Below are 115,343 nucleotides of genomic sequence, written 5' to 3' on the forward strand. Positions count from 1 at the left end.
TCAGTGGGAGGGCGGTACGATCGAATACGGTCGTCCGTGGTGGCGTATTCGCCGGCGAGCACTCGAGCGAGATGGATACACGTGCCAGTATTGTGGCGCAGAGAAGGCGGAACTCGATCGGAATCCAGATGTTCATCATCTTCAGCCAGTTCGGTCGTACGACAACCCCGAGGACGCACATACGATGGAGAACGTCCTTACGCTCTGCCGGAGCTGTCATCGACGAGCCGAGGAGGGACAGATAGCCGTTTCCCCTCACGCCGAAAAGTAACACTATTGTGATGCCGTCGTCTATTCCCTATCAGGAAGTCCCGTGGTGGTGAACAGTTCCTCTGGAACTGCGATCCTCACGGGGCTTCGAACGCAGTGAGAAGTCCCGTGGTGGTGAGCGAATCCCTTGGATTCGCGAACGACACGGGACGACGAGTGAAACGAGGAGTCCCGTGGTGTAGTGGCCAATCATATGGGCCTTTGGACGTGTCCGGTACGCTCCGTCACGGAAGCGAGCCCATGACGGCGGTTCGAATCCGCCCGGGACTATACCCATTTTGGTGTGAATCCTCTATTTCGAGGTGTTTGTTGCCGGTAGTTGCGGGGGTGGTGGAGTCGATCTTGGCTGATCCTGTGGCGCGCGCGATGGAGGCACCCTGACTGTGGGGTGTGGTTGTGATACGTCACTGTGTCTCGTGACTGTGACGCGTGACTTTCACGGGTGACTGCGAGTTCTTTATTTCACATCTCAAACGTTGCTGATACTTTGTAGCGGGCTTGAGATAGTGGTTTTGATGTCCGCCGAAAAATCGAGAGATGTTAGATGATGAAATAGCACAGGGCTACTTCCCCGACTTGGATGTGACTGCTATCGAGGAGGTGACGATAGTACATGATGCTGGGGATGGTGTATGGATCGTTGGCCATGGTAGTGCGACCGGACGTGCCGCCGAGAAGGGCGATACGCTTGAGGCGCTCGCGGTGGAGTTGCGAGAGAGGGAGTAGGGTCGTCGTTTAATTCACCCACTCACACTGAGGGATGTGTCTTCGGCCTTCTACCACTCACACTGAGGGATGAGTCCTGGCGTTCTAGATCACTCACAACGGGGGGAGCGATTGACCGGGTGTTTGGATGGGTTGTGCCGTTTGACGTCACTTCTGAGGCGACCCTGTGATTATTATCGGTCGGCGAGCATCATTGAGCAATGACTGACGGCGAGCCTGACGTGCAGGAGACTATCGATACTCTGGCTGTGGAGAGTAAGGCGTCGAGAAAGGCGATCGAGGAACTGCTGGATTTGGATGCGATTAGGGAGGGGCACGGAGAGGTCACAGAGGAGATGATTCGTTGGCATGTTGCGAGTGTTGAGCAAACGTATCGGATGTTCGGTCACCACCACGCCGACGGTTGATTCGCTAACGGAACAAATCGATAGTGGGGTGTCCCGGTCTCGCTAACTCTCATTTTATTTGAGAACCGGGTGGTACTCTGGTATACCAACTATCCAGACTGGATTCATGAGTGAGTTAGGCCGTGTCTCCCTCAACGAGTTCTTCTGGATTCAGTCGGTCTGTGTCCCAGGTCACTTCAACGGAGAATTCAACGTTGAAGGGATGCTGGTACCCTTGGACGTGGTCGCCGACAATCGGGTGTGTTGCCGATAGTGCATCGTGCAGGATGCTTCTCTCGGTGCGATTGAGCTCCGGTGCACCGTGGTACTCGATTGTGGTGGTGGGTGAAGTGAAGTGCATCCGATTTTCGCCTCCGATTACGGCAAGACCGCCGTCGATGACGCCGTCAAGCCACCATTCGCCGATGCTCATCTGCCGGTTTTCGATGGCATCGATAGTTTGGTCGGTGTTTGCTGTCCAGTTTTCGACGGTTTCGAGGAGTTCCCGGGCGGCATCGAGATCGAGTTCTTCGTGTTCGACCGATGGGTTCCCGGCGGTGATGTAGTGGATTGTACGTTCTGGGCCTTGCTGGTTCGTGTGTGTCTCGATGAGTAGCCATGCTCCGTGTTTGCGGTGCAGGTTGTAGGTGATTGGGAGGTTGTTGCGTTCCCATTTGGCGACTCGGGTGTTATGGTTGATGCCGATGGCATCGAGTGCATCTTCGGTGATTTTGACTTTGTCACCGGTTTGCTTGCATTGATTCAGTGTTTCGATAGCTTCTTTTGATGTAGAGTATTGATTTGTTTCTTCCATGTTCTACTTAGATGCAGCCCCACGTTGATTTAAGATTGTGAAGTGAAGAGAGATTATTCACCCACATGTGTTCTTACCGAAGGTGGGAGCCTGGGTGAAATGCCCACCAGTCACTGATAAACCTCTGGGAACACCTAACCCACTCACACTGAGGGGTGTTAGCGAGTGCTGGGTTAGTCGTCTTCTTCGTCGAGAAGGATTGCGTGTGCGATGATCTGGTCACCGAGATCTCGCGCAGCGGCAGAATTGAGTGGTACACCGATGGCGATCCGATTGTGATGTGTGACTGTGACGTGTGCGTGTGACTTGTCACTGTGATGGTGCGAGATGAGCCTTGACCACTCACAACGAGGGGTGTGCGATTTCATTTCGACAACGGTGTCCCTATCCACATGAGAATACCCGTGGTGCTCGCCGACCGGTTATAGTCAGTTCCGTTACACGCTGGTATCGACAGAAATCATTCAGAGGTAGATCTGCGCCGTATAGTTCACTCAGTGTTTGCTGATACCACGTCATTCAGACTGTCGCTACTCTCTCTCGAATCTCCTCCCGCTCGGTTCTGTTCAGTCGCCCGTGGAGTTTTGACCTGTGCTGCTGAAGATGACGTATGCCATTTAGTGCAAGTTGGCATACTATTCTCGACAATGCCGAGGAGCTGCCGTCTGATGCAACATTATTCACAGCATTGTCGCGCAAACCCTTCCGTCTGACCGATGTTCAAGAACATCGGATTCTCATCCAGTATCGTGACGACGACAGCACCGTCCCACTCCAGCGTGACCAGTTTGAGACGCTGTTTCAGCGGGTGACAGACGCCACCGGCGGCTTTGACCTTGACCGACTGCCACCGGACGCCGAGCCATACGCGACTGTGCTAAGTCTGCATCCCCGGTTTGAGCTTGACGACCGAGAGGGGACTTTGACGGAGTCAGAGACGCCGACAGGCTCACCGCTGGTTGATGCTCACGACGTGGACAGCGAGAGCGGCGAGCGGGAGGAGCCGGACATCCCAGTTTACGCCGATGCACTCCTGTTGATTGATGCGCTTGAACGTCACGATCCGACCGACTTGGAGGGGATGGAAACTCCCGCGCTAGTCAATCTCTATACGTTTCTCTCGGATGTGCAACGGAACGCTAATGACCTCCGGCAAGACGTGCGTGGCATACTCCTTGATCGGCTTCACCATGACCAGCCCGTCAGCGGCCAGTACGGGTCTGTCCAACGCACGTCCCGACGGAACCGCTCGCTCAAAGACGAAGATGAGGTTCTCGACCTATTGGAAGACGCGGGTATCGACCGCGAGCGTGTGACGAGCGTGGACGTGGACAAGGTCGACGAAGCACTGGAGGTCACTGAACTTGCTGAATCTGATGTGTACGAGCTTGAGGAGAGTGAATACGTCCGAAAGGCCGAGGTATACGAGGAACAGAAAGCGTCTCGACTTCAGGGACTGAAAGACCAGCTTGCTGCCACGGACGAGGATACCGAAGAGCTTCAGCAGGAAATCGAGGAGTTAGAAGCTCGGATTGATGAACTCACCAGCTTCGATTCTGGAACGTCGTTCCACACGAAATCTGGTGGATGAACGAGCCAACCCACATGCTCTAAACGTAGCAGGATCTTCTGGGGGTAGTGCGTTAATGCGACTGGATGAGCGTATTCTCCCGAAGCTCGGTGGATTCGGGACGCTAACCCGCCAAAAGCTTACATGAGAGATCATCAAATATCAGAGTGGAAGGAGTCTTGTCACACGCTCCTTCCACCCCTTTCCATGACTGAGGACACGTCAATACTCGGTCGGTGTCCGGACTGCGACGAGCGGATTCCAAGCGCGTGGCTTCTCGTTGAGTATACGAAAGACGACGGGACTGCGGGTATCTGGGCTGAGTGCCCTGCGTGTGACGATGTGGTGAGGCCCGAGTAACGAGCGAGCGATAGCCGCGCTACTTGACCGGTTTGCATGGATACCGAAACGCATGTGCGACAGTAGAGTCAAGTGTCCTGCCTCGCGTATCTCGTCCAAGAGGCAAATCTGATGGATATCTCGGAGCAACTTCGATGTTTGTTTTCTGCACGGGTTGAGGAACGAGACGGGTCGTATCGTATTGAAGTTCCGGAACAAGAGCTTCAGCTCGGTGAGATACAGGAAAACGAAACATTCCGAGTGGCGATTTTACCGTCTGAGGATAAGAGACAAAACACAGGCAATACATCGGAGCGAGAACGTAGGGTATCGAAGCTCCCCGTCGAAGAAGGTGACACGCGTGATGTGGAGATTGAAGATTTAGGAGAGCAGGGTGATGGGATCGCCCGTGTTGAACGTGGATTTGTTGTTATTGTCCCCGACACGGGACTAGGTGAGCGAGTCTCTGTGGAGATTACTGACGTTCGAGAGAATGTTGCCTTTGCGGACGTTGTAGATCGGTTGAGCTATTACGATTAGTGAGGGTGACCAGGACAACGTCTGTACTGAACGATCCACTCTGTGACAACTTGCGGGATGTGCGCACTGTTCTCATGACCTCCACTGGAATCGATGTTCTCCCGAGGAGCCGATCGGGCGGCGAACAGGCAACGTGTGACTCGTCACTGTGATAGTGCAAGGAGGATTTTCGACCACTCACAATGAGGGTGAGCAGTGCAGTCGTGACACCCACCTCTCCCGCGCACGCCGGTCGGGTAGCGTCACGACTCTCAGTTGTCGCATACTTCTGTTCATTTCACAATCTTAGCACTAATAAAGGCGATCAGTATACCTGCGAATTGACCACTGGAGTTCCTGCCAGTTTCAGAGGATATTCACATCGCCGTGCAAGATACACTGCGTATCTCGGTCACAGGAGTTCCTCGTGAGTCTCAGTCGTCCGATTCGGTAGATACAAAGTGTGTATCATGCAGTCCGAGTCGTTATTCTTGAACTCTGTACCACCACACCCCGGGCACTCTTCGTCTGATGGTAGGGTATCGCTGTCAGGAAACACCGCTGCGAATCTCCCGCATTGCAGACATATCCCCAGATTCATTTCAGGCCACTTCCAGCGACGACTAGGTAGTGCAAAAGCGGTCGTCTTCTTGGCCAGTCTTTCATCTGACTACCTGGTATTGATGACCGCAGACGCAACATCAAGCGATGAGCAGATATAAAGAAGTCGTCCACGAGAGTACCCCTTCTGGTCATTGTGGCTACCTTGAGACACAACGTAGTAAGGCTGATCGGAGCTCTGTGAATTGAGTTGTTCGATATACCAAATCCCGTTCTCGCCTTCGCAGATTGCTGCCCACTCTGTATCGGGAGAGCCTGGATTCGGGAACGTTCTCACGATCGAGATATCGGCTACCAGCTCCCGATCGAGAGCTGTACGCTCCGAACGGCGTGACTTCTCACCCGTCCCAGTATTGGAACCCTTGAGATCCGGGGCAGAAGTTTTGTCATGAACAGTCATCTTCGTCTCCTGTGGTCTAGAATTATCCCGGACACTCATCAACCCAAAACATTATCACACAGATTGATTTTGTGATTAATCGAGTAACGAAAGAAGCCAATATTCGGTCAGACGACCTACCTATCGTTCGGTGCAGGACGTGTACTGCCCGTTTGTCGGCATCCGCCACGAGGGTATGTGATTGTTGCCTGACACCCTCTACCGGTGGCAACTCCTGACCGAACGCCCGCAGTACGGGTACCAGTACAGATAACCGCCTCAGATGCAAAGGCTCTCTCAGCAATCGACATGCGAATCGAGTTTGACGACGGGACGCTGCTGCTCAGGGATGCTCCAGATGCGGTACCCCACGCCGAGTGGGACGACCGCGTCGATGAGTATCGCGCTCAAGCCCGCTTCTATCGCTCTATCCGAGACTGGGCTGGCACGTGGACTGACAGCCAGAGCAGCGACGGGCAACTAGAACTCCAGCAGAGTACACAACCAGATATCGATATTAAGGATGAGGCCCGTGCCTATCCCGACCTCGCCCTCACGCCGAGCGTCCAGATCGAACCCCGCGACTACCAGCAGGCCGCCCTTGACGCGTGGTGCAAACAGGGACGGCAAGGCAGCGTCGTTCTCCCGACCGGCAGCGGGAAGACCTTTCTCGGCATCCAGGCCATCGCCGACGCCGGCGTTGCCACGCTCGTCGTCGTGCCGACAATTGACCTGATGAATCAGTGGCACGCGACGCTGACGAACGCGTTCGGCGACCAGCTCTCAGCAGGTGTCGGTGTGCTTGGCGGCGGTTCCCATGATGTGACCGCTATCACGGTCACCACCTACGATAGTGCCTACCGTTACATCAATGAGTATGGTGACCGCTTCGGGTTGCTTGTCGTGGACGAGGTACATCACCTGCCAGCACCGACCTACCAGCAAATCCCCGAAATGACGATTGCCCCCTATCGACTGGGGCTGACTGCCACCTATGAGCGTGCCGACGACAAGCACGAAGTGCTCAAAGAGCTGATCGGCCCGGTCGTCTACGAGGAAGCAGTGGACGATCTCACCGGCGAGTTCCTCAGCGAGTACGAGACGATTCACCTCTCTGTCGAGTTGACCGAAGCAGAACGAGACACGTACGATGAGGAGTACCAGCTCTACCGCGACTACGTTGACAGCCACGAGTTCGACCTCTGGAAAGAGGAAGGCTATCAGAAGTTTTTGCGGCGGACATCCTACGATCCAGAGGGACGACGAGCCCTGATTGCCAAACAGCGGGCCGAGGAAATTGCTCGCACTGCTGAGAAGAAACTCGACACGCTGGATAACCTCATCAAACGCCACCACGACGACCGCGTCATCATTTTCACCGCCAACAACGAGTTCGCCTACGATATCTCGAAAGAATTCATCGTCCCCTGTATCACCCACCAGACCAAGACTGACGAGCGCACCGAGATACTGGAGCGGTTCCGCGCTGGCGAATACTCGATGCTGGCGACCTCACAAGTACTGGATGAGGGCATCGACGTGCCCGCTGCGAACGTCGGGATCATTCTTTCAGGAAGTGCATCGAAACGTCAATACGCCCAGCGGCTCGGTCGTATTCTCCGGCCCACGGACGACCGCCAACCCGCTCGACTCTACGAAATCATCGCAGCGAACACGAAGGAAAACTACGTCTCTCAGCGGCGCCGTCAAGGGGTGAGTAGTGATGCTGACAGCTGACCTCGCCCGCTCGCGCACAACCGACGAGGCCGTACAGCCCCTATTCATCGACCCTGACGAGCAGCAGTATCGTGAGACTGCCCACGAGTTGATCGACCTCTTCGACGCTCATCTCGGGGAGTCAAAGGGCGACCTCGATGACGCGATTGACGAATTAACCATCGCGGATACCGACTACAAGATCATCCAAGGCTTGGCGAAACTCCTCCGTGACGAATGTGAGTTCGAGACCGTCGCGCCGGTAGCGCCCCGCGAGATTCGCCAACAGCTCTTCGAAAAAGCTAATCAGCAGTATCCAATCGTGCGCCAGCCCACGCTCGGCGAGGATACGCAGAAGCTTGAGGTGTACAGCGGGGTGGCCGATGAGTTGGGCATCTCGTTGGAGGAGTGTTATCGGGGGATGTACGCGGATTTGGAGCGCAACAAGCGTCTTGTTCGATTTGGCAATCGTCTCTACGAGGACTATGCCGCAGACGAGAGCGGGTCATCGACGACCCAACTCACGGGGCAGTCCGACAATCGCTACCAGGAAGATGAGATCACGGTGGACTGGTTGCTCGACCGCTACAATCTCGCGCTCGCACAGGCCGTGCTGTACGACGCCACGAAGAAGCACATCCGCGTGTGGGATCACTTTTCGACGGTGTTCAGCTACATGAAGCTGTTCGGACTGATGCATCGCATCTATCCAATCGATGCAGAGGGCGAGCGTGTGGCCAGCACGGATTATGCCGAGGGGTATGAAGCTGTGTTGGACGGCCCGGCGTCGCTGTTCTCCCAGACCCGCAAATACGGCATTCGGCTGGCGAACTTCCTGCCCGCGCTCGCGCTGTGTGACCGCTGGGAGATGGAAGCCACGATTGCAGACGACGAAGCGAGTAGCCGGACGCGTTCGCTCGCGCTTGACCATACTGACCCACTCAACTCGCACTACAGCGCCGGCGAGGAATTCGATAGCGATGTCGAGCGGACGCTTGCCGAGAAGTGGGAGCGAGCGACCACTGAGTGGGAGCTGGTACGCGAGGACGACGTCTTGGATCTCGGTGAAGAGGTGATGCTTCCCGACTTCGCCGTTGAGCATCCTGACGGTCGCCGCGCAGTCCTTGAGATCGTTGGCTTTTGGACGCCCGAGTATCTCGAAGAGAAACTCTCGAAGATTCGAGCGGCTGATATCGATAACTTGGTGGTCGCTGTGTCGGAGCGATTGGACTGCGCCGAGGAGGACTTCGGCGAGGCCGCCGATCGCGTGCTCTGGTTCAAAACCGGTATCCACGTCTATGATGTCGTTGAGCTGATGGAGGAATATGCGGCCCCGGTTGCTGGCCAGGCCTGACACCTAGATCGGTTCGAGAGCACCCGTCTTGCCCGGTTTGAGAACGTTTATGAAGCAACTGGCGGAAGACTTCCCTGTATGGCAGACCTGATTGTCAAGTCCACCGTGAAGGAATCGCTCAACGAGATGAACGTGGCAGCCGACTTTTACGAGGCCCTTGATGGAGAGGTCACGGAGTTGCTGGAGGACGCCGCACGTCGTGCCGAAGCTAACGACCGCAAGACCGTCCAGCCCCGCGATATCTAATTTGCCAACGACGATCGTTCGATCGGAGGACGCAAAGAGTCAAATCCCATTCTCGAGTAGGTTCTGAAGTCGTGTTGCCCGATGATCTCCCAGTTGACCGTGAAAAACTGCTGACGTGGCGGACAGAGTGCTGGCAGTGCGGCGAGCAAACCCCTGTCGTGTGGCCCCGGGACGACCATCTCGATACACCAATTGGCGGCGTATTGGCCGAGTACGACACGCCGGTTGAACGCGTGTACAGCAACACGCTCGAAAAAGAGGTGTGGGGGAACCTCTGTCAACATTGCGACGCCTACCAGGGCAATCATTATATCGGCGGAGAGGCTCTCGTCAAAGACCCACCCCTTGTGGAATGCCCGAATTGTAGTGAAAAACATGAGTGGCGTCCCGACGAAGGATTGGGCGGAGCCTTCGGTCAAGGATGGGTTTCCTGTCCAGAGTATGGTGATGTGCCGGTCGGCGATCCGCGTGAAGATTGAACCTCGTTCTTGTATGTCCCGACTGATGGCTGGAAGCCCGTTGTGAAAGATCCGCAAGCGTATAGGAGAGGTTCGCAACGGTCATAGAGTTCGGACAGTACCTCCGCTGCTTCATCTATTGGAAAGTATTCATCGTCGTCAAGATTCTACGTCCGGAATGCAATATTGCTCCGATACATTTCCTCTGGATGGGTGAGAAGTCTGGTTACTGTTATAATATCATCTATTTTTGATATGTTGTCTGGGAGTCACGTAACACACACAGTGTATCAGTTCCAGTCTGCGAAATTTCAGAAGGGGGCAGGGGTACCGCAGGTTTTCTCAGGCCATCAAACAACAACAACCTACGCACCGCACCGCGTAATTAACGCTTGTTTCTACCCACTACGGTAATGGTCAGTTGTGGTTTGTAATAAGGTCTTTGCAGGTGAAAACCATCCTGGGTCTCCCTCCACCCCCTTTCAGAACGCTCAGACTGGAAGTGACACTCTGTGTGTGTTTGTCTGAGTTTTGATGTGACTGCTACTTGGTACGTAGACTGTAGCGGCGGTTGTTGACTGCCCCAGATCTCTCCTGCTGTACCGCCTAAGCTCATGATCTCTACTGGAGCCGATGTGCTCCCAAGGAGCTGACCGGGCGGCGAACAAGCGACGTGCGACTCGTCACTGTGATGGAGCAAGGAGGAATTTCGACCACTCACAACGAGGGGTGTCTCGTCTCGGCTGGTGCGATGGTCTCGGAAAAATACGCCCGTGGGAACGACTTATACGGAAGTCTCCGGAATGGTAAATCATCAATGAAAGCGGATACCCTCGATCTGAAGGATATCTTTCGAAAAGACACGCGGTACGTCGTCCCTCGGTTTCAGCGCCCCTACGTATGGAAAGAGGACGAACATTGGCAGCCCCTTTGGGAGGATCTCCAGCTCGTTGTGGACGAACTGATGGATCGACAAGCAGGGGCAGATACCAGTATTGAACGCCAAGAAGCCCAACAAAACACGTCTCCACACTTCTTGGGGGCCATCGTTCTCGACCAGCAATCAACGCCAACACAAAAACTAGAGACGCGAGAGATCATCGACGGTCAACAGCGCCTCATTACGCTCCAAGTGCTCCTGTCTGCGGTACACTCCGTGGCGACTGATCTCGGTCATAAGGAGCCCGCATCCTTGGTGGAGAAACTGATGTTCAACGACAAGGATCTGACCTCCACCGAGACTGACCGGTTGAAAGTCTGGCCAATCGAAGCTGATCAGGATGCGTTCATCGACGTGATGACGTTCTCAGACCCGGAGTCGGATCATACAGAACTTGATGATGACGAAAACCTGGAAGAGTGTTTCCAGTATTTCAGTGACGAGATCAGGGAGTGGGCGGAATCAGGTGACGAGTCCACCGAAGAACATCTTGATGCGCTCGTCACGACGATGTGGCACCTTCTGCGTGTCGTCGTAATCGATCTTGAATCGAGCGACGACGCGCAAGTGATTTTCGAGACGTTGAATGCGCGTGGGACACCGTTGCTCGCCGCAGATCTGATTAAGAACTACCTCTTTCGAGAGGCGACGCTCCAACACAACGATCCCGGCGAACTGCACGACCAGTACTGGAAGCAGTTCGACGAGGACGAATGGCGGGTAGATGTCTCTCAGGGCCGCTTGGATCGTCCAAGGATAGATGTGTTCATCATGCACTGGCTCACGATGCAGATGAGCCAGCAAGTACGTGCAAAGAAGCTATTCCCAGCATTTCGGAAGTATTTGGACAGGTCTGACCAGTCCGTTGAGGAGATTGTAAAGGACATCGACTACTACGCATCCATTTACGAAACTATCTCTGAACCGGATCGGGGCTCCCGAGAAGGAATCTTCTTCCGCCGATTGGACGTGCTCGATACGACGACACCATATCCGGTTCTCCTCTGGATTTTCGGTGAAGAAAGCGTCCCAAAGCCCCAACGAGTGAAAGCCATTGAAGCTATCGAGAGTTGGTTGATGCGTCGGATGCTGTCACGATTGACCTCAAAGAACTACAATAAAATCTTCATCGAGCTTCTAGACGAACTCAAAACGAGCGACGATGGGCGTGTCGGAGATACTGTCGTCGAGTTCTTCCGCAGCAAAGAGGGCGAAAGCGATTATTGGCCCAGCGATGAGAAGTTGACTGATTCGATGGTGAATCTGGAGTACTGGGCAGTCATCAATCAACGACGGCTCAAGATGGTGTTCGCAGCTATTGAACGGGAGTTACGTGACACTGGATACAGCGAAACTCTAGAGTTTACCCAGGACTTGGAGATTGAACACATCCTCCCTCAGAAGTGGTCTGCACATTGGTCGCTCCCCGGTGAACGGCCTGCTGAAGTAGAACATATGGAGCGTGACGATGCGAAGGATAGGGTAGGGAATCTCACAATCCTCACTGATAAGCTGAATCCGTCGATATCCAATTCAGCATGGGATGATAAGCGCGATGCGATTCAAGACCACACAGTTCTACGTTTGAATAAGCACCTTGTCACAAGTTGGCCAGACGAATGGAACGAGGAAACAATAGCAGAGCGTGGGGAGTGGCTTTCGGAACGAGCGAGCGAAGTCTGGCCGGAGCCAGATGCCGATTACTGGGATAAGTAAGCCAGAAACAAATCTCTCTACCTGCCTTGTTGCTGTTTGGAGCGGTGAGAGGGTTATCACTCCATCTGATAAGGTAACCAATCCGATTTATCACCGTGTACGGTCGAGTTTCTCTGTGGAGACGCTATACGAGGATCTCGAGGAGAATACCCAACACGAAATTGATGTTCGTGTTCGTGATTGCTCTCTCGCAGAAAAGGAGAATCGCGCTTTTGAGTTGAGCTTGGAGGATTCCAATGGAACGCGATTCCCGTTCGTTGTTTGGGAGAAATCAGAGGAGGGCAGGAGCTTTGATTGGGAGATTGGTTGCTGGTATCGATTAAGCGGTGTTTCAGTAAATTCGTGGCCTTCTGGAAAAGTCCTTCACGGTACCTCTTCTCTCAAAATCGAAAAGCTTGGAACATCTCAAAGTGGAAACTCTTCGGACATACTATTTCTGACCGACAGTCACCTGGGAAAGACAACCCACAGCTATGGTGGACTGTCTTGGTCAGTAAACCCGGAAGAGGGACTCCGTGGTGCAATAGAATATGCGATTCAAAAAGACGTAGATGCAGTCGTCCATGGAGGAGACCTATTCCACAACCCAGGGAGTGGAATCGAAGAAGAGGATATTGCTGTGTGTCGTAGAATCTTGACCGAGTTAGCGGAACATGGAATTCCGTTCTACTTCATCTATGGAAACCACGAACGACAAGCTGGCCGACGGATCATGGAACGGTTTTCCGATGATGGTCTTGTTGTACATTTGGGCTCTCGTTACGAAGTAATCGGGGACGCAGTAGCATTCTACGGGGTCGATCACCAGTCTGATTGGACTGATTTCGTTCTTGACCTTGAACGTGCACCAGAGGATATAGCAACGGTGCTCTGTCTCCATCAGTCTATAGCTCCATTTACAGCAAGTGGCAGCCCCGATTGTTCACTAAACCGACTTCTGGACTCTTCCAATATTCCACTTGATCTTGTTATCACTGGCCATACTCATTCTCGTTCGGAGCATCATCATGGTGAGTCCAGGGGACTATCTGGAGGGGCAACTACACGAGTGGGTGAAACCAAAGATGACCTCCTCCCCAGCGTCGAGCTAATCAGCGTACAGGGGAAGAAAGTTTCCTCAAAAAGAGAATTCCTGTAATCTCGCCTCTTTTGAAATCCTGCTCTCCAGATATTTTTTGTGGCTCTGTTGAACCCTTGGTCGGTGATAGGTTTCAGTAGCCGTGCTGAATAGAGAGTGCGTATCTTGCAGACGGTTTTTCTGAGAAACTGGCAGTGGATCGTCACTCAGTCTCAGACCTTGGATTCTTTCAAGCTTTTATGGTGGTGTAAGTTCGTCTGCGTTGAAGGCGTCAACCAGCTGGCCGATGATGGGTGGATCTACATCAGTCAGATTAGCTACCTGGCCTTCGATGTAGGGAGGACTGCTGAGGTCTTTGAGCATGCTGAAGTTTACGAGGATGTCCAGGTGGTCGGGTACGTTGTCGTACTGGAGGCCAGAGTCAGCCGTTAGGAGAATGGGATCGGCATTAGGGTCGTCGTCTGGTATTCCGATTGCAGTGACGCCTTGGACGTAGTCTCCGATAATTTCGTCATCAACCTTCGATTCCTCGTTCTTTATCACAAGCATAGTCCGATCACCAGTCTCTTCCTTCACTTCCCGGATCTGTTTACGGAGTTTATTTGTGACGGTTGTTCTAGCGCCACTTTCCTGAGGATTCATCGAGGCTGAGTAATGCCGGGCAATTTCGTAGGAGGGCTGTGGTCTGGGGAGTGTGACTTCTACCCAGATGGTTTCTCCTCCGAAAGTAATCTTGGCGTCAGGCTTCCCTGCATTGGGGGCAGATTCTTCAATAGCTACGTCGTTAATTCCGAACTCTCTCCGGAGCGCATTGAATACCTCTATTTCAGCAATAGTGCTTTCGTACTCCACTCTCTTTAGGAGATCATCTCTGAGATCGGCATTTGGATCGCTGCTTTGGCCTTTTCCAGGCTCTATCAGTTCTAGACAGTGATCATAATAGGCGAGTTCATTGCTCTTGTCCAGTATTAGTAGCTTGGTCAGTGGATGTGTGTTCTGCTTTTGAAGATCGGAAATTGGATCGTTGTTGAAGCTTAGAAGTGACTCAAGTTGAGGGTACTGGGATAGGTTCGATTGAACTTCCTTCCAGTCAACGGTGTTCTTCGAATTCCATTCCAGATCGTTGAGTAGAATAGAGACTTTGACGATCTTGTAGTTCTTGTCTTGGTAGGCGTTGGCTGGGTCAAGGCTCTGTGTCTGTGCTATATCCTCAAGTTTGTCCATGATAGTGTCGAGTTCGTTGCTAAAGTCCTGGGCTCCGTGACCGGAACTTTCCTCTAGGAAGCATTTCAGCGTGGTTTCCATAGCTCGGAAAAAGAAGTAGTTGTAGGTATTGTACCAGTCCCGCATCTGGCTGGCCATTTCGTTTTCTTGGCCTCTGTAGAGGTGTGGAATGAGAGGCGCCAAATAGTGTGCTTTCTTGAGGTCTTGGCCCTTTATTTTCTGTTTGGTAAACTGGTTGACTGTGTTGATATCGTGGATTCCTATAGCCTCGAGTCCACGTCCGAGATCGGAGCTGGCCAGTATATTAGTCTCTTCTGAGATCAGGTAGGCGGTTTCCAGGGATTTTGCGTGTTCCTGCTGGATGCAGTCCTCGAAGATATCGGATACGTAATGGAGGCCTCCAGGTGATGGATGTCCGATATTTTGGATCAGATTCTGGATCTTGTCCAGCTTCTGGCTACAGCTGAGAGTGCTGTCCTGCTGGATTTGAAGGAAATCCCAGGCCATAGATCATCTTGATGATTGTTACTGAACTGTGAAAGTGTTTAGCGAGTAGTTCACTGGTTTCACCAAACGTCGAACTCAGGCTCTAGATCTTTCACGGATACCTTGCCAGTTGATGGATAGTTCGTAGATTTCCTTGTTGCGTCTCCGGTATGTAAGGATTGAGCCGTGTCATAGAAGGCAGGAAACGCGTCACGGAGCAGTGTTTGTCGAGTCTGAAGGTGGGATAAATATGCTCAGAATCCAAGGTAGACACATCTGTGTGTCGATATTCCCGCTATTTGTAGAAAAGACAATGTCATCGACCGCCGCTCGACCGGCTAGTCCGAAAGAGAATTCAGCGCTTCCTGCACTCGAGCATCATCTGCGTCTGCATCGAGATACCATGACATTCGTTCCGGGTCTTGATCGATGTTCGATAGTGTTTGCCGGGTGACGTTCGGGGTGCGTTGTGCAGTCTGGTTGTAGCTGTCTCCCTCGTCGATAGCTTCGAGAGCTTCGACGAGGTCAAGGAAGCCCGATTCGCCAGCCTCGTAGTCTGGGTCAAGGTTCGGCTTCAGATACCCATCGTCTCGAACGAACCCCGCGGGGACTTCTCCAAGCCACTTGCCTTCCTTGCGTGCTCGCCGGAGGCCAGACTGCGTGCGACGAATCAAGTTGCGGCGTTCTTCAGCGGCGACCTCGGCGATGATCCCGGCGACCATACGTCCAGTACCGTCGGGGCGGACTTCGCGGACACTGCCGTTGGTGATGTGAATGACCGCATTCGCGTCTTCGCAAGCGTCGAAGAACTCCTGGGCGAGAAGGCCTTTACGTGCGATTCGGCTAATCTCCCAGACAACCACGTCGGTGTAGTCGCCGTTCTCGATGTCGTCGATGAGTTGGCGGAACTCGCTGCGCTCGGAGTTAGATCCACTCCCGTGTTCGGGGTAGAGTCCGACGTCACCAATTTCGAGGTCGTGTCGATGCAGCCAGTTGCGGATGTCGTCGCGTTGGTGTTCGTCTTGTTGTTCTTCTTTCGATCTGCGGATGTAGACCGCCACTTCGTCTAGATTGCTAGTCATTTTGTAGTTGTAGCTTACATCCACCCTAGTATAAATACTACGACGGGTCGCTTACACCTTGTAAACGACCGACCGTCCGTTACCATCTCCAGCAGTCTCTACCATACACGATCCCAGACTAGAGTTTATAAGACGAAAGGAGAGACAGTTCACCGTGCAAGAAGGAGTAGAGGAACGAGAGGAACCCGACCTGGAAGCAGTATCTGAGGAAGATCTCCGGGAAAACCTCTACGATCAGTTCGACATCTCCACAAAGGGCCGAATAGGGATTCGATGGATTCTCCCTCTCCTCGAGAAGTATGTCGAAACGGAATCACGATACGACGTCGATGACCGCTCCAAAATTCTCGCCGAGATCTCCCTGTTCCAAGCATACGAACGAGAACCCAAGTTCAAAATGTTTGCTTGGGCCGCTGTACTCATCGGTGGTTTCGACCTTCTACACGCTCTCAATCCGGGAGTTTACAGCGTCTTGTTCATCGCTCTCGCAACAATCAACGGGTTTGTCTCTTCCCTCCGGTCACCAGCGATGATGGCCGCCGAGCTGGAAGAGGCGACTGACGATGATGGTATGCCAGCCAATTATCGGGCTAAAGCACTCTCCAGCGTCAACACGAACGTCACGTTAGTGCTGTTCGTTATCGCTGTCGGGATTCAGTTGCTCGTGACTGGTGATTACGTACAGGGAGAAATTGTAGCGAGGAACGTTGCTGATGGGAGAGTGAGCCCTGTTATTTCTGCGATCGTGTTGATTGCCCTCCCGATGGTCTACAATCGGATTCGCGGCGAGGATTGAATCGCTCTGATGGCGACACCTTCCGGTTGAAATCATCTCGAGAAGGAACTATACCATCTCGCGGTCGAGATGATGGATGAGGCCGGGATCGAGTAGCAGACTTACTTCTTGAAGATCAGTGTTTTCGCCAACGTTGCGACCAATATGATACCTGCAATGAATCCGGAGACAGTAACCTTGATTCCGGAGGCTGCCAGCCCTGCGGCGTATCGTCCGTATTTGTAATCGGAATGCCAGAGGTCGCTAAGCACCCCGATTCCGAATTTCGCCGCTGTTGCTAACCCATCGAAGATGAGTACGTAGAGTACGCTGTAGATTGCTGATCCTGTTCGATGGGCGATGATGTATATGAGTGATTCTCCGGTGCTGGTGTAGTCTCGGGAGACGGGTCGAGTCATTCGACTGCCGCTCCAGGGGTCTCGACACCAGCCAAGGAACGACGCGGTTCTCCGTTGGACGAGGTCGATAATGGCCCATAGCCATTCGAACATTGTACTTCTGAAGATGTATCGGCAGTAATGTAAATCTGTGTAGCACACCTTATTTGAACCTGTGACACACGCTCGAACAGATGATTACGGATATTCTCTCGATTCGGGCAAGTGTACCGCACTTTCACGTCGAATTTCCACTTTCACTCTGAATGGGGCGTGTTTAGACGCTAGTAAGAGCGTCTAAATGTCGAACTTACTAGGAAGTGAAGCGGGAAGACGGGTTTGTGCCTAGCAAACTCGCCCGCTTCACTGACCGCGTTGTCTCGCTTGCTCAAAAAGCCGTCGTCGGCGAGCCCGCTCCAGCACTCCAAGACGGTGACGGCGGCTACGCAGATTGGGTGATCATCGCCATTCACGGCCTCCGCGAGTACCTTAATCACACGTATCGGCGGCTGCTGGACGTGCTCCACGAGATGCACGGTATCGTTGCTAAACTCAACCTAGCGGTGGATGAGCTACCCGATTTCACGACCGTCTGTACGCGCAAACAAGACCTAGAAATGCGGATCTGGCGCGTCCTGCTACGGCTGTCAGCGGAATTGCACGACACCGGCGACGTACAGGCGATCGACGCAACCGGCATGGATCGCGTCGCTGCCAGCCAACACTACGCAAAACGGACGAACTACACGTTCGAGGCGGTGAAAACCACGGCGCTGATCGACTGCAAGACTGGTGCGATTCTCGATATACATTGCTCGATGAAACAACCGCACGATTCGAAGATCGGCTGGCAGATGGTGAAACGCAACCTCGACAAACTGAACATTCTTACCGCCGACAAAGGATACGACTGGTGGCTCCTTCGCCAAAGATTGCGGGCTGAAGGCGTCAAACCAGTGATTAAGCACCGTGAATTCGGCTGGAACGGTGTCGCGAACAACTTATTGCAAGATGATACGATCTACCATCAACGCTCGAACGTCGAATCGACCTTCTTCGCGCTGCGGCGCAAATACGGCGAGATCGTTCGTGCGCGAACCTGGTTCGGTCAGTTCCGCGAACTCGTGCTGAAATGCGCCGTGAGAAACATCGAACTGAGCGTCAGCCACTCACAACCGTGAATTCACGCGTCTAAACAAGGCCCTCTGAATGGGGAACTAATATACGGTCTGGTGTAGCACATTCAACACACAACGCTGTCGGAGGTGCCCAAATGCACATACCTGAAGGACAATACACTCTCAAAGAATTCTGCCGAGTGATTTTCGACTCGCCAGAGCGTGTCCTCGACGGGTACCATGGCCAACGCATCAAATCCTTCCTCTACCTCTCTGACGACGGGTGGCGAGACTATCTCGACCAACACTACGAGACCGAGGAACTCGGCGGCATTACGAAGTTCGTCGGCGAGTACCGAAACAGGAAGGGTGCGGAACAGCCAGCGAAATTCTACCTCGGGCAGTACAAGGACGACCTTCAGATGGTGTTGACTGCCGAAACAGAGGAAGCGATTCGACAGGCTCTCCGCCCGGTCTCGGAGCACAGCGATTGCTTGTCACCGATGCCAATCATGACTGAGGACTTCCAGACGATGAACGAGATCGTCCTCAGCACCTACGACGACATGCGGATTTCCGAGTTCAACTCGAAGCGCGTTCCGAGCCTTGCTGACGCTCGAACGCGACCAGACGTTGACCGGGAAATCGAATACAAAGGCGTCGATGGCCGGGAAAGACTCGATGAGTTCCGCGACGAATACGGTGTTGTCCCAACTCGCATACAGTACGAGCACGAGAACGTCTCAATCCGAATCGACACGTCCGGGAAGTTCACCCTCGAGACGGTCAACAAGGAGAGCTTCAACATCCTATTCGACCTACTGAGTGAGGTCGTGGTGAACGTTCTCGAATTGCTGGATGTGGCGAACCAGATCAAGTTCGAGAAGCGGGAGGTGGTGCCGGGAAACTTGAAAGTGCAAGTGCCGGAGGTGAGTTCTGGTGAGATAGATTTTGATCAACAAGTGTCGTTGATGCAAGCCGAGAATTTCATCAGGGGCACGAAGAACAGTGATGACCTGAACTTCAGCTTCACAGACGTCACTAAGCAGGCAGGGTCGCTCGACTTCTCCGCACAAGTCACTGACGAGAACCGAGGCTCCCTGTTCAACGTAAGTGCGACCGAGGAATCGATGCGCATCGTGCCGAAACACGACTGCTCGTTCCCGTCTCTTGTTGAGTTCTATCTGGCCGTGATACAGTTGTTGGATGGTGGCGCCGAGATGCGACTGTACGAATCCCAATCAGCAGCCTAACGCATGACGAATGTTGACCCTCCTGAATCGGTTTCTGAGGGTCAAGAAACGAAGTATCGCGGGCTTTACGGCAAATGTATCGAGCACAAGCTGGATAGCTTCCCTGAGCAATCTAAGCGCGAAGACCTGCGTGAGGAAATCGGTGTTCAGCGCCAACACCGGAAGCTAATCAGTTACTCCATATTCCCGTTTGTCCAAGAACGCCCAGCTGGCTACAAGTTCTTCACTGCGGAGCCGCTGGAAGAACTCGGCATTCCCAACTTCGATTTCCTACTGTGGAATCTGGATGGGAGCGTGATTTTCGGTGAGGCGAAGTCCTCTATCCCGGCGAGCGCCGAAACCGTGGTGAATCAGCTTGAGGAACGTAAGGAGATTGCTGAAGATCACAAGGAGTACATCGAAAAGGAGTACATAGGGGGCGAGATTGACCACATAGAGTTCGTGGTTTCGACGTACGTCAACCATGGCGACAAGATTGCGAAGGCAATTATCGAGGAAGGAGCCGAGTTCGTTACCTGGGTTGTGGATGCCTATCACGACGAGTTGTGGATTCGACAGGCTCGCCCGACGTCGTTCCCGGACAACTTGGAGGCTGACGATCCGGATGCGATGCTTCAGGAACTTGACCGGCGACATACACACGATGTGTCGGCGTTGAACGGTCAATTAGACCGGGTAACGACTAGTCTCGGGCAGGCTGATGTCTTACCAACCGCGATTATTGTAGATCAGCTACGGGTCGTGGTGCAGGCTCGTCGGGTGGAGGGGCGACATCCATGTGTTGACCGGACGGATGTCGAGACGTATGTCTCGAATAGTTCGTTGAACTACACTGAGGAACGTGTGTCGGGTATCGTTGATGACCTGATAGAGGCTGGTAAACACATCAATTTCCTGGCTGAGTGGGACGATGAGCGTGCTGATTTGAAGCTGGTGACGAACTATACGGCCAAAGACGATCTGGAACAGGTACTCGAGGACAAGTGGATTGACTGGCGAGTCGAGGGTATGAAGGATGATCTCCGTAAGGAGTGTGAGGAGCGAATTACTGCTGAGTTGGGCAGACAAAAGCAGCTCAACGAATTCGGATTGGATATTCCAGAGAACGGTTCTGAAGAAACGTCGTAGTAACTACCAGTCTGGTAGAGAACGTTGGAACACTCTAAAGGGGATACCAACCGTTATCCTCCGAGCATCAAATATGGATACGTGACTGATCCTACCCCTGAGAAAATCGCGGGATACGTTATTGACGCCCTCCGACACAGGGACGACATCGCCCATGTCTCTCGGTATGATTATGAAAACAAACGAATCGATGTTATCGTGGAACCTGACGACCTTGAACACGAAGAAGTACTCATTCCGTCTGAAGTTCTTCGCCAGTTATCTGACGCTGGATTCGAGCCAGTTAGTGCTCACTTCGGCACAGACAGTAAATACTCACCTGAAGCACGCGTGATGGGATTCGACCGTCCCTAAACTCTACTAAGCAACACCGGAGTTAGCCGTGCCACGCCGCAAAGAATTCACTTTGATGACCCTCGCATAGCCATTCGTCACCCGGGCCCCTGACTGCGTCTTCATCGCAGCCTCCCCGTTCGCATAATTGCCCTTCTGGCGGGCTGGGCGCTCCCCGGTCGCCCATCTGAATGGATTCTTCGATGATCTTCTCAACTTCCTCATCAAGATCTCGCTCATCCTTGTCGTCGAGGAGTTCATGAGCGGCTTTGTCGCTGATCTCCCCTTGTTCGTGGAGGTTGCGAATTTTGGCTTTTAGTTCGTCGAGTCTATCCATATCCGATCTACATGACTTAGGCCGTTAAATCCCGCTGGGCCGATTTGTCTACACATTCGTTAATCGAGTATGCTCTCGACCGCTTGATGCGCTTCGTAGATTGTGAACAGTTCGGGGCGAGGTTTGACCTGCTTGGACTGCTGAGAGTACTGGATAGAACCCGACTGGGAAAGGCGGGGGAGATGCTGCTGGGTGCAGGACACGTACGCAGATGTCCGATCGTCGCCCAGTGTAGCGAGGTGGTCACTAATTTCTCCGGCGTCGGTCGATGACTCTTCCATGGTTCCGAGATATTCGATGATGAGCCGCCGCCGTTCATTCGAGAGAAGAGCGTAGACGTCGCTGGGTGGAACGTGTGCTGTCGTTGAATTGGTTGTGTTCTGTTGCGATACTGTGTCTTTCAGGCGTTCAAGCAGACGCATCACTTCCCCTGAGCGCGTCTGCTCAACAGCCCGTATTAAGCGGAGACCAGGGTTTACCAACGATTTTCGGCCAGCTCATCCGCCTCGCACACTGGACATACTGGTACATCACCCACCTTGATATCTTCCTGATGTCGGGATGTTTCGCCACCAATGTGTTTCCAACCTGCACTCGTGATATGGATGAACTCGTGTGCCAATCCTGGTTGTGCAATCATGTCAAGCTGCTTTAAATTTTTAAGCGCACTGCGATGTCTCTCAGTATCGTATTCACCATCCAAGCGCTCGCCGACTAATCGTTGCAGACGGTGATAGTCAATCGGGTCATGATACGCTACAATCTCGATCATCACATGTTCTATCGACTTTTGCATCATATCGTTCGACCAACTGCGTATTGTCGGAATCGAACTCACGCACCTTGTATTTGATTTGACTAAACACCTTTTGGGAAGCCCCAAATATATCAAATATTTGTTTGAAGGAGGTCTAACTATGAGGAATCGACTCTCAGAGGCTATTCAATGCAAGATTGGGTAGAGATTGACCCATCGATACGTCTGGATCAGAGAACTGAGCGGAAAAATGAGTCACACCAACACTGGGCGATCAAAGCTGCACTGATTGACCGCTTACATTCCAACTCTGCGTATGTGGGGGAGATCGATGACGAGAGGAAGACTGAAGACTTGATTGGAGATATCAGGTGTAAACTCTCCAAATCACCTTCTAATGTCCCAGAACGATTTGTTATCGAAGTCCAGACTAACCGTTCTGATAAAGACGTGGTTGATGCTACGAGACGACATCTCCGGTTTGGCTTCGCGGTGTACTGGGTGTATCAAGTAGATGCAGCTAACAAACGCAGGGAAGCCGAGGCCGCATTATCGAAATACATGTCAGCACCACCATCCCTCGGTGTTGCTTCTCTCCCCGAAGGCGAACTCAGATTGGGTTCACCAATTACGTGGGACGAGTTTGAGATGCAATCCCCCAAGATGAGTTGTAATGAACTCTACGTCCCTACCTACGCTCGGTCAGCCCAGTGTTTTAACCACGGAATCTTCAAGATCGACGGTCAGCGATTTACCATTTACCGGTTCTTGGATAGAGAAGCACTCTACGTGAGCTGGCATGGAAGCGATGGCCAACAGACCTTGCCCCAAACGTCACCTTGGTCTTGGTCAGAGTTGAGTCAACGTCTCAAAGACGACGAACTCAGTCGCATTTCTCCGGTCGCTGGACGACCCTGACTTTGGTTCAGAAACCTGTTTTGTTCTTTGATTCTCTGCATGGTAGGGGTATTTTTGTAGGACTGAAATATTCTGGAATAGCATTTTGATGGGACTGAAACCCGACTGAAACGGCAAATAAGGGTTGAAATTTCAGCCCTTGGTTGAGAGGGACTCGAACGCCTTCTGACCAACCACTGTTGGTAGGGAAGTGTTTTACTCACCCACATATTAAAAGAAATTAATAAATAATGTCAAACCACTATTCAAATCAAGGATCGAGTAAGCCCGAAGACGCAAATCATCTCCATCATGAGATAAAAGATGAGGAGCGTTGCGAGGCCGTTTGGGATGATCTAGCTGGATTTGTCCAATACTGTGACGCTCACAATATGGACGACGCACAGACGGCTTGTGCTGTCTTTTTTGTCGAGTCGATTGCGGAGCAAATGGCACACGACAAAACCACCATTGGAGATGTAACCTTTGACCTCATCGCCGGACATCATCACCTCAATCAGTTCGTTTCACGGCGACTACTTGAACAAATGGAGGCGCTGGAGGTTATCAAGCCCCCGACGATTATGGATCGATGGACTCGAAAAACTAAACAGCAGATCGCCAGACGAACGCTCTGGGATCTTGGTAGTACATCAAAAGAGTTCCTGGATTTCACGTATATCCGTGGCTACGAGCGAGTCAAAAGGAACGCAGGGCCACATGCGCAAACGAGTGACTCCCGTGACCAACACGGCGATCCAAACGAGTCGATCGTCCATCGGTATTTCGTACGCGCTGGAGAGCTTTTCTACCGTCACGTCAGGGGGTATGAGGATGTCCGAACCTATGTTCGGCTTGGTGACTTGACTGACGTCGATAGCAGTGTGGCCAATCGACGTCTCGACATCGTTGCCTACGACACCAACGGTAGCATCACAGCTACTGCCGAAGCCGAACGACATCCAGTCGAGTCCACGGGGGTCGTCCGTGACGCAGAAGCCATGGCGCTGGTACCCGGTGATACAGACTGGATTGTCTACGCAAAACCCCAACTCAACGACCTCCTGAACACGCTTGACCAGCACCTTATCACACGACCAGACGGAATTCCGGGATGGTCGAAGCGGAGAACTGGCAAACCCGATGCCATGGATCGACTCCGCCGTGTCTGGAACCATCCGGATGGTAGTATACCGCGCTTGGAATCAGAAATCGTCACGGAGGTATACTCAATCGACAATCTCAGGGCACTCTTGAAGGAGAACGTCCCCTATATTTACGAGCCAGTCGATCCGGGCGGCATCACATGGGTTGGGGCCGATAACTGATGGTCGAAAATCCAACGACGAGTGATGCAGACGAAACACCGGGGAAATACAACAGCGATGACCCCATCACATTCAGCAATCTGCTGAATAAACAGACTGACGCAGATCGAGATCCGCTAAAATTCCAGAAGGACAGAAGCCCCAAGCATCCAGAAATTGCCGAAGCGAACGAAAAACGGCAACGAGAAGATTCGGCTAGCCCATCGCCTTCTTCTCAGGCGAACAAAGAGAATGAATTCGACCAACGGCAGAAGCAGTTGGCAGAACAGATTCTCCGCCACGATCTTCGAGGACGCGGGCCATCTGTAGAGTACGGAAGTACCACTACATCGCACTCAAACCCGAGATGGTACTCGCTGCGACGGACGTCCTACAATGGCTGTGAGTACTACTACCTGATCTGTGAACGATATGCATCGACGTTTGAAGCCGAGGCCGTCATTATTGACTTCGGCACAGAAGTCACGTTCACTCCCCTCACACCCACCCATCAAATCCTGCATGACGCAATAGAACAACAACGACGTGATGACTTTCGAGATGGCCGTAAACCTGTTCAGCGCCTTCGGTCAGAGCAACTGGATGCACTCGAGGCAGGTTATCGTGATATCGTCGAGCTTCGATTGTTCGAATCTAGGGAAGGTGCTGAGAGAAGACATCGAGAGTCTGCTCCGATTGACGTGTACAATGAGTTTGTGGCGACAAACGACAGTTTCCAGCGAGTTTGGGACGAAGTTCTTGTGCCGATGCTCCTTCCTCGACAGAGAGACGTCGTTGCTCAATCGTTCGTCAATGCACTTGCGTCTGAATCTGACGTACCGTCATGGGTCTGGCAACAGGCTTTGACGACAACACTACCAATGGTTGCGACAATCGATTTCGAATAATCACGCTCTCTATCGCCGTAGGATCGTCTTCGGGCGTGGCCAAAAATCTGGAAAAGGTTGCTTCACGACATATGCGCATAGCCACCATTTTATAGAGGTAAGGTGAATGAGACTGTTAGTGAGCAAGGTGTTCCCTTGTCTTGCAAAGGGTAGAAGAACACGGGTGTTCCCCGTGTTTTGTAGGCCCTGAGCCGGCTTCTGAGGGGAGATTCCATACACTGGTTACCGTGAGGTACACCACATAGTCTAAGTAAAGACTATATGGGGTCAGCGATATTTCTCATGGAACTGACGATGGCCAGAAAACAAATCGGTCGAAACACAGGCCGGTCGGGACGAATCAACGTCTCCGGTGCCGAATTGGATAAGCTTGATTTGGCCATCGGTGAAGACATTGAGGTCGATGTAGTGGATGCGAAAGAAGTTGCCCATGCACTCATCGACAGCAAGGACACTGAACAATTCCTTATCGTGACTCCCGCCTAATACATGCAAACGTCACTCACCTACCGTACGAACCGCGATCTGTTCTCGAACTACTACCTTGACGAGCACCTCCCAGAGACGGAGGAGTGGGACGAAGTTACTGACGACGAACTTCGTGAAGCTCGTGAAGAGATCCTGGAGCTCTGGAACCGAGAAAAATCGACAGCTCCGAAGCGCAATGAATCGCAACTCGAAGAGAAGTTCATCCGTCCGATGTTCCGGAAACTCGGGATTCCCTTCGAGGTCGAGGAGAGTACTAGCCGGACGCAGCGACGTCCGGATTACGGCTTCTTCGAGTCGGAAGATGCAGCCCGAGGTGCGTTCGAACGGCGTGAGGAGGGTGGCGATTTCTACAAAAATACGGTTGCTGTCGCTGACGCGAAGCGGTGGGGTCGGCCTCTCGACACCCGGGGTAGCGGCGAGCACGAGCGCGACTTCGAGAACCCGAGCTATCAGATTCACGTCTATCTTCAAGAGACCCCAGCACGGTGGGCCGTCCTTACGGACGGGAAGAAATGGCGACTCTACTACGGCCCGACCAGCCATCGCCTCGACTCGTACTACGAGATAGACCTACCGACGGTACTCGAAAAGGGCGATCTTGAGGACTTCAAGTACTTCTACCTCTTCTTCCGTCACGGGGCATTCCTCGAAGACGCCGGTGGAGATAGTTTCCTCGACGATGTCTACGGCGAGAGTAACGTCTTCGCCCAGGAATTGGGTGAAGACCTCCAGGACAACATCTATGAAGCGATCAAAATCCTTGCTGAAGGGTTTACCAAACACCCCGATAATGACCTCGGAGAGGACGATCTCGACCGAATACACGATAGCTCACTCATCTATCTGTACCGGCTCATATTCGTTCTCTACGCCGAGAGCGAGGGCCGAGACCTACTCGATACGAATAATGAGATCTATGAGGAATCGTATAGCCTGAACTCGCTCAAGCAGGAAATTGCAGAAGAGCTTGACAGTGCAGAGCCCAAATACCGCGGCTGGCAGGACAACTTATGGTCACGTCTCGAAGAGCTATTCAAGCTCATCGACCAGGGGAGTAAGTCACGTGGGATTCCTGAAGAAGACCTCTACATTCCAGCGTACAACGGCGGTCTATTCCGTACTGAGCCCGATGAGGACGACACCACCGAGGCCCGATTCCTCGCTAACCATGAAGTAGGTGATTCGTATCTGGCCAAGGTCATCGAACTGTTGACTCGAAGTGCCAACGGCAATGGTGGGAAAATCTTCGTTGATTACTCGTCACTTGACGTTCGTCACCTCGGGAGCATCTACGAAGGACTGCTCGAGTACAAGCTCAGTATCGCTGACGAGCCGTTAGCGCTTGATGATGGGGAGTACGTGACTGCCACCGATGGGGATGAGGTAATTGTGGAGGAAGGCGAGGTACACCTTACAACTGGCTCTGGCGAGCGAAAGGCCACGGGCTCCTACTACACTCCAGAGTATGTTGTTGAGTACATTGTCGAAAATACGTTGGAGCCTCTCGTCACGGATATCACCGAAGATCTGATGGCACAGAGTGCTCGTGGAGATCGGGGCTTTGCAGCGGAATTCGCTGAACGGGTGTTTGACCTGAAGATTCTTGATCCCGCAATGGGGAGTGGCCACTTCCTTACGAGTACAGTCGATTACCTCGCCCGTGAAATCATCGACGCACAAGAGAAACAGGCCGCACAACAGGGGATCGAGACTGTTAATCAAGAGCATGACATTAATTGGGCTCGCCGACAGGTAGCTCAACGCTGTATCTATGGCGTTGACCTGAACCCACTTGCTGTGGAACTAGCGAAGGTCTCACTCTGGCTCCGTACACTCGCCGCTGAACAGCCCCTCGCGTTTCTTGACCACCACTTGAAAACAGGGAACTCTCTCGTGGGTAGTGATATTGAGGAAATCGAGGAATTAGAATCCGAGAGTGGTGGTGACGGTCAAAACGCATCTCTTGCCGACTTTGGTGTTGCTCGGAAAGGGACGATCGAGCAGCTAATGCGAATATATCAAGATTTCATTGCTATTGAAAACCAAGAACTTGCCGATGTCAAGGAGATGGAGGCTAAGTACGACGAATTCGAACGGAACAAGCTTCGACAACGACTCGAAGCTATGGCAAATGTTCAGGTAGCGGAGAAAGTCGGCCTGGACAATATTCCATCAGATGCTCACAAACGAATGGCTACTGCATTAGAAGATGATGGTAAATGGGATGATATAGAGGAGTCACAATGGTATCAAGATGCACAATCGCGGGCAGAGGAGGGCCGCTATTTCCACTGGAGATTAGAGTACCCAGAAGTTTTCTATGATCAAGACGGGTCTGCCAAAGATGCTTCAGGATTTGATGCTGTCGTAGGGAATCCTCCTTATGTCGATTTCAAAACCCTTCCACAACATCAGAAGGACTTGATAGAACCTTTCCACTCCACTTGCAGTGGCAAATTTGACCTCTATATCCCGTTTATGGAAGATGCTGTAGACCTGTCACGGAGGATGGTTTCCTTCATTGTCCCCTCGATGTTTATGAAGAGGGACTATGGTCGGGAGTTACGGCGATACTTGGTCACGAATACTTCCTTGCGAACTCTCCTTGACTTCCAGCACCTGCAAATATTTGGCGATGCCACCAACTTCACTTGTACCGTCATATTTGACAAGGAGAAACAAAATACAGCTCATTACAAAAAGCTGGATGAAGATGAGCAACTAACAGACTTACTGGAATACTCTGAATCGGACTATTCTGAGATCGTCACCGATGTTCTAAGTGAGGAGCCATGGCAATTTCTGACTCAGAAACAAGTTCAAGCACTGGAAAAGTTGAGAGACCAAGCTTCCTCTTTAGAAGAGGTGACCACTGGAATACGGCAAGGGCTTGTGACAAGCAAAGATTCTGTATTCTTATTAAACAAAGACGAGGTGGAAGCACAGAATCTTGAAAATGATCTTTGGAAGCCGTTAGCGAGAGGAGAAGATGTTTCTCGGTGGACGATGGCTCATCCAGATACCAGAGTTTTCTACCCCTATACTGCCAATGATCAACTAATTAGCGAGAAGGAACTGGAGAAGAAGTATCCAAACACACACGATTACTTGCTAGAACGACGAGAGGATTTGAAGGGGCGATCGTACTATGAAAAAGTGAACAAAGAGTGGTATGAGCTGTGGCGGCCACGTGAGAATAGCGTCTTTAGTGACGAAAAGATCCTGGTGCAGGAGATATCAAATAGGAATATTTTCTGTCTTGATTCAGAGGGCTACTATTTCAACACAAAAGCATTCGGGATACACCCCGATGATATCAATATAAAGTATCTTCTCGGCCTTCTGAATTCAAACTTGATTGAGTTTGACTTGAAGACAAGGTCTGTTCCAAAAAGAGGGGGCTATTACGAGTACAATACCCAATTCTTGGAAAAGTTGTCAATAATGGAAAATCCGAGTCAACAAGTCAAGCAACAGATTATCGACGAGGTAGAGACTGCCATAGATGCGAGCGGCAGTCATAGACATCTCAACCTCAACCTCTTTGATTATATCGGAACCTCAGGGGAAGACTTTGACGGGGAGACATTAGCCAAAATATATTCACCACCGGAAGGCCTCGGCTCCTCAAAGCTAACCGAAGATGAATCCACACAAGATGGCTTACGCATAGAGACCGCGGACATAGTCGAGAAGCCTGGAAAACTGCAACTTCGAGTTACGGTTAGGTACAAGCCAGACGACCCAGATCAGCATGATACTGATAGATGGGGTTACACTGAAAGTGAGCCAATACCTGCCATGAACTTTATTGGGCTCTCGCCAGAAGAAGAGGTTCTAATCACAGAGTTTGTGCCGTACGCAATCGAACAAGCAGAGGGATTCGCAGGCTTCAGAAGAGAGGCCACTCAAACAAAATCCCTTATTGAACGTCTTGAACAGCTTACTCTCCCATCAACTGACAGAACAGCAGCTGACTTACAACGTTATCTCGACGTCAAAGAGCAAGCATCTGAGCTTAAAGAGGAAACAAAAGAGGCTGAGAACACAATTAACGATCTTGTCTATGAACTCTATGACATATCTGACGATGAAAGGCAAACAATCGAATCTTGGCTTTTGAATGACTGATTTCGAGGTCGGCGACCACATCAAATTCGCGGGTGGACAGGGAGAAGTGACGAAGCTCGAACAGCGTCCAAATGGAGGGCAACTACTCCATATTTACACATCAGAGGGGCAACTACGCAAACTTCCGAGTGGATTGCCCCATATCGAGAAGATCGACTCGATCATAGATCGTCTCGCGGCAAAACAAATCAACGATCCCATCCAATACGACCTTCGAGAACGAGCGACTCGCCTTGACCTTGCGTATCGATACGATCGCTTCCTGTCGCTGACGAACAATCGCATCGAGATAGAGCCCTACCAAGTGCAGGCCGCCTACGAGATACTGAATTCGTACGATCATCGCTACCTCGTCGGTGACGAAGTCGGTCTCGGGAAAACCATTGAAGCTGGAATCGTTATTGAAGAACTCATCGCCCGGGAACGAGCTGAACGTGTCCTCATCGTCGCTCCCGCACCACTGACCGTTCAGTGGCAAGAGGAGATGCGAGAGAAGTTCGACCGGAATTTCGTCGTCTACGATCGAGAGACTGTCCGAACGCATCGCCAGTCCCATCCTAACCAGAACGTGTGGCTTCAAGAAGACCGCATCATCACCTCGATTGACTTCGCCAAACAGGACGATATGCTCGAGGCGCTCAGCAACCTCGATGTCCCTTGGGACGTAGCGGTGTTCGACGAGGCCCATCATCTGACTGCTCGCCGGGGAAGCGACGATTCTATCGAGCGTACCCAGCGGTATAGGGTAGGTGAGGCAGTCGCTGACAATTCTGACTCTCTCTTGCTGCTCACTGGGACACCACACAAGGGGAAATCCGATCAGTTCTACTTCCTCGTTAGTTTGCTCGACCCCTATCGCTTCAGCCATGAATCGCAGATCAATCCCGAGTCGCTGGAAGATCTGATGATACGCCGGCTGAAGGAAGACATGTACGAGGCCGACGGGACGCGTATGTTCCCCGAGAAGAACATCGAGGCGCTTCCCGTCGAGATGACACGGGAAGAGCGGAAGTTGTACGATGACGTCACCGAGTACATTCGTGAGTACTACAACCTCGCCCAGCAGGAGGAAAACCAGGCTGCTGGCTTCACCATGGTCGTCTATCAGAAGCGGCTGGTGTCGAGCATCTATGCCATCCGTAAATCGCTTGAGAACCGAATGCGGGCGATTCAGAACGATGCAGTAGCGGAGGAACTACCTGATGACGTTCAGGAACTCATCCCGCGTTACAGCACGGAGCCCGACACGCTCACTGATGCCGAGCGTACCAAAGTCGAAGAAGCCCTTGAGACGGTTACAATCACGCTCAATCAGACACAGATCGATCAGGAGCTCGACCGAGTCAAGCAATTATGGCAGCAGGCTAAGAGCATCAAGACGGACTCGAAGGCCCGCCTTCTTCGGGAGTTCGTTGATCGTATTCTGAAGGAAGACCCAGACGAGAAGATACTGATCTTCACCGAGTATACGGATACGCTCGAATACCTCCGGGACGAGGTATTCGCTGACCACGATATCGCACAGGTCTATGGTGACCTCAACCAAGACCGGCGCCGTCAGGAGATGCAGAAATTCGAAGAAGAAGCGAATCTGATGCTTGCTACTGACGCCGCACAGGAGGGTCTCAACCTTCAATTCGCCCATATAATGGTAAACTTCGACTTGCCATGGAATCCGATTCGCATCGACCAGCGCATGGGCCGACTCCACAGGTATGGGCAAGACCGAACTGTCGAGATCCGAAACCTGTTCTTCAAAGATACGCGCGAAAGCGAGATACTCAACCTTCTCATCGAGAAGACGAACCAGATTGAATCCGACCTCGGAATGCGGTCTGATGTTCTCGGACAAGTCCTTGACGACCTCGACCTTGACCAGACCATAATGTCGGCGCTTGCAGAGGGCCGACCCACAGACGAGGTTGTCGCCGATATTGAAGCAACAATGGAGGAGCGCAAGGACGCCCTCCAGACTGTTGAAAACGATTTCCTCATCCGAGACCGGTTCGACCTCACCGACGAAGACCAAGAGATCCTGGAGGTCATCGAACGTAGTCAGCACGGCGAAGTGAGTGAAGCAGACATCGAAACTATCGTACGCGTCTTCTTCGAGGAGTTTGGCGGATCTATCAAAGGAGTACGACCTGGCCCTGCGAAAACAGGAGGCGACGTATTCCAGTTGGATGTTCCCGACGTCCTCGTAGGGGGACTCGTAGAGAGTCGATATCCTCGCGCCACCTTCACAAAAGACGTTGCCATCGAGGAGGAGGATGTGGAATTCATTGCGTTAGATCATCCGTTGACTCAATCACTCATCGGGTTCTGTCTCGACTCGAATCGGGTGCAGGGTCAAGTCGCTGTGAAAACGACAACGGACAACTCGTTGGCTCCAGGAATCCTGTTCAATTACCGACTTGGGTACGTTTCAGGTGCTGGTGAGGCTGTAACTGAGAAGTTCGTTCCCCTCTATGTGACCCAGGAAGGCGAGTTAGTGAACGAACCACCGGAGTTTGTTGATACCATCCCGCCATCAGAGATCTCGTCGATTTCTGGTCTTGACCGTATCGCCTCGAAGGCCAACGAACTGCATGAACAAGCAGAGATGGCCGCGTGGGATCGAGTCGAATCCTTCGCCGAGGAGGCCCGTGCCGAACGTGAACGGGAAGTCGAAATCAAGCGAGAACATGCAGAGCGCTATTTCCAAGAACAAATAAGCGAGTGGGAAGAGCGTTTGGAGACATACAAGCGACGTTCTGAGGAAGGTAAGGACATGAGCGCTCCCATCGGAAACGCTGAACGCCAGCTAGAAAACCTACGCAGAGAACGTGACGAAGAGCTCTCCCATCTCGAAGAAGAGAAGCACGTCACGCCGGAAGAGCCTGACCTCGTCTCGGCGGCATTCGTAGTTTCAAACAGTGAGGATATCTGATGGTAACTATTGTGAACGCCGTTGGTTCGGGCGATCTGGGCGTCGAGCTTGACCTTCAGACTCTTGGTGATGATCTGAGTGTTCCCTTTACCGAATACGACCCCTCGAACTATCACGGGCTCTACGTTCGGCTTGTGGAAGGTGGGCCTCTAATTACGGTGTACCGGAGCGGAAAATACATTATTAGTGGTTGTTCCAGCTTCCAAGAGTTGGAAACTACAAACGAGGAGTTCATCAGCCAGTTAGCAGACCTCGGAATTTGCGATCAGTCTCTTGACCCAGGGTTCACCGTCCAGAACGTCGTCTGCACTGAAGAACTCGATTCAACGGTGGATCTTAACACGCTATCAATTGGCCTTGGATTGGAAGCGGTCGAGTACGAACCAGAGCAGTTTCCGGGGCTTGTATACCGTCCACCCGAGATTGGAGCGGTCATACTGGTGTTTGCAAACGGGAAAGTTGTGATTACGGGTGCAGCAGATGTTGCAACGGCAGAGGAAGCATTCTCTCAGTTACAAACCCGCATTCAGAATCTGATAGAGACCTGACGTGGAGAACAGCGTTATTGCAGCTCTATGGGTTTCATGACCACAATACACGGAATGGAGGAAACGAATTCATGAATCGATTCGATGTGGGAGATACTGTTCGGATAGATATCCCAGATACGAGCGATCCTGACTACGAAAAGTGGCATGGCAGTGAGGGCACAATTATTGAGGTAACGGAGGACGCAGCTGGAACCGAAACGGGTGATCCACGCGATAGCATCAGCTATCTCGTTGAAACCGAGTGTGGCGAGCGCATGCACTTCCGTTGGCGAGATCTTCGACCGCTACAAAACGACTAATCCTTGGGAGAGCCGGCTTGGACGACTATCTACCCCATCAACAGCGGATTCAGTGCTTTGGTTCAGCCAATATACACCCTTGACAAGCTTCGTGATGGGTTCTGGGTCGAGATCACGCTTTGTGCCCTAACCTGAGCATCGAGGAGATTCTGATACATGATCCAGTTTTGGACGTCAGCATCAGCGTTCTCGGCTAGCGAAGACATACCATCTTGGGGCCATTGACCTGGGTGAGTGGCCTCATAGTGGTATTTTTCTTTCTCTACAAGCAACCCCGACTTTTCAAGATTGCCCCTGTGCCGCTCATATGACGTCTGGGAGAGATCAGCTGCTTCAAGGATCTCAGAACGTTTCAGTGGAGTGTCGGATTCGAATAGTACACGCATGAACTCCCGTGCTGTCGGTGGTAACCAAGGATAAATCTTTTTTGAATCTACAGCACCCAATCCTCGTAGCAAGGCCGGCATCGTAAAGGAATCATCTGTGGATGCGAGACGATCTGTGGCTATCAGTGCTTCAGCAATGTCGAATGGAGAACACGTTAAGGACTTATGCGGAATATTACCGAACACGAGTAAATAGAACCTCGTAACCGTCGGCACATCGAGGTTGTCACTAATAGGTCGCCCTAGCCGTTCAAGCATAGTCTGGACGGTTTGTTGAAGATTCGAATATGTGTTCGCTGTAGTAACCTCGATAGGGATACGGATGCCCTCCTCGGTACCATTAGCAACCTGTTCTCGAATAGAAACCGAGTCGAAGGCCTCAACGATGTCATCGCGGAAGCTCGTGACATCTGGCCCAACAACGACCCAATCAGCGGTGAGGTCAGCATCACGGTCAGTATCGTCAATATCAACCGGCAGCCGATACCCCAGTTTGTCCCCGTCCTCCTCCAGAAGCATCCTGGAGGCTGAGTTCCCCCGATAAGCGGCATTTTTTGGTACGGTGTTTTTCACAAAGGTGATGAACCGATTGTACCTAGAGTCATCTCGCGTTAGCTGGTCGGTATCAGGCAGACGAATATGGATGGTGAGATCAACGCCTGCTGCGTCGTAGAGATTGGTGGCTGTTGCGAGAAGGCCGTGAGCCTCGCAACATAGACGTGACCAAATCTCGGGGCTCTGATTCCGCGTTCCGAGCCGGTAGAGCAAGGAAGTACCTACGGACTCGTACCGTGCCCGAAGATCGTCGTAATTCTGCTCGGTGTCGGACAGCCAGCCGAGTTGACGCCCAAGACGGAGGGTGTCGAAGGCTGTTGTTCCTGAGAGTAGTGGGTCTACTCGTGACGTCGTAAGAATCCGATCGAACGCACGCTCGCTTAGTAAGGCAACACCAAGACGCACAAGGGTAGGTATAGGGCCACCCCACTGAACAGCCACGTGGACTTCATCCCCCGAGTGTCCAATGTGGGTGACTCGCCCATCATCAAATTCCGATATCCGGTCATTGACGAGAGTCACACCCCGTGCGCACTTGCCCCCAGCAAGTCGATCTACGAGCTCTTGCTCAGTAAGCCAACAACTGGCCGGCGGTAGCTTGCGGGTGCTGGGCTGTCCGAAACCTCCAGCACTGGCCCCGAGACAAGCTTCGAGGGGTTGGCCCACCTCTATTGGGTGGGTGGAATTTGCCCCCAACACTATCCCTGTGTGCAGTTGGGGGGTGTGGTCAGGCCGTCGCTAAACCGGGCTTGCTGGGGATGGCGGATCTGTATATCCTCAGTCAGGAGTCCCTGAGCAAACCTACCAGCAGGAGTGAGAGTGACAGAATTATAGCATCCTCGATCATCCACTGCCAAGAACCCATGGTCTTGTTCAAGTTCCCTGTAGTAGCGATCAATAGTCCCTGGACTCAAGCCGAGGCTGCTATCGGCCTTGAGTTCCCGGATCTCTCGATATTCTTCTTCATTTGATGGGATAGCAGCCAATAACCGAAGCCTCCCACCTCTGGGAGTGAATGATTGGAGAGCTTCATAGACAGACTGGGGGTCAACCTCGTTATCGACTGAAACAGAAGCGGTGTTATCTGCTGTGCGCGTGTTGTTGCTCTCAGTAAGGTAGGTATCGACCCATTCTGGATGTCTATCTCTGAGAAATGCTTCGAGCGAAGGCGATGCTACGAGATCAATCGCACAGGTCTTCGAGAGGATGGCGATCGTTTTGAGCCCTTGTTTCCGCTGAGCTCGTTGTGTATTCCGCCAAGCCGACTCATCCAGTAACAGCGAAACTCGGGGCGTAGTTGGTGCGAGGGCAATCAATTGCATTGGCCCTGGTTCAAGATTACCAATACCTGTATTCAGTTCGTGATACCCTGTACCAATCTTGACTAACGTATCGACGGAAGGTGGTCGATCCTCACTATGTCGAGTTGGCCAATCTTCACGAGGTAAACCCCCCACTCGCACAGTGAATTCCGCAGCAGCATATGGGTACCAGCCACCAACAGCCTTCACTTGGTAGAATTCGTTGAGAATTACAGGGACATGTCCCTGACGTGGCATATGGAGAAGTTTCGGATCGTGGCACTTTGCGACTTCCTTCACTGCTTCGACGACCCAAGGGAGTAGACCCTCGAGTAGATCTGGAAGCCAGTCGCGGCGTGCGGGAGTAACGTTTTCTAGGGCAAAATCGGGTTTCTTGGCCGAAGTAGCTGGCAAAAATTCAACGTTCCCATTGAATTCAGGCCAGACGTGTTCTGTATTTGGGGAGGGCATTGTATGTGAAAAGAACCCAATCTGGGTATTTAACGGCTTGTCAGACAAGTGTCTCCAGAGTGTAATGTGTGAAACACCCCCATTCCCAGAGGTTTATAAGTGGTGGGTTGACTTATTGTCGTGATGTCTACAACAGATTCGAACCTGCCGTCCAACGTTGAGCCGCTCCTACCGTCTCAAGCCGTATTGATATTGTGCACTATCTCAGTTCCAATCTTGATGAGCTGACAGGGGTCTCCGCGACGATTGCCGACGAGCTTTCCGCTTATGCAAACGAACAAGAACTCGAAATTCGCAATGCTCCAGGCGGCCATCCTGTTTTTGTTTCCGACCTCCTACGTGTGAGAAACGACCAGAAACTCACGCTACACCCGAAAGTGTGTCAACTAGTACCGGAGAACGCTCACGACCAGCTTCTCGATGATGTGATTCGTACATACTGCGATTCTGGTGAGTTGAATCCGCCACTCGCCTATCCAGAACCCGTGCTTGGTGCCCTAAATGAAGGGTGCGAGCGCGTATATCCCCATCCTCGCCTCTGCTTGGATGGCGTCGAGTATAACGCTGGAGAGAAAGCCGAGCTACGTGATTCAAGCGAGTATTCGATTCAAATACACGACATGCTTGCAGACCTCAGAGCCGACGGAATCGTAACCAGTCTCGGCCAGTCGGACTGTGCGTATTGTGGGCTCACCGCGGGGAACGAACTGGCGATTGACCTGATTGACGACGGGGGAGCAGTGAAGGGATACGCCGGAATTGATGCAACGTCCCTGACCACTGTTCCCGAGTTAACCGTCCAAAGCTTCGACACCGAAGAACTAACTGATGCAGATCTGGTTCTCCGCGCATACGAATCCGCGAGGAATCACGGTATTCGGTCTGGTTTGACAGTTAGGAAGGCCAAACAGCCGCATGAAGTTGGTCAGTAGACAAGCTGTTGAATCTTATTGGGGTTAACAGAAGTCCCGAGACCCCCGGCGTGGCAGACCTCCGTTAAAATAATTTGATGGCAGTTGCTCGTATTACGTACTAACCCGGAATACAGCGTCTAAAAACGTCGGCTTCGGGACGGACTACCTGCGCTGGTAGACCGCATCTCAGTGCTTTGTGGCCACAATGTGGCCCGATACTGGTTTAGATGACGCGGATTTGCTCGTTATATCGCTTGCTTCGTTCGCTGGCACGCAGTGTGCCTCAGTTCTCGTATCGAGTATCTTTGATTGCCTGTGCGAGGATTAGTTCACGTAACGATTTACCCGTGGCTCCGGTCAACATTTTTGGAACAACAAGCTAATTTCAGAAGTCTCAACTGGAACTCCGAGTCCATGCGGGGATTCGCACTCTGACGACAAACACCCTGTTTCTTGCTAAGAATTACTCGACCCCGAGAGGATCGACCGTTTCAACAACATTCCCGTCGGCATCCAGTAGCGAAAGGAGTCCGTCGTTGGTGCGTGAAACAGAGAGGTTGTCGCCTCCATGATCTTTTAGAGCACCGAACGGCACATACACTGTAGTTTCCCCTGGTTGGTCTTTGTGCGGGAGCGAGATAGGTACGGTGTCAGAATTCGCGGGACTAACCGAACCCATCAGTGAGTACCCGACCACGTTCTCGATTTTGTCCTGATGCGGACTGCGGAGTGATTCAGGCAAGTCTTCTGGCTTTGAGGTGATTTGAGATGGATTGTCGAGAAGAGCTTCGGCGAGACCGTCATCTTCCCCGTGTTCGTCGATGTATTCGTTGAACCAGTCGGGTCGCATCTCCATGTCGATTTGTTGACCACATTGCGGGCAGTAGCGCATCCCAGTATCGACGGACACGTTACAGTTCGGACAGCTATCTATGGCTGCGATAGTCGCGGTTGAATCTTCGTGTTCGATACCGAACGTATCCAAAATCTGGTTATTGATATCCTCCCCAGTGAGGTGTTCGTAGCGTTTCAGTTGCCCGGACTCTCTAGCCCATCCAGCTCTGTACTCAATTTCTCTGTCGGATAATCCTCTGAGCGCCCAAATCGTGACCGCACTGTGCTTCATGTTATGTGGATGTAATTTCCGTTCCGGGATGTCTGTATCACGGGCGAGACGACGCATACGACGTCGAAACATGGCAGGGCTAACTGATCCGTCGTCGCTCGGTTTGTCGGGATTATAGTGCCGACCAATCTTGTGAAACAGAGGTGCTTCGGGTTCGTCCGGTCGCGGGTGCTCGTTTCTCAGATAGCTACGAATATGCCCTGAACTGATTGTTGCGACGTGCGTACGACCACCACTTCCCTTTTGCCCTAATGCTTCGTCGTTCAGCGTGATTTCACCAACCCGTGCTCCCTCATTGAACTCGAAATCTTTGACTCGCAGAGCGCAGAGAGCTGAAATTCGCAACCCCAAGTCGAGAAGGACAGAAAACATTGCTTGATCTCGCAGCCGATTGCTGGCCTCGTCAATCAGGGTGCGTGCTTCTGGGAGCGAAAGGACGTCGTCCTCGTCGATTTTCCCTCCGGAGTCGTCGGTAGCGAGATTGATGTCTTCCTTCTTCGCGCAAACGTCGTCTTCGACTTCTTCTAGAAACGACCGAACTGCTTTCCCGTAATTCCGTTTTGTACCGTCTGTCCAGTCGCGTTCTTGCGAAAGGTCACCAATTGAACCGACCCATTCTTCCTTAACCGCTTCATGCAACGGTACGTGTAGTTCTTCGATTTCTTCTTCTGTGAGTTTATCCCCCTCGTCATTTTCCCAGTCAAGCGGAATCCCGAGATGGTTGCGGACTGTGATGAGCTGTGCGATGTACCGTTCTTGGGTGGATTCTGCCGAAGAGTCGAGTTCGTTGTTAATCCAGACTTTGACAAGGCCTTTTTCTTTATCGGGGAGTGTTTCGACGTCTTTGAGGCGTTTCTGGAGGCGGATTTTATCATTGTTGGGGTCGTTGACGCTGGGCACGAGTGTCCAGAAACTCTCTCTAAAGGATTAATACCTTTCCGGAGGGAATCCGCCCGGGACTATCCTGCGAGGAACGGACGTGACGAGCGGATAGTCCAGCGGATTCCGAACCCAGAGGACGAGAGGATCCGAGTCCTCGCGGTTCGAATCCGCCCGGGACTATGACAGATATTTTATATTAATTTGACCGGGAGTCACATGGATACCTTCTCAGTCCACCACACGATTGACAGGATATCGCCGTCGTCACAGACATCGCGTCGGTAGTATACCGAGAGACGGCACTGTTCAAGAACGTTTACGGGAACACACCGTACTCGTCTAACATCTCTATAGTAATCCCTTCTGTCTCGAGGATAGTCACTATGTTCGGAACGAGTGGTATCCGCGGAACCGTCGGTGAGGAGATAACGGCCGAGCTCGCGCTCGAGGTCGGTCGGGCCGTCGCGTCCGACGGCTACGACCGCGTCGTCGTCGGGCGGGACGCTCGAGAGAGTGGCAGGGTCCTGACCGATGCATTGACCGCTGGATTGCGCGAGTGTGGCGCGGACGTGCTCGAGGCGGGGGTTGCGCCGACGCCGACGATTGCGAGGGCGGTCCCGCGGGAGAACGCGGACGCGGGGATCGTCGTCACGGCCTCGCACAATCCCGCGCCGGACAACGGGATCAAGCTCTGGGCCGCGTCGGGCAAGGCGTTCGATTCCGACCAGCGGGACGCGATCGCGACGCGAGTCGAGGCGGACGAGTACGACCTGCGGCCCTGGGACGGACACGGCTCGCTCGAGTCGCTCGAGGATTCGACCGATCAACACGCGACGGCGATAACCGAGTCCGTGTCGATCGACGACCCGCCGAGCGTCGCCGTCGACATCGGGAACGGGACCGGGGAGATAACCGCGCGCGTGCTCTCGGAGCTGGGCTGTGATGTCGTCACGCTGAACGGACAGCGGGACGGACGTTTCCCCGGGAGACCGAGCGAGCCGACTCGAGAGACTCTCGGCGACCTCTCCGCGCTCGTCGAAGCGACGGACGCCAGTGTCGGGATCGCTCACGACGGCGACGCCGATCGGATGCTAGCCGTCGACGAGACCGGCTCGTTCGTCCCGAAAGACGTGCTCCTGGCCCTGTTCGCACGCGAGACCGCGACGGACGGCGACGTGGTCGCCGCGCCGGTCGATACGAGCATGGCGGTCGACGACGCGCTGGCGGCCGTGGGCGCGTCGGTGAGCCGAACGCGGGTCGGCGACACGTTCGTTGCCGACCGCGCGACGCAGCCGAACGTGGTCTTCGGCGGCGAACCGAGCGGCGCCTGGATCTGGCCGGACGAAACACTGTGTCCGGACGGCCCCCTCGCCGCGTGCAAGCTCGTGGAACTCGTTGCCGATCTCGGGCCGCTCTCGTCGCTCGTTGACGGCGTCGAGACGTACCCGATCCGCCGCGCGTCGGTTTCGGTCGAGGAGAAAATCGCGGTGATGAATCAGGTTCGCGATCGCGTCAGTGAACGATACGACGATGTCGACACGCTCGACGGCGTCTACGTCGATGTCGACGACGGCTGGATCCTCTTGCGCGCGAGCGGTACCGAACCGGTCGTCCGGCTCACGGTCGAAGCACGGGACGAGTCCAGGGCCGAACGACTGGAAGCCGATGCCGTCGGCATCCTCGAGACCGCGATCGCGACCATGGCCGGAATCCGATCGTGACCATCGGTCGGTTCAGTTGTTAAATACGCGGTATTCGGGCCTCTCTGTCGGGTTTAACGCATCGATAATGAAGTGTGCCGTGTTCTATGTCGAATGTAGATACGTGGTGCAACGAACAACACTGCTGCCGTGGGACGACGGCAGCGGTCGAACGAAACTATTGGATATAAACAGACAACAGAAACGATGACTCGGGCGTTTCGTCGTGATGATGCGACATCGACGGGGAGTACCGCGAGCGAATCGGACGGACTGGACACGCTGCTCATCGGCATCGATGCGGGCTGTCTGCCGGTGTTCGAGCGGCTGTTCGAAGACGATCGGATCCCGGCCATCGAAGGGCTCTGCTCGGCGGGAGTAGCCGCGCCCCTCGAGTCGCAGATCCCGCCGTGGACGCCGAGCGCCTGGCCGTCGATCTACACCGGCGTCAATCCCGGCAAACACGGCGTGGTCGGCTTCGTCGGGTACGACGGCTACGACTGGCACGTGACGAGCAACGACGACGTCCACGAGCATCCGCTGTGGACGCTGCTGGATCGACACGACCGCTCGAGCGTCGTCGTCAACGCCCCGGTCACCCACCCGCCGGACGAGTTCGACGGTGCGGTCATCCCGGGATTCCTCGGCCCCGAGGATCCGCCGTGCCATCCCGACGGGCTCCTCGAGGAGGTCCGCGACGCGATCGGAGAGTATCGCGTCTATCCGAACTACACGCGTGACGACGACTCGCTCTCGGACGACGCGAAGATCGAGGAGTATCGGAATCTCGTCCGGATGCGCGGGGAGGCGTTTCGCTATCTCGCCGACGAGTTCGACCCCGACTTCGGCTTCGTCCAGTTCCAGAAGACGGACACGGTCTTCCACGAGCTCAGCGGCGAGAAACGCCACATCGATCCCGTTTACGAGGCGGCTGACGAACAGATCGCGTCGATCCTCGAGGCCTGCGATCCGGACCGCGTCTTCCTCGTGAGCGACCACGGGATGGGGTCGTACGACGGCTACGAGTTCCGGATCAACGAGTACCTCCGCGACGTGGGGTTCCTCGAGACGACGACCGGCGGCAAGGGAATGCCGTCCTGGACGCCGATGCGCAGACGCCTGCGCGAGGGCGAGGAGTACGACACGTGGGAGCCGGGAACGGTCGCACGCGCGGCGTCTGTCGCCGCGCGATTCGGCGTTACCGCCCGGCGGGTCAGGACCGCGCTCGAGTGGGTCGGGCTTGCGGACGTCGCCATCGAGCACGCGCCGGGTGGAATCACTCGAACGGCGAACGAACAGGTCGACTTCGCCGAATCGGAGGCCTACGTTCGTGCCCGGACCGAACTCGGCGTTCGGATCAATCTCGAGGGCCGGGAGCCAAACGGCGTCGTTCCACCGGAGGAGTACGAGGAACTCCGAGAGAGCCTCATTCGAATGCTACAGGCCGTCGAGACGCCCGATGGCGAGCCGTTCTTCGAGACGGTCGCGCCGCGCGAGCAGTACTTCCACGGTGACGAAATCGACGAGACGGTCGACATCGTCACGATTCCCGCTGACTTCGAACACATGCTCTCCGAGCAGCTAGGCGAGGGCGATTACTTCAGCCCGGCCGAACCCTGGAACCACAAGCTCGACGGGGTCTTCATCGCGGCGGGCGAGGGAATCGACGAAGACGCCGCGCTCGAGCGGGCGCACCTCTTCGATGTCGCGCCGACGATCATGGCTGCGATGGGGGTCCCCTACAGCGACCGCATGGACGGCACCGTCGTCCCCGTCGTCGATTCGGGCGAGTCGACGTCCTATCCGGAGTACGAGGAGGGGGAGGAGACGAACAGACCGGCAGCTGACGGAGACGTGACGGACCGGCTGGCCGATCTCGGATACATGAACTGAGACGCAGTGTCGCCACCCGGACGGTTCGTGATTCTCGACTCGGTCGCGTCTCTCGGTCCTGTATGCCGACGCTCTGAACGGCGCCGATACTTCCTATGGAACGGTCCGCTGGAACGGTGTACTGACGCACCCGCACGGTGAGTCGCAGGTGCGCCGGCACTGACTGACAGAATTCGTCTGCCCTACCGAGCCGAGCGGGTCGATTTGGCCTACGACAACCCTCTTACCCGCGTTATAAGTATGGGTTCCTGGGGCCAATATCGGTGTACGACATCGATCTCTCAATGGGATTTATCGCAGCGATCCGCCTCGTCCACGACGAGCTTCCGTTAGTGCCGACGATCGAGCACCGATCGGGTGTGACGCTCCGCTACGAGTACGGAGCGATGACCGGCGAGCAACGCCTCCAGTTCGTCTCCGCATTCGGCGACGAGCACGAGGCCCTCGAGGAGGTAATGGCTGCGGATCCGACCATCGCGAATGCGACGTGCGTCGCGACGTTCGAGAATCGGTCGATCTATCGCGTCGTCGTCGAGACCGATCTCGAGATCGTTCCCGATCGCTGTGCCGAAGCCGGCCTGTTCGCCTTTCGAATCACGAGCGCTGAGGGTGGCTGGTGCGCACGGGTTCACCTCCCCGATCGCGACGTGCTGTCGGCGTTTCGGAGCCAGTGTCTCGATCGGGGCATCTCGTTTCACGTGAACCACCTGTACGACTCGTCGGTCTCCGACGAGCAGACCTACTTCTTGACCGAACAACAACACGAGATCCTCACGATGGCCTACTACGCCGGCTACTTTGAGGTCCCACGCGGGGCCACGCAGGACGATCTCGCTAGTCGGCTCGATATCTCGGATTCGGCGGTCTCCCAGCGGATACGGCGCGCCGTTTCCGAACTGATCGCCGCGACGCTCGAGAACGATCGCGCGCCAGACGAATACGGATAGATCGGCCGCCTCCAAATACTATATTGGTTGATAATTCACGATAAATAACTGCAATACAGTATAATGATCAAGCCCGATATCGGCATTTAAAGAGCTGTTAAAGTCCATCTAACGGCGAAGAGTCGTCTGCACCCAGCTAATTCCCGTTCCTAATTGTATGTTGGGCAACCATTTCAAAAATAGGACTTGTATGCCCCTATCGATAACAGGAATCGCATTCTCACTTAAAAGCTTGCTATCCGAATCCATAGATACTGGACCCCATCATCACTCACAACGAAGTGACTTTCAATGTCGGATAGAAGTGGTATGCAGCGCTCGAATCGTGACGTTTCTCGTGGCTCTCGGTTAGTCGAGGGGAATGACGGTCAGCCGTCTTCCGAGGGAGGACCTTCGAAAACACAGTCGAGACGTCGGTTTCTGGGAGGAACAGTGGCGGCATGTGCCGCCGGAATCGGACTGACGTCAACAGCCACCGCGTCCGCAGATCGGTATGGACACTACTACGACGACTACGCGACCGTCGTGGACGTGACCGAGGCCGGCGCGGACGATACCGGCTCGGAATCGATCACGCCCGTGCTCGAGAAACTCCGAGATGACGATACACTGCTCGTGTTTCCCGAAGGGGAATACTTCATGGACGAGCAGTTCAGATTCACCGGTTTCGATAACTTCGGCGTCGTCGGCGAGAATGCGACGCTGGTTCCGGCGGACTTTCACGAGTTCAATGGCCCGCGGTATCGTCTCTTCCGGCTCGGCGTGTCGTCAAGACCCGGTGGTCGCGTTCGATTCGAAGGGTTCGACGTCGACCAGCGGGCCCCCGACACGGGGATCCGAACGATCGAGACGTACGCCTCCGAGCGCCTCGAAGTGCGGGACATCACCGTCCACGGCCAACACGATAGCGGGACCTGGGGACCCGGACTGTTCAACATTACCGATCCCGACGGCCGAGGTATCGTCGAACGGTTCCGCGTTCCGGACGGCGCCGCGTGGATCAACAACACCCCGAACGCGGGTAACAACTGGCGTGGACCGATCGGTATCGAGGCCACGCTGAACGAGGGGACGCTCACGTTCAAGAATTGTTGGGTCGGGCCGTTCCCGAGCAACGGACTCTACGCGTCGGGCGGCAACGGCAAGATCATCGTCGAGGGCGGCTGGTACTGGGACAGCAACGGGGCAAACGTTCGCGTCGGCGGCACCCACAGCGAAATCCGGTGGCCGACAGTCGAAATCAAATCGAGTCGACCGGAGGACACGATCCAGCGGGGGATTCGGGTCGAAAACGGTCGCGATTTCAAGATCCGTGGTGCAGCCGTCAACATCACCTCCCCCATGCCGTCCAGTCACGCGATTTCGGTAATGAACACCTGTGAGAGCGCCCGTATCGAGAAAACAACGCTCGATATCCGTGGCGAAGACGTGAACCACGGGATCGTCTGCTCACCCGTCTCTGGAGACACGACGATCGTCGACACGACGATCACCCACGAGACCTCGGGTGGCTATCCGCTGTGGATACAGGACAGCGACAGCAGCGGACGGGTTCTCGCCGAGTACCTCACGATCGACGGACAGGCGGGCGAGGACGGCGGTTTCCGCGACGGGATTCGCTGCGAACGGGACAACTGCCGGTTCAACGTCGTCGACATCAAGCAACAGGGTCGCGCCGGTGTGGACCGGAACGCGATCGTCAACACGAGCGCGGACCTGACGATCTACCGATCCAACCTGCGTGCCAGCAAGTATCCGTACATCGACATCGGCTCCGAATCCCTCGTTCTCGATTCGGACCTCGAATCGTCGTCCGGTCTCGAGGCCGCCTGTCTCTACGCGTCGTGTGATAGCCCGGCGTTCAAGGACAACAGACTGGTCAATGGGATCCGTAACTTCGGTGCGAGCGACGTCACGACCTGGAAGAACACGTACCAGTAGTCGGCGACGCGCGGCCGCTATAGTAGTCACTGCAAGTCATTGCACGCCTGATCGACCGACAGCTGTCCGATCAGTATGTGAATCGTTTCAGTGGCTACTATAGTAGTATCCGTTTTCCATCGCTTCTTCTCCCCGTTCTCCCGTTTCTTCATCGCTGACTCTCGCCATTTCTCCGTTGCGGATCCACAACTATATCTCCGTGAATACGGCTCTCGAGGCCATTTAGCCCCCGTATAATAACGCCACGCTGTGGACACCGTCTTCGTACAGTGAGTACGTCGGATCGTGACCGATCGTCGGCAGGGATGGCTGTCGATTGGCAGCTCGAAGGAATCAGGGGGAAACCGTGAACAGGAGTATTACGAGCGGCGTCGTCTCGGTCGTCAGCGCGAAAATCGTCGCACTGGTCGTCACTGCGCTTTCGACGCCGCTGCTGTACCGATTTCTCGGTGCGTCGGCGTTCGGCGAGTACGCGTTTTTGCTGTCCATCTTCGCGATCTACATGATCTTCGTCAGTTCGGGGATCACGGACGGCGTCCGAAAGTTCCTCGCCGAGGACCGCGCTGTGGCGAACTGGAGCGTACACGTCGTCGGCTTTTATTTCCGGCTGGCGATCTTGCTGGCCGGTCTCGGGGCGCTCCTGCTGGTACTCGCGACCAAGTTCGGGCTCGTCGGCTTCGCCTTCGGCTCCGAGCTGACGATCTACTTCTACGTCCTCGCGGCGCTCGTTATCACGGCACAGTTCCGTGACTTCGGACGGAAGACGCTCATGGGATTCGGCCTCGAGCGATACTCGGAACCGCTCAAGGTTCTCGACAAGGTTAGCTTCGTCGCAGTCGCAATCCCGCTAACCTACCTCGGCGTCGGTGTGATGGGCGCGCTCGCAGGGCATCTGTTCGCGAGCCTCCTCGTCGGCGTGGTCGGACTCCTTCTCGTTCACCGACGGATTTCGCTGTCGTCCGTCTTCTCTAGCCCGACAGAACGGTTTCCCCGGACGGAGATGCTCACGTTCAACTCGATGAGCATTGCGCTGATTTTCCTGATGATGTCGCTCTATCACATCGATATCATCATGCTCAACCGGTTTCAGTCGGATTCGGCGGTCGGTAACTACAAGGCAGCGCTGACGATCGCCGAGTTCCTCTGGTTCGTCCCGATGGCGATCCAGACGGTATTCGTCCACTCGACATCAGAGCTGTGGTCGCAGAACCGCTATCAACAGATTTCGGAACTCGTCTCTCGGACGACGCGCTATACGTTTCTGCTGACGGCCGTCATGGCCGTCGGACTCGCGGCGCTGGCAGACGTCGCCGTCCCGATCTACTTCGGTGCTGAGGCCGAACCGGCGATCACGCCCCTGTTGCTGTTGCTCCCCGGCGCGCTCGGGTTCGCGATCGCGCGACCGATTCTCGCGGTCTCACAGGGGGAAGGAACGCTTCGGTATCCGGTCATAGCCACCGGCGGCGCGGCCCTGATCAACCTGGTTCTCAACCTCGCCCTTATTCCGCCGTTTGGAATGCGAGGCGCGGCCATCGCGACCAGCATCGGATACGGGTCGATGTTCGTCTTCCACTGCTGGAGCGCCCGACTCGTCGGCTTCGATCCACTCGCGGATGCCCGGCTCAGTCGGGCAGCACTGACAACGCTCCTGGCAGCCGTCCCTATCGTTGCCCTCTCGACGGCAATCACGAATCCGTGGATTGCGCTCGCAGTCGTTCCACCCGTCGGGTTCGGAATCTTCATCATGTTCGCCTTGCTGGTCGGAGCGATCGATATAGCAGAACCGTTCGAGATACTGTCCCTATTTCCCGATCCGATCGGCGCGAAAGCGGACGGCATTACCACCCGTCTCGTGAACAGCGAGACCGACGGCTCGGGCCGTAACTGGTTGCAGAGTCTGCTGTTCCTCGCTGGACTGTCGTTGTTACTCTCGGGGCTCGCGTTCGGGATCCTTGATCCCGGAATGTGACAGTCTCCTCGCCGGAAACGGAGGGGAAGCAACGCTCCCTCACGCAGTCGGGCGTAGCCCGACGACGGCGAGGCGTCCCCGCATAGAGAATACCAGTCAGTCGTCGTCTCCAGACCCGTCGGTTCCGACCGGCTGCACGAGACCTTCGGTTTGGTGAACGCAAAGAAGAGGGTTCCAACTCTGTCCCCCCCGTGAGCGTCATCTGCAAGGGCTTCTCGCCCGTCTCACAGTGAGCCGTGGCGGTGATACTGTAATGGACTGAGCCGTGGCGGTGATACTGTAATGGACTGAACCGTGGCGGTGTTACTGTAATGGACTGGCAACACAAGCAAAACTTCGGGCCGTTCAGCGGTCGATGGAGACACTCCTCGAGCCACCGTCGGTACACGTTACGAATCTAACAGGTCGGTCGCGCTCACGACCTCGACGTTCTGCCCGTCGATGTACTCGAGGACGCGTTCGAACTCGCGTTCGCTGATGCCGTCTTCGGTCCCGATGTAATCGAACTGCAACACCGCGAGCTGGCCGTACTTGGCGGCGTAGTCGACGTACATTTTCGTCTCGTCGTCGGCACCGCCGGCGAAGAATCCCACGTTGTAGGGGTCGGTGAGCGCCAGCCCGTTCGGACCGCCGCCGAACCGAAACGCCTGTTCGTGGTGTTCCTCGACGAGGTCGCGAGCGGTCGGGCTGAGCACGTTCCGCGGGGTGATAAAGTGCTTCGCGCCGTCCTCGAAGCCGCGGCTCTCGAGATACAGTTTCGTGTCTCGAATCATCCGCGCTTGCTCTTCAGGGGGGTATTCGTGGAGGAAATGAGCGCCGGTTCGCGGCCGGGCCGCCATGTCCCAGCCCGCGTCGCTCAGTTCCTCGAGCCTGTCGATCGTGAGCCGGTCACCCTGCCCGACTGCTTCGGGCATGACCGCTTCGACGCCCGCGTAGCCGTAGGGCTCCATTCGTTCGAAGGCCTCCGCGTAGTGGCTTTCGAACATCCCGTCGAACAGGAGCATTACTTTGCCCGTTGCCGGACGATCGACGACGCGAAGGTCATCGACCTGGCAGTCGATCGAGCCGGACGTGTCACCGCGCCGGCGAGCGGTCAGTCGAATCTCACTGACGTCCGTCAAATCCGGCTCCCCCTCGATCTGACCGGTGCCGAAGTCGACGCGTACCCACCGATCGGACGGTCCGATGAGCGTTCGCTGCAGCACGTACGCGTTTCGCGAGTTCGGCGCAAACAGCTCGAGCGAGAGTCGAAGCTGCTCGCGGTCGGTGAACTTCACGGCGAGCGAGAGGTTCGAACCGCGCAGGTCCAATCCGTCGACGGCCTTGTAGATCGCCGCGTGCTCCGTGTCCTCGCTCGCGGTGAGGCGAGCCGACTGCGATCCGCCGTACGGATCGTCGGTCCCAGCCTCGAGGGTGCCGCCGTCGATCATCGCGATCCAGTCGTTGAGGGACTCGAAGTCATCGATCGATTCCCCAGGAAGCGCCGGCAGTCTGTCGGTGCCAGACTGATCGGCGTCTCCGTTCGGCGTCGACTCCGCCGGCGACGAGGTATCGCCGCCACGCCACTCCCGCAACTGAGAGAGACAACCGGAGAGTCCGAGCGTTCCAGCCGCTGCAACGGTCGTCACAAACGATCGTCGGTTTCTGTTCGTCATTACCCACGTCGACGGATCGTTTGATCTTTCTTATACAGTTGTTAGCCGGCCCCTGTCAACCGATGAGACCGATCGGCTGTCCCCGGACGACGATCGGTTGCTGCAGCTCTACCGATTCGCCTCAGCGTGTCGGTACCGACGGCGCTGCGTGCACGCCACCGCGAGAGACGATACCGACGGCCAACGGCGTTTATCTACGTGATAATAAACCGATCGGGAGAGGTACGTCCGGTAAATGACTCGAGTCAGCGTCATCATCCCGACGTACAACAGAGCGGCGACGCTTGGACGCGCGATCGACAGCGCGCTCGAACAGACAATCGACGACCTCGAGGTCGTCGTGGTCGACGACGGTTCGACCGACGACACCGAGTCAGTGCTGGCCGCGTACGAGGATCCGCGAGTTCGGACGATCATCCACGCGACCAACCAGGGTGCAAACGTCGCCCGGAACACGGGACTCGAACACGTACGCGGGGAGTACGTCGCCTTCCTCGACTCGGACGACGTCTGGCACCCCGCGAAACTCGAGCGCCAGCTCGCGGCCCTCGAAGCCCGCTCGAGCATCTGGGTCGGGGCCTACTGTGACACGGCGTACGATCTGTCGGGAACGAGCGGCTGGCTCCGGTCGACCGCCGCGTCCGCGCTCGCTCGAGGGGACGACGATCCCACAAAAGAGGGCGGCGAGGAGCTGGTTGGTGAGATCCTTGCGGACAATGTCCAGCCCGGAGCCGGTTCGACGCTGCTCGTCCGCACGGCGGTCGCCAGGGACGCCGGCGGTTTCGACGAGGAACTGGATCGGTTCCAGGACCCGGAGTTCTGTCTCCGCGTCCTCGAGCAGGGGAAACTCGCCTGTGTCGACGACGTTCTCGTCTACCGTGACGATACCGGTCACCCATCAGCCGACGTCATTAAAAACGCGAGCAGGCAGTATCTCTCGGCGTACGAAGACAAGGTCGAACGCTTCGAGAACGAGGGGTACGACATTCGCTCGAGCCACGAACTCATCCTCGCGAAGCGATACCTCGCAGAGGGACGATTCCTGCGAGGGGCGTGGCACTTGCGGAACGCCGCCACGTCGCCGCGGTCGTACCCCGGTATCTGCTGGGTCACCGGCACCGGGGTTCGACGGCGACCGCTTCCGGTCGTTTTCACCCTCGGCTTCCTGCTCGTCGCACTCATATTCGGTCAGCGCGCACGTTCTCGGTGAACGCGCCCGTTCGCGGCCGATCGTTTTTGATTCGGAACGAGCGCAGCGTGCGCGTTCTCTCGACGCGAACCATTGCAGAACCGAAACGGTTCCGTTTCCATCGGTTATCGCACCTGTAGTAAAGCCGACCGCAACCGACGGGCCGGACGGATGAGACGCGATTCACTTTCACGAAGATCTGTACTGGGCGCGACAGCCGGTTTTGCACTCGCGAGTGCAAGTGCTGCCAGCGTCGTCGGCGGTGCGATCCAAAACGAGGAGGGAAGCGTCAGTCGAGACTCCATCGTCATCCGGGAGGGAACGGACGAGGAGACGACGGCGTACGTGACGACTGCGGATACCGACGGGCCGACAGCGATCGTCGTCGGCGGAATGCACGGAAATGAGACCGCGGGCTATACGGCCGCGGGCCGGATCGCCGACTGGACGATCGACGCCGGCACGCTCGTGGCGATCCCCGAGACGAACGCCGTCGCGATCGAGCGCGGGACCAGGAACGACGACGAGGGGAACAACCTCAATCGGCAGTTCTCCGAGGGGGAGACGCCGGGAACGACACTCGCACGCGCTATCTGGGAGGTCGTCAGCGAGTACGACCCGGACATCCTGATCGATCTCCACGAGTCGACGGGGATCTACGCGGGCGACCCCATGGACGGGGTCGGGCAAGCGGTTTTCCACTCCAGCGGTGATGAAGCGGCTGCCGCCGCGGATGCGGCCGACTACGTCACTCGGAACTACGTAGACGACCCCACTCTCGCGTTCCAGACCGGGCCGTTCTCCATGCCCAACACCGACCCGAGCGGCTTGCTCGCACACAAGGCCGCGCGCGACCTGAACGCCGACGGGTTCCTCGCCGAGACCGTTTCGACCGACGTCGAACTCGAGACCCGTATCCAGTGGCACACGGCTATCGTCGAGCGGCTCCTGGAGGGCGAATTGCTCCTCGAGGACTCCGACAGCGACAGTCCTCCTGAAGCACCGGTTGACGAGGAGCCGGCGGAGTCCGAACCCGAACCCGAACCCGAGCCTGAGCCTGATCCTGAGCCCGTGGACAACAACGTTGACGATGATACCGAAGCGTCCGGAAACGAGGACGGTGATGAGGCCTCGAACGAGGACGGCGACGAGTCCTCGGGCGACGATAGTGCGGCCACAAGCAATGAGTCACCGGCCGCGAATATCGAGGTCAGTTCGGCGCAGACCAGCGAAACGGCGCTCGATCTGGGCCAGACGGTCACGCTCGACGCGTCGGGGTCGTCCGATCCGGACGGCGAACTCGTCGACTACGAGTGGTGCGTCGGCAACGACGGCTCGTTCGACGAGACCGGCAAGACGATCGAGGTGACGGTCAGCGCACCCGGCGAACACCCGGTCGTGCTGCGCGTCGTCGACGACGGCGGCTCGACTGCCACTGACCGGATTACGCTCGCGACGAACTGCTGAGCCGCTGGGTGTCGGGCCGACCGCGCCGACGGCGGCCACGGCCGGAGCACCGCTGCTTCCGGCTCGGAAACAGCGGCAGTCTCTCCCTGACACCATCCGTTTCGAGAAGTAGTCCGCGCGCACCGAGCGGGTGAACCGATCGTCGCCGATCAGCGGTTGCTTGTTCGCATCTTCCAGAGATCGTCGAAGGTGATGACCTCGACGTCGGCGCTATCGATGTGCTCGAGTAATGTCTCGTAGTCGCCCTCTGGCATCGTGTTGTTGGCATCGAAGGCGTGGAAGTTCAGGATCGTACACTGGTTGTGCGCTGCGGCGAGGTCGACGCACCGTTTCGAGATCTCGAGGTCGTGCCCGATCGTCCGCGGTAACGCGAGCGGATCGAAGCCGTAGACGTTCGTCGTGTTAACGTCGCCGGCCTGATTGAAGCCGCCGCAGTAGTGGTATTTAGTGGTTTGCTCGAGGCTCGTCTTGTCGTAGCTGTTGTGCGGGTAGACGATGTAGTTCGCCCCTTCGAACCCGTTGTCGATGTACCACTGCTTGTCCGCCTTGAGTCTGCCTTCGATTTCCGATTCGTCGGTTTCAGCCATCGGATCGTGTGTCCCGTGGACGACGATCTGATCGCCCGCCTCCTGGCGCTCTATGAGCTCCGAGCGCGACATGGTTCCGTCTTCGCCCTGTTCAACCCACCGCGGAACCGGTGCCTGCACCGTCTGGAACCCGTACTCGTCGTGGAGCGGCGCGGCCGTCTCGTAGTAGTCGAGCATCCCGTCGTCCCAGCTCAGCATGACGTACCCTTGATCGGGCGTCTCGTGCGTGCGCAGGTCGTCGATCCAGACCTCGGCCTCCGGCATGGAGTGAAGCAACTGGATCTCGAGCCGATCGAGATTATCGAGGTCGGGTTCGTACTCGCTCTGCTGGAATACTCCGGGGCTCGCCCGGAACCAGCCGATGTCGGGCGAACGGTACGTGATTTCGCGGAGCGAGTACACTTTCGAGCTTCCGAACCGGTCGACGAGACGCAGGTTGACCGTGATGCTCTCTGGCGTCGTCGTCCGGATGGCGAAAGACAGGTCCGTCTCCGCCATGTCCTCGCTCCCGAGACTTCGCTGGGCGACGACGTTCTCGCCACCGTTCGACTGGAGCTTGAAGCTCTGCTCGCCGGCGAAGACGGTGTCCGTGTCCGCTTCGCCCGACCCCTGCTCGACGGTCCAGGGCTCGAGATCGCTGAAGTCGTCGAACGACTCGCCGGGTTGGCGAAGCCGTTCCCTGCTGTTGAATTCCGTTTCGAGCGGCGGAACGCCGTCAGCCAGCCCCGGTACCGAGTCATCCGAATCGTCCGTCGTTTCGTCCGATGAGTCCCCGTTCCCCATGCCGGTCGCAGACCTGATCTGCTCTGCACAGCCCGCCATCCCGGTGAGACCGGCTGCACCCGATAGTGCGAGGAATCGTCGTCGTGTCGCGCGTTTCCGTGACATTAGCGATCCGATGGTACTGCCAGCAATCCTATTATTATAGATCTAATAGTCGGGACCGAGGGCCGCTCGTATCGGCGCTCGACGGACGTTTCAGTACTTAACAGTCGCATAGTTATTGAGAACACCTGCGGAGGAGATTACGAAGGCGTCCGTACATGGGGATGTGGGGAGAGGCGTATTCCACGCTCCGACCGGACGCCGTCTACGCGGTGGTCTTCGACGATGAACAGGGAACTCTTCGGTGTATTCGGCGGTATTGACGCGTTCGAACGGTTCAGATCCAGTGAGGACTTCGACGAAGTACTCACCGGATCGACCGTCACGGTCGGAATCAGGGATTCCGATCTCGGGACGCCCGGCTGGAGCGCGACATACTCTCGCGACGACGGCTACTGCCTCATCTGGGGGGAAGCGTACGTTCCCGACGACGAGCCCAACACCGCTCGCTGGCTCCTCGAGCACTACGAGTCGGCGGGAGTCGACGCACTAGAGCGTCTCAACGGATCGTATCTGGCCGTGATCGACACCGAAGCGAGCGATGAGGCATTCGTCGCGACGGATCCGATTCGATCCCGAGAGTGCTTTTACACCGACGAGTCCGGAACTCGCGTTTTCGGAACCGATTCCGCCGAAGTCACACGCACGATTACGGACCCGACGCTGCATCGGAACGGAATTCTCGAGTTCCTGCACCTGGGAGTGACGCTCGGCGAAAAGACGGCCGTCACGGGACTACACCGACTCCCGATCGACAGTCGACTCGCGCCCGCGTCAGTCGACTCGTTCGAACGGTTCGTCTACGACCCACAGTCGTCTTCGGAATTCGACGTGGTCGACGAACTCGCCGATCGCCTCGAACGAGCGATCGAACGGCGGTCGTCGCTGCCCGGACAAAAGGGCATTCTCCTCTCGGCGGGCTACGACTCGCGGATCGTCCTCTCACAGGTCGACGATATCGACTGCAGTTACACGGTCGGCTCACTGGGCGCACAGGAGGTCCAGGCTGCGAGATCGCTCGCTGCTCAGTACGGCACGAGTCACACCGCCTTCCCACCAGACGAGCGATATCTCCGGCCCGACGAGTCGAAGATCCCGTACTCACAGGGGATCAAGGAATCGTTGCACATCCACCACGCCGGCTATACGGACGAAATCGGAGTCGATACGATGTATCACGGCCTCCTCTGTGACACGTTCTTCCGGGGCCATTTCACCGCCTCGAAGACCGTCGACGTTCTCGACAAGCGTATCCCGACCGGCGGACTCGAGTCCGATCCCGACCCCGTCGAGGTGTTCCTCGAGAAGTTCGGGTACAACCACGACGCCAGCCTCGAGTTGGTCGACCGAACATCCTTCGACGTCGATCCGGATGCGTTCGTCAGGGCGGCTATCGCCGATGAGTTCGACTCGAGACGGTCGCGTGCGGATCAAATACAGAACGCGCTGTCCTGTTGTGGCATCGCGAACCAGCCGTCGATACCGTTTCACAATCACCTCTCCGATCACTTCGTGACGTCGTTTCTGGCGACGGATCGCGAACTGATCGACTGGCATCTCCGGACGCCGCCGGAACACCGAACGACGGAAACGTTCCTCCGCGCGTGCGAGCGGGTCGACAGCGATATCCTGCGACACAGACCCCCCGATCGACCGTACGATGCGACGCTACTCAACGAGGTCGAAGGGTTCGTTCGCCGGAAGACACCGTTTCTCTCGTCATTCGAACCGCCCTGGCCGGACCGGAAGACGCTCTTCGAACGCCACGACTTCGATCGGCGGCTACTGGGCGACCTCGAGCACGTCCACGACCTGCCAGCCAGACACAAACTCAGGCTCACTGATCTCCACGGGTGGCTCGAGTGCAAGTCGGAGTTACGGGAGCAACTGCTCCCGTGGCTCCGACCACCGGCTCCGGTAGTCGCGTAACCGTTCGACTCGCCCCGACGAGTGGACGGGGACGAATAGATTTCGACTTTAACAGCCACCGTTGAAAACGGTCTAACACCTCTCTATTCCGTTCCCAACCGTTAAATCGTGAGAAGTCTTATATACCACGGGGTTTTAGCGCGGAATATGCGTCTGACGCCGTCTTGGCTGCGCTCTTCGTCGGTAGATTCCGCCGAAGAGCAGTCCGAGGATTCCGATGCGCTTTCCGGAGTGACGATGGTCTATGCCCCGGAAAGCGATTTCTCGGGGGACGGTACGATCGACACCCGTATCGGGGACTTCATTCCGGAATCCGATGCCGCCCTCGTCGCCGTCCTTGACGAGATGAGCACCCCGGTGACCGTCGATGAAGTCACCGATACGCTGGTCGAACCGGCTCGCCCATCGATCGAAACGTGGGCGACGATCCACGAACGACTCCATCAGAACCGCCTGCCGGCACTCGACGCGAAGGGTGCCATCGAGTTCGACGAAACACAGGGGCTGATCGAGCGGTCCACGGATCAATCGGACGAGGGCCGATCCCTCTCACGAGCGAGGCTTGCAGCGATCTCGGTCGGATTAGTGCTCGTGCTCATCGTGTTTGTCTCGGCGTTTGTTCTCGTTCCGTAACGGAGAGACCCACGAACCCCGTTCCTGTCTCGGTCACACTGTCGCAGAACAGTTCACTACCCGTCTTAGTTGACGAGTCGACTGATCGTGAGCACCGTAAAGAGCGATAGGATGAGTGCGCTCAGGCCGATCCCCGAGAGGAACGAGGTAAACGGCAGCTCGATCACTGCACCAAGGAGGATCGCATAGGAGAGCACCGTTGCGCCGATATAGTAGTCCTCCCACTCCGGGCTCTCAGCGCCCGTCTCGTCGACCGATTCGTCGGTCGAATCCAACTCGAGGTATTTGTCGACTCGATCAGCGAGGGGCTTTCGCTCGACGATGCCGCGGTTCTGCTGGTAGTCGATCAGGCCAGCTTCGTCGAGCTTCGAGAGATGCGACTGATAGAGCGGGATGTAGACACGCTGGCGCTGCGTGGACGTGAGTTCTTCGACGGTCGTATCGTGCTCCCACGCTGCGACCTGTTCTGCAACGTCGCGCATGCGTACGGGGCCATCAGAGCCGCGGAGATAGCGGAGAACCATCCGACGCCGTTCGTTTTGGAGGAGATGAAAGACATCGTCTTTCGAAAACGTCTGCTCCTTGGAGGGACAATCAGCTTCGTCAACCTCAACCTGAGCGTCATCGATCACACCCTGCTCATCATTCCCATTGGAGCTGATATGTTTCGCTTTCATTTCGACAATTACCCCTATTCAGGAGAGGGTAATAAAGGATAGAAATCGTGTATCTGAGAATTACTTGATTTACGTGATTTCATAACCGACAATCTATCTTTTAGTTATTTTTATACCCTCATACACGGGCTTAGAATCCCTAAATAGCCATATTTGAATATGGGATAGGGTATTTATTTCGTGAGCACACTCTATGTGGATTTCGGAAACTTATCCCGATTTTCAGATCATTCACGCTCCTATGGCGCGCAAGAATCGGCGCACGAAAACCGAGGAGATTTGTTGTCGATATCGTTATAACTCAGCGTCAGACGACCGTCAGACCAACCCGTTATATCGGGCTTATATTGGCGATAATAAACCGCCACCGTCCCCTCGTGACGAGACAATGAGCGACAACCAGTTGTGGTATCTGGATCTGGCAGCCGTCGTCGCAGTCACTGGCGCCCTCACGTTCGGAATCCTTTCAGGAGTATCTGGCACGATACGAATCGTATTATCGATTCCGCTTATTCTCTTTCTTCCCGGGTATGCGCTCGTCTCTGCCCTCTTTCCGGACAAGCCCAACGACGACTATCGCTCCTTCGATCAGGAGAAAACCGGCCTCGGGAATCCGCTGTTAGTCAGTGGTGGACTCGAGGCGATCGAACGAACCATCCTGTCAGTAGTTTTTAGCGTTGCGCTCGTCCCTGCGATTACCCTTTTTGCAAGCGTAACCCCTAGGGGTTTGACGCTCGAACCGGTGCTCCTCGGGCTGGCAGTTGTCACCGTCGCCCTGGCACTGCTTGCGATCGGTTCTCGATACCGCTGTCCGCCCGATAGACGGTTCGTTCCCACCGTTTCGTCGATATCCCCGTTCTTTTCCCGGGGACGACCGAGCCCGTACGAGCGAGTCAACGTTCGCCCGTACAACATCGCCATCGTGATCGGAATCGGCCTGTTGCTCGCGAGCGCCGGGTTCGCCCTCGCGAACCCACCACAGCACGATGGATATACGGAGATTTCCGTGGAAACGGACAACGTCACCGGTGACACCGACACGATCTACGACTCGACGTACACCGCGGGAGAGAGCCAGGAGCTGCAGGCGACAATCACGAATCAGGAACACAAAGAGCGACAGTACACGACCGTGGTACTGCTCCAGCGGGTGAGTTCCGACGGTGAGACCGTGACCGTCAACGAGTCGGTCGAGATGGACAGAAAGAGCGCGACAGTTTCCGATGGCGACTCTCACCAGCAGCCCCTCGAGATCACGCCGACGATGCGAGGCGACGACCTTCGACTGACCCTGTTACTCTACGACGGCGAAGCGCCGGCGGAGCCGACGGCTGAGAACGCCTATCGCAAACTTCACTTGCCGATCGAGGTCTCGTAGATGTGGCCGTGGGAGCATCTTGCGTTCGCGTACGTCCTGTACTCGCTGACCAGGAACGTGCTCTCTCGGACAGCACCCTCGGCCCAGGAAACGATCGCCATCGCTGTCGGCTCACAGTTTCCGGATCTGCTCGACAAACCGCTCGCCTGGACGTTCGGAGTTATGGAGACCGGATACGCTGTCGGACACTCGATCTTTGCTGCGCCGTTCATCATTCTTGTAGCGTACGCGGTGGCCGCTCGTCGAGGAAACCGAATCCTCGCGGGTGCGTTCGCGTTCGCACACCTCTCGCACCCGGTTGCCGATTTGCTCAACCGCGTACTCAGCGGACGAGCAGTCGACCTGCGGATCGTTCTCTGGCCGATCGAATCGCCGCCACCGGCCACGCAGGGAGGGTTCATCGACCATTTCGCCCGCTACTTCATCCAGTACGTGAACGCGATCGTCGCCGGCGGATTGACGCCGCAGGTCGTCTTTCAGTCGCTGCTCGCTCTCGCCGTTCTGGCACTCTGGCTGTTCGACGGTGCGCCGGTCGCTGCTGACATCTGGCGAGGGGTGCACGCCCAAAGACAGCAGTGAACGGCAATCAAACGCGTCGGAACGGCCTCGAGCGAGCCACGACATATTCGACAGTGTTCGTTCTCGAGACGCTGCGTTCACTACTGCAGCTGTTCTCTTGGCCGCGTTGGCCGTAGTCGACCGGGCGAACGACGAGCAAGTACCTGAACCGTCAGCCGTGACCACGGGTCGCAGTTGTGCCGCTGCGTGTTCGCTCGAGCGCACCGCTGGTCGACACAGTGGCCGCGACAGCGTGGCTTCTCGCCCTCGAAACGATGCGGGGTAAATACGCGAGCTGGTCGAACAAGTGGTACTGACCGTTCCGAGACCGGTGAGATGCGACAGAAAGAAACGATTGGGTCGATTCGTCGTCAGATCTATAGTAGCCACTGCACGTCATTGCACGCCTGATCGACTGACAGCTGTCCGATCAGTGTGTGAATCGTTTCGGTGGCTACTATCCTTTCGATGATTCGAACGCCAGCGAACGGAACCGCCGACGAGAGCGAGGATCAGTTTCCAGCCGGAGACGGCGTACAGAACGTCACATCACCGTTCGTGTAGACCGTCCCCTGATCCGGACGGCAGAGTTGCGCTCGAGAGGGGTTCATTATCTGCGCGTTCCCGTTGGCGTCCGGGAAGAACACCGCGTCGGTCGATTGCTCCGTTCGGTAGACCGTGTAGCTGTGATTCGTTGCGCCGCCTTCAGGAACCGTTGCGGTCGTCGTCGATGGATAGGCACCAGTCCGATCGATCAGCGTCTGATACGGGTGGTCAGTGTGAAGTTGCTGATCCGCCCGGATTTCATCACCCGAGGGTGAGCCAGTCAGTTCACCGATCGCCTGGGCCGCGGCGAGTTCCGTCTGGTCGTACGCGAGGCGCTCGTGGTGATCCGAGAAAACCGGGTTGTCGGCGTTGCTCCCGGGAGCGAGGACCATCGCACCGGGAAAGACGAGCGAGAACAGGATCAACACGGTGACGGCGAGTGCCGGCGTCAGGCTCCCCCGAAGCGTCTGCAGCCCAATCGCACCGAGGATGGCCATCGGCGCGTAGAGGAACGCGAACCAGCGCGTGGGGATGAAGTTCCGGATGCCGAACATCGGCAATCCGAGGACGAACACGAGCATGAACGCCGCCGCAAGCAAGAGGGTGAACACCGACTGTTCGGCACGTCGCCTGTGGACAACGTACAGACAGCCGACGAACGTTACTCCGAGCAAGAACAGGAAGCCGAGCGCGTCAACGTAGGGAACCACCTGATCGATCAGCGACGGTGCAGCCTCGGCCCCTGCCTCACCGCCGTCGGACGAGGACGCGCTCGCGATATTGAGGAAGCCGGCGCTCTCCTCGAGCGTCTGTGAGAAGTAGCTCAGAACCGTGGCCAGGAACGACTCCTGTCGGTACGGCGTGAGCGACCAGACGAAGATCGTCAGCCCCAGATTGAAGACGACGAGCCCGACGAGGTTGACCGGTTTCTTCGTCCGGAAAACGCTCGTATCGAGCCGCGTCAGCCCCAGCGGACCGATCACGAACACGACCTGTGCGAGAAACGCCGCGAGCAGCAAGACGAGCATGATGAACGTCGACACCTGGTGCGTGAGGATGACGGCAACGCTCATCAGGAGGAGGAGAGAGAAGTCCCGGATCGTGTACTCGATCCGCATCACCCGGATCAGCGCGTACAGCATCCCGAGGAAGAAGACCAAGCCCAGACTCGTCGGGATGATATGCATTCCCCACCTCGCGACGTGACTCGAGAAGGCGTAGAGAGCCGTCGCCAGCACCGCCCACCGCACCGGGACGAGCAGGTTCGTCGTCGAGTAGACGAGCAGGGCTGCGAGGGGCATCACGAGTCCGACGGAGAGGTACAACGCGGCGCGAATCGGAACGTCGTACAGCAGTGACGAGGCGGCCACCAGCAGGTGGTAGAACGGTGATCCGTAGTGTTTGTCGTGGGAGATCCCGCTCAGCGACTGCTCCGTGAGAATCGCGTCGACGAACCCCTGGTGTGTCCAGATGTCGATCCCGACGTATCCCGGCGTCGCGTACAGTGCGGTAAACCGGAAGACGAACGCGAAGCAGACGATCTGAAACACCAGCAGTCCGGGATGGAGGTCGCGGTCGCTCGCGAAGAGGACCTGGCCGATAACGAGCGTCCCGACGACGCTCGCCAGTCCGAAGTAGAGGGGGGTTCGCCCCCCCTGTATGACAGTGAGCGTCACGAGCGCGGCGAGTCCGACCAGCACGACACTCGGGAGCGCCATCGTCACCGCGGACGGGAGGGTCGGGAACGTCTGCGCGTCGTCCTGCTGCTGGTACAAGGAGAGAAGATACAGCGCACACGCGGTTCCGAGTACCAGCGGGACGGTATTGATGTACAGCTGCGACGTGAGGAATCGGAGCGGGAACAGCAGCGCTGCGAACAGGAACCCAGCGATCGCCGCGAGCGTGTCGAGTCGCAGCGGCCGCAGTTCCGACAACGAGCTAAACTTCATGACTGACCCCCGCTCGATGGGTCGTCCCGGTCGGCCGCTCGAGGACGCGACGATACACGTCGAGGAGCTGGTCGCCCATCGCCTCGAGCCCGAGCCCGTCGATCGCGTCGCGCCCGTTCGACCGACGAGCGCCGTCGAGGACGCGTTCGAGGCCGGCGGCGAGTTCGTCGTCGGTCGTCCCCACGACGCAGTCGTCGACGTCGCCGATCGTCTCGCGGACGAAGCCGACGTCGGTCGAGACGATCGGGACGGTACAGGCGGCGGCCTCCTTGACGACCAGCGGCCCGCTTTCACGCGTCGAGGTCACGAGGAGGACGTCGCTCGCGTTCATGTAGTAGGGCATTTCTTCGTAGGGGACGTCGTCGATCGTCCGTACCTCGAGGTCGACGTCGGCGCGGTCGGCGACGCGTTCGGCTCGCGGGAAGTCCTTGACGTCCCGATTCCGGTCGTACGGAAACAGCGCGACCCGCGCGTCGGTGTCCCACCCGATTCGATTGCGAGCCTCCTCGCGCGGGATCGGTCTGAACAGCTCCGTGTCGATGCCGAACGGGATCTCGACGTGTTCGGCGTCGAGTTCGGTGGACATTGCCGGACTCGGGACGATCGTCGCGTCGGCAAACCGAGCGCCGTACCGGCTGATCCGACGGAGCCATCCCATGTCGCTCATCAGGTCCGTTCCCCAGAGGCTCAACACGACGGGACGGGTCGGCTGAGCGAGGAGGAACGGCGCGACGAGGCCGTAGTGGCCGTGGACGAGATCGTACTCGTCCGACAGGACATGAGAGAGAACGCGCGGGTAAAAACGGAGGTAATCCAGCGGCGTCCGCGGAGAGTCGGCACTGTACTCCCCGGGAACGCCGATGACGGTACACTCGATACCGCGGTCTTCGAGGACCGATATCTGCTGTTCGAAGAACGATCGCGTGGAGGTGATGAGATGAAGGACGTGCATAGTTAGCCAGGATTCGACGCGAGCGTCGATTTGTTCGGATCGGTTCCGGAGCCGGCCGTCTCGACCTCCCGGACGATGACGTCGGTCACGTCGATTCGGTCGGCGAGGAGTCGGTCGCGTCGGCGCTGCCACGTCGATCGATCGTCTTCCTCGACGATCGATATCGCCTGCTCGAGCGATCGAACGTGGCGATCCTCGCCGTTGTAGCTGAACACGAGATCGTACTCCTCGTCGAGTTCGGTCACGTACCCGAGCGCGAGCGAGTTCACGTACACCGCCGGCGTCCCGAGGACCGCCGCCTCGGCGGCCATTGTCGCACCCTCGCCGACGAAACAGTCCGCGTAGGCGAGGAGGTCATGCATTCGGTCCGGCGCCAGTGCATACCGGTGGGACTCGAGTTCGGCCGGCAGATCGACTTCCGACGTGAGCAAGACGGTCGCGCCGGCGTCCTCGAGGCGTTCGACGACATCGATGGGGTCGTCGAATCCACCCTGTCCGACGTCGTGCGAGGAGTCCCAACTGCTCAGTCGCATCACCACCAGCGTGTCGTCCGGCTCGAGCCCAGCGTCCGCAAGGACGGCGGGATCGGGCTCGAATCGGTCGGGATGCAGGTACGCGAGTTCGTGATAGCCGGGATACGTGCGGTGCTTCGAGCCGATGTCTCCCTGATAGCACTCGGGCGTACAGACGACATCGGCGAACGGATACGCGAGTTTCGTGATGATCGTCGCGTGTTCCGTGTCGTAGAAGACGACGCTCTTCGCACCGACCACCGACGCGACGTGAGCCGCGGCGACGCCGCCGATCGCCGTGATCACGTCCGGCCCTATCCGTCGCGCCCGTCGAAGGAGCCGCGTCTCGTAGGTCGCCTGCACGGCCGCCAGCGAGAACAGCGAGTTCGACTCGCCGGCCAGCACCTCGTGGTCGATTCCCGCGCGCTCGAGCAGTTCGACCGTTACCTCGTTTTCGCGGGCGAAGACGTGGAGTTCGTGGCCCTGCGACTGGAGCTCCCGGATCGCGTGTTTGAAGAAGTGAACGTGACCCGGATGCTGGATCGTCACGATCGCACGCATCAGCGACGCACCCCCAGTTCGACGTTGTCCTTTGCGTCGGTTCGCATCGCGACCAGGAACAGCCCGACGCTGGTGAGGAACGCGAACGCGGCCGCGGTCGGTTCGCGCACCGACGCCTCGCCGTCGACTGCGTTCACGCCACCGAGGGTCGCGATCGCGGCTGCGGCCGCCAGCACGGCGATTCCCGCCGCGTAACAGAGGACGGTGGGGTGCAGTTTATTGGCGGTGAACTGAGACAGCATCCGCTGACAGAAGCCACGCAGGAGCGTGATCGAGGTGACCGGGATGAAGGTCTTGTACTCGATCGTACTCTCCTCGTCGGCGTAGACGGCCGGCATCGATACGTCCGCGACGCGCATCTCCGTGACATTCAGCCGGACGAGCAGGTCGTTTGGATACTCGTGATCGTCCGGAAGTGACTCGATATCGATCGCCGACAGCGCGTCGTGAGAGATCGCGGTGTACCCGTTCTGGGGGTCCTGCAAGCGCCAGTAGCCGCTCGCGATCTTCGTGAGCTGGGTCAGGACCCAGTTACCGAACAACCGGAACGGTGGCATCTCCCGACGCGAGGCCCGATCGGCGAGTCGGTTCCCCTTCGCGTAGTCGGCGTCGCCTTCCACGATCGGATCCAGGAGCGTCGGGAGCTGATCCGGATCCATCTGTCCATCAGCGTCCATCGTGACCGTGATATCGATGTCGTCGTCGCGTGCGCGAACATAACCGGTTCGCAACGCGCCGCCGGCACCCTGATTCTCCGCGTGGCGAATGGGGACGATTTCCGGCCCAACGACGGCGCCGCCGTCCGGGAGGGACGCGCGGAGTTGCTCGCTCTCGTCCTCGAGCGCATCGTTCTCGGACGCCCCAGTCTCGGGACGGCCGCTTTCGAGCGCGTCGCTTTCGGCTCGATCTCCCTCCCTCGAGGCGGCCGCGTACGTCTGAATGATTCGCCAGGTGTCGTCCGTCGAGTCGTCGTCGACGGCGTAGATGCGGTCGACGAAGTCGGGCATCGTCGCGAGGACGTCACCGACGTGATCTTCCTCGTTGTACGCCGGGACGATCACGCCGATCGTGTGTCTTCGGTACATTATAAACTGCGATAGACGAGTTCGGCGTCGGCTGCATCGTTCGATTCGAACGCGCCCGCGATGTCGATCAGTGCGGCGTCGTCGTCGAGGTCTGCCGCGACATCGTCGAGTTCGATATCCTCGAACTCCGAGTGCGAGGTCGTGAGGAGGACGGCGTCGAACCCGTCGAACGAGAGCGATTCCTGAATGTCGATGTCGAACGAGTTTCGGATCTCGTCGTGGTCGGCGTACGGATCGTATCCCGCGACGTCGATATCGAACTCGTGGAGGTGGTCGACGACGTTCGCGACCTTCGAACTGCGGATGTCACCCACGTCCGACTTGTACGCGAGTCCGAGCACCAGCACGCGGCTCTCTCGCAGTGTCTTGTGACACTCGTTGAGCGCCTTGATCGTCAACTCGGCGACGTGGTTCGGCATCGACTCGTTGACCTTCCGGCTCGTGAGCATCAGTTCCGGATCCACACCGTCTCGCTTCGCGCGATGCGCGAAGAAGTACGGATCGACCGGAATGCAGTGCCCGCCGACGAGCCCCGGCCGGTAGTCGTGGAAGTTCCACTTCGTCCGCGCCGCCTCGAGCACCTCTCGCGTGTCGAGTCCCATCTGTTCGAAGGCCATCGATAGCTCGTTGACGAGCGCGATGTTGACGTCGCGCTGGATGTTTTCGATGACCTTGCACGCCTCGGCGACCTCGATCGACGGGGCGGGGTGGACGCCCGCGTCGACGACAGATTCGTACAGCGTCGCGACGTCCTCAAGGACCGTGTCGTTTTGCGCACCGACCACCTTGACGACGTCTTCGAGCCCGTGGTCGTTGTCGGCCGGCGTCGCGCGTTCGGGCGAGTAGCCGACGAAGAAATCCTCGCCGGCGCTCAGCCCGGACGCGTCCTCGAGCGCCGGGACGAGGACCTCGCGCGTCGAGCCCGGGTAGACGGTCGACTCGAGGACGACGGTGGTGCCGGGATCCAGTTTCGACCCGACGGTCGTCGCCGCGCTCTCCACGTAGCCGAGGTCCGGCTGCTCGTCGTCGTCGATCGGTGTCGGAACCGCGATGATGACGTAGTCGGCCTCGGTGATCGTGGTCGCGTCGGTCGTATAGGAGATATCACCGTCCTGTATGGCTTCGTCCGTGAGGTCACCGGTCGTGTCGATACCCTCCTGTAGTCGGTCGACCGTCACGTCGTCGACGTCGTAGCCGATCACGCGGTAGTCCGACTGCGCGAACCCGACCGCGAGCGGGAGGCCGACGTATCCCAGTCCGACGACGCAGATCGTCGCCTCGCGGGTCGATTGCTCCGTTGTGTGCTCGAGGGTGGTTCCCTCACCGCTCGATTCGAGCGCGTACTGACCGCTCGCTCGCTCGTCCGCTCGCTCTTCCGTATCGCCAATTATCGTGGTCATGAGTGATCGTTATCGCGTGACCGTCACACGACCGAGTGCGACGGTGACTGTTCGAAAGTGGACGCCCGCCATCGGCGGGGCGCTCCGTAAAATCGAGAAGCCGCCGTCGGGGGTTTACTATACCCCGGATAAACGATTGCAAGCGTTCCACGCAGTGAAACCGGGAACGGGCGGGCGCTATCGACGGCAATGGCCAGTCAACGGCTCGGTGCCAGGATGAGAGCTTAAACCGTTGTTAAACGCTCCTATACGAACTCATAATGAAGGTCCCCGAAGCCGGAGTACCAGTACGGTCGGCGAGTTCACGTCATCGTGACTCGGATCACGCACCGGCCGCCACAGAACCGCGTAATCATGGTGTCCAATCCCCAGATCGGAGTCGGAGCCCAGCTCGCATCGATTCACAGCGCCGTCTCGATCGGAACGGGTCCGGCTTCGACTCACCACCAGGGGGCCTACGCGATTCCCTCGAGGGCGATTGTCCCCGGGGCTGGCGATCACCCCGATGGACCGTTGTCCGCGATACAACTACTTCGCGTGTCGTCGTTCTGGGAAACGGCCCTGATCGCGGTTCTCTTCCTGCTGATCAGCGCACTCATCGGGATTCGAATGGGCGACGTGCTGTCGAAACGCGAACTCGAGATGTCGTCGCTCCCGTTCGTCGTGAACGCAGCGGGTAACACGGACGAATCAGTCCACACGCATGCGGACGATCAATGGGCGTCCGAATCGTATCTGTCGCCCGAAACGCCGCCGAAGCTCCTGAGCGACGAGGGCAAGGTCGTCCGGCTGCTCGTCGCAAACGACGGTCGCATTCGCCAGCATCAGATCGCGGACGAAACGGGCTGGTCGAAGTCGAAAGTCAGCAGAATCTGCTCGCAGATGCACGCTGACGGGACGATTGAAAAGCAATCGGTCGGTCGAGAGAACGTCATCGTCTTCTCCGAACCACTGCCCGACGACGAGACGCGGTCTACCGAGATTGGGAACCCACACCCGTGAGCACCTGACGACCACAGTAGTAACCGTGACGACTACAGCAGTGTTCGTGGCGACTACAGCAGTATCCGTGACGACTACAGCAGTATCCGTGACGACTACAGCAGTGTTCTTAGCGACTACAGCGGTGTTCGACTGGGGAGATCGTTGTTTTACGGACCGAATCGGTTTCCACCGACTGCATCGCTGCCGTAGCGATCCGGTTTCGAACTCGGTCCCCGAACGACGCGGGTTGTGAACCGCGGGAATGCGAACGGTGAGCGAAGCGAGCCGTGAGCGAACGTCGTGAGCGAGAACCGCGGGCTGTGCGATCGATATGTGAATCGTTCAGTGGCTACGAGAGCGCCTCGCGTGGCAGTTTGTACTTCGACAGGGTCCGTACGGCTGCAAGTCCGTGCATCGTATCAGCGGACCGGTCTCGGTCACCCATTCGCCCGATGACGGCCGACAGTGGACTCGGTTTACCCGTCTCGAAGCGATCTCTCACCGCGGCACGGGAAAACTGTACGAATGTCATGCTCTGCTGTGACAACGGGCGGAGTGAGACGTGAAGCCGAAGTTGGAAAAACGAATGGGGTGTTATGCACTCGATAGTTCGCATGATATTCGCAGTACGGTCTTATTCGTGGTATAGTAATGCCCGCTGTTGCCCGTGGTAGGAGTAGCGCCCGATCCGTCGGCAGTGAACGGATGGGCTCGATGATACCAATGACACGGAACAGTCCTCCACGTAAGGCAGCGGTCTCGAACCGACTTGCGACATCCGTCACAACCGCCGATCGCTCCGCCGACCACCGTTCTGATAGTGTAGCGTGGTCACTGGCCACCGCTCAAACGGCGGTGATCGGCTGATGTGCGGTATTATCGCGCGGATCGGTCACGGAAACGCGGCGGAGTCGCTCCTCACGGGACTCGAGAACCTCGAGTACAGGGGATACGACTCGGCGGGGATCGCCGTCCAGAACGGCTCCGGGGTCAAGGTCCACAAGTGTTCAGGTGAGGTGTCCCGCCTCAAATCGAGCCTGAACGGACAACCGCACGGAAACATGGGGATCGGCCACACCCGATGGAGCACCCACGGGCCGCCGACCGACGAAAACGCCCATCCGCATACGGATACGGCGGGTGACGTCGCGGTCGTCCACAACGGGGTCATCGATAACTACGACGAGCTCAAGGCTGAACTCCGGGCGAAGGGCCACGAGTTCGACAGCGACACCGACTCGGAGGTCATCCCACACCTCATCGACGAATACCGGGAGGAAACCGGTGACACCGAACAGGCGGTCCGCCGGGCCGTCGACACGCTCGAGGGGAGCTACGCGATCGCCGCGATCGTCGACGGCGAGGAAGCGGTCTACGCCGCACGGAAGGGCTCGCCGCTCGTCCTTGGCCTCGACGACGAGGAGTGGTACCTCGCGAGCGACGTGCCGGCGTTTCTCGAACACACCGACGAGGTGATCTACCTCGAGGATGGCGATATCGTGGTTCTCGATCCAGACTCCTACCAGATCTCCGATCTCGATGGCACCCCGATCGAGCGATCGACCGACACCGTCGACTGGGATCCGGAGGACGCGGGCAAAGGCGAGTACGACCATTACATGCTCAAGGAGATCAACAACCAGCCGACCTCCCTCGCCAATACGATCGAGGGACGGATCGAAGACGGTGACGTTGCCTTCGAGAGTCTTCCCCCCGGCTCGTTCGACGAGATCGAGTCCGTCCAGTTCGTCGCCTGCGGGACGTCCTATCACGCGGCGATGTACGGCGCACAGTTGACCCGAGAGGCCGGCCTCCGAACCGAGGTGCTCCGCGCGAGCGAGTACGGGTCCACGTCCGGACCGGTCGACGAGAACACGCTCGTCATCGCGGTCACCCAGAGCGGCGAGACCGCCGACACCCTCGATGCGGTCCGGCAAGCGACCGAGCGCGGTGCTCGATCGCTCGCCGTCACCAACGTCGTCGGCTCGACGGCCGCGCGCGAAGCCGACGATGCGGTCTACATCCGTGCCGGCCCGGAAGTCGGCGTCGCAGCGACGAAGACGTACTCCTCGCAGGCGGTTACGCTCGTGCTGCTCACCCAGCGCATCGCGGCGGACGTCCCGGAGGGGACTCCCGCCGACGATCGAGCGGGGATGCTCGAGGCGCTCAAGGACCTCCCGGAACACGTCGAGGCCGTCCTGGAGACGAGTCAGGCGGAAGCGCTCGCCCAAGACGTGTTCGATAGCAAGTCATACTTCTTTATCGGTCACGGACTCGGCCACTCGGTGGCCCTCGAGGGCGCGTTGAAGTTCAAGGAGATCACCTACGAGCACGCGGAAGGGTTCGCCGCTGGCCAGCTCAAACACGGCCCGCTCGCCCTCGTCACCGAGGAGACGCCGGTGTTCGCCGTCTCGACCGGCAGTGACAGCGACAGTAAGACGAAGACGAACGCGATCGAGGCCCAGTCCCGTGGCGCGCCGATCGTTGCCGTCGGACCTGACGACGGGTCACTCGTCGACGTCGCCGACGCACACCTGTCGGTGCCCGACACCCACCCCGTCTGGGCCGGCCTGCTCGCCAACGTTCAGCTCCAGTTGCTCTCCTACTACGCTGCGACGCAACTCGACCGCCCGATCGACAAACCGCGCAACCTCGCGAAGAGTGTCACGGTCGAATGATCGCTTCGTTTCTCGAATAACGTCTTTTCGACGCACCGCTCGACGCCGACTGCGGCAGTTCTCGAACCGATACCGGACGGAGACGGTCGTCTGTACCCAGTGAACCGTGAGACACATCGCTCGAGGAGACGCAGATCACAGGTGACGGGTCACTCGTCCGGACGAGCAACCGGGAAGTGACGACAGCGGGCGCGCCATCCGGAACGACGAGTTGCTACGTCTACCCAGAACACCGAGCAGCCATGCACACCTGAACCCCCAGGCAGCCACGGACACCCAAACGCTGAGCGATCACGGACACTCGGAATGCCGAGGTTCGAACGGTGGCAGCCACGATCGTCCGCAGCGAGACGAGCGATGCTCGAGATGCTGTCGAACCACGTATCGAGGCACCGATAGCGGAACGATTCCGTCCTCGCTCGCACCGTTCTCACTCGAGTAGTCACGAGGATCCGTTTCGCGTACCTCCGATATCCGATCGATCACGGGGAATTCCTGGTGGAGAGAAGGATGCTCGTTGCCACCGCCGCTGCACTGCTTCCTGCCATCGATGTCCAGTGTACACGGTGATCGATGGTCGCGACAGGTAATCGGATGACGGATCAGGAGCCACTCGAGACTCCGTGGCGCATTCGAACCCCGATTACCGAACGAGGTGCTGAGTATCGGTGCTGCCAGTACGAGAGCGGGCCCAGAGTCGCGTTGACAGCGGGCAGGCGTCGACGGCGAGCCCGACGGGACAGTCAGCTCTGAAAAACAGTGAAAACGAGTAGCAAAACGCGCGCGGACGAACCGTCTCTAGCCGTCAGTCGTCTCGTACGTCACGACCTGTCTCGTGTCGCCATCGACTTCGACGGTGTATTCGTCCGATTCGTTCCCGTCTACGGCTACGGTGTACGAGTACTCGTCGTTCTCGCGTTCGAACTCGACCTCGCCATTCTCGTCGACGGTTTTCTCCTCTTTCCCCCCAAACAGCGAGTTCTGCTCGAGCGAAACGGTCGCGTTCTCGAGCGGGTCGCCGTTCCGGTCTTCCACGGCGAACGTGACCGTATTAGTGCCGTCGCTCGAGTCGTCATCTCCCGAGTTGTCATCTCCTGAGTCGTCACTCTCTTCCTCGAGTGTCAGCTCGATCGGTTCGTCGCTGCCGTCGATCTCGACGCTGTCTTCAGCGGACTGGTATCCGTCCGCATTTGCGGTAACGCTGTAGGTGCCGTCCTCGACCTCCCATTCGACCTCACCATCTCCGCCGGTCGTTTTCTCGTCGCTGACGGAGTCATTGAGGCTCACGTCGGCCCCGTCGACCGCGTTACCATCTTGGTCTACTACGGATACTGTCAACGCGTGTGGTCCGTCGTCGCCATCGCTCCCATCTCCGTCGTCCCCACCGTCGCTGTCATCACCGTCAGTATTGCCGTCACCACTGTCGCCATCGCCGTCACCGGTATCGCCATCACCACCGTCACTGGTATCGCCGTTACCACCGTCGCCGGTATCACCATCACCTCCGTCACTAGTATCGCTGTCACCACCGTCACCGGTATCACCGCCGCCGGTATCATCGGTTTCGGTACCACTGCCACCGCTCGCGTCGTCACCGTTCGACGAATCGATATCGTCGTCAGCCGGTTGGCCCGAGTCGTCAAATCGGTCGGTGACTGATCCGATGGCGCTGCTGACGGATGCCCCGCTCGCAGCAAGTACCAGTCCGGCCAGGAGGAAGACGATGCCGCTGATGGTGAGTAAAACCTGGACGCTGCGCTGAATCGATCGGGTCTTCGTTCCGTGTTGTTGGGTGTTGCGGCTCATTATCGGTAATTGAGGGATTGAAATCCGGTGATCAGTGGGTTACGCACTCGTCGTCTCGCTGCCCGCTGAGACCGTCACCCGTCGTCGGGCCGCGGGCGGCCAGTGGGTCGTTTCCGCCCTCGAGCGATCAGTTTTCGCTGTCGAAACGACCACGCTCTCGGACGAATGTGGATTTAGACGGCCGCTCGAGGCGTTGTACTGGTCGTGGCGTCCGTCGCGGACGGATATGCGAGATTTCATTACGCGATACTTTCGCTGTTCGGCGGTTCACTATACGGATCATAAAGCCGTTTCAATCGGACAATTGCCGCCGCTCAGAACCTGAATGACGAGGAGCGTCGCCGTTGATTCGAATCGGTAATACCGTTACGGACACCGTGCAGTCCCGTAAGTTCGAGTACCGGCTGAACGACGGCTCCAGTAGCCACTGTCTCTCTACGCTTTTCTCTCCCGACAGCACCACTCGAATCAGTCGGAGTCGGGCCCGAGATCGTCATTCGAATCGTCGACCGGTTCGAAGTCGGTCGAACCGCACGAACAGCCGTCCTGGCCGATGATCTGAATCTCGCCGTCCGGCCACTGTCGCGCCGCGTAGGCGGATCCACATGCCGTACACGCTGCGAGCACCCTCGTTACATCGTCTTTGTGCGCCATCCCCACCGGTACGTTGGAAAAACAGTGGAATGAAGGTTTCCACTCGGCGGAGAGCGTCACGAAAGCGGACCGGTTACCACGGACCGACGCGATGAGCAGCCCAGTCGCGGTGTCCGATGTACCCCTGCACCTCGAGTTCCCCCTCGTAGTCGACGACCCGCGCGTCTTCGATCGTGAAAGCCATCGGAATCGGCTCCGCACACGCCGACGCCGCGTATAACAGTGGGCCGGGAGATGGCTATAGTAGCCACTGAAACGACTTACACGCTGATCGCAACGCCGTCGTGCGATCAGGTGTGCAGTGACTTTCAGTGGCTACTATAGGTGACAGCGTTCATCGGGACGGAGACGGGAGAACGGATGACTCGTGTCGATCGAACCCGCCGCTCTCGAGTCGAAAGCCAGCTCGGAGGGGGCGAACGTCGCCGTCGTTTCGGGGGAGGGGAACTGCGCCGTCGTTTGGGACGGGAGACCGGGCTGTTATTCGTTGAGGTGACCGCGATAGCCTTTCGGTTCGAACCCGCGTCGGCAGATCACGCGCTTGCGACCGACGGTGATGGCACTGACCTGGTCGTCGTCCTCCATCCGGTCGATGACGTCTTCGAGTCGATCCGTCGACCACCCCGTTTCCTCGCGAATGGTCGATTGGTCGACGCGGCCGCCGCGTTTGACGAGCAGTCGGAGAATTTTGTCTTCGTCTGGGAGGTCGTGTTCGTCGACGCCGTACTCGATTTCTTCGGCATAGCTTAACGTTTCGTCGTCGGATTCCTCGCTCGTTTTCTCGCTCGATGTCGATGCGGACTCGCTCGCTCGGGACTCGTCGGCCGACCCGCTCCAGAGAGACGAGATGCGAGTCCAGAGTGTATTGAATACCATCTATTGGTCACGCTCCATTGGAACTATCATAACTTGAACGCCCACCTACCTTGGTTTTATGTTTTGGAAGTGACATGGTTGCAAGCCGGCGATTACGGCGTGACTATCGTGACGGTTCCGTCGTCGAATAGCGGCTGCCTTGCGACCCGCAAGCCAGTTATCACTTTGAGCGACCGACAGGCTCGCCGACAACGCGATTCCAGCCGAGGCGCTCATCTACCACTCGGTCGATACTGCGGTAGTCACCGATTTCCGCGTCTCGAGCCCTGTTACCGGTCGTAACACGCGAACACTGTTACCACTTGCGACACACAGTTCGCGCCGACAGCTGTCAGCGGCGTCGCCTCTCCCCCAAGCGAGCCGAGACGTGACCGTCGCCGTATCCGATCACGCCGCTGCCAGGAGAAGCGACTGTATCCGTCTCAGAGACTGCTGTAGGTGTCAGCGAGCGCGTCGAGCGCCTCGTGGTGGTTCGTCGAGTGAGGCGCGGTCAGCGGCGAGACGCTGATACGACCCTCGACGACCGCGCGGCGGTCGGTGCCCTCGGGATCGGGAAGCCCGTCGGGGGTCATGTCCTCCCAGACGCGGTCGTGAAGGGTAACGTGTGCGCCGTCGCGTTCGGCGTCCATCTCGTAGCGTTTCGAGGGGCGCGTGACATCGATCGGGGCGGGTTCACCGTCCGGCAGCGGAACGTTGACGTTGAGATAGGCGGCGTGGTCGAAGACGCCGGCCTCGAGCGCGCGCTCGGCGAGATAGCTCGTGACGCGGGTCGCTTCGGCGTAGTCGTCGGCGGATACCTTGGTCTCCGCAAACGGCGTGTCGTCGACGGGGACGTACAGCGAGGTCGCGATCGCGGGGACGTCGAAGAAGGCGGCTTCGACGGCCGCACTGATCGTTCCCGAACGACCGAGGACGTACTCGCCGAGATTCGCTCCCTTGTTACAGCCGGCGACGACGAGGTCCGGAAACGGGCCGAGTTCGGCGAGGCCGGCGACGACGCAGTCCGCAGGGGTCCCGTAGACCGCATAGCCCAGTTCGTGGTCGTCGACCTCGACTTCGTGGGAAAGCGACCGGCCGCAGGCGCTTCGGTCGTCGGCCGGCGCGACGACGGTCACGTTGGCGTGCTCGGAGAGGGCGTCGTACAGCGCCCTGATACCGGTGCTGTCGATCCCGTCGTCGTTGGTCAACAGGATCTCGAGGTCGTCGCTCATGTCACGCCGGTCGGTCGGCGGTACGAAAAGCCCACCGCTTTTCCGTCTCGTGGGGTTCGGTCGGCTGTCTCGTGCGGTTTGGTCGACCGTTTTAGACGGTCCGCTGGCACCGTGTCCCGGCGCACCGCGACCTGCCAGACGGGTGCGGCGAAACAGACTACCAGTAACCGCCTCAGCCGATTCGGTCGACGACCGTCTCCTCGTCGACGACCAGATTGTAGGCTTCCTCGTCGTCGTTCCAGAGCGCGAGGATGCGTTCGAACGTGCAGACCTCGCCGTAGTCGGCCTCGAGCAGCGGTCTGTTGAGCGACGTTTCGTTCGTCACGACGGCGTAGTGATCGACGGCCTCGCTGCCGTCGCTGATCTTGAACAGCGGATTCGACCGGCCGCCGCGGCCGCCGTTCCCGTCGCCGTCCCCGCTTAACGACCGGCTAAGCTTCGCCGCCACGATATCGATCCGGTTCGTGACGTGGCGTTCCATCTCGGCCATCTTCGCCCACTCGTCCGTCTCGAGGGCCATATCGATCCGCCGACGGCCGTCGAGGCGCAGGAGCGAGGAGGAGAACTGGACGTCGACGTTGACGAACTCGCCGGGCGCGTGATCGTCGTCGTCGGCCGGCGCGGCCTCGTCGAGTCGCCGCTGGAACTCCGGCACCGCCAGATCGGGCCGGACGTCGAAGGACCACCCGCGATCCGAGGGGGTTTCGCCGGGCCAGAGCCTGACGGCGGGACCGTAAACGGTCACCGCTCCGCGACGATAGGTCGCCGAATCGGAATCGCCAGACGCGTCGACGTCTACGGCCGATCGATCCCAGAGACGCTCGCCCTCGAGGTCCCGTTCCACCTCGCGCAGCCCCACGCTGGTGTTCTTGTCCGCGGGGGCCATCGCGAGCAGCGCCCCCTCCGGCGCGAGCGTCTCGAGGAACGATCGCGTGACTTCGGCGGGATCCTCGAGTTCGCTCAGGACGTTGCAGGCGAGGACGAGATCGAAGCCGTCGTCCGGTGCGGTGGGATCGAACCCATCGCCGGAACCGCCACCGTTCACGGCCTCGCTCGGATCGAACGCCTCCGCGGTGGTCCGGTGAATCGTCGTGTGGACGTTCCGCCCCGTCTCCGCGAGCAGCTCCTCGAGCACGTCCGCGGCCGCGCTCGGCTCGATCGCGTGGTACTCGAGCAAGGAATCGTCGGGGAGGTAGTCACAGAGGCCGAGCGCGGGGCCGCCGACGCCCGCGCCGATATCGAGGACCCGAAGCTTCCGGCCCAACAGCCCCCGTTCCGCGAGGTCGTCGAGCGCGTACTGCACTGCCGCATAGTACCCCGGAAGGTGGTAGATCGCGTACCCCGCGGCCACGTCGTCGCCGTACTCGACCGGTTGCCCGTCGAGGTAGCTCGCTTTGAACCGACGGATCGTCGAGCGAAGCAGGTCCCCCGACGCGCCGCCCTCCCAGTTCGGGCCATACCGATCGGCGAGCAGGTCCTCGAGCCGGCGTTCGTAGTCGGCTGGAAGCCGTTCGATCGGTCCCCGCAGGGGCCGAACCGGCTCGTCGTCGACCGGAACGAACAGCCCGTCGTCCCGCTCGAGGAGTCCGAGGTCGGCGGCCTCCTCGCGGAGGAGTTGTCTGACCACTGCCGGATGGGGCGCCCCCTCGACGTACTCGCAGATCTCCTCGGGGTCGATCGGCCGGACGTTGCGCAGATACTTCGCGTTCGATCGAACGGCGTCTCGATGGTCGCTCACGTGGTGTTCCCTCCGGTATCGCGTCGTTCGTCGTGTTCGTCGCGTTCGTCACGTTCGTCGTGCCAGTTCGCGGCCGCCTCCCGATACAGCGCCTCGAGCTCCTCGGGTCCGGCGGCGGCGATTTCGGCGGCGGCGTCGGCGACGGCATCCGCGCCGTCGAACGTGTCCTGAATATCGGCGTAGACACGCGGCGTGCCCGCGGTCATCTGGCGGGCGAGTCGCCGCAACTCCTCGTAGATCGGCGTTTCGAACCCGTCGGGGACCGACTCCGCCACGAGGGCGAAAGAGAGAACCGCGGCGTGGGTCGCCGCCTGGACGGTTTCCATAGCCTCGTCGTGTTCCACGGCCGTCGTCTCGAGCAGTTCGTTCCCCCGTTGTTCGAGGGCCGCAAGTAGCTCGTCAGTTACCGGCCCCGAGCGAGCCCGGACGACGGCGATCGAGCCGGGTGCCCGCTCGGGTGCGAACAGCGGGTGCAGGCTCACGCGTTCCAGCTCCGGAGCGTGACGTTCCATCGCCGTGATCGCGGGCTCCATCACACCCGACACATCGACGATCGCTCGCTCGGCGCGGTCGGCCTGCGCGGCGATCGCATCGGTCACGTAGGCCATCGGCACCGCGAGACAGACGACGTCGAACGTCGTCTCCCCCTCGAGGTCGGTGACATCCCCTCCGACCGTCTCGGCCGCGGTCGCCGCCGCGTCTCGGTCGAGATCGGCGAACGTGACCCGGGCGTCGATCCCGTCCCCGAACCACGTCCCCATCGACCCCGCGCCGACGATCAGTACGTCCATCGCCCGCTCCTACCTGCCGACGTTGCAAAAGCCGTTCGATCCGACGGTTCGCATGACCGTTCGATCGCTCGAGACGAAGCGGTAACTTCCACACGTCGGTTGACATCGATGACCGGCGAGCGGCGTGGTCGACGGGCCGTCAAGCGTTCGGACCACCGCAGTTTGGGCCGGATTACTTGATCCCTCGAGACCGAACTGCGAGCGTGATGCAAATCGGGATCGTCGGTGCCGGGGCGGCCGCCGCGGCCGCGGCCCACACCATTGACGGAACGCCGACCGAGACGGAGATTACGGTCCTCGAGAAGTCCCGCGGACTCGGCGGGCGGGCTGCGACGAGGCGTCGCGACGACGTCGTCTACGAGTACGGCGCGAACTACGTCACCTCGGACGACGAGCGGGTGGTCGAACTACTGACGGAGACGCTCGATACCGAGGGACTGGTGGACGTGACCGACCCGATCTGGACGTTCGATCGCGCGGGGAGGGTTTCGCCGGGAGACGACCGCGACGATCACAGGTGGACCTACCGACAGGGGCTGACCCAGATCGCGAAGCGACTTTTCGCCCGCACCGACGCGAGCGTCCACCGGGAGACGCGAGTGGAAACGCTGATTCGTGAACCCGACGGCGGAGGCGAGAGCTGGTGGCTCGAGGACGCGTCCGGAGCCCGCTGGGGTCCCTTCGACGCCGTGCTCCTGAATCCGCCGGCACCCCAGACGGCCGACCTGCTGCGGTCGGCCGACTGGTCGGGCGACACCGACGTGTGGGAATCCCTCACGGACGCCGTTGGGGCGGTCCCCTTCCGGACGATCTGGACCGGGATCTTCCACTATCCGTTCGAACTCGAGCGCCCCTACTACGCGCTGGTCAACACGGACAAGGCCCACGAGATCGGCTGGGTCGCCCGCGAGGAGTGCAAACCCGGCCACGTCCCCGACGGCGAGTCGGTGCTGATCGTTCAGGCTAACCACGAGTGGTCGGTCGACCGCTACGACGAACGCCCAGCGGAGAACTGCGAGCGACTCGCGGCGATGACCGCAGACCTCGTTGGGGACGACCGCCTGCGTGAGCCTGACTGGACCGACTTTCAGGGATGGCGGAACGCGCTCGCGGAGGACGGCGTCCCCGTCGAACCGCTGGAACGTGCCGAACGCGAGGGGCTGTACTGTCTCGGCGACTGGGTCGCCGGCGAGGCTCGACTTCACGCGGCGCTTCGCAATGGGCTCGCGGTCGGCGATCGAGTCGCCGACGCCGGGTGAGACGGTCGGTTACAGGGCCGAAGTGGCCTCGTTCAGTACCGCGGTATCGACGAAGACGACCACGTGATCGCCGCTCTCGACTCTGGTCTCCCCCCGCGGGGTAATCAACTCCCCGTCGCGGGTGATCGCCCCGATGACGATCCCGTCGGGGAGGTCGGCCATCGTGTCGCGGATCCGCGCTCCGGCAAGTACGCTCTCGGAACCGACCTCGATCTCGAGGACCTCGGCGCGGTCGGACTCGAGCATGGCGACGTTCTCGGTCTGTCGCTTGCGGGTGAAGCGGGTGATTTCCTCGGCGGTGACGAGTCGCGGGTTGACTCCGATGTCGATCCCGACGGTCTCGAAGAGGTCGACGTACTCGCCGGCCTCGACGATGCCGATGGTTCGCTCGACGCCGATCCGTTTCGCGAGCAGTGAGATCAGCAGGTTCCTCTCGTCGCCCTCGACCGCAGCGACGACGATGTCGGACTCGTCGACGTGTTCGCGGACGAGGAAGTCGATGTCCGTCGCGTCGCTTTGCAGTACCAGCGTCCTCGGCAGTTTCTCGGCCAGTTCCCGCGCCCGTTCGGGATCCCGTTCGACGAGCCGCGGCTCGAGCCCTTCGGCCTCGAAGAGCCGCGCCGTCTGGTAGCCGATCTCGGTGCCGCCGACGATAACGATCTCTTCGGCGTCCTCGAGGCCCGGTTCCGGCGTCAGGGTGCCCGCGAACTCGCGGACGTTCTCAACGGAACCGATAACGACGGCGGCGTCGCCAGCCTCGATGACCGTCTCACCGTGCGGGACGATGATGTTGTCGTCGCGCAACAGCGCCGCGAAGGTCAGCGACTCGAAGCGGTCGGCCTCGGAGACCGTCTCACCGGCAATCGGACTGTCCGGACCGACTTCGAACTCCGCCATCTGGACGAGGCCGTCGGCGAACGTCTCCACGTCGTGAGCGCCAGGCAAGCCGGCGATCCGGACGATCGTCTCGGCGGTCTGGAGATCCGTACAAACCATGAAATCGACGCCGAACGCCCCCATAGATTGCTCCCACGTCCGCAACAGGTTCGTATTCGTGACGCGAGCGATCGTGAACGGCTCGGCGACGGCCTTCGCCGCCCCACAGATGACGATGTTTGTTTCGTCGATGTCGGTGCTCGCGATGACCAGACCCGCCTCCTCGATGCCGGCCTCCTCGAGCGTCCCGATGGCGGTTCCATCGCCCTGGATCGCCAGCACATCGTGAGAGTAGGTGACCGACTCGACCCGATCGGGATCCGTGTCGACCACGACGACATCGTGCTCGTCGTCGAGGCTGGCAGCGATGTTCGAGCCGACTTGGCCCGCACCGACGATGATCACTCGCACTGGCGGACCACCCGCGAGGGTCGCGGACGCGAACTGACGCTCCCGCTACTCATATCACTGGTGTCGTCACCGAGCAGTAAGTGGGTTTGGCATGAGTAAGGCAGGGGTGTCGTTAGCGGTTCCTCGAGCGAATGAGCCCGACGTAGCGGATTGGACGGTACGGACCAAGGAATGACCGCTTTCGGGATCGGAAAGAGTGCATCCGCGAGCGACCAACGGGAGCGAGCGCCCTTTGTAGCGTAGATTTTTGCGGCGTACGAGGGACGAGAGGCGTCCCTCGAGCCGTGCGAGCGGGCCGAAGGCCCGCGAGCAGAGAGCGGTTCCGAGCAAAGTCGTTCGAAAGACGTAAAGCGTCTTTCGTGCCCTTCAAAAGAGCGCTTGCGCTCTTTTGGACCTCGCCGAGCGAAGCTCGGCTCAGTGACAAGAGACCTTCGGTCTCTCGAACTACGAGGAATCCCGAGGCGCAAAAAGGTACGTCTACGGCATTTCGTGAACCGTCAACTCCACGTCCCGCGGCCGCCCCTCGATGTCCGCAACCAGCCGCTCGACGACGGTTTCGGCCTCGGCGAGCAGTTTGGGTTCCACCTTCCGAACGACCCAGTCCAGCGAGACGAGCCGCGGTAACGAGATCGCGTTCTCGTCCGCCGAGTGGGGATCGTAGACGGCCTCGAAGTAGATCCGACTCGCCGTCTCCACGTCCGTCGGCGCGGATTCGGGCTCCGATTCGACGCGCCACTCGCCGCGAGCGTCGAGATTGTTGACCAGTTCCCACGCGATCGACTCGGGCGCGGAAATATCGGTCACCCTCGAGCGGGCGGTGTAGCTGAGCTTCCACCACGCTAGTTTGAGGTCGTAGACGGAGCCGACACCCCCGTCCCCGTTGACGCGAACCTCCTTCAGGTGGTCCGTGTACCGCGGGTAGTCGGCAAACGACTGTACGTACGGAAACACCTCCTCGGGCGACCGATAGGCGAGCGTACTGAGGAGAATCCTGTCCACACCCGCCGTACGACGGATCCGAAAGTAAGGATTTCCATCCCATCGATTGCCGCTCAATCACTCGGCGTCGCCCGCACTCCCTCCCCCTCGGCGTCGTCCCGAAGCGCATCGATTCGGTCGGCGATCGGCGGGTGATGGGTCGCGAGGCTGTAGAGCAGGCCCGCCTCACGACGCGTGTCGTTCGCGTCGGCTAGCGTCTCGAGGGCCTTGCTGATCGCCTCGCGACCGGTCTCCTGGGCCGCGTACGCGTCCGCACGGAACTCCTGCCAGCGCGCGAGCCCGCCCAGCAAGACGACGTGGTAAAGCGCGTACAGCGCCATGAACGGCACGAAGAAGCCGACGAAACCATAGCGCTCCTCGAGCCCGCCGAGTCCGAACCGCTGGACGCCGAGGATCCAGGCTCCGAAGACGGCGACCGTCAGCAGGCCACGCTGCCAGAGGTGGTGGCCGGCGACGTGGCCAAACTCGTGGGCGAGGATCGCGCGCAGTTCGTCGTCGTCGCACTCCGCGAGCAGGTAGTCGGTCAGAAAGACGTATCGCAGTCCGGGAACCGTACCCGCGACGAGTGCGTTCGCGGTCTTGGTGGACTCGCCCTCGAGCAAGAAGAGTCCGCGGGGTCTGTAGCCCAACTCCGTACAGAGCCGTTCGACGCGCTCGCGGCGCTGCCCCTCGAGCGAAACGCGATCCTGAAAGACCACGATCAGGTACGGCGAGAGACCAAAGCTGGCGAAGACGATTGCACCGAGGGTGGCGACGAGCACGGGGGTCGACGACCCGACGACCGAAATGACCGCGAGGAAACCCCCGACCCCGATCATCGCCGAGCCGACGGCGACCGCCATCACCGTGAGCGTGCCTTTCGCGACCCGCCACATCGACGCCGACGTCTCCCGGAGCGAGCGCACCGTGGGGTACGTGCCAAGGGCCATCGAGACGATCGGGATGGTGACGATCCCGAACGTGACCAGTATGATGGTACCGAACTCGAGGATCGCGATACCGAACAGTTCGACCCCGCCCGTCCCAACAGCGGCAGTCGCTCGCTCGATCAGTCCGAGGGAATACCCGGCCAGAATGGCGACGACTGGCAGTCCGAATCCGCCGACCTGCTGGACTCGATTGAGTCGGTGCAAGCGGTCTTCGATCGGTTCGTCCATCGCCTCGACGCGGCCGGCGTATGCACGAAACCCGAGGAACGGCCCGACCGCGAGGACGAGGACGAACGCAACAGCGGCGAGCATAGTCGTCGATTCGATATCGCAGATCAAAATAGTGTTGGGATTCCCACACGATACGGAACGGTAATCCCTGCCGTGGGTCTGTAGCCAGAATCGGTCGAGGATATTCGTTCAGTAGAGGTAATCCACATATTGCGCTAAATTGGTCAACTGGCAGCGGTGGCGCGCGCTGTGGCGCGGTGAATGTCAATGAACCGCGGCACGACGCTGCGCGAGGGATGAGTGAGTGCCGCGAGGCGCGAACGAATCGGCTGGGGAGGGCGTGGCGATTCCCTGGTGCCACGGTAGCAGGACGCTTCGGCTCACACATTCCCATCGAGATCCACTGCACCATTCACAACTGTCCCGTGCGCGAACAGACGAAAAACAGCGAGCACGAACAGGTAGGAGACAGCAAGCACGAATAAACGGAAGACGGCAACCTTCTATACCCGCCGCCGGCAACGAGCGAACATGCGAGACATCTGTATCGTCGGCGGCGGCGTCGCCGGCCTCGCCGCCTCGATTTTCACCGCCCGCGCGGGACTGGACACCCTCGTCATCAGCGAGGGACCGAGTCCCTCGAGCAGCCGGACGCAGTCCGGCGACGACGGGGGCGAATCGATCCTCGCGCGCAACGCCAGCCTCGAGAACTATCCCGGCTTTCCGGACGGCCTCGACGCGCGCCGCTACCTGCGACTGAGCCGCGAACAGGCCCGCAACGCCGGCGCCGAGTTCGAACTCGGTCGGGTCACGAGCACGGCACTGGTCGACGAGACGGACCTCGAGGCCGGCTTCGTCCTCGAGACCGAGGGCGGCGAACCCCTCGAGGCGCGGCGGGTGATCGCGGCCTCGTGGTCGGACAGCGAGTATCTCGTCCCGCTCGACGTGGGGCGCATCCAGCGCGGGAGCAAGCACTTCGTCGATACCGACGAAGGGGGACGGACGGCCGTCGACGGCGTCTACGCTGCGGGCCGACTCGCAGAGGAGCCCCATCAGGCCATCGTGGCGGCGGGCCATGGCGCGAAGGTCGCCCTCGCCGCCATCCACGACTCTGACGTGAACTTCTATCACGACTGGGTCGCGCCGGACGGGTATTTCACCGGCCGCGGGCGCGAGGTGCCGCCGGGCTGTGAGGAGATCGGCGACGCGGAACGACGCAAGCGCGACGACACGGCGAGGAATCGGATGCTCGAGGCCTTCGAGGAACCGCTCGACGAAGAGCCGACGATGCACCCGAGCGTCGCGGAAGACTAGCAGTAGTTGGGTCCCTCCCAACAGTCGGTGACCAACAACCTGAACGGAAAGTGTCATTTTTGTTCAGTCTGCCCGTCAACATTTTGCACTGCGCTCCCTCGCTGGCGCTCGGTCGCTCGGCAAAATGTTGATTAAAAGCACTCCTCCCTCCCCTACGGGTCGGTCGTCGGCCCGCTCGCTCACTGACTCGCGGCCGTCGGCCGCTCGTCTTATCGCGGCGCTACGCGCCGCGCCTTCGTTCGCTCGCGGTGAGTGCACACTTCTCCGCCTTCATCGAGCGTCCGTCACACGGTCAGTCTGCATAAAAACGCGCTACCGATACGGCTGTGTCAGGAGGAGGCGCGCCGGGCCGTATCCTTTTGCCGGCTGCCCGCGTCGAATCAATCGATGGAGGTCGCCATCCTCACCGTCGGCGACGAAGTGCTCGCCGGAGACATCGCGAACGCGAACGCCCAGTGGCTCGCGACCCGGCTGACCGACAGCGGCGCGACCGTCGATCGAATCCTGACGATCCCGGACGACCGCGAGCGCATCGCGGCGACGCTCGGCGAGTGGACGACCGCCCTCGACGCCGCTATCGTGACCGGCGGGCTCGGCGGCACCCACGACGACGTCACTGCCGACGCGCTCGCGGATGCCTTCGACCGCGAGCTGACCGTCGATGAGTCCGTCCGCCGTGATGTCCTCGAAACCGTCGCGAACTACCGGGACCTCGATCCGGAGACGGTCACGGCCGACGACTTGGACTTCGATGTCGACGCCTGGGCGGCGCTGCCCGAGAGCAGTCGGCCGGTACTCAATCCCGAGGGGCTCTGTCCCGGCTGCGTGCTCGAGAACGTCTACGCGTTCCCGGGCGTGCCCGCGGAGATGCGGGCGTTGTTCGAGCGCGTCGCCGCGGAGTTCAGCGGCGACGCCGTCTCGCGGGTAGCGTACACGCCCCAGCCGGAGGGTTCGATGGCCGCGGCCATCGATGGCGTCCGCGAGCGCTTCGACGTGACGATCGGCAGCTACCCCGACACGGAGCGGCGAAACCGGCTGAAGGTGACCGGCACCGATCCCGAGACCGTCGACGCGGCGCTCGAGTGGCTCGCCGAACGAGTCGACCTCGACGTGAGCGAGTAAGCGAACCCGACCCGCGACGACGCCTCGCTACGCTTAACATACCCCGAGAGAGACTAGCAGACGAATGCTCGAGGGAGTCAACGTCGCGCTCGGGATCACGGGGTCGATCGCGGCCGTGAAGACGGTCGAACTGGCCCACGAGCTGCGACGCCACGGAGCGGCGGTTCGCGGCGTGATGACCGGCAGCGCGCAGGGGATCATCCACCCCTGGGCGGTCGAGTTTGCCACCGAAAACGAGGTCGTCACGGAGATCACGGGCGGCGTCGAACACGTCGATCTCTGCGGCTACGAGGGCTGGGCCGACGTATTCTTGATCGCACCCGCGACGGCGAACACCGTCGGCAAGATCGCGGGTGCCGTCGACGACACGCCCGTCACGACCTGTGCCACGACCGCGCTCGGTGCCGACACACCAGTCGTCATCGCGCCCGCGATGCACGAACCGATGTACGACCACCCCGGCGTGCTCGAGGCCATCGACACCGTCTCCGAGTGGGGCGTCGACTTCGTCGATCCCCGCATCGAGGAGGGGAAAGCCAAGATCGCGAGCGAGGAAGCGATCGTCTGCGACGTGGCCCGCGCGGCCGGCGACTGGCCGCTCGAGGGCGAGCACGTCGTCGTCACGAGCGGCGCGACGAGCGAGTCGATCGACCCCGTCCGGGTTATCACGAACCGGTCGTCGGGCAAGATGGGGCGAGCGGTCGCGAAAGCCTGCTACGTCCGCGGAGCCGACGCGACGCTCGTTCACGACGGGCCCGACGTCTCCTACGCCGACGTTTGCGAGGTCGAGAGCGCAAGCGAGATGCTCGCGGCCACGCGCGAGGCCTGTACGGACGCCGACGCGCTCGTCTCGGCGGCCGCGATCAGCGACTACACTGTCGAGGGGAGCGACGAGAAGATCCGCTCGGGCCGGGAGCTCACGCTCGAACTCGAGCCCACGCCGAAGCTCATCGACGAGATTCGTACCGAATACCCCGATCTGCCGATCGTCGGCTTCAAGGCCGAGACCTCCGGTGACGACGGGGCGATGATCGAGCAGGCCAGAACAACCCTCGAGCGGGCCGATCTCGCGTTCGTCGTCGCCAACGACGCGAGCGTGATGGGGGCGGAGACGACGAGCGCGCTGCTCGTCCACGCGAGCGACGTTGCACGCTACGAGGGGACGAAAGCCGGGCTGGGTGGCGAGATCGCCGATTCGATCGCGGCGGTGCTCGGGGCGAGGCCGGTGACGGACTGAGCGTTCAGCGCGCCCGTCAGGAGAATTATATGGGTGGGGTTCATCCGACCGAACTAATGGGTATTCGACCTGGTTTGAACGCGATCGAACGACCGGAGTCGTCCGGGACCCCGAGGTGACCGACGTGGCGCAAATACATCGAACTGACGACACCCCCACCACCGACGACACCGACGGCGATGACGCGTCCGACGACGCTCACGACGCGCCTGACGAACCGCTCTCCAAAGGCGAGGTCTTCGAGGTGTTGCGGAATCAGCGGCGTCGCTATATCTTGCAGTACCTCAAACAGGACGATCGACCCGTCGAACTCGGCGATCTCGCCCAGCAGATCGCGGCCTGGGAGTACGACACGACCCTTGAGGGCGTCACCCCCGAGCAGCGAAAGCGAGTCTACACGACGCTTCAACAGACCCACCTTCCGAAGATGGACGCAACCGGCATTCTCTGCTTCGACGCCGATCGAGGCGTCATCGAGGGGACCGAGCGAACCAGAGACATCAGCGTCTACCTCGAGATCGTCCCCGGCCGGGAGTTCGCGTGGCGCGAACTGTACCTTTCGCTGGGCGCGATCAGCTGTGCGCTGGTCGCCGCGCTGTGGCTGGAGATCTATCCGCTCACGCATCTCACGGAACTGACCTGGACGGCCGCCATCGCGGGGACGTTCACGCTCACTGCGGTCGTCCACATCTACTACGAGCGAAACATGCGTCTCGGTCACGGCGACCAGCCACCGGAACTGAGCTACAGCGCCGACGACTGACCAGTCTTCGAACGGTCCGGCAGCCCGAAACTGGCGGCAATCGTCCGGTCGAGAAATATCGCGATTTACACCCTCGGATCGTCAACTTTTACTCCGCGACGGTTCGACCCACAGCATGGATCAGCTGAAGCAGTCCCTCCTCGAGGCCCCGATCATCGAGAAGAACGGCTATCACTACTTCGTGCACCCGATCAGCGACGGGCTCCCGAAACTCGATCCGGGGCTACTCCGCGAGATCGTCATCCGAATCATCCGGAAAGCCGAACTCGAGGAGGTCGATCGGATCGTCACCCCCGCGGCGATGGGCATTCACATCTCCACCGCCGTCTCGCTGATGACCGATATCCCGCTGACCGTCATCCGAAAGCGCGAGTACGGCCTTGAAGACGAGGTCGCGATCTCCCAGAAGACCGGCTACTCGGAAAACGAGATGTACATCAATGACGTCCGCGAGGGCGAGCGCGTCCTGGTCCTCGACGATGTCCTCTCGACGGGCGGTACGCTCGCGTCGGTGCTTACCGCACTCGACGAGATCGGCGCGGAAGTCGTCGATACGGTCGCCGTGATCAAGAAGGTCGGCGGCGAGAACAAGGTCGACGACGCCGGTTACGACGTGAAGACGCTCATTAATGTCGACGTCGTCGACGGCGAGGTCGTCATCGTCGACGAGGAAGGCGATCAGTAAGCGATTGCTGGCGGGCAGGTCGTCGAACGGCCCGTATCATACGAATTGAACGGAATCGAGGGAAGTGTCCTGCCGACTGTCTTCGTCCGATCGCCCGCGACGGTCCATCGAATCGCGATATCGACGGCCGTCCAACAGAGTGCGGCCGGGACCGGGGACTCGTGTTCGGGGTTTCGAGCCCCTGCGTGTCTCCCCAACACAAGGAATATGTTCGCAGGATCAGAACTCTACGACTATGTCAGGGAATAGTGTCGGGCCGAGTGAACGCGGTCGTCTGCGACGGCGTTCACTCCTGAAGGGTGCGGGGGCGGCCGGGGTCGCGGGAGTCGCGGGCTGTATCAGCTTCAACAGCGTCACGGCCGACGGCCCGGCCGAGGAGCTAATACAGAAGGGGTTCGAGGCGGCGGACATCGAGCCGCCGTTCGAAACTACGATCGCTATTACCGAAGACGAGGAACGGAACAAGTTCGCACAACTTCTCCGGAGCGAACTCAACGGAACCGGCTTTTTCGACGTCTCGATCACCGCTCAGGATTTCGGCTCCCACGTCGATATGATGTTCGCCGCGGCCGAGCGGAACGAAAACGCCATGTTCGTCTCGAGTTGGACCGGCGGCTGGGATCCGAGCAACTACGTCGACATGCTCTTTCACTCGGACGATCACACGCCGAACGGGTCCAACGTCGGTCACTACTCCAGTGAGACCGTCGACGAGTACATCGACGCCGGCCTCACCGAAACCGATCACGAGGACCGCGTCGAGATTTACCAGAATCTTCAGGAAGAACTGGTCGCCGACTCGCCGGCGTCGTTCGTTCGCTTCCGCGAAGCGACCCACGTCTGGGACGGCGATGTCGTCGGTGGCTGGCAGACGTACCCGCTTCGGCCGGGGACGTACTACGCGATATACGCGCCCTGGGCCGGTGTCTACACCGAACTCGAGGAGGGGGCCGAGTTCGTCGGCGACCTCGGGAGCGATGTCACGAACTACGATCCCGTCACGATAACCGGGACCGTCTCCAGTCAGGCGACGGCGCTGCTCTACGAGCAACTCGTCGGCGTCGACTTCGACGGCGAGATTCGACCGATGCTCGCCACCGACTGGGAGCGAATCGATGACGAGCAAACCGACGAGATGACCTATCGATTCTCCCTCCGCGAGGGCGTCCACTTTCACAACGGCGAGCGACTCACCGCGGCCCACGTCAACGGCTCACTCGAGCGCTACGAGGGAACGCCGCGAGCAAACGACGTCTACGACTGGTATGAGAGCAGCGAGGTTATCGACGATCAGACGATCGAGATCAGTTGCTCACGGGAGTACGGCCCCTTCGAGAGCGCGCTGTTCAACGTGTCGATTGTCCCGATGGCGGTGATCGACGGCGAACACGACCTCGAGTCGGAACCGATCGGAACCGGCCCCTACCGGTTCGTCGAACACGAGAGCGACGACCACTGGCGCATGGAGCGGTTCGACGAGTACTGGTATGAGGGTGGCACCAAAGCGGTCCCCGAAACGGCACCGATCGAAACCGTCACCCTCGAGATTATCACCGAAAAGTCGTCCCGACAGGGTGCACTCGAGGCCGGGAATATCCACTTCAGTTACGGCGTGCCGTCGGCGAGCATCGCCGACTTCGAGAGCGACGCGGCCTACGATGTCGGTCGCCACGTCGGCGGCGGGTTCGATATGGTGATCTACCCCACCTACCGCGCGCCGTTTTCCGAGCGGTCGGTCCGTCGCGGCTGTAACATGTTGATTCCGCGCGAACGAATCCTCGAGAACGTCTACCGAGGCATCGGCCAACTGGCGTATACGCCGATCTCACCGCTGCTCGAGGACTATGCGAACGGGTCGTTTCAGGAGATGATCGCCGACGAGTACGTCCGTCCGAACTAACGTCACACTCTACTCCCACCAATGACGCTCGGCCGATACGTCTGGACGCGGTTGTTGGTCACCGCGCCGGTCCTCTTCGGCGTCACCGCACTGACCTTTTCGTTCGTTCATCTGTTGCCGGGCGACGCGGTCGACGCGATAATCGGCTTTCAGGACGTCAGCCCGGCGGTCGAGGCGTCGATCCGGGCCGAGTACCACCTCGACCAGCCGGTCTGGAAACAGTACCTGCTGTGGCTGGGCGACGCGGCAACCCTCGAGTTCGGCGAGTCGCCGATCACCGGTCGCGACGTCTCGGCGACGATCGGTCGGCGACTCCCGGCGACGCTCGCGCTCGGCGGGGCCGCGTGGCTGCTCGCGCTCGCGGTCGGGATTCCCGCGGGAATCGTCGCCGCCGTCAGGGCGGGCGAGCCGGCCGACGAACTCGGGCGGATCGCGGCACTTGCCGGGATCGCGACGCCGAACTTCTGGCTCGGCCTCATCCTGTTGTTCGTCTTTAGCGTTCGGCTGGGCTGGTTTCGCGTCATCCCGCCGGACGCGCCGCTCGCCAGCCTCGCGATGGCGAAGTTCATGCTCCTGCCGACGATCACGCTCGGAACCGCGTCGGCCGCACTGATCACGCGCCTGTTGCGGTCGTCGATGCGCCAAGAACTCGAGGCGGCCTACGTCCGGACCGCACGCGCGAAGGGGCTCTCCGAACGAACAGTGATTCTGAAACACGTCCTGCGAAACGCCCTGCTTCCGGTCGTCACCGTCGCCGGCCTCCAGCTCGCCTTTCTCGTCGACGGTGCCGTCGTCGTCGAACAGATATTCTCCTGGCCGGGCATGGGGCGGCTCCTGGTCCGGTCGATTCTCCGTCGTGACTACACCGTCATTCAGGCGACCGTCCTCGTCATCGGCGTCGCGATCGTGGTCGCGAACCTGCTCGTCGACATCGTCTACGCGATCCTCGATCCGCGAATTCGATACTGACCAATGAGCGACCGACATCCCACCACCCAGCGCGGCCGGATTCGCATCGTCGGCTTCGACGACGCCGTCGCGGACCGGCGGGGCAGTGATAGGGAAGGCAACGACGATAACAACGACCTAACAGCGACGGGACCCAGCGCCGGTCCGACGACGCCCGGGGAGACCACAACGGAGACAGAGTCAGAACCCGATCGGCCGAGACGTCGCCTCGAGGACGCGTGGCGTCGGTTCCGACGGAACCGAACGGCGATGGCCGGGCTGGGAGTGATCGTCGTCATGGCGGTGCTGGCCGTCTTCGCCAGACCGATCGAGGTGTCGACGGCGGAAGTCACGATCACGCTCCAGCCGTTCTCGCTGGCACCGTACGATCCGTCCGCGATGTTCGTCGGCCCGGCGAACGCGCCGCCCTCTCGAGCGCATCCCTTCGGCACGGACTGGGCGGGCCGCGATCAGCTCTCGCGGGTCCTCGTCGGCGGCCGGTACACGCTGGGAATCGGGCTCGTCGCCGTCGCACTGGCGCTGTGCGTTGGCGTCCCCCTCGGGGCGATCGCAGGCTACTTCGGCGGCTGGATCGACGAGGCGATCATGCGACTCGTCGACGTGCTGTACGCCTTCCCGTTTCTGGTGCTGGCGATCGCGATCGTCCCGATCCTCGAGCCGATACCGGTCCTCGGCGGCGGCTTCTGGACGGTGGTGCTGGCGCTGGCCGTCACCGGCTGGATCGGCTACGCGCGGCTGTTGCGCGGCGAGGTCCTCTCGGTTCGAGAACGCGAGTACGTCACGGCCGCGAGAGCGCTCGGCGTCCCCGACCGGACGGTCATCCGCAGACACGTCGTCCCGAACGCCGTCGCCCCCGTCGTCGTCCAGGCGACGCTCAACGTCGGCACGGTCGTCCTCACCGCGGCGGCGCTTGGCTTCCTCGGACTCGGCCTCGAGCCCGGGAGCGCCGAGTGGGGTGCGATGCTCTCCCAGGGCCGGAGTTCGCTCGTACAGGGCCGCTGGCACATCACCGTCTTTCCCGGGCTCGCGATCTTCCTGTTCGTGCTGGCGATCAACCTCGTCGGTGACGGGATCAACGACGCGCTGGACCCCCACCGGGACGTGAGCGACGAACGGAGGCGGCTGCGCTGATGGCGCTGCTCGAGGTGGATGATCTCGTCGTCCAGTTCTATACCGAAAACGGCGTCGTCCGGGCGGTCGACGGCATCAGTTACGAGATCCGCGCGGGCGAGACGCTTGGACTCGTCGGGGAAAGTGGGGCCGGCAAGAGCGTCGCCAGCCTCGCGTTGCTCCGGCTGATCGACTCCCCCGGCGAGGTCGTCGGCGGCGAGATCAGGTTTCGTGGACGGGACATTCTCGAGCTATCGGCCGACGAGATGCGCGGGCTCAGGGGCGACGAGATCGCGATGGTCTTCCAGGACGCGGGCGCGGCGCTCAACCCAGTCTACACCGTCGGCGAACAGATATCGGAGGCGATCCGTACACACGCGGCCGTCACCGACGAGACGGCTCGCGACCGCGCGATTGCGCTCCTCGAGCGGGTCGGAATCTCTGATCCGGCCGCCCGATATTCGGACTACCCCCACGAGTTCTCCGGTGGAATGCAACAGCGGGCCGTCATCGCGATGGGGCTGTCCTGCGATCCCGCCCTGCTCGTCTGCGACGAGCCGACGACCGACCTCGACGTCACTGTTCAGGCAGGGATCCTCGAGTTACTCGCGGATCTCGCGCGGGAGTCAGAGACGGCGATCCAGCTGGTCACCCACGATCTCGGCGTCGTCGCCGAGATCTGCGATCGGGTGCTGGTGCAGTACGCGGGCGAGATCGTCGAGCGCGCGCCGGTCGAGGAGCTGTACTACGACCCCAAACATCCCTACACCGTCGGGTTGCTGGCCTCGATCCCCCGGCTGGGCGACGGTCGAAAACGCCTCGCGACTGTCCCCGGAACGACGCCCGGCCTCGTCGATCCGCCGACGGGCTGCCGGTTCCACCCGCGCTGTCCGTATGCGGAGGACGTCTGCGCCAGACGCCGCCCGCCGCTCGTCGAGACGGAGTCGGGATCGCCGGACGACGGCGATCCCGACACCCACGCCGCCGCCTGCCTCGAATACACCGGCGACCTCGAGGACGGACTGGACTACGAGGTGCAGGTGCGGGACGGAGCGGATGAATCGACCGAGTCGAACGAACCGGACGAACGCCGTCTCGGCGGGAACGACGGCGCGGAACGGACCCGCGAACGCGACCCGACGGGTGATCCGCGATGACGACGACCGACGATCCGCTGATTCGCGCCGAGGGGCTCGAGAAACGCTACACGACGGCTGACGGGTTTTTCGATCGACTGCTCGGGCGGCGCGAAACGGTTCGGGCGGTCGACGGCGTCGACCTCGAGATTCGCGCCGGCGAGACGCTCGGGCTGGTCGGCGAGAGCGGCTGCGGCAAGACGACGCTCGGCCGGGCGCTCGTCCGACTGCTCGAGCCGACTGCGGGCTCGATCACCTACCGCGACACCGAACTGACCGAGTGCTCCCGGTCCGAACTCCGGGCGCTGCGATCCGAGATTCAGTACGTCTTTCAGGATCCCCTCGCCAGCCTGAACCCGCAGCTGACCGTCGCCGACATCGTCGGCGAGGCCCTCGCGGTTCACGACGTCGTCCCGCCGGATCGGCGCGACGAGCGCGTTCGGGAGCTGCTCGAGACGGTCGGGCTGCAGGCCGGCCACGCGAGCCGATATCCCCACGAGTTCTCTGGCGGCCAGCGCCAGCGGATCGGTATCGCCCGCGCGCTCGCGGTCGAACCCGAGTTCGTCGTCTGCGACGAGCCGGTGTCCTCGCTCGACGTCTCCGTACAGGCCGGGATCCTCAATCTGCTCTCCGATCTCCAAGAGGAGTTCGGGCTTTCCTACCTCATTATCACCCACGACCTCTCGGTGGTCGAGCACATCGCCGACCGGGTGGCCGTGATGTATCTCGGCGAACTCGTCGAAACCGGGACGACCGCCGAGATCTTCGACGCACCCTCTCATCCCTACACCGAAGCGCTGCTGTCGGCGATCCCCGAACCCGACCCCTGCTGGGCGGGCGATCGGATCGTCCTCGAGGGGGCAGTTCCCTCCCCCACCGATCCCCCGTCGGGCTGCCGATTTCACACGCGCTGTCCACGGGTCATCCCGCCCGCCGAATATAACCTCGAGACGGACTCCTTCCGCTCGATCATGGCGCTTCGAACGCGGCTCGCCGAGGTGGACGCCGACGCAGGGCTCGAGGCGCTCCTCCCGCGCCCCGACGCCAACCGGGATGCCACTGCGGCAATCCGGGACGCCAACGGGATCCCCCACCAGCTCTCCGATCCGGACGCGGAGGCGGCTCTCGCGGACGCGCTCGAGGGCGCTGCGGCCGGTGATTTCGAGGCCGCACGGGATCGGCTCGCATCGGCGTTCGAGACGCCCTGCGAGACGACTAAGCCGGCGCTCGAACCAGGAACGGCCGACCATCCGATCGCCTGCCACCGGTTCGACGATCGACTCGAGGGCGAGCCCGAACCGATCGCCGGAACGAAACGCCGTATGCGAGGGACTGACCATGACGGGTAACGAGGACTTCGACGCGCTCGAGCGGTCGACCGACGATCCGTTCGCACCTGACCGGCGGGGAAGCGACGGCGAGAGCGGGGGCGTGGGCGGGGGTGGGGGCGGGCGCACGATCGACTGGACAGCGTTCAGCCACGTGTTCACGCCGCGGGCGTTGCGTCACCGCGCGATCGACGTCAGCGTCTCGACGGATAACCGTCGATACGAGCACGGCGAGCCGGTCGAGATCACCGTCGAGTTTCGCAACCGGCTCCCGTTCCCGATTCGGATCCGGACCGAGTCGCCAAAGCGCTGGGTCTGGGCCGTCGACGGCTACAGGGAGGCCTCGCAGGTACCGCAGACGGTTCCCGACCGGCCCGCCGCGTTCTCCTTCGCCCGGCGCGAGCGCAAACGCTTCCGCCGACGGTGGCCCCAGCGAATTCGGGTTTCCGACGACGAGTGGAAGCCGGTCGACGCGGGCACGTACGCGATTAAGGTACGGCTCAACTGTGCGGACGCTGCAGCCCGCGGTCTCGTCGATCGAACCGCGATCGAAATCGAGGGCTAACGCGCCGCTCCGGACGCGCGTCGATCCCCAATACGCGTTTCTCGAGCGGTTGCTTCCGAGGACCGAAAATAGCGGTATGATATCTACCTATAACACCTCTAGAACACGTTCAGGCGATCTGACAACCCGAACGTTATTTCCGCCTCTTCGTATGAGTCAGGCACATGCCGGCAATACGAACGCGGGGACTCACGAAACGCTACGGTGCCGGCGACGAGTCCGTCGTTGCGCTCGAGGAGCTCGATCTCGAGGTCGCGGAGGGGGAGGTGTTCGGCTTTCTCGGGCCGAACGGCGCCGGAAAAACGACCACGATCGACCTGTTACTGGATTTCGTCCGGCCGAGCGAGGGATCGGCGACCGTCCTCGGCTACGACGCGCAGGACGAGACGGACGCGGTTCGCGACCGCGTCGGCGTACTGCCGGAAGGGTTCGATCTCTGGGACCGCTCGTCGGGCCATCGCCACCTCGAGTTCGCGATCGAGTCCCAGGACGGTGAGCGGGAGCCGGACGCCCTGCTCGAGCGAGTCGGCCTCGATCGGAACGACGGGCAACGGCCGGTCGGAGACTACTCGAAGGGAATGCTCCAGCGACTCGCGATGGCGATGGCGCTCGCGGGCGACCCCGACGTGCTCATCCTCGACGAGCCGTCGGGCGGGCTCGACCCGAACGGGATTCGGACGATGCAAGAGATCGTCCGCGAGGAGGCCGAGACCGGAACGACCGTCTTCTTCTCGAGTCACATCCTCGGGCAGGTGGCGGCGGTCTGCGACCGGGTCGGTATCCTCGACGACGGCGAACTGGTCACCGTCGACACCATCGAGGGGCTTCGCGACGCGGCCGGCGTGGGATCACGACTCGTCGTCGAGGTCGCCGGCGAACCCGGAGAGCCGGTCACCGATCTGACGACGATCGAGGGCGTCACCGACGTCAGCCGCGCCGAAGACGGAGTGCACGTCTCCTACACAGATCCGCGCGCCAAGGCGACGGTCGTCCACCGACTCGTCGAGTCAGACGCGGCGGTGCTGGACTTTGACATCGAGGAAGCGACGCTCGAGGACCTGTTCGCGGCGTTTACCGGATCGAACTCGAGCCGCGAGGCCGATCACCGAGCCGAGCGGGACGTGCGGATCGAAACCGGGGATGATGGGCCCGCGCTCGAGGCCGAATCGGAGGAGGTGGACCGATGACCTGGGTCGCGATCGCGCGCAAGGACTTCGAGGACGTCGTTCGCTCGCGGATGGTCTGGGGAATCATTGCGGTCTTCCTGTTCCTGATGGGGATCGTGACGCTTGGCGCGTCGGCACAGATCGAGGACCCGAGCGCGACGGACGTCATTTTCTTCTTCACGAACGTCGGCGGACAGATCTTCGTCCCCATCATCGCGCTGGTCGTCGGTTACATGGCGATCGTCGGGGAGCGCCAGTCTGGTAGCCTCAGGATCCTGTTCGGGCTCTCGCACAACCGCCGCGACGTGCTCTTCGGAAAGCTCGTGAGTCGAACCGGCGTCATCGCCGTCGCGACGCTCGTGGCCTGTGCGTTCGCCGTGGCCCTCATGGTCGGCCTGTTCGGCTCGCTTCCCGTCCGAACGGTGCTGGGGTTCGTCACCCTGACGCTCCTGCTCGGAGCCGCCTTCACCGCCATCGCCGTCGGCGTCTCGGCGATGACCGACACCCGAATGCGGGCGATGGGCGGCGCGATCGGCAGCTACATCCTGTTTACGCTGGTGTGGCACCCGCTAGTCGCCGGCGTCCACTACCTGCTTGCGGGAGAACTCGTCGGCCTCGAGGCACCGGAATGGTACCTCTTCGCGCTCCGGCTAAACCCGCTCGAGGCGTACAGGCAGGCTATGAGCCTGCTGATCGACGGATTCGTGCCGGCGCTTGTCGGGTGGGAGAACATCGTCGAAGACGTTCCGGCGTCGGCGTTTCAGGGACAGGAGTCGCTCATGGTGTCGAACCGCATCGCCGGGGACGTCCCGTTCTACTTGACAGAGTGGTTCGCCGCCGTCATCCTGCTCGTCTGGATCATCGTCCCGATTGCGATCGGCTATCGGCGCTTCGAGCGAGCCGATCTGAACTAGCTCCCCGCTCTCGTCTCTGGTAACTCACGCGACGACCGTTCGCTTCGCTCGACGCTCGTTATTGAACGGCTGAAGGGTATCGGGAGGTAGATTTGCTGCTCGCGTAGTTGCTCGCAGCAAAAGTATAGCGGGAGGTAGATTTGAACTACCGGTCTGCGGGTTATGAGCCCGCCGGAATCTCCTGGCTATCCCATCCCGCTATCACATCATATCCGAGTGCGCTAGTTAAGGGTTGTGATTCGGTTGCCGTATGCGGGTTTCTACCGCTACTCTTGATGGACCTGCCACGTGTAGAGGCTCTCACAGGTGTAGTTGACGAAGAAGCCGATGCCGATCCCAACCACGTTCGCCGCCACGTACCAGACGTCGAACCGGCGGACAAGGACCGCCAGTACCGCAAGCGTCACCAGAAACCCGCCGAGCCGGACCAGATTCGAGCGCAGAAACCGCCGTCCTAACGGTCGAAGTCCGACCTTTCCGTACTCCGAAAACGTCCACCGTTCGTTGATCGCGAAGATAACCACAATTCCGAGCTCCCAGGAGAGCACCTTCGCGACGACCGGGCCGAGAACCGTCGCTTCAACCAGTAACACGAGGACCACGTTATCGACGGTCGCACCGACGGTACCGACGCCGACGAACTGGCCGAACCGCGTCGTCGACCAGAGCGCGCGAATTCGCATTCGGACGGCCTCTGACAGAGAATTACTCATCGTCGTGTTCGATCTCGAGCGTATCGATGACTGACGAGGGCACCGGTTTCCATCTTCCGGTCGCCGTCTCAAACAGACAATACATTGATACCAATCCTAGATAGTCAATCTGCATGTCCGACTCGTTCGTCCGGTACTGACAGGAGTCACAAAGCGTTCGGATACGAGCCCACGATTGCACCATTACGAAGACGGAATACCGTTAGATCGCGAGGTCGCTCTTCGCTCGGACGACCTCGACGTCCTCGGCGTCGACGCGGTCGACGTCGAGAAAGTGCGGCGTGAAGTTCCGTTTCTCGTAATCCTCGTACTCGTCCTCGGCACCGACGGTGCACCAGAGCTGGACCCGGTCGGGACCGTGGTACTCGCCGTTGCGATTGATACCGAAACAGACGACCTCCGATTTCCCGTCCCCGTCGTCCCCGCCGTACCGAACGATGGCCCCGTTTCGAATCCCGGGATCCCCGTGGATGATGAGCTGCTTCATGCGCCCAGCTTCACAGGAGAGCGGATTAAACGCTTCGGAGGCCTGTTGGCTCTGTCGCCTGTGCTGTCGGCCGCGAGACGATGGGCGACTATAGTAGTCGTTGAAAGTCATTGCACTCTCGCTCGCGAATCAGCGGCCAGCACGAACGGGGCTGGCCGCTCGAGTGCAAGCGGTGAGTAAATCGTTTCAACGACTACTATAGCAGAAAAACGATATCGATCGAGACGGTAGTAATTATGATGATCGGCCGCGCGCGAACCGAACCGCTACCCGGCGGGACCGAACGACGAACCAAACGGGTTATAAACGGCGCTATCTTAGGCCACGGCAAGTGAGATAACTATGCAGATGCCACGCCGATTCAATACGTACTGTCCGCACTGCAACGAACACCACGAACACGAAGTCGAAAAGTCCCGAACGGGCCGCTCGAGCGGCATGAAGTGGGACGCTCGCCGTACCCGACGGAACAGTTCCTCGATCGGGAACTCCGGCCGTTTCTCGAAGGTACCCGGTGGCGAGAAGCCGACCAAGAAGACCGACCTCAAATACCGATGCAACGAGTGCGGCAAGGCCCACCTCCGCGAGGGATGGCGCGCCGGCCGACTCGAGTTCCAGGAGTGATACCAATGGCAGGAAATTTCTACAGCGTTCGATGCAGTGACTGCGAGAACGAACAGACCGTCTTCGGCAAGGCCTCCTCGGAGGTCGCCTGTGCCGTCTGTGGCACGACGCTCGTGCGACCGACCGGCGGCAAAGCCGAGATCGAACACGAGATCCTCGAAACAGTCGAGTCACGATGAAGTACAGCGGCTGGCCCGACCCCGGCGAACTCGTCGTCGGCAAGATCGACGAAATCGAAGACTTCGGTGTCTTCGTCGATCTCGAGGAGTACGAGGACAAGCGCGGACTGATCCACATCTCCGAGGTCGCGAGCGGCTGGATCAAAAACGTCCGCGATCACGTCCGCGAGGGTCAGATCGCCGTCTGCAAGGTCCTCGACGTCGACAAGAGCTCCCAGCAGATCGATCTCTCGCTCAAAGACGTCAACGACCACCAGCGCTCCGACAAGATTCAGGAGTGGAAAAACGAGCAGAAGGCCGACAACTGGATGGAACTGGCCTTCGGCGAGGAGATCGAGGACGAAGACTACACCGCGATCGCCAACGAACTGATCGCCATCCACGGGGGGCTCTACGAGGGCTTCAAGCAGGCCGCGATCCACGGCGAAGAGGCACTCGAGGACACCGATCTGGACGACGACGAGATCGAATCGATCGTCGAGACGGCCCGCGAGAACGTCTCGGTGCCGTACGTCAACGTCACCGGCTACGTCGACCTTTCGAATCCCACCGACACCGGCGTCGACGGGATCCGCGAGGCACTCGAAGCGGCCGAAGGCAACGGCGAGATCCCCGAAGAGGTCGATCTCGAGGTGAGCTACGTCGGCGCACCCGAGTACCGGATCAAAGTGAAGGCACCGAACTACAAGACCGCCGAATCCCACCTTGAGGAGAGCGCACAGCGAGCGGTCACCGCGATCGAAGGCCACGGTGGAACCGGTCAGTACCACCGCGAGCGCCGAACTGACGACGAATAAGGACCGATGAAATCCGATATCCGGGTGTGTTCGGCGTGGCGCGAGGCCCACGACCGCCCGGTGTATACCCTTTCTGACAGCTGTCCCGACTGCGGTGCCGAGACGGTAAACAGCGCACCAGCGCCGTTCGACCCGACGGATCCACACGGCGAGTACCGACGCGCTCTTAAACGTCGCAACCGCTGATACGGTATGGACGAACTCGAGATCGACGTCGTCGCCGAGGTCGAACTGGACGACCCCGTTCTCGTCGAGGGGTTGCCGGGAGTGGGACACGTCGGCACCCTCGCTGTCGAGCACTTGCTCGAGGAACTCGAGGGCGAGAGCACGCTCGTGCGGCGCATCTACTCCCGTGAGTTCCCGCCGCAGGTGAGCGTCGAGGACGGCATCTCGGAACTGACCTGCGCCGAGATTTACGCCGTCGATGTTCCCGAGGGTCGCGATCTGCTGCTTCTGACCGGAGATCATCAGGCCCAGAGTAACGACGGCCACTACACGCTCACGGATGCCTTCCTCGATATTGCCGAGGAGTTCGGCGCGACCGACGTGTACGCACTCGGCGGCGTTCCGACCGGCGAACTCATCGACGAGTACGCCGTTGTCGGGGCCGTCAGCGACGAATCGATGCTCGAGGCGCACGAGGACGCGGGCGTCGAGTTCCGCGAGGACGAACCCGCCGGCGGCATCGTCGGCGTCTCCGGTCTCCTGCTCGGGCTGGGTGACCGCCGCGGCTTCGAGGCGACCTGCCTGATGGGCGAGACCAGCGGCTATCTCGTCGATCCCAAGAGCGCGCGAGCGGTGCTCGAGGTGCTCGAAGCGGTGCTCGGCTTCGACCTCGAGTACGAGTCCCTGGACGAACGAGCCGACGAGATGGAGGAGGTCATCGGCAAGATCCAGGAGATGGAACAGCAACAGCAGATGGACGTTCCGACGGACGACGATCTGCGATATATCGGATAACGGCCTCGCTTTCTATCGAAGTTGCACTCGGTTACGATCGAGTTCCGCCAGCGGTCGCTCGATCCAGTGACAGCGGACCGTATCAGCCCTCGAGTACTTCGTAGGAGACGTCGGCGTCTCGGAGCGCGTCCGTGACCCGGCCGACCTCGTTCGTCGTCGCGACTGCGGTCACGTCGAGGCCGCGTTCGGCGCCGTCGGCGGCGACTGCACCGGCCGCAAACGTGACCGCCGGATCGGTTCCGAACTCTCGGCAGGCGACGACTGCCTCGACACCGGCTGCAACGACGAGGTCGGCGTCCTCGCAGTGCTCGGAGACGAGCGCCGAATCGACCGCTCGGCTGCCACCGGTCCGTACCGCAGGTACCTGCAGTACCGTCACCGAACCGGGCTCGAGTTCCATGACGCCCTCGAAACTCGTGACGCCGACGTCGGTACCGGCCTCGGCGTCGGTGGTCGCGACGCCGGTGGCCGGTCCCTCGTCACCGGGGGTCGCGTGGAGTAATCCGTCCTCGACCGAAAGTGAGACTGTCTCCCCGTCGGCGATGTCGTCGGTCGCGATATAGGCGGCCTCGCTCATCGCGCCGAGGACGTCGCCGGTGACGTGGTCGGCGAAGCGGCGAACGTCGTCCGCGGTTCGAAAGAGCCAGTCGACACCTTCGTTGGTGACGCGATATCTGGACCTGCCTTCCTTCTCGACGAACCCCTCGTCGACGAGATCGCGGATGTACTCGCTGACGGCCTGGCTCGTCACGCCGACTTCCTCGGCGATCTCCCCCTGGCTGACCGCGGGCTGGCGCTCGGCGATCTGCACGAGGATCCGAAACCGCGTTGCGGCCCGTTTGTTGTCGAGGACGTCGACCATACGGCTAGTGTTTCGTGAGAACGGCAAAAAGGTACGCGATCGCACGATCGCATAGTCCAGCGAGAACCGGCGTCGAGTCCAGGACGATCCAACGGCGGCGATCGCGGCACTCGGGCCGAGGCGTCAAGTTGATAGCGGGAGAGTCCGTCGGGTTCACGTGAGTATGCCGGCCCTACCAGCGACGACCGTCGCGAGCACGGGGGTCGCCGATCCCGTTGCGACGGGACCTGCGACAATCCTCGCTTCGACCGCCGGATCCATTCCGTTCGCAGACTCGCTCGCGTGGATCGCGATCGGCGCGTTCGTCGTGGCGATGGTCCTCGAGTGGTACGGCGCCGTCGACCCCGCGCGATACCTCGCCGCGGGCGCCTGGGTCGTCTTCGGCGTCTTCTGGCTGACGATGGCCCCCCACTACTACCTCGAGGTCAAGAGCCCCATCCAGACGCTGCTGACGATCGCCGCGTTGCCGCTGTGTGCCTACGCCGGCTACCTGCTCGTTCAGGGCCGCGAGTCGCTGCTCTTGCTTTCGAAAGCGATCGCGTTTATGGGGCTCATCTATCTGCCGGCCGAGACGATCCCGTTCGTCCGAACCTGGCTGATCGAGACGACCGCGTCCCAGACCCACTTCGGGATGGAACTGCTGGGGCACAGCCCCGGCATCGAGGAGGGCTCGAACGGCTACCAGAGCCGCTTCGCCTTCGATCCCGACGAGACGGTCACCGGGCGGACGACCTACATCATCATGTCCTGTACCGGGATCGGCAGCATGGCCATCTTCGGCGGGTTGATCGCGTCGGTCAAGGCACCGCTCAAACGGAAGGTCGTCCCGTTCGCGCTCGCCATCGGGGTCATCTGGTTCCTGAATCTCGTCCGCAACGTCTTCATCGGCCTTGCGTCGCCGTGGGGCTGGTTCCAGCAGGACGCCCTCGTTTACGTCGCCACGGAGTTCATGGGCGCGCCAGCCGACCGGACCTCCTACATCGTCGCCCACAACTTCATCGCCCAGTCGCTGTCGATCGTCGCCCTGCTGGGGATCACCTACCTGGTCGTTCGCCTCCTCCCCGAGGTCTTCGAGCCCCTCGAGGAGGTCCTCTACATCCTGACGGGCACGGAGTACGACCTCGCGGACGCGCTCGGCACGGAATCGCGTCCCGTCGGTGGCTCAGACACGGTCGCCGCGTCCGAATCGACTTCGGACACCGGTGACACGCCCGATCCTGGTGTCACCGACCCCGATGTCGATCCCGAGTCCGCGTCGGGATCGGAACCGAACGATGACTGACGTCGACATCGACGTCCCGTTCGATGTCCGCGATCGGTCCGTCTACGTTCCCGCCGCGGAGACGCTCGTACTCTCGGACGTTCACCTCGGCAAAGCGGCTGCCTCGAGCGTCGACGCCCCGATCAACGACGGGAGCGACGTCCTCGAGCGACTCCAGCGAATGCTCGAGGCGACCGAGCCGGCCACGGTCGTGGTCGCCGGCGACCTCTTGCACTCGTTTTCGCGACTCCCGCGCGGCGTCGAGCGGGACCTCGACCGGCTGCTCGAGGCCATCGACGCCGCCGGTGCCGATCTGATCGTCACGCCGGGCAACCACGATACGATGCTCGAGGAGGCATTCGGCGGCGAGACGGCCGTTGAATGCGAACTGGCCGACGGTGAAACGGTGGTCTGTCACGGCCACGAGCGGCCCGACGCAACGGCCGAGCGATACATCGTCGGTCACGACCACCCCGCACTGGCGATCGAGGGGCGCAAACGGCCGTGTTTCCTCTACGGTCCCGATGCCTTCGAGGGAGCGGACGTGCTCGTGCTCCCGGCATTCACGCGACTTGCCGCCGGTTCCACCGTCAACGGAATGGACGGCCACGACTTCCAGACGCCGCTCGTCCGAGACGCCGACGGATTGTACCCCGCGGTCAGGGACGACTCGAGCGACGAGACGCTCTGGTTCCCGCCGCTGGGCGAGTTACGGCGGTTGCTGTGACCCCGTCTCCGTGTTCAGTAGAGACGATCGATGTGTCATTTCGGACCGGTCAACCGACGTGCGGTGGCGCGCGCTGGGCCGCGGCGAACGGATTGTGAGCCGCGGTCTGAAGCCGTGCGAGGGATGAGCGAACGAACGGAGTGAGTGAGCGAATCGGTTGGGGAGGGCGTGGCGATTCCCTGGTGCCACGATAGCAGGACGCGTTGTCTCACCCAATCCCTCCAGAGCACACCGTTCCATTCACACATCTACTGAAAGCACGAACGACTCGAGAGACCGAATCACGACTCAGAAAACGGCTCATCCCGACAGATCGTCGATGACCGCCTTCGCGGCCTGCCGGCCGCTCTCCATGGCACCCTGAATGGACGACCACCGCGTGTAGTCACCGGCGAGATAGACCGGTCCCGCGGGATCGCGGACGTCCGGCAGCTCCTCGAAAAACCCCGGCGGCTGCGCGAACTGGGCGAACGGAACCCGTGCAGTGTGCACCGCCTCGAGCCCGTCGAACCCCTTATCTGGATACCACGACTCGAGCGTTCGTCGCGTTAGCGCAGCGAGTTCCGCATCGTGCTCCGTCCGCTCGCCGAGATAGGTCGCGCTGATGAGGGTCGTTCCGCTCGGCGCGTACTCCGGCGCAACGGCGCTGTGGGGCACGACGTGGTTCGGCCCCTGCTCGGTCGCGTTCAGCAGCAGCCGGCGTCCCGTCTCGAGGTCGAACCCAGCCGGCAGCGCGTAGTACTGGGTGATGCAGCTACGCGCGTCAGTGGGGATCGCATCGACGCCAGTCAATTCGCGAGCGGACGGCGGATCGGTCGCGACGACGACCGCGTCGGCATCGACGGTTCCGGCGTCGGTCTCGACCGTGACGCTCGCGTCTGATCCGCGCTCGCCGACGCCCGCGTCCGATCCGCGCTCGCCGACGCCCACGTCCGGTCCGCGCTCGCCGACGCCGCTCGAGTCTCCGGCAGCCCCCGAGACCGACTCGACCGTGACCCCGGTCTCGATTCGGCCGCCGACCTCGCGAACGCGGTCGGCGAGTTGCGTCGGAATCGCTTCCATCCCCGCTGCGGGAACGGCGATCTCGCCCGCTGCGAGCGTCTTGAAGGTGTACTCGAAGACGCGGCTCGAGGTCGATAGCGACCGATCGAGGGTGATCCCGCCGTAGAAGGGGGCGACGAACTCCTCGACGAATCGCCTCGAGAAGCCACGCTCGCGGAGGAATACGTCGATAGTCGCGTCATCGCCGGCGAACAACGCCGATGGATCAGTTCGCCGGAGATCCCACCAGAGCCGGGCGATCCGTAGCGCATCACCGACGGAGACTGACGGGGCGGACAGCGTCGACGGGATCGTTCCGGGCTCGCGGAGCGGATCCGCGAGCGTCGATCGGCCGTCGGGACCGGCGACGGTGGCACCCGGGGAGAACCGGCGCAACTCGAGCGCCTCGCGATCGAGTTCCCGCTGTACCGCGGGATAGGCGGTGAACAGCACCTGGAAACCGCGATCGAATCGGTAGCCGTCCCGCTCGAGCGTGCGGACGCGGCCGCCGACCGTGTCGCGGCGCTCGAGCAGCGCGACGTCGACGCCGCCGCCGGCGAGGTGACGGGCGGCGACGAGACCCGCGAGCCCACCACCGACGACGAGGACGTGAGGGGGCGAGGGCATAGTGGCTGCTCGAGCGGGAGCGACTAAAGTGGCGGACCTAACGGCGACGGGAGCAACGGCAGCGGCCGGGACGCCGGCACCGACGAGGGCGCTCACGACGTCCCGTCGCTCCGGTCGACCCGACGGCCGACGAGCCTCGAGACGCCGTCGAAGTAGCCGGTCCCCCACAGCGCGACGAGCAGCGCACCGAACGCGTTGTAGAGGAGATCGAAGACGATGTCGCTCGTCCCGTACTGGGCCAACACCGGTTCGCCGCCCACGACGCTCGCCAGACCGGCGGAGGCGAACTCGCTGATCTCCCAGAGGACGCCGAACGCGAGGACGAATATGAGGATGAACAGGAAGCGGAATTCGCTGGGAACGTCGACCGACTCGGCGGACTGATCGAGCGCGTCGACGACGGCGTAGCCGACGCCGGCAACGAGCGTCGCCGAGACCGTATGCGTTACCGAGTCATACCAGCCGAACCGTTCGTAGGGTCCGAGCGTGCCGACCGCGTGGAGCAACGCCGCCGCCGCGATCCAGAGGGCGAGTCCACCCCCCATCTCGTGGCCGAACTCGCGACGAACGAGGCGGGGGAGGAAGGTGAGAGCCAGCGGAATGCCGGCGTTTACGACCAGACCGAAATCGACCGTGACGAGCGCGTAGCCGACGACAAGCGCCAGCAGCCCCTGAATTACTCGAACGGCGTGCCAGCACCGGCGCTCGGAGAGCCCCAGAACGGTGTCGCTGTCTTCCGTCACGACGGATCACCCGAGCGTTCGCGGCGACCGACGCTTGCGGTATCGTGGCGATAGAAGTACACTACGAAGAGCGCGGCGGCGAGCCCGCCGAACGCGGTCGCGTAGACCAGATCCCACATCAGTTCTCCCTTCGTCGTGAGAAACGACGTCGCGAGGAGGGTATCGGAGAGCCACTGGGCGATCACCCAGAGCCCGGCGACGGCCATCGTCGCGAGCACGACGAACGCGACGGCAAAGCGCGGCGACATCTCGATCGGCGTGTAGGCGTCGAGTTCGACGGTGATCAGTAACGCGATCGTCGCGACCGTGAGGAAGCCGGCGATGGGAAGCGTTCCGAACAACCGCGCCCAGATCGGGGCAGCGGCGAGCGCCAGCAGTTCCCACGGGAGCATGACCAGCGCATCCCACCGAACGATGGTTGGCACGAACGCGAGAACGACGATCGTCGTCGCGAGGGCCGCCCACAGAAATGACCCCTGGCTGGCAGTCACGACGGCCGCGATGGCAATCGAGAACACGATCGGCCAGGCGAGCGCCGCGTTCACCTGTTCGTTATCGATGAGCGATTGGAGGACCGGCATTCGTTCACCCGTGCCGTGTGTCACGACACCCGAACGGAAACCGTCGCGGCTTTCACATCCATCCCGCAGTTCACGCGATCGAGATGGATACCGATCAATCGGCCGGCGTAACTGCCGAATTCGGCATCGACTCGCGCCGTCACACGTTCGCGAAGAGCCGACGGCCGATACCGAGGAGAATCAGCAGGATACCCAGCGCAGTCGCGATCGGTGGAACCGGGACGAGGAGCAATCCGACGCCAACGATCAGCACTCCCGTCGATACTCGGACCATGTACTGTGGTCGACGGCTCGAGACAGACCGCGTCGGCAGGCATTCACAGCGTGTGACCGGCGACCGTGATCGGAGCGCGACCGCTTGCCGTGGCCGGTACGGTTTTGCTCGTCGCGGTGAGGGTGTCGGTATGGGAGACCACACTCCGAGCGATTCCGAACGCGACTCCGACGGCCCCGCCTTCCAGCCCGTCTTCGAGAATCGCGTCCGCTTTGCCGAGACCGACCAGCAAGGGATCGTCTTCTACGGCGAGTACTTCACGTTTCAGGACGAGGCCGTCTCCGCGTTCTTCCGGGAACTGGACTACGGCTACGACGACATGCTCGAGGACGGCTGGCAGATACACGTCGTCAACACGGAACTGAACTACTACACCGGCGCGGCGTTCGAAGACGTGATCGTCAACGAGCTGCGGGTCACCGACATCGGCACGGCGAGTCTCGAGTACGAGTATCGAGCCACGCGGAAGGGTGACGACGAGATCCTGGCCGACGGCACCGTCACGCAGGTCGCTGTCGATCTCGAGACCGAGGAGCCGACACGAATTCCCGACGAGTTCCGCGACGCCGTCGCCGCGTTTCAGGGAGGCCTTGAGTCCGGCAAATAGCACCACGGCTCCGGCGGTCAGTTCGGCACCGAAAAAATTCGGAACGGAGAGCGATGCTCAGTGGACGCCGACGTACGCCTCGCGGACGTACTCGTTGTCGTGGAACTCGTCGTGTGTCCCCGACAGCTCGATCTCACCGGTCTCGATCAGCGAGAGTCGTTCCGCGTGAGTCAGGGCGAACGTCGAGTTCTGCTCGGCGAGCAGGATCGTCAGCCCCGTCTCCGCTTGAAGTTTCTCGAGTGCGTCTCCGATATCCTGGATGATGACCGGTGCGAGCCCGAGCGTCGGTTCGTCGAGCATCAACACGTCGGGGTCGCTCATCAGCGCGCGACCGACGGCGAGCATCTGCTGTTCGCCGCCGCTCATGGTCTCGGCCTCCTGCTCGCGGCGTTCGTCCAGCCGCGGGAACAGGTCGTAGACCATGTCGAGGTCGTCTGTGACCTCGTCGCGATCGGTTCGGAACTGAGCGCCCATCAACAGATTCTCGTGGACCGAGAAGTACGGGAACAGGTCCCGATCCTCGGTACAGTAGATCAGGCCGTCCCTGACGATCTGCTGTGGCTTCACGGTGGCGAGATCCGTTCCGTCGTAGCGGATCGTGCCGTCGTACTCGACGAACCCTGCGATGGCGTTGAGCATGGTCGTCTTCCCAGCCCCATTCGGGCCGATCACGCCGTAGATTTCGCCCTCGTTGATCGACAGCGAGACGCCTTTCAGTGCGTGTGACTTGCCGTAGTAGACGTTGAGGTCCTCGACCTCGAGTATCGGATCAGTCATTATAGTCCCTCACCGGCGAGATACGCCTCCTGGACTGCGTCGTCCTCGGCGATCTCCTCGGGCGTTCCCGACGCGAGGAAGTCGCCGTTGTTGAGGACGACGACGCGGTCGACGAGTCCCATCAACCCGCCCATGTTGTGGTCGACGACGACCATCGTCATGCCTTCCTCGCGGAAGCGTTCGATCTGGGCGGCAAGCTCCCCGATCTCCGCCTGGTTCATCCCGGCGAAGGGCTCGTCGAGCAACAGGAGTTCGGGCTCGGTCGCCAGCGCCTTGGCGATCTCGAGGCGGCGAACGTCCGCGTGGGGTAGTTCGTCCGGCATCTCCTGAAGATCGTCTTCGATGTCGATACGAGCCGCGTACTCGTAGATCTCCTCTTGCGTGGCGCCGCCGCGCAGCGAGACGATGCTGTTGGGGAGCGTGAACAGCTTAATGTTTCCGGCGACCGACATCGAGTCGATCGGGTTCGATTCCTGTGAGACTCGCGAGAGTCCCTTGTTGACGACCTGGTGGGTCGAATCGTCGGTAATGTCGTCACCGTTGAACCGGATCGACCCCTCGGTGACGCCGTAGATGCCCATGATGCAGTTGAACACCGTGGACTTCCCCGAGCCGTTCGGGCCGATCAGGCCGACGATTTCGCCCTCGTCGACCTCGAACGAGAAGTCGTCGACGGCGACGAGGCCGCCGAACTTCTTCGTGAGATTCTCGACTTCCAGCACGCTCATCGGCGATCACCTCCGAGCCGCTCGAGTCCGTACCAGAGCTTGCGGAACAGGCCCTGGCGGGCGAACACGAGGATCAGCAGGACGATTATCCAGAGGATCGCCCACCGGAGTTGGGCATCGAGTCCGAACGCGTGCAACACGATGTCCTCCATCAAGATGATGAAGAACGCGCCGCCGAGCGGGCCGAGTATCGAACCCATCCCGCCGACGACGGCCATCGCAATCATCTCGATGCTGTTATCGACGACGATGAACGAGCCGGGATCGACGCCGCCGAATCGATGTGCGAGGAGCACGCCGCCGATACCCATCGGGATCGAACTCAGCATGAACGACCAGATCTTGAACTTGGTCGCGTTGATACCGGCGGCTTCCACCGCTGACTCGTTCTCTCTGATCGCCAACAGGATGAGTCCGATGTTCGATCGTGCGACGATCAAAAGGGCGACTGCGACCGCGAGCATCGGGAGCAAGAAGAGGTAGTAACTCTGGACCGGTTCAGTGATGTCGAAGATCTTCTCGACCCCGGCGAGACCGGTTTCACCGCCCGTGTATTCGCTGAGCGGGTTCATCATCCGGTAGAAGATCAACACGGCGACGAACGTGATCAACGAGAAGTACGGACCGCTCAATCGGAGCGACGGCAACGCGATGAGCAGCCCGATTCCCAACGCTGCGAGCACCGAGACGGGTATCGTCACCAGCATCGGCAACTCCGGGTTAACGTTGTGTATCAGCATCGCTGTCGTATATCCAGCACCGCCGGAGAGAACGGAGTGACCGAAGCTGATGTAGCCGGTGTAACCGCTCTGGATATCCCATCCCATCGCGAGGATGGCCCAGATGCTGGCCGCGATCATCGCCTGAATGAGGGCATAGTTCCCCCAGAACGGCGCGGTCAGCAGCCCGACGAGCGTCCCGACGACCAACACGAACTGCAGGCCGTTCATCTCACCGAAGTAACCGCCGATCAGGCGGTTGTAGACGTTAGCGAGCGGCTGCAACACGCGGTTTATCGGTCCGGTAACGGTCGTGAGTCGATCGAGAGCGGCACCGCCGGCGCGGCCGGCTGCACCGCTGATTCGGGAAGCGATTCCGCTCGAGCGGCCGGTTTCGCTACTCATGGGCGAACTCCCTCCCGTAGAGGCCCTCCGGTAGGAGGAGCAAGACCGCCACGAGGACGATCAGTGACGGAATTCCGACGTATCCCTGTCCGATGAACTCGGTCGTAAACTGCTGGAGATAGCCGATCAGGTAGGCGGCGACGACGGAGCCCTTGATGCTTCCGATGCCGCCGATCACGACGATAATGAACGCGTTCGCGAGCGGATTGAGCCACATCTGCGGCGTCGTCGGTTCGACTGTCCCTAGAATGACACCGGCGATACCGGCGAACGCGCCGGCAATCAGCCACGTGCGAGACTTGACGGACAGCAGATTGACGCCAGTCAACTGTGCACCGCGTTCGCTCATCGATGTCGCGAGGATCGACCGCCCTTCGTCGGTTTGCGTGACGTAGTACCATAGTAATCCGATCGTAATCCACGAGAGAACGAACCCGAGGATGTACATGTAGCCGATTCGCGTTCCGAACCCTTCCAGATGAAGACTGCCGCTCAGAACGCTCGGAGTCCCCTGCGGATTCGCCCCGAATCGATAGTGAATGAGATTCGTCAACAGGAGCGCGACCATCACGGTCGAGAGGAACGTGATGACGACGTTGTCTTCGATGTATCTGACGAGGCCCGCGTACAACGCGTACGAGGCCAGTGCAGTACCGATAACCGCGATGACGAACCCCGCGGCTGGCGGAACCGCAATCGCACCGACAACCGACGACGAGGTGAGGACCACGTAGGCGTATGCACCGAACATGATCAGCCCGCCGTGGGCGAGGTTCAGGACTCCGCCAACGCCGAATATCATCGTAAATCCGATCGCGACCAGTGCATAGATCGCACTTACCACTGCCCCCAGGAGCAAGACCGATAGAATTTGATCGAGCATGTCTTGCTACATCCAGGGGGGCGCGATGTGGTCGCCAGACGAATTGGCCGCGGGATAGACGAGTTCATGATGTCCACCCTCGTCGTCCTCGTTTGCCTGCCACTGGGTGACCGGATAGTTCGAGATCTTTCCGTCGGTTCGTGTCTCCTTGGCGTCGTTCGGATAATCCGAGTCCTCGCCGTAGAGCGAAATTTCTGCGGCAGCACCGGTGTACTCGACACTGTGCATCGCTTCGACGATGTCGTCGAGGTCGTCGTTGTAATTGATGGTGCCAGCCTCTTCGGCGACCTTGCTGTAGAAGTGGATCGCGTCGTAGGTGTTGAACCCCATGTACATGGGCTTGGTCGGCGCACCATCATCACCGTACTCGTCCTCGTAGGCTTCGACGAACTCCAGCGTCTTGTCAGTGACATCTGTAACCCCGCCACCGCCGGACTGGGCCGTCGTCTCGAAGCGACAAATCCCCTGCGTCTGTCCCCAGAACTCCGGATTCATCGATGCGACGTGCGTGCCTTCCACTGCAAAGGGGTATCGGTTCGTGATCCACGGCTTGAGTAGCTTCCCCTGTCCACCGGACGCGAAGAAACGGAGGACTGCGTCCACTCCTGCACTCTCGAGATCGTCCAGGATCGACGTGTAATTATCCGTGCTGAGGCTCACGGTATCGTCGTAGGGGACATCGAATCCGCGGCTCCTGAGTTCATCCGGAAGCAGTTCCTGAAACGACTTGGTCCAGGCAGCTTCCTCGGACAGATGACCGAACGTGTTCCAGCCGTGTTCGTCGGAGAGGAACTCCGCGTAATCGGCCATCGCTTCGGCCTGCAGTTCGGAGTTGATCGGTCCCGTTCGGAAGATATTCTTGTTGTGTTCGTAGTCATCACCGGTCGTGTTCGCCATCGTACTCTGGTCCGCTGACCCCGTGATAATGAACGGAACGTCCTCGTCGGCGATGGTCCCGGTGATCCGCTGAGTGACCTCGCTCGAGAACGTGCCGACGAGCAGATCGACGTTGTCCTCTACGATCATCCGTTCGACGATCTCGGACGTTCCGCCCGGATCCGTTTCGGTGTTCTCCGAGATCAGTTCGATCTCCTGGTCGCGGACCTTTCCGACTTCATCGACAGCGAGCTCGGCACTTCGTTCCGAGCCGACCCCCATCGCCATACCGGTCGGTGCGAGGTGACCGATTTTGAATATTCCGTCATCGTCGTCGCCGCCGACGCCGCCGAGGCAGCCGGCCAGCGTCGTCGTCACCGCACCGGCACCGGCCGCTCCGAGAAACGTTCGGCGTCCGAGTGAGTCCTTACCATTCCTACCCAAGTTTCGATTATTATTATCTTCGTTAGCCATTGTGTATCAGTGAGTTACCGATTCTCAGTCTCCAGTTTTGAGTCACCCGTAATAAAGGTGAGGGAAGTTAGCAAGGATCCTGTGAACTATACACGAGTGTTGTGTTTTACTTCTCTCTCGAGTTACGCGGAGGAACAGGTGACGGAGGAATACGCCGCTCGAGCCCGAGCGGCCATCAACTGCCGTTCAACGGACTTCGTCCTCGAGCCCGGTTGGCTCCTCACGGAGGCGATACTCGCCGTGTTCGAACGCGACGACGCCGTCGTGGCGGAGGTGATCGAGATGGGCGAAGGCCTCCCCCGGTCCGTGGACGATGTGGATTCCCTCGAGGTCGCCGAACAGGTGGGCGCTGACCGTCCAGGCGTCAGCCGGTCCGTGGTCGTCCAGAAACGCGAGGATCGTGTCCGTTCGCTCGCGGTGGTGCTCGAGGATCGCGTCGGCGCGGGCGGTCGGCTCCGCGATCGGATCGCGGTGGCCGGGCCAGACCCGCTCGTAGTCGCGGTCGATGAGTCGATCCAACGTCGCGACGTAGCGCTCGAGCGGGCGCTCGACCCGGACGTCCGCGCCGCCGACGTTCGGCGTGTACACCGGCAGGAGGGCGTCGCCGACGAACGCCTCGTCGCCGCTCTCGGTTTCGAAACAGCACAGCCCCGCCGCGTGTCCCGGCGCGTGCACCGTCTCGAGCGTTCGACCGCCGACCGCGAGTCTCTCCCCGTCCTCGATCGGGGTCGGATCGGCCGGTGATCCCTCGATCTCCGCGGACTCGAAGAAGGCGAGGAGTTCGACTCGTGCATCGTCGGGGACGCCCCACTCCTCGAGGAGTTCCCGACGCCGCTCCTCGACGGCGGCGACGGCGGCGGGATCCTGTGCGACCAGCGGGGCGTCGGCCTCGTGGACGTAGACGGTCGCGTCGCTTTCAGCCTGGATTTCGCCGGCCAGTCCGGCGTGATCGACGTGGAAGTGGGTGAGGACGATGTCGTCGACGTCGGCGAACTCGTAGCCGCGTTCGGCGAGCCCCTCGCGGAGGTCTCGACGGATGTCGTCGGTGGCGATGCCGGTATCGACGAGTGCGAGTTCGTCGGCGTCGTCGTCGGCGAGGACGTAGGCGTTGTTTCGACCCTCGAACTCCTCGTTTCCGAGTACGATGCGGTCCATATCGGCTACCCACATGTTGTCCGCTAATAATTCGCGCGATAGCGGAACTGGACGAGACGAAGGGACGGTCTCACTCGGTCGGCCGACAACGCGCGCTACCGTCTGTCGGTTGGTCAGTCTGAGTGAGAGATCAAAAGAAAAACGTAACCACTAAACCGCCAATTAGCTCTCGAGTTCGGCCCGCAGCAACTGATTCACGTCACCGGGGTCCGCGCTGCCGCCGGTCTTTTGCATAACCTGGCCGACGAGGAAGTTGATCGCGCCGTCGTCGCCCGACTCGTAGTCGTCGACGGCGTCCGGGTTCTCGTCGATTGCGTCGACGACGGCCTGTTGGACCTCGTCCTCGCCGGTCTTGCCCAGTCCCTCCTCGGCGACGACTTCCTCCGGCGTTCGGCCGTCGTCCAGCATCGATCGCAGGACCGTCTCGCGGGCGTTCTTCGCCGTGATCTCGTCCTCGGCGACGAGTTCGACGAGTCGCTTGACCTCCTCGAGGCGGCCCTCGATCTCCGTAATCTCGATGTCGCGGTAGTTGAGTTCGCCCAGCAGGTTGTCCGCGACCCACGTGGCGGCGAGGTCCGGATCGAACTCGCCCGCGACGTCCTCGTAGAAGTCCGCGACCTGCTTGGTCGAGGTGAGCTTCGAGGCGGCCTCCTCGCTCAGATCGTACTCCACCTGAAACCGCTCGCGGCGGGCCGAGGGGAGTTCCGGGATCGAAATCTCATCCTTCCAGTGGGAGACACGCAGCGGCGGCAGATCCGCCTCCTCGAAGTAGCGGTAGTCCTTCTCTTCTTCCTTCGAGCGCATCGAGACGGTGATTCCCCGCGACTCGTCCCAGTGGCGGGTCTCCTGTTCGACCGCGCGCCCGCGCTGGATGGCGTTCTTCTGTCGGGTCTCTTCGTAGGCCAGGGCCTTCTGGGCGCCCTTGTGACTCGAGATGTTCTTGACCTCGGTCCGGTTGGCCGCCTCGAGCGCGTCCGTCCCGATATCGTCGGTATCGTCGCCGTCGATCGCTTCCTCGGGGATGATCGAGAGGTTGGCGTCGATCCGCAGGCTGCCGTCGCGTTCGGCGTCGAAGACGCCCAGGTACTCGAGGACCTCCTCGAGTTCGGCCAGAAAGGCGCGCACCTCGCCGGGACTGCGGAAGTCCGGCGCGGTGACGATCTCCATCAGCGGCGTGCCCGCGCGGTTGTAGTCGACGAGGGTGTACTCCGCCGAATCGATGCCGCCACCGCCGCCGACGTGCTGGAGGCTTCCCGGGTCCTCCTCGAGGTGGGCGCGCTCGATCGCGACGGTCCGGCGCTGACCCTCGACGGAAATCTCGAGTTCGCCCGCCTGACAGATCGGCTCGTCGTACTGGGTGATCTGGAAGTTCTTCGGCAGGTCGGGGTAGTAGTAGTTCTTCCGGTGGAAGCGGGTCTCCTCGGGGATCTCGGCGTCGATCGCCTTGCCGATCTTGACGGCGGCCTCGACGGCTCCCTCGTTGAGCACCGGCAGCGCCCCCGGCAGGCCGAGACAGACCGGGCAGACGTTGTCGTTAGGCTCGTCGCTCGGGTCGGTCGAACAGCCACAGAAGATCTTCGTGTCGGTCTCCAGCTGGACGTGGACCTCGAGGCCGATGACGGTCACGAGGTCGCCCTGCTGGACGGTCTGGGCAGTCATTGGAGGCGATTCGGGCCCGTGGGGGTAAAACGTAACGGGACGGACTCGCCTACCGCGCGTCCTCGAGTTCCTCGAGCGCCGCCGGATTCTCGATGCTGCTCATGTCGCCCAGATCCTCGCCCGTGTAGGTCGCCTGAATGGCCCGCCGGATGATCTTGCCCGACTGGGTCTTGGGGAACTCATCCACGAACAGCACCTCGCGCGGGCGGAACGGTTTACCCAGTTCCTCGCCGACCTGCGCGCGCAGTTCCTCCCGGAGATCGTCCGTTTCCTCGATTCCAGCCTCGAGGACGACGTAGGCGACGACGGCGGTGCCGGTGGTGTCGTCGGGCGCGCCGATCGCGGCGGCCTGATTGACGGCCTCGTGGTCGATGAGCGCCCCTTCGACCTCCGCCGGCCCGACCTTGCGGCCGGCCACGTTGAGGGCGTCGTCGGCGCGGCCGTGGAGGAACCAGAAGCCGTCGTCGTCCTTCTGGGCCCAGTCGCCGTGGTCCCACATGGGCGGGTCCCGGAACGTCGACCAGTACTCGTTGAGATACCGCTCGTCGCCCGACCAGAGCGATTTGGTCATCGACGGACACGAGTCGCGGGCGACGAGGTAGCCGCGCTCGTTGTTCTCCCTGACCGAGTTCCCGTCGCGGTCGACGATGTCGATGTCCATTCCGAGGCCCGGGCCACCGAGCGTACAGGGTTTGAGCGGTTCCGTCGGCATCGGCATCAGGAAGCAGCCACAGATCTCGGTACCCCCGGAGATGTTGATGATCGGGGAGTCGCCGCCGCCGACGTTCTCGTGGAACCAGTGCCAGGACTCGGGATCCCAGGGTTCGCCCGTCGAACCGAGAATCCGGAGGCTGGAGAGGTCGTGGCCCTCGAGCCACTCGTCCCCGTGTTTGCGGAGCGCGCGGATCGCGGTCGGCGAGATGCCGAACTGGGTGAGTTTGTGGCGGTCGATCATGGACCAGAAGCGATCTGGTTCGGGATAGTCCGGCGCGCCCTCGTACATGAAGACGGTGCCGCCGAAGGTGTGGGTCCCGATCAGACTCCAGGGCCCCATCATCCAGCCGATATCGGACACCCAGAAGAACCGGTCGGCGGGTTTGAGATCCATCCCGAAGTAGACCTCCTTGGGACACTGGACCTGGACGCCCGCGTGCGTGTGGACGATTCCTTTCGGTTTGCCCGTCGTGCCCGACGAGTAGAGCAGCATCGATTCCTGACTCGAGTCGAGCGATTTCGTCTCGTACTTGTCGTCCTGCATTTCGACGGCGTCGGCCCACCACTCGTCGCGATCGTCGATCCAGGGAATTTCAGGTTCGCTGGTCGCGGAGCTGGCCCCCAATCTGTCGAAGACGATCGTGTGTTCGACGTGCCCGGCCTCCTCGATCGCCTCGTCGGCGGCGGATTTGAGGAAGACCGGGTCGCCGCGACGGTAGAAGCCGTCGCCGGTAAAGAGCACGGAACACTCGGAATCCGCGATCCGGGTAGCGGCTGCGTCGACGCCGAAGCCCGAGAAGATCGGCACGGCGATCGCACCGACCTTGAAACAGCCATAGAGGATCGAGACGACTTCGGGGACCATCGGCATGTAGAGCCCCACGGTATCGCCTGTTCCGATACCGCGTTCCTCGAGCGCGTTCGCGACCCGGTTCGCTTGCCGGTGGAGTTCGTGGTAGGTCACCTCCCGGACCTCGCCGTGCTCGCCCTCCCAGATGGTGGCGACTTTGTTCCGGCGCTCCTCGTCGACGGCCGCGTGGCGATCCACGACGTTGTGGGCGATGTTGAGTTCGCCGCCGGGGTACCAGTCGGTGAACTGCGGGCCCTCGCTGGTATCGCGGACCTCGTCGTACTCCTCGTCAAACTCGATCCCGAGGTAGTCGACCAGTTCGTCCC

101 protein-coding genes and 2 tRNA genes (2 of these 103 cut by a window edge) are annotated in these 115,343 nt (G+C 59.7%); 61 read left to right on the plus strand and 42 right to left on the minus strand.

From position 1 onward, the window contains the following. The 4 genes from ACEWFR_RS09545 to ACEWFR_RS09560 form a co-directional block, all read left to right on the plus strand. A protein-coding gene (locus ACEWFR_RS09545) for an HNH endonuclease (RefSeq protein ID WP_374060802.1) crosses the window boundary here: on the plus strand, window positions 1-271 show its end. It extends 479 nt beyond the left edge of the window; the window shows 271 of its 750 coding nt (coding positions 480-750); the start codon falls outside the window, past its left edge; its stop codon occupies window positions 269-271. A 166-nt stretch (window positions 272-437) separates the two neighbouring features. Then, window positions 438-540: transfer RNA gene (locus ACEWFR_RS09550), tRNA-Gln, on the plus strand. Between the two features lie 267 nt (window positions 541-807). Then, window positions 808-996, plus strand: coding sequence for a hypothetical protein (locus tag ACEWFR_RS09555; RefSeq protein ID WP_374060803.1), 189 nt, complete (start codon window positions 808-810; stop codon window positions 994-996). A gap of 200 nt (window positions 997-1,196) precedes the next feature. Further along, entirely contained in the window at window positions 1,197-1,403 is a 207-nt protein-coding gene (locus tag ACEWFR_RS09560) for a hypothetical protein (protein ID WP_374060804.1), read from the plus strand. Between the two features lie 115 nt (window positions 1,404-1,518). On the opposite strand, the gene ACEWFR_RS09565 is transcribed toward ACEWFR_RS09560, so the two are convergent. Beyond that, window positions 1,519-2,196 (minus strand): hypothetical protein, encoded by a 678-nt coding sequence (locus tag ACEWFR_RS09565; RefSeq protein WP_374060805.1) that lies wholly within the window; start codon window positions 2,194-2,196, stop codon window positions 1,519-1,521. A gap of 610 nt (window positions 2,197-2,806) precedes the next feature. Between ACEWFR_RS09565 and ACEWFR_RS09570 the strand changes: the two genes are divergently transcribed. From ACEWFR_RS09570 to ACEWFR_RS09610, 9 genes are all read left to right on the plus strand, one after another. After that, on the plus strand, window positions 2,807-3,787 hold the full coding sequence (locus tag ACEWFR_RS09570; protein WP_374060806.1) for a hypothetical protein: 981 nt from the start codon (window positions 2,807-2,809) through the stop codon (window positions 3,785-3,787). A 186-nt stretch (window positions 3,788-3,973) separates the two neighbouring features. Next, complete coding sequence (locus ACEWFR_RS09575; protein WP_374060807.1) at window positions 3,974-4,126, plus strand: hypothetical protein; 153 nt, start codon at window positions 3,974-3,976, stop codon at window positions 4,124-4,126. Window positions 4,127-4,237: 111 nt separating this feature from the next. Then, window positions 4,238-4,645, plus strand: coding sequence for a TRAM domain-containing protein (locus ACEWFR_RS09580; RefSeq protein ID WP_374060808.1), 408 nt, complete (start codon window positions 4,238-4,240; stop codon window positions 4,643-4,645). A gap of 1,288 nt (window positions 4,646-5,933) precedes the next feature. After that, on the plus strand, window positions 5,934-7,361 hold the full coding sequence (locus tag ACEWFR_RS09585) for a DEAD/DEAH box helicase family protein (protein WP_374060809.1): 1,428 nt from the start codon (window positions 5,934-5,936) through the stop codon (window positions 7,359-7,361). After that, a complete protein-coding gene (locus ACEWFR_RS09590; protein WP_374060810.1) occupies window positions 7,348-8,694 on the plus strand; it encodes a DUF790 family protein in 1,347 nt (448 codons plus the stop codon). The genes ACEWFR_RS09585 and ACEWFR_RS09590 overlap by 14 nt, the downstream gene beginning before the upstream one ends. Window positions 8,695-8,772: 78 nt before the next feature. Continuing rightward, window positions 8,773-8,940 (plus strand): DUF1931 domain-containing protein, encoded by a 168-nt coding sequence (locus tag ACEWFR_RS09595; RefSeq protein ID WP_374060811.1) that lies wholly within the window; start codon window positions 8,773-8,775, stop codon window positions 8,938-8,940. Between the two features lie 71 nt (window positions 8,941-9,011). Next, window positions 9,012-9,419: a hypothetical protein gene (locus tag ACEWFR_RS09600; protein ID WP_374060812.1), complete on the plus strand. Its 408-nt coding sequence runs from the start codon at window positions 9,012-9,014 to the stop codon at window positions 9,417-9,419. Window positions 9,420-10,215: 796 nt separating this feature from the next. After that, window positions 10,216-12,054: a DUF262 domain-containing protein gene (locus tag ACEWFR_RS09605; protein WP_374060813.1), complete on the plus strand. Its 1,839-nt coding sequence runs from the start codon at window positions 10,216-10,218 to the stop codon at window positions 12,052-12,054. Between the two features lie 115 nt (window positions 12,055-12,169). After that, window positions 12,170-13,192 (plus strand): exonuclease SbcCD subunit D, encoded by a 1,023-nt coding sequence (locus ACEWFR_RS09610; protein WP_374060814.1) that lies wholly within the window; start codon window positions 12,170-12,172, stop codon window positions 13,190-13,192. Between the two features lie 177 nt (window positions 13,193-13,369). Here ACEWFR_RS09610 and ACEWFR_RS09615 read toward each other — a convergent pair whose 3' ends face one another. Together ACEWFR_RS09615 and ACEWFR_RS09620 are read right to left on the minus strand one after the other, a co-directional pair. After that, window positions 13,370-14,863, minus strand: a complete 1,494-nt coding sequence (locus ACEWFR_RS09615; protein WP_374060815.1) for a hypothetical protein — start codon at window positions 14,861-14,863, stop codon at window positions 13,370-13,372. Window positions 14,864-15,180: 317 nt separating this feature from the next. Continuing rightward, window positions 15,181-15,924 carry a recombinase family protein gene (locus ACEWFR_RS09620; protein WP_374060816.1) on the minus strand — a complete coding sequence of 248 codons (744 nt, stop codon included), beginning with the start codon at window positions 15,922-15,924 and terminating at the stop codon, window positions 15,181-15,183. A 154-nt stretch (window positions 15,925-16,078) separates the two neighbouring features. On the opposite strand from ACEWFR_RS09620, the gene ACEWFR_RS09625 reads away from it, so the two are divergent. After that, on the plus strand, window positions 16,079-16,720 hold the full coding sequence (locus ACEWFR_RS09625) for a hypothetical protein (RefSeq protein WP_374060817.1): 642 nt from the start codon (window positions 16,079-16,081) through the stop codon (window positions 16,718-16,720). A 101-nt stretch (window positions 16,721-16,821) separates the two neighbouring features. On the opposite strand, the gene ACEWFR_RS09630 is transcribed toward ACEWFR_RS09625, so the two are convergent. Next, complete coding sequence (locus ACEWFR_RS09630) at window positions 16,822-17,118, minus strand: hypothetical protein (protein WP_374060818.1); 297 nt, start codon at window positions 17,116-17,118, stop codon at window positions 16,822-16,824. Between the two features lie 299 nt (window positions 17,119-17,417). On the opposite strand from ACEWFR_RS09630, the gene ACEWFR_RS09635 reads away from it, so the two are divergent. The 4 genes from ACEWFR_RS09635 to ACEWFR_RS09650 all read left to right on the plus strand — a co-directional run bounded on the left by ACEWFR_RS09635 (window position 17,418) and on the right by ACEWFR_RS09650 (window position 20,950). Beyond that, on the plus strand, window positions 17,418-18,278 hold the full coding sequence (locus tag ACEWFR_RS09635; protein WP_374060819.1) for an IS5 family transposase: 861 nt from the start codon (window positions 17,418-17,420) through the stop codon (window positions 18,276-18,278). Between the two features lie 92 nt (window positions 18,279-18,370). Continuing rightward, on the plus strand, window positions 18,371-19,468 hold the full coding sequence (locus ACEWFR_RS09640; protein ID WP_374060820.1) for a hypothetical protein: 1,098 nt from the start codon (window positions 18,371-18,373) through the stop codon (window positions 19,466-19,468). A 3-nt stretch (window positions 19,469-19,471) separates the two neighbouring features. After that, window positions 19,472-20,596, plus strand: a complete 1,125-nt coding sequence (locus ACEWFR_RS09645) for a hypothetical protein (protein WP_374060821.1) — start codon at window positions 19,472-19,474, stop codon at window positions 20,594-20,596. Window positions 20,597-20,677: 81 nt separating this feature from the next. Next, entirely contained in the window at window positions 20,678-20,950 is a 273-nt protein-coding gene (locus ACEWFR_RS09650) for a hypothetical protein (protein WP_374060822.1), read from the plus strand. Between the two features lie 22 nt (window positions 20,951-20,972). On the opposite strand, the gene ACEWFR_RS09655 is transcribed toward ACEWFR_RS09650, so the two are convergent. Next, a complete protein-coding gene (locus tag ACEWFR_RS09655; RefSeq protein WP_374060823.1) occupies window positions 20,973-21,266 on the minus strand; it encodes a hypothetical protein in 294 nt (97 codons plus the stop codon). Window positions 21,267-21,741: 475 nt separating this feature from the next. After that, complete coding sequence (locus ACEWFR_RS09660; RefSeq protein ID WP_374060824.1) at window positions 21,742-22,065, minus strand: hypothetical protein; 324 nt, start codon at window positions 22,063-22,065, stop codon at window positions 21,742-21,744. 276 nt (window positions 22,066-22,341) lie between these two features. Here ACEWFR_RS09660 and ACEWFR_RS09665 point away from each other — a divergent pair, with 276 nt between their 5' ends. The 7 genes from ACEWFR_RS09665 to ACEWFR_RS09695 all read left to right on the plus strand — a co-directional run bounded on the left by ACEWFR_RS09665 (window position 22,342) and on the right by ACEWFR_RS09695 (window position 33,232). Next, entirely contained in the window at window positions 22,342-22,941 is a 600-nt protein-coding gene (locus ACEWFR_RS09665; protein WP_374060825.1) for a hypothetical protein, read from the plus strand. A 371-nt stretch (window positions 22,942-23,312) separates the two neighbouring features. After that, the gene (locus tag ACEWFR_RS09670) at window positions 23,313-24,248 is read left to right on the plus strand and encodes a hypothetical protein (RefSeq protein ID WP_374060826.1); all 936 of its coding nucleotides are present in this window, start codon (window positions 23,313-23,315) and stop codon (window positions 24,246-24,248) included. Next, complete coding sequence (locus tag ACEWFR_RS09675) at window positions 24,248-25,135, plus strand: hypothetical protein (RefSeq protein ID WP_374060827.1); 888 nt, start codon at window positions 24,248-24,250, stop codon at window positions 25,133-25,135. The genes ACEWFR_RS09670 and ACEWFR_RS09675 overlap by 1 nt, the downstream gene beginning before the upstream one ends. A 282-nt stretch (window positions 25,136-25,417) precedes the next feature. Next, entirely contained in the window at window positions 25,418-25,621 is a 204-nt protein-coding gene (locus ACEWFR_RS09680) for a hypothetical protein (RefSeq protein WP_374060828.1), read from the plus strand. 3 nt (window positions 25,622-25,624) lie between these two features. Next, the gene (locus ACEWFR_RS09685; protein WP_374060829.1) at window positions 25,625-29,755 is read left to right on the plus strand and encodes an Eco57I restriction-modification methylase domain-containing protein; all 4,131 of its coding nucleotides are present in this window, start codon (window positions 25,625-25,627) and stop codon (window positions 29,753-29,755) included. Beyond that, window positions 29,748-32,684, plus strand: a complete 2,937-nt coding sequence (locus tag ACEWFR_RS09690; protein WP_374060830.1) for a DEAD/DEAH box helicase — start codon at window positions 29,748-29,750, stop codon at window positions 32,682-32,684. The genes ACEWFR_RS09685 and ACEWFR_RS09690 overlap by 8 nt, the downstream gene beginning before the upstream one ends. Then, window positions 32,684-33,232: a TATA-box-binding protein gene (locus ACEWFR_RS09695; RefSeq protein ID WP_374060831.1), complete on the plus strand. Its 549-nt coding sequence runs from the start codon at window positions 32,684-32,686 to the stop codon at window positions 33,230-33,232. The genes ACEWFR_RS09690 and ACEWFR_RS09695 overlap by 1 nt, the downstream gene beginning before the upstream one ends. A 364-nt stretch (window positions 33,233-33,596) precedes the next feature. Here the strand turns inward: ACEWFR_RS09695 and ACEWFR_RS09700 are convergent, their stop codons facing one another. Together ACEWFR_RS09700 and ACEWFR_RS09705 are read right to left on the minus strand one after the other, a co-directional pair. Beyond that, a complete protein-coding gene (locus tag ACEWFR_RS09700) occupies window positions 33,597-34,997 on the minus strand; it encodes a hypothetical protein (RefSeq protein ID WP_374060832.1) in 1,401 nt (466 codons plus the stop codon). Between the two features lie 176 nt (window positions 34,998-35,173). Continuing rightward, window positions 35,174-36,295 carry a hypothetical protein gene (locus tag ACEWFR_RS09705; RefSeq protein ID WP_374060833.1) on the minus strand — a complete coding sequence of 374 codons (1,122 nt, stop codon included), beginning with the start codon at window positions 36,293-36,295 and terminating at the stop codon, window positions 35,174-35,176. 146 nt (window positions 36,296-36,441) lie between these two features. Here ACEWFR_RS09705 and ACEWFR_RS09710 point away from each other — a divergent pair, with 146 nt between their 5' ends. After that, complete coding sequence (locus ACEWFR_RS09710; protein WP_374060834.1) at window positions 36,442-37,179, plus strand: hypothetical protein; 738 nt, start codon at window positions 36,442-36,444, stop codon at window positions 37,177-37,179. Window positions 37,180-37,624: 445 nt separating this feature from the next. Here ACEWFR_RS09710 and ACEWFR_RS09715 read toward each other — a convergent pair whose 3' ends face one another. After that, window positions 37,625-39,187 (minus strand): tyrosine-type recombinase/integrase, encoded by a 1,563-nt coding sequence (locus ACEWFR_RS09715; RefSeq protein WP_374060835.1) that lies wholly within the window; start codon window positions 39,185-39,187, stop codon window positions 37,625-37,627. 365 nt (window positions 39,188-39,552) lie between these two features. On the opposite strand from ACEWFR_RS09715, the gene glmM reads away from it, so the two are divergent. The 5 genes from glmM to ACEWFR_RS09740 all read left to right on the plus strand — a co-directional run bounded on the left by glmM (window position 39,553) and on the right by ACEWFR_RS09740 (window position 47,619). Continuing rightward, entirely contained in the window at window positions 39,553-40,890 is a 1,338-nt protein-coding gene (glmM, locus tag ACEWFR_RS09720; RefSeq protein WP_374060836.1) for a phosphoglucosamine mutase, read from the plus strand. A 186-nt stretch (window positions 40,891-41,076) separates the two neighbouring features. Next, entirely contained in the window at window positions 41,077-42,762 is a 1,686-nt protein-coding gene (locus ACEWFR_RS09725) for an alkaline phosphatase family protein (protein ID WP_374060837.1), read from the plus strand. 284 nt (window positions 42,763-43,046) lie between these two features. Beyond that, on the plus strand, window positions 43,047-43,709 hold the full coding sequence (locus ACEWFR_RS09730; protein WP_374060949.1) for a helix-turn-helix domain-containing protein: 663 nt from the start codon (window positions 43,047-43,049) through the stop codon (window positions 43,707-43,709). 432 nt (window positions 43,710-44,141) lie between these two features. Continuing rightward, window positions 44,142-45,650 (plus strand): right-handed parallel beta-helix repeat-containing protein, encoded by a 1,509-nt coding sequence (locus ACEWFR_RS09735; protein ID WP_374060838.1) that lies wholly within the window; start codon window positions 44,142-44,144, stop codon window positions 45,648-45,650. Between the two features lie 346 nt (window positions 45,651-45,996). Then, a complete protein-coding gene (locus tag ACEWFR_RS09740) occupies window positions 45,997-47,619 on the plus strand; it encodes a polysaccharide biosynthesis C-terminal domain-containing protein (protein WP_374060839.1) in 1,623 nt (540 codons plus the stop codon). Window positions 47,620-48,008: 389 nt separating this feature from the next. Here the strand turns inward: ACEWFR_RS09740 and ACEWFR_RS09745 are convergent, their stop codons facing one another. Next, window positions 48,009-49,274: a hypothetical protein gene (locus ACEWFR_RS09745; RefSeq protein WP_374060840.1), complete on the minus strand. Its 1,266-nt coding sequence runs from the start codon at window positions 49,272-49,274 to the stop codon at window positions 48,009-48,011. A gap of 235 nt (window positions 49,275-49,509) precedes the next feature. On the opposite strand from ACEWFR_RS09745, the gene ACEWFR_RS09750 reads away from it, so the two are divergent. Both ACEWFR_RS09750 and ACEWFR_RS09755 read left to right on the plus strand, forming a co-directional pair. Next, the gene (locus ACEWFR_RS09750; protein ID WP_374060841.1) at window positions 49,510-50,484 is read left to right on the plus strand and encodes a glycosyltransferase family 2 protein; all 975 of its coding nucleotides are present in this window, start codon (window positions 49,510-49,512) and stop codon (window positions 50,482-50,484) included. A 150-nt stretch (window positions 50,485-50,634) separates the two neighbouring features. After that, a complete protein-coding gene (locus ACEWFR_RS09755; protein ID WP_374060842.1) occupies window positions 50,635-51,930 on the plus strand; it encodes a PKD domain-containing protein in 1,296 nt (431 codons plus the stop codon). A 149-nt stretch (window positions 51,931-52,079) separates the two neighbouring features. Here ACEWFR_RS09755 and ACEWFR_RS09760 read toward each other — a convergent pair whose 3' ends face one another. After that, on the minus strand, window positions 52,080-53,405 hold the full coding sequence (locus ACEWFR_RS09760) for a polysaccharide deacetylase family protein (RefSeq protein ID WP_374060843.1): 1,326 nt from the start codon (window positions 53,403-53,405) through the stop codon (window positions 52,080-52,082). 222 nt (window positions 53,406-53,627) lie between these two features. On the opposite strand from ACEWFR_RS09760, the gene ACEWFR_RS09765 reads away from it, so the two are divergent. Continuing rightward, the gene (locus tag ACEWFR_RS09765; RefSeq protein ID WP_374060844.1) at window positions 53,628-55,331 is read left to right on the plus strand and encodes a hypothetical protein; all 1,704 of its coding nucleotides are present in this window, start codon (window positions 53,628-53,630) and stop codon (window positions 55,329-55,331) included. Between the two features lie 147 nt (window positions 55,332-55,478). Further along, on the plus strand, window positions 55,479-55,964 hold the full coding sequence (locus ACEWFR_RS09770) for a hypothetical protein (RefSeq protein ID WP_374060845.1): 486 nt from the start codon (window positions 55,479-55,481) through the stop codon (window positions 55,962-55,964). A 65-nt stretch (window positions 55,965-56,029) separates the two neighbouring features. Here the strand turns inward: ACEWFR_RS09770 and ACEWFR_RS09775 are convergent, their stop codons facing one another. After that, complete coding sequence (locus ACEWFR_RS09775) at window positions 56,030-56,641, minus strand: hypothetical protein (RefSeq protein ID WP_374060846.1); 612 nt, start codon at window positions 56,639-56,641, stop codon at window positions 56,030-56,032. Between the two features lie 388 nt (window positions 56,642-57,029). Between ACEWFR_RS09775 and ACEWFR_RS09780 the strand changes: the two genes are divergently transcribed. Then, on the plus strand, window positions 57,030-58,019 hold the full coding sequence (locus ACEWFR_RS09780; protein WP_374060847.1) for a DUF1616 domain-containing protein: 990 nt from the start codon (window positions 57,030-57,032) through the stop codon (window positions 58,017-58,019). Further along, window positions 58,020-58,598, plus strand: a complete 579-nt coding sequence (locus tag ACEWFR_RS09785) for a metal-dependent hydrolase (RefSeq protein WP_374060848.1) — start codon at window positions 58,020-58,022, stop codon at window positions 58,596-58,598. It begins immediately after the preceding gene. A 491-nt stretch (window positions 58,599-59,089) separates the two neighbouring features. Here the strand turns inward: ACEWFR_RS09785 and ACEWFR_RS09790 are convergent, their stop codons facing one another. The 5 genes from ACEWFR_RS09790 to ACEWFR_RS09810 are packed head-to-tail and all read right to left on the minus strand — an operon-like array spanning window position 59,090 to window position 65,582. After that, complete coding sequence (locus tag ACEWFR_RS09790; protein WP_374060849.1) at window positions 59,090-61,072, minus strand: hypothetical protein; 1,983 nt, start codon at window positions 61,070-61,072, stop codon at window positions 59,090-59,092. Further along, on the minus strand, window positions 61,062-62,024 hold the full coding sequence (locus ACEWFR_RS09795; RefSeq protein ID WP_374060850.1) for a glycosyltransferase: 963 nt from the start codon (window positions 62,022-62,024) through the stop codon (window positions 61,062-61,064). The genes ACEWFR_RS09790 and ACEWFR_RS09795 overlap by 11 nt, the downstream gene beginning before the upstream one ends. A 2-nt stretch (window positions 62,025-62,026) precedes the next feature. After that, window positions 62,027-63,097, minus strand: a complete 1,071-nt coding sequence (locus ACEWFR_RS09800; protein WP_374060851.1) for a DUF354 domain-containing protein — start codon at window positions 63,095-63,097, stop codon at window positions 62,027-62,029. Then, window positions 63,097-64,182 carry a glycosyltransferase family 2 protein gene (locus ACEWFR_RS09805; RefSeq protein WP_374060852.1) on the minus strand — a complete coding sequence of 362 codons (1,086 nt, stop codon included), beginning with the start codon at window positions 64,180-64,182 and terminating at the stop codon, window positions 63,097-63,099. Before ACEWFR_RS09805 ends, ACEWFR_RS09800 begins: the two co-directional genes overlap by 1 nt. Further along, entirely contained in the window at window positions 64,182-65,582 is a 1,401-nt protein-coding gene (locus ACEWFR_RS09810; protein ID WP_374060853.1) for a nucleotide sugar dehydrogenase, read from the minus strand. The genes ACEWFR_RS09805 and ACEWFR_RS09810 overlap by 1 nt, the downstream gene beginning before the upstream one ends. Before the next feature lie 354 nt (window positions 65,583-65,936). Here ACEWFR_RS09810 and ACEWFR_RS09815 point away from each other — a divergent pair, with 354 nt between their 5' ends. Together ACEWFR_RS09815 and glmS are read left to right on the plus strand one after the other, a co-directional pair. Continuing rightward, window positions 65,937-66,584 carry a helix-turn-helix transcriptional regulator gene (locus ACEWFR_RS09815; protein ID WP_374060950.1) on the plus strand — a complete coding sequence of 216 codons (648 nt, stop codon included), beginning with the start codon at window positions 65,937-65,939 and terminating at the stop codon, window positions 66,582-66,584. An 848-nt stretch (window positions 66,585-67,432) separates the two neighbouring features. Next, window positions 67,433-69,244: a glutamine--fructose-6-phosphate transaminase (isomerizing) gene (gene glmS / locus ACEWFR_RS09820; RefSeq protein WP_374060854.1), complete on the plus strand. Its 1,812-nt coding sequence runs from the start codon at window positions 67,433-67,435 to the stop codon at window positions 69,242-69,244. A gap of 798 nt (window positions 69,245-70,042) precedes the next feature. Here the strand turns inward: glmS and ACEWFR_RS09825 are convergent. The 6 genes from ACEWFR_RS09825 to ACEWFR_RS09850 form a co-directional block, all read right to left on the minus strand. Further along, window positions 70,043-71,050: a carboxypeptidase regulatory-like domain-containing protein gene (locus ACEWFR_RS09825; RefSeq protein WP_374060855.1), complete on the minus strand. Its 1,008-nt coding sequence runs from the start codon at window positions 71,048-71,050 to the stop codon at window positions 70,043-70,045. Between the two features lie 468 nt (window positions 71,051-71,518). After that, complete coding sequence (locus ACEWFR_RS09830) at window positions 71,519-71,704, minus strand: hypothetical protein (protein ID WP_374060856.1); 186 nt, start codon at window positions 71,702-71,704, stop codon at window positions 71,519-71,521. 480 nt (window positions 71,705-72,184) lie between these two features. After that, the gene (locus ACEWFR_RS09835; protein ID WP_374060857.1) at window positions 72,185-72,580 is read right to left on the minus strand and encodes a helix-turn-helix transcriptional regulator; all 396 of its coding nucleotides are present in this window, start codon (window positions 72,578-72,580) and stop codon (window positions 72,185-72,187) included. A 422-nt stretch (window positions 72,581-73,002) separates the two neighbouring features. Further along, window positions 73,003-73,791, minus strand: a complete 789-nt coding sequence (gene surE / locus ACEWFR_RS09840; protein ID WP_374060858.1) for a 5'/3'-nucleotidase SurE — start codon at window positions 73,789-73,791, stop codon at window positions 73,003-73,005. Window positions 73,792-73,963: 172 nt separating this feature from the next. Further along, the gene (locus ACEWFR_RS09845; RefSeq protein ID WP_374060859.1) at window positions 73,964-75,529 is read right to left on the minus strand and encodes a small ribosomal subunit Rsm22 family protein; all 1,566 of its coding nucleotides are present in this window, start codon (window positions 75,527-75,529) and stop codon (window positions 73,964-73,966) included. Next, complete coding sequence (locus tag ACEWFR_RS09850; RefSeq protein WP_374060860.1) at window positions 75,526-76,320, minus strand: prephenate dehydrogenase/arogenate dehydrogenase family protein; 795 nt, start codon at window positions 76,318-76,320, stop codon at window positions 75,526-75,528. Before ACEWFR_RS09850 ends, ACEWFR_RS09845 begins: the two co-directional genes overlap by 4 nt. 203 nt (window positions 76,321-76,523) lie before the next feature. Here ACEWFR_RS09850 and ACEWFR_RS09855 point away from each other — a divergent pair, with 203 nt between their 5' ends. Further along, window positions 76,524-77,579, plus strand: coding sequence for an NAD(P)/FAD-dependent oxidoreductase (locus ACEWFR_RS09855; protein ID WP_374060861.1), 1,056 nt, complete (start codon window positions 76,524-76,526; stop codon window positions 77,577-77,579). Between the two features lie 9 nt (window positions 77,580-77,588). Here ACEWFR_RS09855 and trkA read toward each other — a convergent pair whose 3' ends face one another. From trkA to ACEWFR_RS09870, 3 genes are all read right to left on the minus strand, one after another. Then, window positions 77,589-78,926, minus strand: coding sequence for a Trk system potassium transporter TrkA (gene trkA, locus ACEWFR_RS09860; protein ID WP_374060862.1), 1,338 nt, complete (start codon window positions 78,924-78,926; stop codon window positions 77,589-77,591). Between the two features lie 477 nt (window positions 78,927-79,403). After that, a complete protein-coding gene (locus ACEWFR_RS09865; RefSeq protein WP_374060863.1) occupies window positions 79,404-79,925 on the minus strand; it encodes an SRPBCC family protein in 522 nt (173 codons plus the stop codon). A 53-nt stretch (window positions 79,926-79,978) separates the two neighbouring features. Further along, window positions 79,979-81,166: a M48 family metalloprotease gene (locus tag ACEWFR_RS09870; RefSeq protein WP_374060864.1), complete on the minus strand. Its 1,188-nt coding sequence runs from the start codon at window positions 81,164-81,166 to the stop codon at window positions 79,979-79,981. Between the two features lie 450 nt (window positions 81,167-81,616). Between ACEWFR_RS09870 and ACEWFR_RS09875 the strand changes: the two genes are divergently transcribed. The 13 genes from ACEWFR_RS09875 to ACEWFR_RS09935 all read left to right on the plus strand — a co-directional run bounded on the left by ACEWFR_RS09875 (window position 81,617) and on the right by ACEWFR_RS09935 (window position 95,294). Beyond that, entirely contained in the window at window positions 81,617-82,399 is a 783-nt protein-coding gene (locus tag ACEWFR_RS09875; RefSeq protein WP_374060865.1) for an FAD-dependent oxidoreductase, read from the plus strand. 387 nt (window positions 82,400-82,786) lie between these two features. Further along, window positions 82,787-83,521 (plus strand): competence/damage-inducible protein A, encoded by a 735-nt coding sequence (locus ACEWFR_RS09880; RefSeq protein ID WP_374060866.1) that lies wholly within the window; start codon window positions 82,787-82,789, stop codon window positions 83,519-83,521. Window positions 83,522-83,585: 64 nt separating this feature from the next. After that, on the plus strand, window positions 83,586-84,758 hold the full coding sequence (gene coaBC, locus ACEWFR_RS09885; RefSeq protein WP_374060867.1) for a bifunctional phosphopantothenoylcysteine decarboxylase/phosphopantothenate--cysteine ligase CoaBC: 1,173 nt from the start codon (window positions 83,586-83,588) through the stop codon (window positions 84,756-84,758). Window positions 84,759-84,873: 115 nt separating this feature from the next. After that, window positions 84,874-85,521: a hypothetical protein gene (locus ACEWFR_RS09890; RefSeq protein ID WP_374060868.1), complete on the plus strand. Its 648-nt coding sequence runs from the start codon at window positions 84,874-84,876 to the stop codon at window positions 85,519-85,521. A gap of 115 nt (window positions 85,522-85,636) precedes the next feature. Further along, on the plus strand, window positions 85,637-86,206 hold the full coding sequence (gene hpt / locus ACEWFR_RS09895) for a hypoxanthine/guanine phosphoribosyltransferase (RefSeq protein ID WP_374060869.1): 570 nt from the start codon (window positions 85,637-85,639) through the stop codon (window positions 86,204-86,206). Between the two features lie 235 nt (window positions 86,207-86,441). Then, window positions 86,442-88,106, plus strand: coding sequence for an ABC transporter substrate-binding protein (locus ACEWFR_RS09900; protein ID WP_374060870.1), 1,665 nt, complete (start codon window positions 86,442-86,444; stop codon window positions 88,104-88,106). A gap of 21 nt (window positions 88,107-88,127) precedes the next feature. Beyond that, the gene (locus ACEWFR_RS09905; protein WP_374060871.1) at window positions 88,128-89,075 is read left to right on the plus strand and encodes an ABC transporter permease; all 948 of its coding nucleotides are present in this window, start codon (window positions 88,128-88,130) and stop codon (window positions 89,073-89,075) included. 3 nt (window positions 89,076-89,078) lie between these two features. Further along, complete coding sequence (locus ACEWFR_RS09910) at window positions 89,079-90,206, plus strand: ABC transporter permease (RefSeq protein ID WP_374060872.1); 1,128 nt, start codon at window positions 89,079-89,081, stop codon at window positions 90,204-90,206. Further along, complete coding sequence (locus tag ACEWFR_RS09915) at window positions 90,206-91,342, plus strand: ABC transporter ATP-binding protein (RefSeq protein WP_374060873.1); 1,137 nt, start codon at window positions 90,206-90,208, stop codon at window positions 91,340-91,342. Before ACEWFR_RS09910 ends, ACEWFR_RS09915 begins: the two co-directional genes overlap by 1 nt. Beyond that, entirely contained in the window at window positions 91,339-92,670 is a 1,332-nt protein-coding gene (locus ACEWFR_RS09920) for an ABC transporter ATP-binding protein (RefSeq protein ID WP_374060874.1), read from the plus strand. Before ACEWFR_RS09915 ends, ACEWFR_RS09920 begins: the two co-directional genes overlap by 4 nt. Next, window positions 92,660-93,214: a hypothetical protein gene (locus ACEWFR_RS09925; protein WP_374060875.1), complete on the plus strand. Its 555-nt coding sequence runs from the start codon at window positions 92,660-92,662 to the stop codon at window positions 93,212-93,214. The genes ACEWFR_RS09920 and ACEWFR_RS09925 overlap by 11 nt, the downstream gene beginning before the upstream one ends. A gap of 164 nt (window positions 93,215-93,378) precedes the next feature. Beyond that, window positions 93,379-94,401, plus strand: a complete 1,023-nt coding sequence (locus tag ACEWFR_RS09930; RefSeq protein WP_374060876.1) for an ATP-binding cassette domain-containing protein — start codon at window positions 93,379-93,381, stop codon at window positions 94,399-94,401. After that, window positions 94,398-95,294 carry an ABC transporter permease gene (locus ACEWFR_RS09935; protein ID WP_374060877.1) on the plus strand — a complete coding sequence of 299 codons (897 nt, stop codon included), beginning with the start codon at window positions 94,398-94,400 and terminating at the stop codon, window positions 95,292-95,294. Before ACEWFR_RS09930 ends, ACEWFR_RS09935 begins: the two co-directional genes overlap by 4 nt. Before the next feature lie 125 nt (window positions 95,295-95,419). Here the strand turns inward: ACEWFR_RS09935 and ACEWFR_RS09940 are convergent. From ACEWFR_RS09940 to ACEWFR_RS09950, 3 genes are all read right to left on the minus strand, one after another. After that, window positions 95,420-95,494: transfer RNA gene (locus tag ACEWFR_RS09940), tRNA-Met, on the minus strand. Window positions 95,495-95,560: 66 nt separating this feature from the next. Then, a complete protein-coding gene (locus ACEWFR_RS09945; RefSeq protein ID WP_374060878.1) occupies window positions 95,561-96,007 on the minus strand; it encodes a GtrA family protein in 447 nt (148 codons plus the stop codon). 202 nt (window positions 96,008-96,209) lie between these two features. After that, window positions 96,210-96,494: an HAH_0734 family protein gene (locus ACEWFR_RS09950; RefSeq protein ID WP_374060879.1), complete on the minus strand. Its 285-nt coding sequence runs from the start codon at window positions 96,492-96,494 to the stop codon at window positions 96,210-96,212. Between the two features lie 342 nt (window positions 96,495-96,836). Between ACEWFR_RS09950 and ACEWFR_RS09955 the strand changes: the two genes are divergently transcribed. Genes ACEWFR_RS09955 through ACEWFR_RS09975 form a run of 5 tightly spaced genes read left to right on the plus strand, consistent with a single transcriptional unit; the run spans window position 96,837 to window position 99,054 of the window. Next, window positions 96,837-97,118 carry a 50S ribosomal protein L44e gene (locus ACEWFR_RS09955; protein ID WP_374060880.1) on the plus strand — a complete coding sequence of 94 codons (282 nt, stop codon included), beginning with the start codon at window positions 96,837-96,839 and terminating at the stop codon, window positions 97,116-97,118. A gap of 5 nt (window positions 97,119-97,123) precedes the next feature. Further along, window positions 97,124-97,297, plus strand: coding sequence for a 30S ribosomal protein S27e (locus ACEWFR_RS09960; RefSeq protein ID WP_097378458.1), 174 nt, complete (start codon window positions 97,124-97,126; stop codon window positions 97,295-97,297). Beyond that, the gene (locus ACEWFR_RS09965) at window positions 97,294-98,094 is read left to right on the plus strand and encodes a translation initiation factor IF-2 subunit alpha (RefSeq protein ID WP_374060881.1); all 801 of its coding nucleotides are present in this window, start codon (window positions 97,294-97,296) and stop codon (window positions 98,092-98,094) included. Before ACEWFR_RS09960 ends, ACEWFR_RS09965 begins: the two co-directional genes overlap by 4 nt. A gap of 6 nt (window positions 98,095-98,100) precedes the next feature. Then, window positions 98,101-98,280 (plus strand): RNA-protein complex protein Nop10, encoded by a 180-nt coding sequence (locus tag ACEWFR_RS09970; RefSeq protein WP_374060882.1) that lies wholly within the window; start codon window positions 98,101-98,103, stop codon window positions 98,278-98,280. A 6-nt stretch (window positions 98,281-98,286) separates the two neighbouring features. Further along, window positions 98,287-99,054 (plus strand): proteasome assembly chaperone family protein, encoded by a 768-nt coding sequence (locus ACEWFR_RS09975; protein ID WP_374060883.1) that lies wholly within the window; start codon window positions 98,287-98,289, stop codon window positions 99,052-99,054. Between the two features lie 82 nt (window positions 99,055-99,136). Here the strand turns inward: ACEWFR_RS09975 and ACEWFR_RS09980 are convergent, their stop codons facing one another. Continuing rightward, entirely contained in the window at window positions 99,137-99,916 is a 780-nt protein-coding gene (locus tag ACEWFR_RS09980) for a MarR family transcriptional regulator (protein ID WP_374060884.1), read from the minus strand. A 163-nt stretch (window positions 99,917-100,079) separates the two neighbouring features. On the opposite strand from ACEWFR_RS09980, the gene artA reads away from it, so the two are divergent. Further along, window positions 100,080-101,198, plus strand: coding sequence for an archaeosortase A (gene artA / locus ACEWFR_RS09985; protein ID WP_374060885.1), 1,119 nt, complete (start codon window positions 100,080-100,082; stop codon window positions 101,196-101,198). Next, window positions 101,191-101,904: a metallophosphoesterase gene (locus ACEWFR_RS09990; RefSeq protein WP_374060886.1), complete on the plus strand. Its 714-nt coding sequence runs from the start codon at window positions 101,191-101,193 to the stop codon at window positions 101,902-101,904. Before artA ends, ACEWFR_RS09990 begins: the two co-directional genes overlap by 8 nt. Before the next feature lie 300 nt (window positions 101,905-102,204). Here ACEWFR_RS09990 and ACEWFR_RS09995 read toward each other — a convergent pair whose 3' ends face one another. The 4 genes from ACEWFR_RS09995 to ACEWFR_RS10010 all read right to left on the minus strand — a co-directional run bounded on the left by ACEWFR_RS09995 (window position 102,205) and on the right by ACEWFR_RS10010 (window position 105,170). After that, a complete protein-coding gene (locus ACEWFR_RS09995; protein WP_374060887.1) occupies window positions 102,205-103,572 on the minus strand; it encodes an NAD(P)/FAD-dependent oxidoreductase in 1,368 nt (455 codons plus the stop codon). Between the two features lie 92 nt (window positions 103,573-103,664). Next, on the minus strand, window positions 103,665-104,315 hold the full coding sequence (locus ACEWFR_RS10000) for a hypothetical protein (protein ID WP_098724302.1): 651 nt from the start codon (window positions 104,313-104,315) through the stop codon (window positions 103,665-103,667). After that, a complete protein-coding gene (locus ACEWFR_RS10005) occupies window positions 104,312-104,896 on the minus strand; it encodes a hypothetical protein (RefSeq protein WP_374060888.1) in 585 nt (194 codons plus the stop codon). The genes ACEWFR_RS10000 and ACEWFR_RS10005 overlap by 4 nt, the downstream gene beginning before the upstream one ends. Window positions 104,897-105,035: 139 nt before the next feature. Next, window positions 105,036-105,170, minus strand: a complete 135-nt coding sequence (locus tag ACEWFR_RS10010; protein ID WP_374060889.1) for a transporter — start codon at window positions 105,168-105,170, stop codon at window positions 105,036-105,038. A gap of 130 nt (window positions 105,171-105,300) precedes the next feature. Between ACEWFR_RS10010 and ACEWFR_RS10015 the strand changes: the two genes are divergently transcribed. Next, entirely contained in the window at window positions 105,301-105,777 is a 477-nt protein-coding gene (locus ACEWFR_RS10015) for an acyl-CoA thioesterase (RefSeq protein ID WP_374060890.1), read from the plus strand. A gap of 57 nt (window positions 105,778-105,834) precedes the next feature. On the opposite strand, the gene ACEWFR_RS10020 is transcribed toward ACEWFR_RS10015, so the two are convergent. From ACEWFR_RS10020 to ACEWFR_RS10055, 8 genes are all read right to left on the minus strand, one after another. Next, window positions 105,835-106,554 (minus strand): ABC transporter ATP-binding protein, encoded by a 720-nt coding sequence (locus ACEWFR_RS10020; RefSeq protein WP_098724306.1) that lies wholly within the window; start codon window positions 106,552-106,554, stop codon window positions 105,835-105,837. Beyond that, window positions 106,554-107,282 carry an ABC transporter ATP-binding protein gene (locus ACEWFR_RS10025; protein WP_374060891.1) on the minus strand — a complete coding sequence of 243 codons (729 nt, stop codon included), beginning with the start codon at window positions 107,280-107,282 and terminating at the stop codon, window positions 106,554-106,556. Before ACEWFR_RS10025 ends, ACEWFR_RS10020 begins: the two co-directional genes overlap by 1 nt. Beyond that, window positions 107,279-108,406 carry a branched-chain amino acid ABC transporter permease gene (locus ACEWFR_RS10030; protein WP_374060892.1) on the minus strand — a complete coding sequence of 376 codons (1,128 nt, stop codon included), beginning with the start codon at window positions 108,404-108,406 and terminating at the stop codon, window positions 107,279-107,281. The genes ACEWFR_RS10025 and ACEWFR_RS10030 overlap by 4 nt, the downstream gene beginning before the upstream one ends. After that, window positions 108,399-109,289, minus strand: a complete 891-nt coding sequence (locus tag ACEWFR_RS10035; RefSeq protein WP_374060893.1) for a branched-chain amino acid ABC transporter permease — start codon at window positions 109,287-109,289, stop codon at window positions 108,399-108,401. Before ACEWFR_RS10035 ends, ACEWFR_RS10030 begins: the two co-directional genes overlap by 8 nt. Before the next feature lie 6 nt (window positions 109,290-109,295). After that, on the minus strand, window positions 109,296-110,543 hold the full coding sequence (locus tag ACEWFR_RS10040) for an ABC transporter substrate-binding protein (protein ID WP_374060894.1): 1,248 nt from the start codon (window positions 110,541-110,543) through the stop codon (window positions 109,296-109,298). 282 nt (window positions 110,544-110,825) lie between these two features. Next, window positions 110,826-111,794, minus strand: a complete 969-nt coding sequence (locus ACEWFR_RS10045; protein WP_374060895.1) for an MBL fold metallo-hydrolase — start codon at window positions 111,792-111,794, stop codon at window positions 110,826-110,828. Between the two features lie 162 nt (window positions 111,795-111,956). Beyond that, window positions 111,957-113,453, minus strand: coding sequence for an Asp-tRNA(Asn)/Glu-tRNA(Gln) amidotransferase subunit GatB (gene gatB, locus ACEWFR_RS10050; RefSeq protein WP_374060896.1), 1,497 nt, complete (start codon window positions 113,451-113,453; stop codon window positions 111,957-111,959). A 49-nt stretch (window positions 113,454-113,502) separates the two neighbouring features. Further along, window positions 113,503-115,343: the 3' portion of an AMP-binding protein gene (locus ACEWFR_RS10055; RefSeq protein ID WP_374060897.1), read on the minus strand. Its footprint extends 190 nt past the window's final position; only the last 1,841 of its 2,031 coding nucleotides appear in the window; its start codon lies off the right edge, out of view; it ends in the stop codon at window positions 113,503-113,505.

This window comes from Natrinema sp. H-ect4, from assembly GCF_041894845.1.
Classification (GTDB): Archaea; Halobacteriota; Halobacteria; order Halobacteriales; family Natrialbaceae; genus Natrinema.

Coding starts and splice junctions, on each gene's coding strand:
- ACEWFR_RS09910 (WP_374060872.1), top strand. CDS start 89,079: ATGAGCGACCGACATCCCACCACCCAGCGCGGCCGGATTCGCATCGTC.
- ACEWFR_RS09620 (WP_374060816.1), bottom strand. CDS start 15,924: ATGACTAGCAATCTAGACGAAGTGGCGGTCTACATCCGCAGATCGAAA.
- glmS (WP_374060854.1), top strand. CDS start 67,433: ATGTGCGGTATTATCGCGCGGATCGGTCACGGAAACGCGGCGGAGTCG.
- hpt (WP_374060869.1), top strand. CDS start 85,637: ATGGATCAGCTGAAGCAGTCCCTCCTCGAGGCCCCGATCATCGAGAAG.
- ACEWFR_RS09595 (WP_374060811.1), top strand. CDS start 8,773: ATGGCAGACCTGATTGTCAAGTCCACCGTGAAGGAATCGCTCAACGAG.
- ACEWFR_RS09915 (WP_374060873.1), top strand. CDS start 90,206: ATGGCGCTGCTCGAGGTGGATGATCTCGTCGTCCAGTTCTATACCGAA.
- ACEWFR_RS10025 (WP_374060891.1), bottom strand. CDS start 107,282: ATGAGCGTGCTGGAAGTCGAGAATCTCACGAAGAAGTTCGGCGGCCTC.
- ACEWFR_RS09775 (WP_374060846.1), bottom strand. CDS start 56,641: ATGAAAGCGAAACATATCAGCTCCAATGGGAATGATGAGCAGGGTGTG.
- ACEWFR_RS09780 (WP_374060847.1), top strand. CDS start 57,030: ATGAGCGACAACCAGTTGTGGTATCTGGATCTGGCAGCCGTCGTCGCA.
- ACEWFR_RS09870 (WP_374060864.1), bottom strand. CDS start 81,166: ATGCTCGCCGCTGTTGCGTTCGTCCTCGTCCTCGCGGTCGGGCCGTTC.
- ACEWFR_RS09630 (WP_374060818.1), bottom strand. CDS start 17,118: ATGACTCGACCCGTCTCCCGAGACTACACCAGCACCGGAGAATCACTC.
- ACEWFR_RS09925 (WP_374060875.1), top strand. CDS start 92,660: ATGACGGGTAACGAGGACTTCGACGCGCTCGAGCGGTCGACCGACGAT.
- ACEWFR_RS09655 (WP_374060823.1), bottom strand. CDS start 21,266: ATGGATAGACTCGACGAACTAAAAGCCAAAATTCGCAACCTCCACGAA.
- ACEWFR_RS10005 (WP_374060888.1), bottom strand. CDS start 104,896: ATGCCGGTCCTCCAATCGCTCATCGATAACGAACAGGTGAACGCGGCG.
- ACEWFR_RS09945 (WP_374060878.1), bottom strand. CDS start 96,007: ATGAGTAATTCTCTGTCAGAGGCCGTCCGAATGCGAATTCGCGCGCTC.
- ACEWFR_RS09800 (WP_374060851.1), bottom strand. CDS start 63,097: ATGCGTGCGATCGTGACGATCCAGCATCCGGGTCACGTTCACTTCTTC.
- ACEWFR_RS09560 (WP_374060804.1), top strand. CDS start 1,197: ATGACTGACGGCGAGCCTGACGTGCAGGAGACTATCGATACTCTGGCT.
- ACEWFR_RS09575 (WP_374060807.1), top strand. CDS start 3,974: ATGACTGAGGACACGTCAATACTCGGTCGGTGTCCGGACTGCGACGAG.
- ACEWFR_RS09975 (WP_374060883.1), top strand. CDS start 98,287: ATGGACGAACTCGAGATCGACGTCGTCGCCGAGGTCGAACTGGACGAC.
- ACEWFR_RS09565 (WP_374060805.1), bottom strand. CDS start 2,196: ATGGAAGAAACAAATCAATACTCTACATCAAAAGAAGCTATCGAAACA.
- glmM (WP_374060836.1), top strand. CDS start 39,553: ATGTTCGGAACGAGTGGTATCCGCGGAACCGTCGGTGAGGAGATAACG.
- ACEWFR_RS09830 (WP_374060856.1), bottom strand. CDS start 71,704: ATGGCGCACAAAGACGATGTAACGAGGGTGCTCGCAGCGTGTACGGCA.
- ACEWFR_RS09605 (WP_374060813.1), top strand. CDS start 10,216: ATGAAAGCGGATACCCTCGATCTGAAGGATATCTTTCGAAAAGACACG.
- ACEWFR_RS09570 (WP_374060806.1), top strand. CDS start 2,807: ATGCCATTTAGTGCAAGTTGGCATACTATTCTCGACAATGCCGAGGAG.
- ACEWFR_RS09730 (WP_374060949.1), top strand. CDS start 43,047: ATGGGATTTATCGCAGCGATCCGCCTCGTCCACGACGAGCTTCCGTTA.
- ACEWFR_RS09815 (WP_374060950.1), top strand. CDS start 65,937: ATGGTGTCCAATCCCCAGATCGGAGTCGGAGCCCAGCTCGCATCGATT.
- ACEWFR_RS09950 (WP_374060879.1), bottom strand. CDS start 96,494: ATGAAGCAGCTCATCATCCACGGGGATCCCGGGATTCGAAACGGGGCC.
- ACEWFR_RS10015 (WP_374060890.1), top strand. CDS start 105,301: ATGGGAGACCACACTCCGAGCGATTCCGAACGCGACTCCGACGGCCCC.
- ACEWFR_RS09790 (WP_374060849.1), bottom strand. CDS start 61,072: ATGAAGTTTAGCTCGTTGTCGGAACTGCGGCCGCTGCGACTCGACACG.
- ACEWFR_RS10045 (WP_374060895.1), bottom strand. CDS start 111,794: ATGGACCGCATCGTACTCGGAAACGAGGAGTTCGAGGGTCGAAACAAC.
- ACEWFR_RS09770 (WP_374060845.1), top strand. CDS start 55,479: ATGCGTCTGACGCCGTCTTGGCTGCGCTCTTCGTCGGTAGATTCCGCC.
- ACEWFR_RS09690 (WP_374060830.1), top strand. CDS start 29,748: ATGACTGATTTCGAGGTCGGCGACCACATCAAATTCGCGGGTGGACAG.
- ACEWFR_RS09990 (WP_374060886.1), top strand. CDS start 101,191: ATGACTGACGTCGACATCGACGTCCCGTTCGATGTCCGCGATCGGTCC.
- ACEWFR_RS09995 (WP_374060887.1), bottom strand. CDS start 103,572: ATGCCCTCGCCCCCTCACGTCCTCGTCGTCGGTGGTGGGCTCGCGGGT.
- ACEWFR_RS09680 (WP_374060828.1), top strand. CDS start 25,418: ATGGAACTGACGATGGCCAGAAAACAAATCGGTCGAAACACAGGCCGG.
- ACEWFR_RS09920 (WP_374060874.1), top strand. CDS start 91,339: ATGACGACGACCGACGATCCGCTGATTCGCGCCGAGGGGCTCGAGAAA.
- gatB (WP_374060896.1), bottom strand. CDS start 113,453: ATGACTGCCCAGACCGTCCAGCAGGGCGACCTCGTGACCGTCATCGGC.
- ACEWFR_RS09580 (WP_374060808.1), top strand. CDS start 4,238: ATGGATATCTCGGAGCAACTTCGATGTTTGTTTTCTGCACGGGTTGAG.
- coaBC (WP_374060867.1), top strand. CDS start 83,586: ATGCTCGAGGGAGTCAACGTCGCGCTCGGGATCACGGGGTCGATCGCG.
- ACEWFR_RS09795 (WP_374060850.1), bottom strand. CDS start 62,024: ATGCACGTCCTTCATCTCATCACCTCCACGCGATCGTTCTTCGAACAG.
- ACEWFR_RS09810 (WP_374060853.1), bottom strand. CDS start 65,582: ATGACCACGATAATTGGCGATACGGAAGAGCGAGCGGACGAGCGAGCG.
- artA (WP_374060885.1), top strand. CDS start 100,080: ATGCCGGCCCTACCAGCGACGACCGTCGCGAGCACGGGGGTCGCCGAT.
- ACEWFR_RS09725 (WP_374060837.1), top strand. CDS start 41,077: ATGACTCGGGCGTTTCGTCGTGATGATGCGACATCGACGGGGAGTACC.
- ACEWFR_RS09590 (WP_374060810.1), top strand. CDS start 7,348: ATGCTGACAGCTGACCTCGCCCGCTCGCGCACAACCGACGAGGCCGTA.
- ACEWFR_RS10030 (WP_374060892.1), bottom strand. CDS start 108,406: ATGAGTAGCGAAACCGGCCGCTCGAGCGGAATCGCTTCCCGAATCAGC.
- ACEWFR_RS09850 (WP_374060860.1), bottom strand. CDS start 76,320: ATGGACGTACTGATCGTCGGCGCGGGGTCGATGGGGACGTGGTTCGGG.
- ACEWFR_RS09675 (WP_374060827.1), top strand. CDS start 24,248: ATGGTCGAAAATCCAACGACGAGTGATGCAGACGAAACACCGGGGAAA.
- ACEWFR_RS09760 (WP_374060843.1), bottom strand. CDS start 53,405: ATGTCACGGAAACGCGCGACACGACGACGATTCCTCGCACTATCGGGT.
- ACEWFR_RS09645 (WP_374060821.1), top strand. CDS start 19,472: ATGACGAATGTTGACCCTCCTGAATCGGTTTCTGAGGGTCAAGAAACG.
- ACEWFR_RS09960 (WP_097378458.1), top strand. CDS start 97,124: ATGGCAGGAAATTTCTACAGCGTTCGATGCAGTGACTGCGAGAACGAA.
- ACEWFR_RS09930 (WP_374060876.1), top strand. CDS start 93,379: ATGCCGGCAATACGAACGCGGGGACTCACGAAACGCTACGGTGCCGGC.
- ACEWFR_RS09880 (WP_374060866.1), top strand. CDS start 82,787: ATGGAGGTCGCCATCCTCACCGTCGGCGACGAAGTGCTCGCCGGAGAC.
- ACEWFR_RS09875 (WP_374060865.1), top strand. CDS start 81,617: ATGCGAGACATCTGTATCGTCGGCGGCGGCGTCGCCGGCCTCGCCGCC.
- ACEWFR_RS10035 (WP_374060893.1), bottom strand. CDS start 109,289: ATGCTCGATCAAATTCTATCGGTCTTGCTCCTGGGGGCAGTGGTAAGT.
- ACEWFR_RS09935 (WP_374060877.1), top strand. CDS start 94,398: ATGACCTGGGTCGCGATCGCGCGCAAGGACTTCGAGGACGTCGTTCGC.
- ACEWFR_RS10020 (WP_098724306.1), bottom strand. CDS start 106,554: ATGACTGATCCGATACTCGAGGTCGAGGACCTCAACGTCTACTACGGC.
- ACEWFR_RS09555 (WP_374060803.1), top strand. CDS start 808: ATGTTAGATGATGAAATAGCACAGGGCTACTTCCCCGACTTGGATGTG.
- ACEWFR_RS09585 (WP_374060809.1), top strand. CDS start 5,934: ATGCGAATCGAGTTTGACGACGGGACGCTGCTGCTCAGGGATGCTCCA.
- ACEWFR_RS09660 (WP_374060824.1), bottom strand. CDS start 22,065: ATGATGCAAAAGTCGATAGAACATGTGATGATCGAGATTGTAGCGTAT.
- ACEWFR_RS09835 (WP_374060857.1), bottom strand. CDS start 72,580: ATGGTATTCAATACACTCTGGACTCGCATCTCGTCTCTCTGGAGCGGG.
- ACEWFR_RS10010 (WP_374060889.1), bottom strand. CDS start 105,170: ATGGTCCGAGTATCGACGGGAGTGCTGATCGTTGGCGTCGGATTGCTC.
- ACEWFR_RS09965 (WP_374060881.1), top strand. CDS start 97,294: ATGAAGTACAGCGGCTGGCCCGACCCCGGCGAACTCGTCGTCGGCAAG.
- ACEWFR_RS09955 (WP_374060880.1), top strand. CDS start 96,837: ATGCAGATGCCACGCCGATTCAATACGTACTGTCCGCACTGCAACGAA.
- ACEWFR_RS09905 (WP_374060871.1), top strand. CDS start 88,128: ATGACGCTCGGCCGATACGTCTGGACGCGGTTGTTGGTCACCGCGCCG.
- ACEWFR_RS09980 (WP_374060884.1), bottom strand. CDS start 99,916: ATGGTCGACGTCCTCGACAACAAACGGGCCGCAACGCGGTTTCGGATC.
- ACEWFR_RS09755 (WP_374060842.1), top strand. CDS start 50,635: ATGAGACGCGATTCACTTTCACGAAGATCTGTACTGGGCGCGACAGCC.
- surE (WP_374060858.1), bottom strand. CDS start 73,791: ATGAGCGACGACCTCGAGATCCTGTTGACCAACGACGACGGGATCGAC.
- ACEWFR_RS09670 (WP_374060826.1), top strand. CDS start 23,313: ATGGACGACGCACAGACGGCTTGTGCTGTCTTTTTTGTCGAGTCGATT.
- ACEWFR_RS09805 (WP_374060852.1), bottom strand. CDS start 64,182: ATGTACCGAAGACACACGATCGGCGTGATCGTCCCGGCGTACAACGAG.
- ACEWFR_RS09695 (WP_374060831.1), top strand. CDS start 32,684: ATGGTAACTATTGTGAACGCCGTTGGTTCGGGCGATCTGGGCGTCGAG.
- ACEWFR_RS09970 (WP_374060882.1), top strand. CDS start 98,101: ATGAAATCCGATATCCGGGTGTGTTCGGCGTGGCGCGAGGCCCACGAC.
- ACEWFR_RS09825 (WP_374060855.1), bottom strand. CDS start 71,050: ATGAGCCGCAACACCCAACAACACGGAACGAAGACCCGATCGATTCAG.
- ACEWFR_RS09745 (WP_374060840.1), bottom strand. CDS start 49,274: ATGACGAACAGAAACCGACGATCGTTTGTGACGACCGTTGCAGCGGCT.
- ACEWFR_RS09685 (WP_374060829.1), top strand. CDS start 25,625: ATGCAAACGTCACTCACCTACCGTACGAACCGCGATCTGTTCTCGAAC.
- ACEWFR_RS09750 (WP_374060841.1), top strand. CDS start 49,510: ATGACTCGAGTCAGCGTCATCATCCCGACGTACAACAGAGCGGCGACG.
- ACEWFR_RS09900 (WP_374060870.1), top strand. CDS start 86,442: ATGTCAGGGAATAGTGTCGGGCCGAGTGAACGCGGTCGTCTGCGACGG.
- ACEWFR_RS09765 (WP_374060844.1), top strand. CDS start 53,628: ATGAACAGGGAACTCTTCGGTGTATTCGGCGGTATTGACGCGTTCGAA.
- ACEWFR_RS09640 (WP_374060820.1), top strand. CDS start 18,371: ATGCACATACCTGAAGGACAATACACTCTCAAAGAATTCTGCCGAGTG.
- ACEWFR_RS09785 (WP_374060848.1), top strand. CDS start 58,020: ATGTGGCCGTGGGAGCATCTTGCGTTCGCGTACGTCCTGTACTCGCTG.
- ACEWFR_RS09615 (WP_374060815.1), bottom strand. CDS start 14,863: ATGGCCTGGGATTTCCTTCAAATCCAGCAGGACAGCACTCTCAGCTGT.